The organism is Ruthenibacterium sp. (assembly GCF_017421385.1).
Lineage (GTDB): Bacteria > Bacillota > Clostridia > Oscillospirales > Ruminococcaceae > Ruthenibacterium > Ruthenibacterium lactatiformans.
Window position 1 is genome coordinate 1 of sequence record NZ_JAFOIN010000092.1, and the last position, 113,666, is coordinate 113,666.

The window sequence follows — 113,666 nt, forward strand, 5'->3', positions numbered from 1 at the left end:
AGCAGATCTGCTTCTGGCTGACAGGCCCTGCCTGACGGCTTGAAGCCGTATGCTCTCGCGAATCAATGAGCAGGGTGATCCGTGCTTTTCGCGGCTGTTGCTGTTCAGAGAAATGCCGCTTGTGAATTGTGCGGTGTTGCCTTAGAAAATACGTACAAAAGGGTCCCGTATTCTGTGTATGTTCTGTCCGCAAAGTACCGCGTGCAGCATGAAAACGAAGCCGCGAACCTGCTTTTGGGCGAACGCAATGCTTGTTTTGCCGAAAAAGTCGAATTTTAAACATTCGCAATGTATTCTGCAATAATTAAATATGACGTTATATATTCTTCATGAAAAAGTGTGTTTATGTACCGCGCCGTGCGGCGGGGTAGCATCCACTACCGAAAATTTCCGCGCGCCGCAGATGACACCGTCCAAAGAGTCCGGATCGCTGGAGCAGTGGATGAGCTCCACAGTCTCGCCCTGTTCCTCAAGATGGGCCGCGATGCGCCGCAGCAGGGTAGATTTGCCGCAGCCTGGGCCGGCCTTCAAAAGGGCCGAGGTCTGTGTTTCCGCATCTTTTACAACTTGTGTGTAATAACTGGAAAAACCGGTGGGGGAAAGCGCTCCCAAAAAGAAATCCAATTCCTGCTGTTGCATATGCATACACCCCTTTAGTCCATAGTATGTAAATGCTGGGATTTTGACACAAAAACCCGCTGTTTTACAGCGGGTTTGCAGGATAATGCCTGCGCTTCGGTCAATCATAAGTGTGGGTGCACACGGCTTCGATTTTTTCGCGGATGGCGACATAGTCTGCGAAGCTCAGCGGCTTGTTGCCCGGGCTTCGGAGCAGCGCGGCGGGATGGAGTGTGGCGGTGAAGTAAACGCCGTTCTTTTCCACCCACTGGCCGTGCTCTTTCATGACGCTGTAATCCGGACGGATGATGCGCTGCGCGGCGATACGCCCCAGGCAGACGACGATTTTCGGCTTGATCAGCCGGAACTGCTCGCGCAGATAGGGGATGCATGCGTCCCATTCATTGGGCAGAGGGTCCCGGTTTTCAGGCGGGCGGCACTTGACGATATTTGTGATGAACACATTTTTTTCGCGGTCCAGGTGAATCGCTTTCAGGTATTGGTCCAGCAGCTGGCCGCTGCGCCCCACAAAGGGAAGGCCCTGCTCGTCCTCGTTGCGTCCCGGCGCCTCACCGATGAACAGAACTTCGGCGTTGGGGTTTCCCGTGCCGAACACGACGTGGGTGCGGGTGCGGCACAGATCGCACTTTTCGCACACAAGGCAGGTTTGCTTTAATTGCTCAAAATCCATTTTTAATCACCTTTTATTGCTTTATTCTTTTAATTATAGCACATACCCCTTGCGGTTTTAAATGCGGATTGCTAAAATAGTATTGTACCTGGAAGGAGGACTTATAATGAATATTCTTGTGGAAACTTCTGCCCGTCATGTGCATGTAACCGAGGCCGATCTGGAGACCCTGTTCGGCAAAGGATATCAGCTCACTGTGAAAAAAGAGCTTTCTCAGCCCGGCCAGTACGCGTCTAACGAGCGCGTGACGGTTGTCGGCCCGAAGAAGGAGCTTGCCAATGTTTCGATTCTCGGCCCGTGCCGCAGCGCCACGCAGGTGGAGCTGAGCATGACCGATGCGCGCTCCATTGGTATTGTCGCACCGGTGCGTGAATCCGGTGATGTGGCCGGGTCTGCCGGTTGCAAGCTTGTCGGTCCGGCAGGCGAGGTGGAGATCGGCGAGGGCGTTATCATTGCCAAGCGGCATATCCACATGACTCCGGCCGATGCAGCGGCCGCAGGCGTGGCGGACAAGGATATTGTCAAGGTCGTTACAGGCGGCAACGGCCGTAAGCTGGTGTTCGATGATGTGGTCATTCGTGTGAGCGAGAAATTCGCTACGGCTATGCATATCGATACCGACGAAAGCAATGCTGCGGGCGGCCCCAACAGCGGAGAGATCATTAAATAAGAATGCCTGCGTGCAGGCGGGACGCGGCTTTTGCCGCGTCCCGCTTTTTTCTTGCATTCGGCTTGAAAATATAGTATAATATAACCCGAAACACCCGGAGGCGCGGCCGTGGCCACGCATGTCTGCAGTTCCGTATAAAGGCGAAGGTGCGGCGGCCGGGGAGCCGCATCAGAGAACAACCGGACAGGGCGAAGGTTTGTACTGTTCGGCATACAGAGGGCGGGCCCTGTGCGACGGGGCTCCATGAACCATGTCAGGCGGGGAACCGAGCAGCATTAAGTGGCCTGCCTTGTGCGCCGCAGGCAGCCTGTCCTCTGTATGCCGAGCCGTATAACGGGCGTTTAGCGCCGCGTCCTGTCCTGTTTTTTGCCGCATCTTCAAAAGGAGGCCGTGAATATGTACCGTGCGCTTTACCGTAAATGGCGTCCTGCAACATTTGAGGACGTTGTGGGCCAGGCGGGCATTACCACGGCGCTGAAGAACCAGATATTGCACGACAAAGTAGGACATGCCTACATTTTTACAGGCACGCGCGGCACCGGTAAAACGACCTGCGCCAAGATATTCGCCAAAGCAGTGAACTGTCAAAGCCGGAATGGCGCAGACCCTTGCGGACAATGCCCGGTATGTACGGGTATTGACGACGGCAGTGTGATGGACGTTGTGGAAATCGACGCCGCATCCAACAATGGCGTGGACAATATCCGGGATCTGCGGGATGAAACGGCTTACACGCCCAGTGTCTGCACATACAAAGTATATATTATCGACGAGGTGCACATGCTCTCCACAGCGGCGTTCAATGCGCTGCTCAAAATAATGGAGGAACCGCCCAGCCACGTTATTTTTATTTTGGCCACCACGGAGATCCACAAGGTGCCCGCGACGATTCTGTCCCGATGCCAACGCTATGATTTCACCCGCATTGCGCCTCAGGATATCGAGGGCCGTTTGCTGTATGTGGCCGGGCAGGAGAAAATCGAATTGACGCCGGATGCCGCCGGGCTGATCGCGCGGTTGGCCGACGGGGCGATGCGCGACGCGCTTTCCATTTTGGATACATGCGCAGGCGTGACGAACCAGGTGGATGCGGATGTTGTGCGCCGTATGGCGGGCGTGACTGATAAAAGCTACCTGTTTGATTTGGCCGGTGCCGTGGCAAGGAAGGATGCGGCGGGCGCGCTTCGCCTGGTGGCGGAGCTGCGGGAGAAATCCATCGATATCAAGCGCTTGTGCGATGAAATGATCCTGCATTACCGCAATCTGCTGCTTGCCGGAATGTCCGGCGGACAAGGTCTGCTGGTAGGTGTGAGCCCGGAAGAAGAGCGGAAGTATCTGGAGGCTGCGCCCGAAGTTCCTCAGAATGATGCGGTACGCGCCATCAAGATCTTATGCGGTGCGCTGGACAAGATGGGGAAGGGGACCGACGCGCGCATCGAGCTGGAAGTCGCGTTGTTCAAGCTGTGCGAGGATGCGCCGGATATCCAGACGGTTCATCCTGTTGTTTCGCAGCCCTTTGCTGCTGTGCCTGCCGCCCCGCAGCCGTTTGCGGCGGCTTCTGTCTCTGCGCCGGGAGCGCAGTTAAGTGCGGCAGCGGCTTCGGCTGCTGAAACTGCACCGGCGGTTGTGTCCTCTGCCCAAATGCCTGCTTCAGCCGCCGAAGCCAAACCTGTGGCTGTATCCTCTCCGCAGCAGGCACCGAAGAAGGAACCTTCCACGCCGAAGCCGGCGGCACCATCTCTGGCGCCGCCTCCGCCGTTGGCGGACGGTGTGGTACAGGAGCCGTTTGCGGCATGGAAAAAAGTCGTTGCGGCGATGGAGGCCAAGGATCAGCTTTTGTTTGTCTATTTGCGCAATTCCAATGCATTTTATGATGGCAAGCGTGTATTGATCGACGGAAGCGACCTTTTCCTGGAGTATATGCGCAAAAATGACTATTCGGCAGACCTTATCAAAAAAACCATTGCCGAAGTGACGGGCACAAGATATGCCATCGGCCCCTACAAGCGCAAAAGGCAGGAGGAAGAGGCCAGACAGAGTGCCGAAGACGTTCTAAGCCAGCTGGAACGGCAGGGTGTTGAAATAGTTTACGAAAACGAATGATATAAAGGAGAAATCGTAATGAAAGCAAGATTACCGCAGGGGTACGGCAAGCAGAGCCAGCAGCAGCTGATGCAGCAGGTGCAGCAGATGCAGGAGAATATGCGTCTGAAGCAGGAGGAACTGGAAAACACGGAGTACAGCGTCACCTCGGGCGGCGGCATGGTAGAACTGAAGATGACGGGCAAACATCAGGTGACAGGGCTGAAAATCAACCCGGACGTTGTTGAAAAAGATGACGTGGAAATGCTGGAAGACCTGATTGCTGCAGCGGTAAACGAAGCTGTGCGTGTGGTGGACGAAGCATCGGAAAAGGAAATGGGTGCGCTGACGGGCGGACTGAATATTCCGGGGCTGGGTCTGTAACGGGAAGAACGCAGAAGGAGCGAGAATCGCATTATGGGATATAACGCGGCGCCGCTGGAACGGCTGATCGAACAATTCGCCAAGCTGCCGGGCATCGGCCGGAAAGGCGCCACGCGCCTGGCGTATCAGGTGCTGAGCATGGATAAAGAAGAAGCTCTGGACTTTGCCCGCGCCATTGAAGAAGCCCATACGAAAATCCATCGCTGCAGAGTGTGCCAGAATTTTACAGAGGATGAGATCTGCGCCATCTGTACCGGAGAGGCGCGGGACCACAGCGTGATCTGTGTGGTGGAAAACCCGCGGGACGTGACGGCGTTTGAACGCACGCGGGAATATCGGGGGCTGTACCACGTGTTGCACGGGCTGATTTCTCCGATGGACGGTGTGGGCGCAGAACAGCTCTGCATCAAAGAGCTGTTGGCGCGTATTCAGGCAGGCGGTGTAAAGGAAATCATTATGGCGACCAATCCCACGGTGGAGGGAGAGGCGACAGCCATGTATGTGGCGAAGCTTGTCAAGCCTCTGGGTGTGAAAGCCACGCGGCTTGCCTATGGCCTTCCCGTGGGCAGTAATCTGGAGTATGCCGATGAGGTAACACTGGGGCGTTCACTGGCAAACCGCGGCGAATTGTGACGTGTGCGGGCGAAGCACTTGACAAAGGGGCCGCAATCGGGTATTCTATTATCCCACGGCAGGAGGTGACAAAATGGCCGGACAGGAAAACAGCAAGTTGATCGCAGTGAACCGCAAGGCACGTCACGACTATTTTGTCATGGAAGCCATGGAGGCGGGCGTCGAGCTGGTGGGAACGGAAGTGAAAAGCATCCGTACCGGCGCAGTAAATCTGAAGGACTCGTGGGTGGAGATCGACGGCGGTGAGCTGTATGTTTTGGGCATGCACATCAGCCCATATGAGAAAGGCAACATTTTTAACCGGGACCCGGTGCGTAAACGCAAGCTGCTGGTGCATAAACGGGAGATCAAACACCTGCAGGAGCAGCAGAAGCTGCAAGGATATACACTGATCCCCTTGCAGCTTTATTTCAAACGTGGTAAAGTAAAGTTGGAGCTTGGTGTGTGCAAAGGCAAAAAGCTCTATGACAAGAGAGCCGATATGGCGGCGCGGGAAGCAAAACGGGACATCGACCGCGCCATGAAAGAGCAGCGCCGTTAAGGCTGTCATCGAACAGCCTTTTATATGGGGATGTAAAGGTTTCGACGGGGAGAGGAAAGCGAAAGCAGCGGGTAGTGCTCGGGGGACGCACTTAAAACGCCTCCAAAAAAATAGCTAACAACAATAAATTAGCTGTCGCTGCCTAATTAAAGGCAGCTGTCTTGCCCGGCTTACCGCGCGCCGGGGTCAAGGCATCATTTAGCGGTGCACGTGAGCAGCATCAAGCTTTGTTTGCTGCCATGAACTGATGAAGCTACCGAAGCGGCGGCCCGTTTACCGGCCTGCCGATGGGGGAATCCTGTAGGTGAACTGCACCCGGAGATACTAGCGTGGACCTCTTTTCGGACACGGGTTCGATTCCCGTCATCTCCACCATAACTGGACACCAATTTTGACACAATGTGTATCAGAGCGGGTGTCCAGTTTCTTTTTGCAAAGTCCCTGCCATTTAACGAAAGCGGGCACTACGGCGGCCACTCCTTGGTTGCCGTAGTGCCTTTTTGTGTATAAACTTTTTAATTTTTAGAGCTGGATGTTGTGCATAATACGAACAGGTAGAATTATAAGGTCAACGCACTCCTTACGTCCTTTCTGCTCGATTATTCGTATTTGACTTCAATAACCGCTGAGTCACCGCCCAACAATCCCGCCAGTTTCTCCGCAGCCAAGTTAATATGCCCCAGTTTGGTGTAGTTCCAAGTGTTTGAGGAAAAAAACACCACAAGCTGATTACCGGAATACAGCACAATATCTCCCGGCTCGGTGGTCATCTGTACATCATTTCTGGAAAAACTCTGAGGCAGACTGCCCACTTGTTCAAAGCCGCCGTAAATCGTAGTGTTTACTGTAATTGTTCCGTTTTGGGCATAGACGAGCAATTCCTCAACTGTTTCATTATCCTCCCACGAGACATCCAACGCCATACCATTTACGATCATCGTGAGTTCTTTTTCCTGTGGCTCGGGCCCAGGCAGAGTGGTGCTTTTCTCAGATCGCGTAGTTCTCGGCTTGGCGGTGATTTCTGCATGCGACGATATACTGTCTGGAACATACCGCTGCTCAGAGCAGCTGCAGAGCAGCGATACAGTCGCTAACAGCAGACAAAGAAAAATCCGTTCTTTCATTTAAGATATTCCTCAAAAAAACTTTTCAGTTTTTCAAAGGGGATTGCAGTCGGGCTGTCATAGAGGTCAACGTGGTTTGCACCCGGAATGATCATCAATTCCTTGTTGTCTCCGGTCAGCTTTTCATATGCACCCTCGCTGAAATAACGGGAGTGCGCCTTTTCTCCATGCACCAGTAGGACGGCAGACCGAATTTCGCTGGAATACTGCAAAATCGGCATATTTATAAAGGGAAGAGAAGAAGTGACATTCCAGCCACTGCCCGAATTGAGAGAGCGAGGATGGTAGCCGCGCCGGGTCTTATAATAGCTATGGTAATCCTTCACAAACTGCGGTGCATCCTCCGGCAGTGGGGCGACCACGCCGCCGGCAAGAGCGTAGCTGCCGTTTTTGTAGTCCTCGGTGCGCTGGATGTTCATCGCCTGTTTCTTTGCGTAACGGGCATCGGCGGTGTTTTCGCTGTCAAAATATCCATTGGCGCTCACACGAGCCATATCATACATGGTCATGGCAGCGGTTGCCTTAATGCGGGTATCCATAGCAGCGGCATTGACTGCCATGCCGCCCCAGCCGCAAATGCCGATGATACCGATGCGGTCGGGGTCAACATTTTCCTGCACGGACAGAAAATCCACCGCGGCACAGAAATCTTCCGTGTTGATGTCCGGGGATGCCACATAACGGGGACTGCCGCCGCTTTCGCCGGTAAAGGACGGGTCAAAGGCGATGGTCAAGAATCCAAACTCCGCCTGTCTGAGCATACAGCCCGGAAGACTGCTCCTTCACCGCGCCGAAAGGACCGCTGACCGCAATGGCTGAGAGCTTTCCGGCAGCATTTTTTGGCGTATACATATCCGCCGCCAGCGTGATGCCATAGCGATTATGGAAGGTGATTTTCTGATGGTCTACTTTGTTGCTTTTGGGAAAGACCTTATCCCATTCTTGGGTCAATTCTAAATTTTCCACGTTTATACCTCCTTGCCTGACTGATAAGCCTGTTCCAGTGCAGGATGTCCGGCAATATCGCCAACGCTGCTGACACCGCCTGCAAAGATGGTTTCTGCCAATTCACAGCGGTCAAAGCAGTCTACCCAGCCTTGTATCGCCTTGACAGTGCCCTCTACCGTCGCTGCTTCATTCTCCGCCGCCGTTGCCAGAAGATAAGCTTTTGTAAAAGCATAGTCCGTACCGAACAGCGGATTGGCACGATCCAGCATGGTTTTAAACTGGCCGCTGACGCTGTAGTAATAGACCGGAGTGGCAAACACCAGCACATCTGCGTCGTGCATCTTTGCGGCAATCTCCGCCGCGTCGTCTTTAATTACACAATGACCGGCCTTGAGGCAGGCCAGACAGCCTTTGCAGAACCCAATCTGCTTTTCACGAAGCCAGACTGTTTCTACATGGTTTCCGGCATCCTGTGCGCCTTTTGCAAAAGATGTTGCCAGTGTTTCGGAATTGCCGCCTTTACGAGGACTGGAAGAAATAATCAAAACATTTTTACGCATCGAAAAATCTCCTTTTTCCATTGCATCGGTTTTGCATTTCTGCTATAGTTATGGTAATACATAAACCTGACTTTAGGTCAAGATGGATTTGAAAATTTATTTGTAATTTTTTCAGGAGAGCGTATGTATACGATTGGACAAGTTTCAGAAATGTTCGGTTTGTCCATTTCTACCTTGCGCTATTACGATAAACAGGGACTTTTTCCGGAGATGGAGCGAGTATCGGGCATCCGCAAATTTAGTGATACCGAACTTGAAGCATTGAGGGTTATTGAGTGTTTGAAAAAGTCCGGACTGGAAATCAAGGATATTAAGCAATTTATGGACTGGTGCGTGAAAGGTGCATCCACCTACTCCCAGAGAAAGGCACTCTTTGAAAAGCAAAGGGAAACACTGGAGGCGGAAATTGCCCATATGAACCAAGTGTTGGATATGCTGAAATTCAAGTGCTGGTACTATGGGCAGGCATCGCAGGATGGCAGCGAAGATCGGGTGCGGAGCATGATTCCTAATGGTTTGCCGGAGGATGTACGGAAAGCATACGAGAATGCACACCATGATTAAAAACAAACAATTAAAAGAAGCACATACCGTTTGACCCTTGCACACAAGGTTGGAGAGGTTCACATTTGGTGTCAAAAAGAGTCTTTGTTTTTTCACGTGAATTCGAACTTGTGCCGATTGGCGATGGGTTCGGATTGGTTTATTAACGAAGAAAAAATTTTATAAAGTTTACACTATTGAAGTTCAAGCAAAGCTTTCCATAACGGATGGTGCCGCATACCCATAAATGAAAGACATCCTCCGTATTGCTGGAAACCAATAAGCGGCCGCCGGAATCATTCCGGCGGCCGCTTATTAAATGGTTTTCCCATGTGCTTTCACGCGCTTTTAGTCCAGCACAATGGCATGGACGGCTTCGATCAGATCGACTGCGCTGGTACGCGTCACCAGCGACACCGGCGCACCGTCAACCACCGCAAGGCAGTGAGAGCCGTCGTAGCGATACAGTTTAATCTGAACTTCCGGATGATTTTCATTATCCAGATAAACCGTCAGGCCAATCTCTTCTTGCTGCGAGGGCTGCTCGGACGTAAAGCTTTCCGCAACCAAGCCTTCCAGAGCGCTCTGGAACATGGCGATATCCAGCTCTTCCTCGCCATAGAAATATGTGCGATCGTTGCCTTTTTTTTCGGAAGCAATGGTATACTCCGCACCATCAAGAGAAATGTCGATTTGCTCGATGTCTGCAAAGTCTGCGCTGAGCACCTCAAGATGACGAAGAGAGTTGTACGCCGCGGCTGTCAGCGCTTTGTAATCTGCTGCAGATATCTGATAGACGATCTGCGATTCCCCAACCCGCGCGTAAGCCGTAATCTCTTCCTCTTTGCTGTCTGTCTCTCCGTTTTCGACGCTGCTCTCCGCTTCGGTTGTCTCATCCGCTTCGGCCGCAGTCTTTTCATCAGGAGCCCGGCTGATATTCAGCACAAAGGCATCGGAAAAGCTCTCGCCATCTTCGTCTTCCGAAGTGTAGTTCAGCGAAATTGTCAGTTCCGGTGAATCCAGCCCATAGGACTGCAGCTCTTCCTCCGTTGCGTTATAGGTGACATAATCCGTCAGAACCGCGTCGGTTATGCTGTCCAGATAGCTCTGCACGCGTTCGGTGTCCAACGGCAGCATTTCGCCGCCTATTTGGGCAAAATAAACATCATCGGCACAATAGGTGTTATCGCTGCCCTCCTCATAAACGATACTGTATGTTTCATCTCCGGAAAATTGGATCGAAGCCACGGCATCGAAGCGGGGGACATCATCGTGGTCGATCATGTCGCTGAGCACTGCGTCGAACTGATCCAGCGGGTCGTTTTGCACCAGATAGACATTTCCATCTCCGATTGAAACGTACCGCTCGGAATCCATGCTGCTGTAATCGCCCAACTGCACCTCATATTCCTGTTCATCGGTGGAAAACCGGATGGTGCAAACCGGGACATCCAGCCCGTATTGACCGTAATCTTGAACATTCTCAATAATAAAGGACGCGCCGAATTCCTCAAACTGCGCCAGCAGTCCATTTATCTTTTCCTCACTTACAGGAAACGCTTCATCTTCATCGTAAAGCCATACTTCTTCCTTGTGAAAAGAGAGGGATTCCTCCTGATACTCCCACGACAGCGATGTTACTGTGTCGCTGGGAACCTTCAAAATGATTTCATCGCTGTTTTTGATCTGCTCCTGATGTTCTTCGAACCGGAGTACACCGAAGGTTGCGATGCAGGCGACGGCCAGAACGCCCAGCAGCAGATACAGCCTTTTATACCGTTTCATTCTGTTTTTTCCTCCTTGTCAGTACCACGCAGATGCCGATTCCCAGATACAAAAGCGGGAACACGCCGATCATCATCACCTTCAGCAAAGAGGACGTGGACGCGCTGATCGTCAGATAATTGTAATTCAGCGACTTGCTTCGAATCGCCATGGCTTCGCTCTCGCCGACCAGAGATGACAACGCGTTCATGGCCATGTCTCCGTTGGCACCAGAGGAATAGGCATTGTACATATCCTCAAGGAAGCTCGACGAGGCGAACCAGACGATTTTTCCGCCGCTGTTGGCCTCGACCGAGAGTGCAACAGAGAATGGACCGTCAATGTCGTCCTCCTCTTTTTCATAGGTGGAAAGGCTGTATCCTGCAATTTTGCTGAAGGCTGCGTCTGAGGTCGTGAGCAGCTCTGTCACAGTCCCATTTCCGGAAGAGCCGGTGATCTTCATCCCTTGGGAAATCGGCATGATGGGAAAATAGTTTTCTTCAATCAGAGAGTCTGTAATGTCACTGCCGGCCATATCCGGAAGCAGTACATAAGGCGCCTGAAACGCATAGTGTTCCCGGTCCGCCTCAATTACTACGCCGTCGCTGGCCTCTACGCCATATGCCTCCAACAGACCGTACAGATTTTTCAGCGTCCCTTCCTCTGTGGGCCCTGCCATGACAAGCAGCTTTCCACCGTCTGTCACATAGTTGGCCAGCATTTTCTGTTCTTCCTCGGAAATATCGCTGGTGGGTGCGTAAATCAGCACACAGTCCGCTTCCTCCGGCACGGAATCTACCGTCAACAGTGAAAAGCTGCTGACCTCAATGTTCTCCTTTTCAATTTGTTCACTGAATGTAGCCGGAAGCTCTGCTTCTCCGTGCCCCTCCAGCATATACAACTGCGGCAGTTCCTCGCTGACCACATAATCAATGGCTGAGGTAATGGCGCCTTCGCCGTCAAAGGAAGTGTTGTAGGAATAGGAATACACATCTGCTTCTTGGATATAGATATCGTCATAGCCGATAAACCGGCTGCGGTCTCCGCATTCCACAATCAAGCTGTTGTTTTGAACGGTTTCGTTTGTATACTGTTCCGTGAAGGTCGGGAAAACGTCCGGGTTTTTCTTTACGACCTTGATATGCCCGGAAAGGGTTTCGTACTTGCTGAGCAGGTTTTCAATGATGTCGTCCTCTTTTCCGGATTGAACGATCCAGTAAATCGTCACGTCCTGCTCCAGTGCGTTCACAACCACCTTTGTGTTGCTTGTAACGGAGTACAATTTCGTAGAGCTGATGTCGTATTTTGTCATTGCGGAGGGCAGGGCAGAAGCAAAGACATTTGCCACGACCAAAAGTGCCAGCACTACGGCAGAGATTATCAGCGAGTACGAACCGCCGCGAAAGGCGTTGAGGCTTGGCGGATTTTTCTTTAGCGGGTTCATCTTTTTCATCAGTTATACCTCCGTTTCTCAAGCGATTGCACAGACAGAAACAGGAAGAATACAATAACCGACAGAAAATATACGATGGCCGTCATGTCAAACACTCCGTTGACAAAGGTGTAAAAACGCTCAAACAGCGACAGCTTTTCCATAATGCGCGGCAGCAAACCCTCAAATTTAGAGCTGTCGATAAAGCAGACCGCCGCAATTGCCAGGAGCAGAATAAAACTGAACGCATAGGCGAGGTTATCGTTTTTTGTCAAATATCGGATTACCGCCCCTAAAGCCAGAACAATAACGCCCAGAGCAATCACAGAGCCGGTTGCCGTGGAAGAGACGTACTCTGAAAGGCTGACGCTGTAATAATTCAGCAAAATTACAGCAATGCTGATGCCCGCGGCAAAGCCCTGGTTTTCTGTAAGGGAAGAAATAAACACGCCCACTGCAATCAGCGCGGCGCCCAGAACAAAAAAGGCAAAAACAGAACCATAGGATGTCAATAGATAAACGTCGCCGAACTGCGAGAAAATCAGCGGGTAAATACAGATGATGCACAGAGGGATAAGATAGACCGTGAGCAGTGCCAGATATTTCCCGATGACTACCTGTGTGGTGGTGATGGGCAGGGAATACAGGAGCTGATCTGTTTTCTGCTTGCGCTCCTCCGCGATGACGCGCATCGTCAGGATTGGGACGATGACCACAAAGACGAGACAGCCGAAGCTGAGAACATATTCAAAGTTGCTCACGGCTGCCTGAAGATTATACATCATGGCGCCGATCCCAACAAAAGCCAACAGAAATGCGCCGAAAACATAGGCGGTCAGCGAATGGAAATACGCCCGCAATTCATGCTTCAATACCGCAGTCATTTACTCATTCCCTCACTTTCTCCCGCTTTAGCTGTTTGGGCGCGTCCTTCAGACGGCTGTTTTTCTCCGTCGTTCTCTGTCAGCTCGATAAACACGTCCTCCAGATTCGCTTTTTTCAGCGACATCTCAAGCAGTGCATTCTGCGGCGCTCGGCGGCCACCGGTGCGGTCATCAGCGGCCGCCTTGCGACGCAGCGGCCACCCGTAATTAGGTGGTCATTTTAGGTTTAATCACCACGGTGTAGTGCTTGGTTGCACGCTTCAAGATAGCGTTGGCGGAGACCTCGTCATTCAGAATCATGGAGCTCCAGCTTGCCGGTTCCCGTTGCGAGCAGATAATGGTGCTGAGATTAATCTCGCATCGCTTCTCCAAAATTTCAAAGAGGATTTTCACCTCACGCTCGTCGGTAATGGTATGTAACAGGAAATCGTCCAGGATGAGCAGAGCGGCTCCACAAATCCTTTTCAGGCGCTTCTGGTACTTCGAGTAGTCCTGCTGCTGCTGTGTTCGGCGGCAATAGGCATGGTGCTGAATCAATATGTTCTGCCTGTACCGGCCATCAATTTTTTGCTTATTGGTATGGCGTTTTCGACGGTGTTTGCAAATATGATTTCAGAGAAACAGCTTGCAGAAATCATGAAAGTGATGGACCCTGTAATCGGAATAAGCCTGATCATCGCGATACTGAATCTGGGGGCGCCGCTGGACTACCATTTGATTTTCGGAGCAGGCCTTTATACCGCCATCTATATCACGGCCCGGGCGATAGGCAAATACAGCGGTGCATATTTGGGCGCATCCGTCACGCATGCGCCGCAGACAGTCAAAAAATTTTTAGGGTTTACGTTGCTGCCGCATTCGGGAGTATCGCTGGTGTTTACCGGCATCGCGGTCTCTGTACTGAACGGCCCGGCGCCGGAGTGTGCTTCTATCATTCAAGGAACGATTGCAGCCGCAGCGGTTATCAATGAAATCATCGCTGTTTTTATGGCAAAGAAAGGCTTTGAATGGGCAGGAGAACTGCATCAGGCGGAAAGGAATCCGTGATATGACGCAAAGGGAACGGCAGGAGCATGCAAAAAAGACGATTTTTCAGGCGGCGCTGGCGGAATTTGGCGCGCAGCCATACGAGACCGTGACGATGGACCGGATCTGTTCGCGCCACGGAATCTCGAAAGGGATGATGTATCATTATTTTTCCAGCAAGGATGAATTGTTTCTTCTTTGCGTTAAAGAATTGTTTCAATCACTGCAGGTGTATATCCAGGAAGAATCGACGCAAATACAAAAAGAAAACAGTCATGCCGCTATCCGTCAATATTTCATGCTTCGCGAGCGCTTCTTTGCGCGGGAGCCCGCATGGGAAGTGATTTTTGAGAGTGCGATGGTACATATGCCGGAGCACTTGAGAGCGGATATTCTGGAACTGCGGCGTCCCGTGCGTGAAATGAACCGGCGTTTCCTGCAAGAGGTGATTGCCGAAATGTCTTTGCATCCCGCTGTAAAAGCAGAACATGCAGCCCGTTATTTGGAAAGCCTGGAGTGTGTGTTCCGCCGGATACTGGAGCAGTATTGCGCAAAAGATGACCCCAAAGATGCTCGCTCTATGCTGGCGGCTGCCGAAGAAGTTCTGGACATGCTGCTTCTGGGCATATTGAAAAGGTGAGAAGTGTTTTCTTGCAAAAAAACGGATATTCAGCAATTTTTCACTTTACTATGATAGCGTAATATAGTATAATGAATCTCGCCGCAGTGAACTGTGGTATGAGAGGAGTTTGAAAGCGTATGAAAAAGATTTTCGGCCTTATTTTGAGCGCGGCAGTTTTGGGTACTGTACTGACTGCCTGCGGCGGTTCCGGCGCGGGCGTGTCTTTCTCCGGCGCTGCCGGCGCATCTGAACCAGCTTCGGTTTCGGGGAGTGCGGTGAACAGCAGCGTATATGGCACCACACTCGCGGATATTCAGGCAAAAGGCGAACTTGTCATCGGTCTGGATGATACATTCGCTCCCATGGGCTTCCGGGACGAAAGCGGAAACCTTGTTGGTTTCGACATTGACCTTGCTACGGCAGTGTGCGAAGAATTGGGTGTAAAGGCGACATTCCAGCCTATTGATTGGGATGCGAAGGAAATGGAGCTTTCTTCCGGAAATATCGATTGCATCTGGAATGGAATGTCCATCACGCCGGAACGTGAGGAAGCGATGAGCCTATCCCAGGCATATCTGAACAACAAAATCGTCATTATGACGAAGGAAGGCGTTACAGTATCTGCCAAAGAGGATCTTGCGAATTATAACATCGGCATCCAGGCCGGCAGCGCAGCGCTTGAAGCGGTAACGAACGATGCCGTTTACGCGTCCATTCAGGACAAAATTACGGAGTATCCTACTTATGATGAAGTGATTTTGGATGTGCAGGCGGGCCGTCTGGACTGCATGATCATCGATGAAGTATACGGCGGTTACAAAAACGCCAAGCTGGGGAGCATTTTTGCCGTCTCGGAAGTGGACTTTGGAGACGATTTGTATGTGATCGGATTCCGTAAGGGTGACGCTGAACTGACGCAGGCCGTCAACGACGCTATTAACGCTTTGATTGAAAGCGGAAAAGCAGCGGAGATCAGCGAAGCCTGGTTCGGCGCGGATATCGTCGTCAAAGGCTAAAATGTGAACAGCGCGGACGGGGCCGCCCCGCCCGCGCTTTTTGCGGGGCGCCACAGAGAACTGCAAAAAGGGGAGCGAAGATGAATCTTGAATATATTCAGGCGATTTTGCCGGCACTGTTGAAAGGAACGTGGCAGACGTTTCAGGTGTTCTTCCTGACGTTGGTCTTATCACTGCCTTTGGGTCTTCCGTTTGCCCTGGGATCGATTTCACGCTTCTTTCCGGTGCGTTTTTTGTCAAAGGCATATATTTGGGTGTTCCGCGGCACGCCGCTGATGCTTCAGCTGTTCTTTGTGTATTACGGGCTCCCCATTATGTTCGGGCCCGCGTTCCGGATGGAAAATACCGTAGCCGCTGTACTTACATTCACGATGAATTATGCGGCATATTTTGCAGAGATCTATCGAGCCGGTGTGCAGTCTATCGACCACGGCCAGCACGAAGCGGCCAAGACGCTCGGCTTCAGCCGCTGGCAAACCATGCGCATCATTATCATCCCTCAGACCATCGCCCGTGTAATTCCGCCTGTGAGCAACGAGGTCATCACGCTCATCAAGGATACGGCCCTAGTGACGGCAATTGGTGTGGGAGAATTGCTGAAAGCGGCCAAGGACGCCAACAACCGGGATGTAAATCCTACGGCATTTTTTATTGCTGCCGTGATTTATCTGGCGCTCACCTTTTTGCTCACGCTGCTTTCGCAGTGGTGTGAAAAGCGGTTTTCCCGCCATGAGAGGAAGGAGGCGTGAGATATGGCGATTTTGTCGATCGAGCATGTCAGCAAACGGTTTGGTTCATTTACAGCGCTGGACGATGTTTCCCTTCAGGTGGAGCAAGGGGAAGCGGTGGCGATCATCGGTTCGTCCGGCAGCGGCAAAAGCACATTGCTGCGCTGTGTGAACAATTTGGAACGCGTTTCTGCCGGCCGCATCGTCATTGATGGGGATGTGCTGGTGGACACAGTGAAAGGCACGGCGAAATATCCCCCCGAAAAAGAAGTGCGGCGTATCTGCACCAAAACAGGAATGGTGTTCCAGCATTTTAACCTTTTCCCGCATCTGACATGTCTGGAGAATATCACCGTCGCGCCGCTGCGTATTCTCAAGCGGGACAAGGCGGCAGTTCTGGCGGAAGCAATGGAACTTTTGGATGTTGTGGGGCTTCGAAATAAAGCGGACAATTATCCTGCACAGCTTTCCGGCGGACAGAAGCAGCGCATTGCGATTGCTCGGGCGCTGGCAATGAATCCGCAGATCATGTTGTTTGATGAACCGACAAGCGCTCTGGACCCTGAGACGACCAACGAAGTAATTGTCACGATACAGAAGCTGGTGGCGCGCGCGGTTACAATGTTGATCGTAACGCATGATATGCGTTTTGCAAGAGATTCCGCCAGCCGCGTTCTCTTTATGGACGAAGGAAAGATACTGGAGGAGAACACTCCTGAAAAGTTGTTCGAATGCCCTGAAAGCCCGCGGCTGCGTGCATTTTTACAGTCTATCCATTAAAAAGCGCAAAAGCAACCAGATGCGAAAGCACCTGGTTGCTTTTGCGCTGTAACGTCTATTGGCTTTACAGGCTGATTACGATCGTGAAAACACATAGCGGCTGGAGGTCGACAGCTTCGGAGAAAAACAATATCCGTCTTCTTCGAAAAGGCTCAGCTGTTCCGGCGCTGTCAAGCGGTTTTTCACGATGAACCGTGCCATTTTGCCGCGTGCCATTTTTGCATGGGTCGCCGGCATGCACCATTTTCCGTGTTTAAATTCCAGAAAATCACAGGTGATAAAAACATCCTGTGCGCGAAGATATCGGGAAATCGCTTTCGAATACTCGGCAGAAGAAAGATTGATAACAGGGGCGCCGGCCTGAAAAACGGCATCATGCAGCATGCTGCCCCAAAATTCATACATTGTTTTGCCGCAGCAGCGAAAACTGCTTTCAAAATCGAGACGATGCGGAAGAATGTTATCCAATGGGCGCAGCACGCCATAGAAAGCACTCAGGATGCGAAGAGTATCCTGAGCGAAGGTGAGATCCTCCCGGGAGAGCGTTGCGGCATCAAGAGCGCTGTAAGCAAGTCCGTGATAGCTGAGGAGCGCGGGAGAGCCGGGGATAGACGCATTCCAGTCTTGGATATCCGTAAATGCACGCAGCGCAAGCTGTGGGTTGACCTTCAGAACGCTCTCCAGTTGAAACGGCGCATAACGCTTCATCGATGCTGCGAGGGTTTCGGTCTGCTGCAAAAACATAGGGCGCGTAGCATGCGGCGGAGTGGGCACACGGTGCATGTTTTTGGCGGGAGAAAGGATCACGAGCATTTCGTGCAGCCTCCTTCTGGCAATATAAGATTAGTATAACATCTTTGGGATGTTTTTTTCAAAGCCTGTTTATTTTGAACGGGTTTGATGCTATACTGTAACAAACAACAAAACTATGGATAAACAGGAAGAAATCTTATTATGCCAAAGGAAAAATTTAAGACTGTATACGTCTGCACCTCCTGCGGAGAAGCAAGCCCCAGATGGATGGGACGCTGCCCCTCTTGCGGGGAATGGAACACAATGGTGGAAGACATCGTAAAAGAAACGAAAGGGAAGGGCGTATCTGCTCCGGCGACAGGAAACGCGGCCATCATCGCCAGCAGGCTTAAGGACATCAGCACCACGGAAGAGCACAGCCGCATCATCACCGGAATCAGTGAACTGGACCGCGTGTTGGGCGGCGGTATTGTTTTGGGAAGCGTCGTGCTGTTGGGCGGCGAACCGGGCGCGGGAAAGTCCACGCTTCTTCTGCAATTATGTGGGGCAATCTCCAGGCAAGTGAATGTACTTTACATCACGGGAGAGGAATCTACAAGGCAAATTAAGCTGCGGGCAACACGCCTGCGGGTAGAAGAAGAAAATATCATGCTGGCGGCGGAGACCGATATCGGTTCAATTTGCGATTTGGTTGAACAAACAAAACCCGGCATTGTCGTTATTGATTCTATCCAGACGATGCACTGTGCGGAGATATCATCCTCGGCAGGAAGCGTGTCGCAGGTCAAGGAGTGCACGGCGCGGCTGCTTACCGTGGCAAAAACGCTGGAAATTCCCACATTTATTGTGGGCCATGTCAATAAGGACGGCGCAATTGCCGGGCCGAAAGTAATGGAGCATATTGTTGACACCGTGCTTTATTTTGAAGGAGATAAAATGCTGCCGTACCGCGTGCTTCGTGCTGCTAAAAACCGCTATGGGAGCACCAATGAGATCGGCATGTTTGACATGACGGGCACCGGGCTGAAAGTGATTGAAAATCCTTCCAAGCTGCTGCTGGAAGGGCGCCCGATTGGAGTGAGCGGCAATTGTGTTGCATGCACGATGGAAGGAACGCGTCCCATTTTGTCGGAGATTCAGGCGCTGGTAACCAAAACAGGCTTTGGCACGCCACGCCGCGCCGCATCCGGGTTTGATTTCAACCGGATGAACCTATTGTTGGCCGTGCTGGAAAAGCGGGCAGGATATTTTCTGGGTAATTTGGACGTTTATATCAATATTGTAGGCGGCCTGGAACTGGACGAAACTGCATGCGATCTGTCGGTTTGCCTGGCGGTCGTATCCAGCCTGATGGACAAACCTGTACCAGACGATATGATTGCAATTGGTGAAGTCGGGCTTGGCGGTGAGGTGCGAAACGTAACAAATCTAGAATATCGTCTTCGAGAATCGCAGCGTATGGGATTTGTACGTGCGGTCGTGCCCAAGCACAGCCTTGCACAAATCGATCCGAAGGAATTCAATACAATGGAATTGCTGGGTGTAACGTATGTGAAGCAAGCGATTCAGCTATTGTAGACGATTCAATGCAGTTATGGATTAATCTAAAAAGGGAGGGACGACGAATCTTGATCTTGAAAAATCTCCGAATTTCAGCGAAGGGAGGAACATATCCGACAGGAATGAGGAATAGGAGCAATTTCGCTAAATTAAAATTTAGCGAAATTAAGGGTGGTTGCATAATCCGTATTCCTAGTTTCAAACGATATGGATTTTTTTGAGCACCTATATTGATCCTCGCCAGCCCAACAAACATGGCGACTATAAAGATTGTCCGGAGCTTGTCGTACGTTATCTGTACGACAGTGAAACCATCCGCGGCCTTTCGCCGCGTACAGTGAACGGATATTACATTGATTTGCGCACCTTTTTTCGTTTTTTAATGCAGGCACACGGGCTTGTCCCGGCAGATGTGCCTCCGGATGAAATCGACATCCGCCGCGTGGATTTGGATACGATCAAAAGCGTCACGACCAGCGATATCTACGAATTTCTGCATTATGTCACGCGGGAGCGTGATAACGCTCCCGCGACTCGCGCACGCAAGCTTTCCAGCCTGAAAGGATTTTATAAGTATCTGTGCAATAAAATGAAGGTTTTGGAAATAAATCCCACCGATGACGTGGAAACGCCGGCATTGAAAAAACGTCTGCCCAAGTACTTATCACTGAATGAAGGCGTCGAACTGCTGAAAAATGTGCAGTCCGACTTTTACGAACGCGATTATTGTATCCTAACGCTGTTTTTGAATTGCGGGATGCGTTTGAGTGAACTGGTTAATATCAATATTACCGATATTCATGATGACGGCACGATCCGGATCGTCGGGAAAGGCAATAAAGAGCGGCTCGTTTATTTGAACGATGCGTGTAATACTGCACTGCGCCGCCTGTGCGACGAGCGCGCCAAACTGCCGAATTTGCAGGACAAAAAAGCTCTTTTTGTTTCCAAGCATACCGGGAAGCGCCTTTCCGCGCGGCGTATCCAGCAAATTGTGGACAACTGTCTGAAAGCGGCGGGTTTGTCTGGAAAAGGATATTCCGTTCACAAATTGCGGCACACGGCGGCGACGCTGATGTATCAGGAAGGCCATGTGGATATGCTCGCCCTCAAGGAGATTTTGGGCCACGCGCATGTATCCACAACAGAAATCTATACCCACATGGGGACGGCACAGCTTCGGCAGGCAGCCCAGGCGTCTCCTTTTGCAAAGCTCGATTTTGAAAAAGCGCCTGAACAGCCGGTAAAGGCTGCAGCGCTGCCTAAGCATTCGGATGACGAACTCTGAATGCCGTTTTCCCTGTCCCCTCCTCCTTATGGCGGTTAAGGCGCATTGGTTAGGATCATTCATTTCAAGAAGACGGGAGCGAATATTACGGCAAGAAGCCCTTCCAAGATTGCCGCAAGCAGCATACCGAGAGAGGAAACAACAAAAATCCGCAGGCAACGGCTGATTTTGGTGCCCGCTCCGGTTGCCTGTTCCAGAAAATTCAGCCGGAACAGGCTTGTGGAAGTATCCAGTGCAGCGTCTGTAAATAAAACCAGAAATACGGATTGCAGGATAGCCGGGAGCCAGAAAAGGATCAGATTGGCCAATAGACCCCTCATCCCCATAGAGGCATACAGGTAGGCGGATACACATCCGATAGAAATACCGCGCAGTACGGGCACACAGGCAAGCACCGGCGCGCCGATACAGGACAGGCTGAAAAAAAGCACGACGGCCTGTAATATCATAGCCGACAAAAAGGATACCGACATTGCCGCGGAAAAGCTGCCGGTATTGTGCCCGGCAAGATATTGTTCTGCAAAATAAGACAGGTATACATTTTGTTGGGAGGCATGCTGCCAGAAGCTGCCGCAGAGCACTCCGGCCAGCAGAGCCAATGCCAGACCGACGGCCTGCAGATGAAACGAATGGCGGCTTCTTTCTGCCTTCGCCCGAAATGGCATGTGCAGACGAGTAAACCTTGGCTTTATAAAACCCCGCATTTTAACACTCCTCTTTGCTGTACAAGCTTTGTACAGGATATGAGTGAAATGCGGGGTTTATTCGTTTACGGACGGGCTTTTTCAATGGATGCGGCGGCGGCGTTCACGGAGGGCGATGCCCAAATATCCTCCGATAGCGCCCGCAGACATCATTGCAACGCCTTTCACGGCGGACAGAGACGTGAATTCGGTCTGCCCCTGCGCCAAGGCTGCGATCCAGAGCGCCACAAAAAACATTGCCCCCATGAGCAGACCGTACAGCATCCCCTTTTCTCCGTGCAGTGCCGCAAAAACAAGCCCGGCGGGCAGCATTGCGAACGAAACCGCCACGGTGGAGAGAGGCAAAAGCAGATGCGGCGGAATATCCACCTTGCAGCAAACAGCTGCGACCAGCCCAAACAGGATGAATGCCGACGCGAGGCCGCTCACCATTCCGGCCAGGGCATGTGCCGCAAGGCGCGGCGCACCGCGTTCGGCACTCATTTTGCGTTTTTGCATAAAACAACACCCCCATGTTCCTATTAAAAGGTATGCATGGAGGTGTCTGTTCATTCCGGATTTATTTGCTGGCGCTGCTGTCCGCCGGGGTATCCAGCGAAAGCTTCTCGACGTCCTGAATCGCCCAGCGTTTGAAGCGCATTTTCACACGGTCGGACCCCGTCTCCAGCACAAAGGTATCCTCCTTGATGCTGGCAACGCGGCCAACAATGCCGCCGATGGTGGTAATACCGTCGCCCACTTCGATGGAATTACGCATATCAGCGGCCTGCTTCTCTTTCTTTTTCTGGGGACGAATCATAAAGAAATAAAGCAGCACCACCATACCGATCAGCGGGACGAATGTGACGAGCATACTGGTTGTCTCTGCACTCATTGAAAAATATTCCTCCTTATAAGCGTTATCATAAAGTATACCGAAAAAAGCGCGCTGTTGCAAGTGTTTTCCCGTTTTTTTGCAGTTTGTTCACCTTTTTGCGGTGTGGTCAGATACGGGTGTCCAGGAGATTCACGTAACGGCGGTAAAACGCATCAAAGGTACCGTTGTCCAGTGCTTCGCGGATACGGAGCATCAGGTTGTTGTAAAAATGAAGGTTGTGCATCACGGCCAGCCGCATACCCAGCATCTCGTCAGCCTTGAATAAGTGGCGCAGATACGCGCGGGAGAAATTGCGGCAGCACTCGCAGGAGCATGCCTCGTCCAACGGCTGTTCATCCAGTTCGTATTTCGCGTTTTTGATGTTGATGATGCCCTTCCAAGTGTTCAGATGCCCATGACGCGCATTTCTGCTGGGCATCACACAGTCGAACAGATCCACTCCGCGCCGTACGCCCTCGAGGATGTTGCCGGGCGTACCCACACCCATCAGGTAGCGGATCTTATCCTTGGGCATGTGCTCTTCCACCACAGAAATCACACGGTACATTTCTTCTTTGGGTTCGCCCACGGCAAGGCCGCCGATGGCATAACCGTCCAAATCGAGCGCTGCGATCTCCTGCATATGGCCGACGCGCAGGTCGTCATAACAGCATCCCTGATTGATGCCGAACAGAAGCTGATGAGGGTTTACGGCGAGGCCCTCGCCTTTCAGACGCGAAAGTTCTGCTTTACAGCGCTTCAGCCAGCGAACCGTCCGATCGCAGGAGGCTTTTGCATACTGGTATTCCGCGGGGTTTTCCATGCATTCGTCAAACGCCATGGCGATTGTGGAACCGAGGTTTGCCTGGATTTGCATGCTCTCCTCAGGCCCCATGAAGATGCGGTGGCCGTCCAGATGGGAATTGAACGTAACACCTTCCTCAGTAATCTTGCGCAGCTTCGACAGGCTGAACACCTGGAATCCACCGCTGTCCGTGAGGATGGGGCCGTCCCAGCGCGTGAACTTATGCAATCCACCCAGTCTGGCTACGTTTTTGTCACCCGGACGCAGATGCAGATGATAGGTGTTGCACAGCATTATCTGACAGTCGTTGGCCTTCAGGTCGAACGCGGAGAGACCTCCCTTGATGGCCGCCGCAGTTGCAACGTTCATGAAGGCGGGAGTCTGCACAGTTCCGTGCACAGTGGAAAATTCTCCGCGGCGGGCGGAACCTTCGTTTTTCAATAGCTTGTACATTGATATACCGTTCCTCTCTGTTACAGGCTTGCAAACGGATGCGGCGGGCCGTTATAACGGGCAAATGCATCCCCAAAAAATGAGCGGTGTAGGAACACTTCCCCACACCGCTTTTCTTTGCTTTTATCATAACAGGCTTTTCTTCGAAAGTCAACATGGACAATAGGCACTGCTTCAGCATTTGCAGAAAAAAGGTTCAGTGGCTATTCTGATACACAGAACGGAGCCTACGCCGGAATTCGGCGCGGAATGCTGTGTAAAAAGGAGCCGAACCGTGAAGATACAATTGAAATTCTGCAAGCAGTTATAAGACATCACAGAAAAATAGCGATGCTTGGGCTGGTTGGTCTGCTGGCCGCCAGCATTTGGTTACAGTGATGTTTTTATGTCCATTCAAACGTCATCACAAGGCATCGCCAACCAGTGTTTTGATAAACTCCTGTTTAGCAAAAAGAAGCTGTATGAGTTCGTTCTCCTGCTGCCAGTTCAGCGGGCCGGAATGACAACAGGTGTTGCGCAGCCGGCGGAATTTTTCCAATTCCTCAGCATATTCTTTCCACCACCGCTCATCGCAAGCCTGTTCAAACAGGATAGCCCTGCGGGAAGCCGATCGGGAGCGCATTTCTTCCTTATTTAAAAGATGCGAGCTTTTCTCTGACCGAATTTTTTACTCACCCAATGTACATTGCATCTCCAAAGCTGAAAAAGCGGTATTTTTCTTCCACGGCCACACGATAAGCGCGCATGGTGTTTTCGTAGCCACAGAAGGCGGACACCAACATGATGAGCGTGCTTTCCGGAAGATGAAAATTGGTGATAAGACCGTCGATGGCCTTGTATTGGTAGCCCGGATAGATGAAAATATCCGTATCGCCGCTGCATGCGCGGACTTCGCCGTATTTTGTGGCAACAGCTTCAAGCGTGCGGCAGCTTGTGGTTCCCACGGCGATCACACGTCGTCCGGCAGCCTTGGTTTCCCGAATCAGACGAGCGGTTTCTTCGCTGACGGAATACCATTCACTGTGCATTTTGTGGTCAAGGATATCATCCTCTTTCACAGGGCGGAACGTGCCGAGTCCTACATGCAGCGTTACCTCGGCAAAGCGGACGCCTTCTTTTCGCAGTGTATCCATAAGCTCCGGTGTGAAATGCAGGCCTGCCGTGGGCGCAGCAGCGCTTCCAAGCTCTTTCGCATATACAGTCTGATACTGGGATTGGTCGTCCAGCTGCTTTTGGATATAGGGCGGCAGAGGCATTTTCCCGAAGGCGTCCAGTTTTTCATACAGCGTCGGAGTATCGTAAAAAAATTCCGCATGCTTGTTGCCGTCCTCCATTGTATCACGGACGACCGCCGTCAGTGTGCCGTCACCGAAGATGATACGCGTACCCGCATGCAGGCGTTTGCCGGGTTTGGCCAGGCATTCCCATACGTCGCCTTTCACCTGCCGCAGCAAAAGCAGTTCGCAGACTGCACCGGTGCCTTCCTTGTGCCCAATGAGACGCGCAGGCAGCACCTTGGAATTGTTGACGACCAGCAGGTCCCCGGGCTGCAGAAGGCCGGGAAGGTCACGGAATACAGCATGACGGAGCTCGCCGCTGGCGCGGCCGAGGCACAACAGGCGCGCGGCATCTCGTGGTTCACATGGCTCCTGGGCAATCAGTTCTTTGGGCAGGTCAAAATAAAAGTCGCTTTTTTGCATCGTTCAGGCCTTCTTTTCATTGACATCACGTTGTGTGGATGATATATTAAACAATAAATAGAATAAAAACCGCAGAGGTGCGGTTTTCAAGAGTAAACGCGTGTATCGTGATTGCCAAAATCCTAAGCCGCGTCAAAAGGGAAAACCGCCGAAGGCAGCGCGCGGCAAGCGCCGCCTGGCTGCAACGCTGAAAGGCTTGCGGCTGTCGCGTCCGTCGTGGCGCGTTGCGCTGCGGAAGGTAGCAATCTTATATATTATATTGCAATTCTTGCCGGTTTTCAAGCCGGTTTTTTTCTTTTGCGGCTTTATTCGCATGTTCATCGTTTTTGTATCATGCGCATAAAATAGATAAAGAGGTCAATGGGAAAGGGTTGTTAAAAATGAAAGAATACAAAGTCGGTGTTGTTGGCGCAACAGGTATGGTTGGGCAGCGGTTTGTTTCTCTGCTGGAAAATCATCCGTGGTTCCGTCTCGCGGCGTTGGCCGCCTCTCCCCGTTCCGCCGGAAAAACGTATGAGGAAGCCGTGGGCGCACGGTGGGCCATGCCTACGCCAATGCCCGGAGAAGCGAAAAAAATGGTGGTGATGGATGCCGCCGACGTTGCCGCCGTTGCCGCGAAAGTAGACTTCGTGTTCTGCGCCGTGGACATGAAAAAGGACGAGATCAAAGCTCTGGAGGAGGCCTATGCGAAGGCGGAATGCCCTGTTGTCTCAAACAACAGCGCGCACCGTTTTACGCCGGATGTCCCGATGGTCGTGCCTGAGATCAACGCGGAGCATATTGAAGTTATCTCCGCTCAGCGCGCGCGCCTTGGTACCAAACGCGGCTTCATTGCCGTAAAGTCCAACTGCTCTTTGCAGAGCTATGTTCCCGCTCTGCATCCCCTGATGCGGGATTATGGCGTTTCCAAATGCCTTGTGTGCACCTATCAGGCTATTTCCGGTGCAGGCAAGACCTTTGAGACCTGGCCCGAAATGGTTGACAACTGCATTCCATACATCGGCGGTGAAGAGGAAAAAAGCGAGAAAGAGCCGCTCAAGCTGTGGGGCCATATTGAAAACGGACAGATCGTTCCGGCCGACAAGCCCTCCATTACTGCCCAGTGCCTGCGCGTTGCGTGCTCAGACGGCCACATGGCGGCGGTGTTCGTCAGCTTTGACAAAAAGCCCACAATGGATGAAATCAAAGAAAAGTGGGCTGCCTTTTCCGGCCCGGCCCAGGAGCTGAAGCTGCCCAGCGCGCCGAAGCAGTTCCTGCACTATTTTGAAGAGGCCGACCGCCCTCAGACAAAGCTGGACCGAAACCTGGAAAACGGCATGGCGGTTTCCATCGGTCGTCTGCGCCCCGACACGCAATATGATTACAAATTTGTATGCCTTTCACATAACACGCTCCGCGGCGCCGCCGGCGGTGCGGTGCTGCTGGCGGAGCTGCTGGCGGCGGAGGGGTACATGGGCTGATCGTCTTCCCCACCGTTTTGAGATTCAGAAACCGTTTAAAAGAAAGTGAGCGTATACCCCCATGAAGCAGACGATTTTCAAGGGCTCCGGCGTGGCCATCATCACGCCGATGCTGGAGGACGGTTCCGTCAACTATCCGGTGTTGAAAGAACTGCTGGAGCAGCAGATTGCGGGCGGCACAGATGCAATCGTCATCTGCGGCACCACGGGCGAAGCCTCCGCGCTGAACGACACGGAACATCTGGATGTGATAGAATTTGCCTGTGCGACGGTGAACCGTCGTCTGCCGGTCATCGCCGGCACAGGTTCCAATGATACGCGCCACGCCGTCGCCCTCTCCCGCGAGGCAAAAAACCGTGGCGCAGACGCTTTGCTGCAGGTGACGCCCTATTACAACAAAACCAGCCAGGCGGGTCTTGTACGGCATTTCAATGCGGTGGCGGACGCCGTAGGTCTGCCGATGATCCTTTACAATGTGCCTTCGCGCACAGGTATGAATATTCAGCCTGAGACATACGCAGAGCTTGCGAAGCATCCGCTCATTGTGGCCACCAAGGAGGCGAGCGGAAACGTGAGCGCCATCGCGAAAACGGTTGCGCTGTGCGGCGACGAACTGGCCATCTATTCCGGAAACGACGACCAGATCCTTCCCCTGCTGGCTCTGGGCGGCATCGGAGTGATCTCTGTGCTGGCGAACGTAGCCCCGCGGGAAACGCACGATATCTGCCGGCTTTATTTCGAGGGCAAACACGCGGAAAGCCTTGCGTTGCAGCTTCGGCTTCTGGAACTGATCGAAGCATTGTTCTGCGACGTGAACCCTATTCCTGTAAAGGAAGCGATGAATCTGCTGGGACATGACGCGGGACAATGCCGTATGCCGCTTGCTCCTTTGAACGCAGCGAACCGGGAACGTCTGTGCACGGCGCTCTGTGTGGCCGGTTTCCTGAAAGCGTAAAACAAATCGACAGGCTGCTCTCCAGGAGCATGGCTGCACCTGCGGCCGAACCTGATGCAGCCCCAGCTTCGCAACAGCTTACCTTTGGTTTTGCCATCGGGTAAGCTGTTGTGTTATACTTATATCATCCTTTGAAAAGGAAGTGTGAATATGACCGATATCATCATCCAGGGCATCCACGGGCGTATGGGCCGCGCGCTGTGTACAATGATCGAGGCGCGCACAGACTGCCGCGTGGTGGCTGGTGTGGACGCGAAAGAGCTTCCAAGCGCTGTTCCGGTGTTCCCGTCACTGGAGAAAAACACCGTGCCAGCGGACGTGCTGATCGATTTTTCCAACCCTGACGCCACGCAGAATGCCATTGAATACTGCAGAGCGCACAAGCTGCCCTGCGTCATATGTACAACGGGCCTGAGCGAGGGACAGGAACAGGCGCTGCGTGAGCTTTCAAAAACCGTAGCGGTGTTCAAGAGTGCGAACATGTCTTTGGGCGTCAATCTGCTCATCGAGCTTGCCAAACAGGCCAACGCTGTGCTGGGGACAGATTTCGACGTAGAGATCATCGAAAAGCATCACCATAACAAGCTGGATGCGCCCAGCGGCACGGCGTTGATGATTGCAGATGAGCTTTGCGGCGCGTCCCCGGTTCCCTACCACTATGTATATGACAGGCACGCCGAGCGGCGCAAACGTGAACCGACAGAGATCGGCATTCACGCTGTGCGCGGCGGCAGCATCGTGGGCGAGCACGAGGTGATTTTTGCCGGACCGGAGGAGGTCATCACCATTTCCCACAGCGCCGGTTCCCGAGAGGTGTTCGCCAACGGCGCGCTGAACGCAGCGGTGTTTCTGGCGGGAAAACCCGCCGGGATGTATAATATGAAGGATCTGATGCATCTATGAAACAGAGAAACCAAAAACACATAGCCTTGCTGAGCGTGGTGCTTGTGCCGGCCTTGCTGCTCTCCGCTTGCGGAAGCGGTGCATCGGGACAGCTTTCGTCTTCCAGCACCGCTCCGGGCTCCGAGCCCGCCGTTTCCGTTTCTCAGCCCGAGCCGGAACCGCAGCCCGCCGTGACGACGCTGCGCTTTTCCGCCACAGGCGACAACCTGATTCATGACGGTCTTTATCTGCAGGCCCGCAGCCGTGCAGGCGGCGAAGGTTATGATTTTACGGCTTTGTATGAAAATGTCGCGCCTTTTTATAAAGACTTCGACATCAACTGGATCAATCAGGAAACTCTGGTAACGGACGAGCTTCCGCCTTCCTCCTATCCCTGTTTCTGTACGCCCGGCGCGTTGGGGCGGGCGGTATATGATGTCGGCTGGCGTGTGATCTCCATGTCAAACAACCACTCCTACGACAAAGGCAGTCAGGGTATCGCAGCAACGCTCCGTTTCTGGGACGACATGCCGGACGACGTGGTCACCACGGGCCTGTACGCAGGCGAAGCGGATTACGGCAACATTCCCATCCAGGAAAAGGAGGGCGTGCGCATCGCTTATCTGGCCTATACGGAGACGACGAACGGCCTCCCCACGCCTTCCGATGCTGCCGCCAATGTTATTTATACCAGCCAGGAGGATGTGATCCAGCAGCAGATCGAGCTTGCACGCCAACAGGCGGATATCGTTGTTGTGGGTGTACACTGGGGTGTTGAAGGCAGTCATACTCCCACCGACGCCCAGCGTGCGCTGGGACAGAAAATTGCGGACTGGGGCGCGGATGTCATTATTGGCACGCACCCGCATGTCATCCAGCCCGTGGAGCTGCTTACCGCAGCCGGAACGGGCAAAACGGTTCCCATTGCCTATTCCCTGGGAAATTTTGTTTCCACACAGGCTGCCGCAAACAACATGGTCGGTGTGATCCTGACCTTTGATATCACCAAAACAACACAGCCGGACGGCTCCGCCAGCGCGTCGGTGGGTAATGTTCATGCGGTGCCGATGGTGATGCATTATGATTCCAACTACACCAATGCGCGCGCCTATCTGTACCGAGATTACACGGAAGAACTTGCTGCTGCTCATGGTGTGCGCGCACGCTTTTCCGGTTTCAGTAAGGAATATATCACACAGCTTTTGACAGAATACATCAGCCCGGAATTTCTCGTACTTGAATAAGGAGGCATTGCTATGAACGGCGTAACCAGAATTTCCAGTGAGCAGGACGTTATGATGATTACTTTTACAGAGGCCGATACGGCCTCGGCTCTTGCGGACGCCTTGACCGCGTTTGCGCAAAAAGGCGTTGTTGTAGACATGATTTGCCAGAGCGCGCCCCGTGCCGCTACCATCGACTTCAGCTTTACAATGCCGGCGTCTTATTTTGAATCCGCCATGCAGACCATCTCGGAGTACCGCACGGGCGCGGGCAGCGCGCCTCTTATCAGCAGCGGATACAGCAAGATCAATCTTTTTGGTGAAGAGATGGTGACAAGCTGCGGCGTGGCTGCCCTTGCTCTGCGTACGCTGCGGGATGCGGGCATCGAGGTAGTGCTCATCACGACGTCCGATCTGGATATTTCTCTGCTTGTACGCGGGGAAAATGAGGACAGCGCGCTGAATGTGCTGCGTCAGGCATTTGCCGCATAAACGGACATATTAAAAAACAAGCCGGGACCGCCCTCTGCGGAGCATCCCGGCTTGTTTTTTGGTTGTTTTCCGGTTACAGTGTAATACGGTGATAGACTTTCTTACCTTTTTTGATAACGATGCCTTTTCCCAACGCTTCGGCGTTCACGGCGGCCGATACATCCGTCACCTTTTCGCCGTCCACGGAAATGCCGCCCTGCTGCACCAGGCGCCGTGCTTCCCCTTTGCTGGGCGCGAGGCCCGCGGCAACGAGCAGGTCGAGCACGGAGGCCTTTCCGTCCGCCACAAGCGCCGCGTCCACAACGGTGGCGGGCATATGCTCCGCATCCATTTCACCGCTGAAAAGGCGTTTTGCTGTGGCAATGGCTTTTTCGGCGTCTTCCTTGCTGTGCACAAGGCTCGTCAGCTCATAGGCCAGCAGTTCCTTCGCCTTGTTCACGTCGGAGGCGTTGCCCATGTCAATCGCGTCGATCTCCTTGACGGGCACACCGGTGAGAAGCTTCAGGCAATTTTGCACCTCACAATCGTCTATGTTGCGCCAGTACTGGAAGAACTCGTACGGGCTTGTTTTTTCGGGGTCCAGCCAGACTGCTCCTTTTTCGGTCTTACCCATTTTTTTGCCTTCGCGCGTTGTCAAAAGCGTGAACGTCATGCCGTACACATCGCGGTTATCACATCGGCGGTTCAGCTCCACGCCGCCGATGATATTGCTCCACTGGTCATTTCCGCCGAACTGCATTTTGCAGCCGTACTCCCGCGCCAAGTGCAGAAAATCATAGCTCTGCATCAGCATATAGTTGAATTCCAGGAACGTGATGCCTTTTTCCATACGTGTTTTGACGCACTCGGCGGTGAGCATCTTGTTGACAGAGAAATGCACGCCGATCTCCCGCAGAAAATCCACATAGTTCAGGCCGAGAAGCCAGTCGGCATTGTTCGCCATGATGGCCTTGCCCTCGGAAAAATCGATGAATTTGCTCATCTGTTTTTTAAATTCGTCCGCGTTGTGCTGGATCTGTTCCTGGGTGAGCATTTTGCGCATGTCTGTTTTGCCTGTGGGGTCACCCACCATCGTGGTACCGCCGCCCAGCAGGACAATGGGGCGATGCCCCGCCTGCTGCATGTAGCGCATGATGATAAGCTGCATGAAATGGCCCACGTGCAGGCTGTCCGCCGTAGGGTCAAAGCCGGTATAGAAAGTGATTTTTTCTTTGCCCAACAGCTCTCGAATGGATGCTTCGTCGGTGGCCTGCGCGATAAGACCGCGCTCTTTGAAAAGATCGAATACGTTTTCCATGGAACTTCCTCCTGTGTTTTGCGGCAGAAGACATACAAAAAAGCCCTCTGCCAAAATAAATTTGGCAGAGGGCGGATATCCGCGGTACCACCTCTGTTCACCGGCTCCTCGCGGATGCCGGCCTCCGTGTGTCCAGTAACACACTGCGCTTTAACGGGCGCACCCGGCAAGGCCTACTGAATCACTTGTTCAGCCCGCTGCTCAGGGATGTATTCGCCATGCGCACCGCTCCCCTTTTCACCAAACAGAGGTTCTCTTTGCCGGCGCTTTCACAGGTACTCGTTCCCGTCGCTGCATTTATGGATTATAGTATAGCCAAAATACGCGCGGCTGTCAAGCCTTTGCCATCCGAAGCATTTCCCGGGCATTCGCCAGCGCCAGTTCCGTAATTTTATCGCCGGAAATCATGCGCGCCAGCTCCTGCACACGGCCCTCCCCGCTCAGTGCGTCTATTTCCGTATAAGTACGGTCTTCACTGACGTTTTTTCGGATGAGCAGGTGGTTATCTGCCTGCGCCGCGATCTGCGCAGTATGTGTGATGCAGATGACCTGTCTGCCCTGCGCCGTCTGCTTCAGCTTTTCACCGATGCGCCCTGCCGCCAGACCGGAGACCCCGGTGTCGATCTCATCGTAGATCACAGTGCCGATATCATCTTTATCCGCTAATGCGCTTTTGACAGCCAGCATGATGCGCGAAAGCTCGCCGCCGGATGCGATCTTTGCCAACGGCTTGGGCTCTTCGCCCGGGTTCGTAGAGATGTTGAATTCAACGGAGTCCTGTCCGCTGCCCGCCAGCGGGCCTTTTTTGTGTGACAGCGTGAAGCGGATGCCGGGCATGTTCAAAAAGCGCAGCGCGTCCGTGATCTGCGCGTTAAAGCGCTCAAAAGCCTCCAGCCGCGTCTGCGTCAGGGCGTCTGCCAGCGTTTTTGCTTTATCGTACAAAGCCGCCTGACGGTCGTACAATTCATCCAGCCTTTGCGCGCCTGTCTCAATACCGTCCAGTTCCGCCGTGGCCGCATCCAGATAAGCAAGGATATCCTGCACATCCCCACCGTATTTCTGCTTCATGCGATAGATAAGATCCAACCGTTCCTCCACAGCGTCCAGCGCCTGCGGGTCAAACTCGCAGCGCGCAAGGATATCGGCAATGTCGCTTGCCGCATCCCGGGCCGTATAATAAAGCCCGCTCATCTGCTCAGCCAACGGTGCAAAATCCTCAGAAAGACTGCTGATGCTCTCCAGTGCCGTGGCGGCACTGCCCAGCATTTCGCCCGCGCCGGGAGCATCCTCTGCACCGCTGAGCGCGGCGTAAGCAATGTTCAACTGTTCCGTTACGGTCTGGGCGTTGCGGATGAGTGTCCGGCGGTTCAGCAGCTCATCTTCCTCACCGGGCCGCAGCTCCGCAGCTCCGATCTCTTCAATTTGAAACCGAAGCGTCTCGATGCGGCGTTCCTTCTCCGTCTCGTCCATGGACAACGCGTCAATTTCCTTTTTGACGCGGCAAAGCTCTTTGTAGACCACATAATAAGCATCGTGCGCCGTCTCGTTCTGCGCAAAGGAATCCAGAATACCCAGATGCCGCGCAGGGTTCATCAGGCTCTGATTGTCGTGCTGGCCATGAATGTTGATAAGTCCACTGCAGATGTCGCGCACCACAGACGCTGTTGCCGGCATGCCGTTGATGCGGCAAGTGCTTTTCCCCTCTGCCGTGATCTCACGATAGAGAAGCAGCTCGTTCTCCGCTTCATAGCCCGCGTCCGCAAGCTGGGCGCGTGTCTTTGCGCCGATTCCGCGGAACGTGGCCCATATCATGGCTTTGGGCGTGTGGCTGCGCACGATCTCTCGGGAAGTTCGGTTCCCCAGAATAGCGTTGATTGAATCGATCAGGATGGATTTGCCCGCGCCCGTTTCACCGGACAACACATTGAGGCCGTCGCTGAATACAGCGGCAGCCTTTTCAATGACGGCGACATTCTCAATTTTTATTTCGCACAACATGGCAAATCACCTCCGCAGAGCGGCGTCAATGCGCAATATATTTCGCAAGCTCACCCACGAGAGTGCGCGCAGCATCCTCGGAGCGCATCAGGACAAGGAATGTGTCGTCGCCGGAAAGCGTGCCGACCACATCGTTCCACACCATTGCGTCAAACACTTCGCAGGCGGCATTGGCCATGCCGGTATAGCATTTGACGAGCACAAAATGGCCCGCGAAATCCGCCTTAAGCACAGATTCCCGGAAGATTGTTTCAAACCGGCTGGGCGAATGGGCGCTTTTACCTGCGCCGGAGGCCGCGACATAGCGGTAATGCCCATCCCCGGTGGCGACTTTGACAAGCCCCAGTTCCCGGATATCCCGCGATACGGTGGCCTGCGTCACCTCAAAGCCGCTCCGGCGCAAATGCGCGAGAAGTTCTTCCTGTTTATCAATAGAATGCTGGCCGATCAGCTCCAAAATTTTGCTGTGGCGTGCGTTTTTCATTGTGTTACCGTCCTTTCAGCTTTTTGTCTATGGCTTCAAACTGATCCGCCTCGTTGAAGCAGATCAGCGAAATGTACTTGTCCGACAGCGCGACGTCCACTGTGTCTTGACAGGAAATCGTCTCCGGACTGCGGCCGTCGCAACTGAGCAGCGCGTTATGAGGCCCCAACGGAGAAGACAGCGAAACGCGCAGACGGCGTCCGGCCGAAAACACCATGGACGGACTGTGCAGGCTGTGGGCGCAGATGGGTGTCACGACGAGTCCTGCAATGTGAGCATCCAGCACCGGGCCGCCCGCAGAAAGCGAATATGCGGTAGAACCCGTGGGCGTTGCGATGACCACGCCGTCGCCCTGGTAATGGTTGACCAGAATGTCGTCGCAGAAAATCTCTACATCGACCGTCTGAGAGATGCCGCTTTTTGAGATGACCACATCGTTCAGCGCCGTTTGGCGGAACCGATTCTGTCCGTCCACGGAAACAGAAAGGATAGAGCGCCTGTCAAGGATATATTCTCCATGCACCAGGCGTTCCAGCTTTTCCATCTCATAGGCTTCGACGGTGGCCAAAAAGCCCATACGGCCGATGTTGATGCCCAGAAGCGGCTTATTATATCCCAGGCTCTGGCGTGCGGCGTGCAGGATCGTGCCATCGCCGCCCACCGTCACGATCACATCACAAAGTTCGAACGCTTTGGCGTCCTCCGCAAATTCCTGTCCCATTCCGACAAAATACTCCCGCACTGCATCGGACAGCAAAACGCGCGCGCCGGCACCCCGCAGCGTTTTTGCCGCACGAAGCGCCGTGGGAACGGCATTTTCTTTTTTTAGGTTTGGGATCAAAAAAACAGTCACAAAACCACACCTTTACAGGGATTCATGCGCCTTTGACACAACCGCTTCTATCGTACGCTGCGGCAGGCCTTCAGGCTGTACGCATTTGCGCACATGCATCAGAAATTCGATGTTCCCCTCCGGTCCCTTGATGGGTGAAAAATCCAGGCCAACGGCAGAAAAACCATTCTGAACGGCAAAGCCGGACGCCGCTTCAATGACTTCACGGTGGGTAGCAGCTTCGCGCACGACACCTTTCTTCCCAACCTTTTCCTTCCCGGCCTCAAACTGCGGCTTTACAAGGCAGACACCTTCCGCCTCCGGCGCGGTGATGGCGGCAGCGACCGGAAAGATATGCTTGAGAGAAATAAAGGAAACATCCACGCTGAAAAAAGCGACTGGCTCCTGTAGCTGTTCCGCTGTCACATGGCGGATGTTGGTGCGTTCCATATTCACAACACGTTTGTCGCAGCGCAGCGTCCATGCAAGCTGTCCGTAGCCCACGTCCACAGCATATACCTTTACAGCTCCGTTCTGCAGCATGCAGTCGGTGAAACCGCCTGTGGACGCGCCGATATCCATGCAAACCTTTCCCTCCGGGGTGAGCGGAAATACCTGCATCGCCTTTTCCAGCTTCAGTCCACCACGGCTCACATATCGGATATCATGGCCCCGTACTTCCACGTGTGCATTTTCGTCTACCATATTGCCGGGCTTGTCGCTTTTTTCCTCACCCACATACACAATGCCGGCCATGATGAGCGCTTTTGCACGCTCCCGGCTCTGTGCCAGGCCGTTTTGGCAAAGATATTGATCCAATCGAATTTTCACTTGACGTCTCCTTGCTTCATAATAGCTGCTGCCAGGGACGCCGCATCCAACCCAAAGCGGGCGCGCAATTCGTCCACAGAAGCATGCGTCAGCCCGTTGTTCGGCACGGCGATATGCCGATAAGACGCGTTGCAGCCGCGCTCCAGCAGCGCGGCCGCCAGATGCTCACCGATACCGCCGCCCCGCACGCCCTCCTCTGCAAACAGGATGCTGCGGTAACCGCCGAGCGCATCACAAAGCCCCTGCGGCAGAGGATGTATCACTGTAAGTTTGTACACATCCACGCAAACGCCTTGCTGCGCGGCCAATTTCGCGGCCGCCAACGCTTCCTTAGCCTGTGCGCCATAGGTCACGAGCGCCGCATCCGCGGGACCTTCCGCACGAAACACGTCGTATTCCAGGCCGCTGCAGTCCAGAGCGGCCAACGCTTCGTCCTCCGCGCCGCGCGGGTAACGCAGCGCACGCGGGCCGTCTTCCAGAAGGAGCCGTTCCAGCCAATATGCCAATTCTGCGTAATTGCAGGGAGAAACGATCTGAAAACTGTCGAGCTCACTGAAAAACGCGGCGTCATAGATACCCTGATGCGTCTCGCCGTCACCGGGCACAAGGCCGGCGCGGTCTACCGCGAAAAGCACGCTGAGACGCTGCAAATTGACGTCGTGAATGATCTGGTCGTAACCGCGCTGCAGGAATGTGGAATAGATTGAAACAACGGGCCGCATTCCATTTGCCGCCAGGCCGGCGGCAAACGTGACGGCGTGCTGTTCCGCCATGCCCACATCGAAGAACCGCGATTTGTGCTGCTTATAAAAATACTGAAGCCCTGTGCCGTACTTCATGGCCGCCGTGATCGCGCAGATACGTTCGTCCTGCCCGGCGAGCTGTGCCAACTGCTGCCCGAACACTGTGGAAAAAGAGCTGTCCGGCGCGACGTCCGGATCCGTCAGATGGTTTACATCGAAAGCGGAAACGCCGTGAAATTCGCCGGGATTTTGTTCCGCCGGCGTAAAGCCTTTCCCCTTTATGGTCAAAACGTGAACGAACAGCGGCGCGCTTTGCTCCTGCCGGTATGCATCAAACAACATGGAAAGTTCTTTGACGTCGTGCCCGTCAACCGGGCCGACGTATTGGAACCCCATTTCCTCAAACATTGTGGAATGATACAACGAACGCCGAAATGCAGATTTCACCGTTTGGATGCCTGCCTTGATGGCGCCGCCCACGACCGGCGTGGAGTCCAGGAGAGATTCCACATCCCGTTTTGCTTTGAAATAACGCGGGCTGGTGCGCAGTTGGGTAAGATACTGCGCCACCGAACCGACGTTTTTGGAAATGGACATTTTGTTGTCGTTGAGCACGACGATCAAATTGTTCAGGCTACGGATATTGTTCATGCCCTCATAGATCATGCCACCGGTAAAAGCGCCGTCTCCCACGACGGCAATGACCTTGCCCGGCTCATGCCGAAGCTTCTTCGCCTGGGCCATGCCGATGGCAGCGGAGAGTGAGGTATTGCCATGTCCCGCGATAAAAGCGTCGTGTTCGCTTTCCCGCGGGCTTGGGAACCCGGAGATGCCTCCCAGCATGCGAAGCCGGTCGAATCCTTCCCTGCGCCCGGTAAGGATCTTGTGCGTATAACACTGGTGTCCCACGTCCCAGACAAATTTATCGCTGGGTGTAGCAAACACCTTATGCAGCGCAACCGTCAGTTCAATGGTACCGAGATTGGAGGAAAGATGCCCTCCGGTTTTGGAGACGGAGTCGATCAAAAACGCGCGGATCTCCGCGCACAGCTCCTGCAGCTGTCCGAAATCCAGCCGTTTGACGTCGGCCGGGGAATGGATCGTGTCTAAAAGGCGCGTGCCGTTCACGTCCTTTCTATCAATCGTTTTACTGCCTTCAGGGTGCGGGGACGATCACAGCGATCAAAATTCCCAATAACGCGCCGGAAAGCACTTCAAATGGAGTGTGCCCCACTTTTTCCTTCAGCTTGCGGCCATTCTGCGCCAGATAGGCAGGTGCGTCCTCGTCTTCGCTCAGCCAGTCGGATATCATACGGTTGAGTACCTTGGCCTGTTCGCCGGTCTCACGCCGCACACCCATGGCGTCGTACATTACGATAGCGGCCAGGATAAATGCAATAGCGAAAATGGGCGAGTTGACGCCCTGGCTTTTTGCTGCGGCCATAAACATGGAACAGACGAGCGCCGAGTGTGCACTGGGCATGCCGCCTGCTCCCCACATGCGCTCCGCTTCAAATTTGCCGCTCAGGATATAGTTGATGATCGTCTTACATATCTGCGCCGCCAGCCAGGAGAGCAGAGCGACGGACAGGATGTAATTCCCGAAAAAAAGCCGTTGCAAAACATGCATTACGATCTGGTCCTTTCTACTGATTTCGTTCCAGCAGGCTGGCCGCTAAGGTCTCCAGAAACTGCGCCCGGCCGCCGAATGCCGCGCGTAGGACGCCACAGGCCCCGTCTGTCAATTCCTGCGCAATCCCGCGGGAGCGTTCCACGCCGTGCAATGTAACAAACGTCGTTTTCCCATTGGCCGCGTCGCTGCCAATGGGTTTGCCCAACTGCTGCGCCGTCGCCGTAACGTCCAAAATATCGTCAATGATCTGGAACACCAGTCCTACGGAAAAGGCATATCGCGCAATGGCCTGCCGCTGAATATCGTCTGCACTTGCCGCCACCGCTCCCAGCTGCGCCGCCGCGTTGATGAGCATTCCGGTCTTGTTGCGGTGCACCTCGCGCAATTCTTCAGCCGTGGCAGGCTTTTCTTCAAAAGCAAGGTCAAGCTCCTGACCCCACACCATACCGTTTGCCCCGGCCGCACGGCTCAGCGCACAAACGGCGGCGGTGTTCTGGACGGCAGTGCCTGGTGAACCGGAAAGAGTTTCGAATGCTGCCGTAAGCAGAGTGTCGCCTGCCAGCAGAGCCGTAGCCTCCCCAAAAGCTTTGTGGCACGACGGACGCCCTCGGCGCATATCGTCATTATCCATGCAAGGAAGGTCGTCATGGATGAGAGAATAGCAGTGCAGCATCTCCACCCCAGCCGCATAACAGGCTGCCGCGTTTCTGTTGCCGTCCAGCATATCACACACGGCCAGGCAAAGCACGGCGCGCACACGCTTTCCGCCGCCGAACAGGCTGTACCGCGCCGCCTCACACACGCGGGAGCGTTCGTTAAAGCACCGGTCCGCCTGCTGCGCCAGCGCCGTCTCGGCCGTGTTCAAATATGCCTGGTACTGCGCGTTGTAATCCATAGAACGCTCCTTCTTTATTCCTGCTTTCCGGCGTTTTTTGCGTCGATCTCATCAATGGTGATCTGCGCCTTTTGCAGTGTTTCGTTGCAAAAGGCGATGAGTTCTGCCGCCCTGGCGTACAGCACAAGGCTGCGGTCCAGAGGCGTCTCCGAGTCGGAAAGCTCCGCAAGGATAGCGTCCAGCTCCGTGCCCGCCGCTTCAAATGTCATTTCTTTTTTCATAGCTCTTCCTCTGTAATAATCGTTTCCACCCTGCAGCCCAGCCGTCCTGCGGCCAGCTGTACCTCTACCCTGTCGCCCTCCGAAGCGTCCGCGCTGCTTTTGAGCACAGAGCCCGCTTTCCGGGCGATGCTGTAACCGCGCGCCAGTACACTGTATGGACTGAGCGAACCGCAGAGCATGGCTGCGTGAGCAACGCGCCCCTTGGCGGCGTCCATTTTGCCATGCATGGCAGTCCGGGCGGCGTCAGCTTTTTCTGAAAGCTCCCGCAGCAGGCCCAGCGGCAGCGAACGCGCCGCCGCAAGCTGGGGCGCCGTCTCTATATCCCGCACTCTATTATAACATAACTGAAGGCGGTTTTGTATTTCTTTGCAAATATTTGAATAACTGCGCCGAATCTCCCGCAATTCCGCTTCCATGTCCGGCATCACCAGCTCCGCTGCCGCCGAAGGCGTAGGAGCACGCAGATCCGCCACAAAATCCAGAATGGAGAAATCGATCTCATGCCCCACGGCCGAGACTACGGGCGTACTGCTGGCAAATGCCGCGCGGGCGATACTCTCATTGTTGAAAACCCACAGATCCTCCCGTGAGCCGCCGCCCCGCGCAACGATGATCACGTCCACACGTCCGCCCTTGTCCAGCCGCGTAATGGCGTTTGCGATCTCCGGAGCAGCCTCGTTTCCCTGTACGGTTACAGAATAAAGCAGAAAACGTGCAATCGGATAGCGCCTTTGCGTCACGTTGAGGATATCCTGCAACGCCGCGCCCGTTTTGGAGGTAACCAGGCCGACGCATTTCGGCATTGCAGGCAGGGGCTTCTTGTGCTCCGGAGCGAACAGACCTTCCTTGTCAAGCTTTTCCTTGAGCTGCTCGAATGCCATCTGCATTGCACCAATACCGTCCGGAAACATATCTTCCACATAGACCTGAAACGCGCCGTCCCGCTCGAACAGAGAAATCCGGCACCGCACGATGACTCGCATGCCGTTCTGCGGCATGAATGCCAGATTCTGTGCATCACGCCGGAACATAACTGCTTTGACAGAGCATTGCTCGTCTTTCAGGGAAAAATAAAAATGTCCGGTCTTATAATGGTTCGTAAAATTGGATATCTCGCCGCGCAGCGCCACATCTGTTAAAACAGAGTCCCGCTCCAACAGCGTTTTCACATAACGGTTCAGCGCCGTTACCGTGATCACATTGGCCATGCCTGAACCTCCTTTGCCGCCAGAACGGCCACGCCGATGGCGTTGTCGCTGGAATACCGGCCCGGTACGAAATAAATATCCGGCTGCGTCCGCTGTACATAAGCGCGTATGATATCGCTGCTCATCACGCCGCCCGCGCATACCACCGGCACGCCGGGATACTGTTCCTGTGCGGCACAGATCATTCGAAGTACCGTCTGGCCCACGGCACTCAGGCAATATTTCGCAACGTAAGCCGGGGCTGCGCCACGTTCCAGCAGTGCGGCGCACTGGTTTTCCAATCCGGAAAAGCTGCAGTCCGCACCTTTTACGCTTACCTTTGGCTTTATCTCTTCGCTGCATTCAGAAGCGAGGATGGAAAGCTCCGCCCCTGCCGGGAACGCAAAGCCCAGTTTTACGCCGATGCGGTCCACCGCCTGGCCGGCATAAAGGTCGGTGCTGCCGCCCACCCGGCACACGACAGACGTTCCGCTGCACAAAAGGAGCTCGGTGGTTCCGCCCGAAATATGGAACACAAGCACGCGCCGTGCGAAAAGCGACGCCCCCGCTGCGGAGAGCAGAGCGGCGGCGATATGCCCCTGTTGATGAGTGGTGCGCACCAAAGGGACGCCGCGCGCCAGTGCCAGCCCCTGCGCCACTGCAAGCCCTGTGAGGAAGCACGGCATATATGAGCCTTCCACCGGGCGCGGTTTCTCCGAAACGCCGACGGCGTCCACTCTGTGCAACGGAAACTCGGCATCCAGCTCCCGCAGCAGCTCCGGAAGCGCAGCCGTATGGTGAAACACGGCGTCGCTCTGCCGGAGGCCCAGTTCGCCCGGCTTCACGGGTAAAAAACGTTTACGGTCACAAACAACCTCTTCGGCCGCGGTGTCGAACACAGCCAAAGAGGTTGCATAATTACTCGTATCAATGCCAAGGGTGTACATAATGCTCAGGCTTCCTCCGAAGCGGAGTCCGCCGGAACGGCAGGCTCGTCCGCTTTTGCGCTGTGCGCCTCCCGGGAGATTGCCCCCAGCACGCCGTTGATGAACTGGTAGTCCTCTTCTCCGGCGTATTTTTTCGCCAGCTCTACCGCTTCGTTAATGACGATACTGTCCATATCGTCGCTGCCGTTGAACCGCATTTCGGTCACGGCGAGGCGCAGGATGGCCGCATTTACGCGCGGCAGACGGGCCAGCGTCCAATCTTTAAGCCTGGCCTTGATCAGATCGTCCACTTCGGCGCTGTGTGCGTAAAAGTTTGCCAGCAGCGCTTCGCCATACGCATCGACGGCATATTCGTCCTGCTCGCGTGATGCGGCAACGATCTCCTCGATGCTGTTGGCGTTGAAGCTGGCTTCAAAGGCGGCGATAAAAGCGTTTTCACGGGCAATTCTTCTCTTCATGATATTCCTCACAAAAACAAACCCTCCTGCAGAGAGCGGGAGGGTCATGGATTTTCTCGGTTACTCCGCTTCCGGGCCGGCAGTTTCCTGCGCGACGCCTGTTACCACAATGTTGACTTTAGAAACGGTGATGCATGTCATGTTCTGCACAGAACTTTTCACGTTTTCCTGCACCTTCTCGCAGAGCTGCGGAATCTTATAACCATACCTCACCATGATATTCACCGTGATCTCCGCCACATCATCAGTGAGCTGGACGAGGATCGGCTTTTGAAGATTCACCTTATTGAACAGGCTCTTTACACCCATCGTTCCGGTGGATACTTCCTTCACGCCTTCGATCTCAAGCGTGGCGAGCTTTGCGATCTTCGCAATGACATCCGTGGATATCTGCAGGCTGCCGCCGATGGTGCTGGAATTTGTAACGTCCATTTCAAAGCCTCCCTGCCCGCTGCGCGGGCGCACATGCAAGTTTTCAGGAGTGCCGGGCACGTTTTTTCACTGCCGGCATCCCACAAGCCGCTGGCGGCAGGAAAGCCGGCGCACCAACTGTGCGCCGGCCGCCCGTCGAAGCGGCTTTGGAATTATTATACCATCTTCCGGCTGCTTTCACAACACCTATTTCACTTCGACGATACTGATATTTTTCGCCTCCGTCTCCATTTTACCCAAAATGATATCCCGCAGCTGCGCCACCTCACTCTTATCCAATCCTTCGCTGCCTGTTTTCACGGCAAGGTTGATCTTTTCTCCCTCGATAAATGCGACGCAATCCGCAAAGCCTTTCGCCTTTACCATGTTTTCGATGTCGCTTTCCACTGTGATGCTGTTGATGGTGTTGGTGAGCGTTTGGGTGACCGCTGTCTTTTCAGTCTCGGACAACTCGGCATTTTTCAGCGCCTGCTGCATGGTGTCCAACGCTTCATCCCGCGTTTTGCTTCGTGTCAGTCGAGCCTGTTCAAAGTATTTGTCGTTGCTGGTCTCATTCGCGCTCACAAGCTGTGCGTCGCCGTAGTTCTTGTCGGGCAGCGCCTCCTGCACGGGCAGGGCGTCCAGCACGCCGGATGTGGTGCCGTCTGTAACAGTTTCCACGGCTGCGTTGGCGCTTACAGCACCGGGGTCCTGCAGTGCGAAAGGCGCGTCTGTTTTCGCGTACTCCCAGTTCAGGTACACCGCAACGCCCAGCGCCACCACCAGGGTAAGCAAGGTGAATTGTCTTTTGCTTTTTGCGCTTTTCATATGCATCCTCCGTCTAAATCATTTTTGTAACGCATATCCGGTTGGTCGAAAGCCCCAATACAACCGAGACCAGATCGGTAATGCGTTTTATCACAGTAATATCGTCCCCGCCCTCGCACACCACGGCCACGCCCTTCACCTCCGGTTCGATGTGCGTTTCCACAAGAGGTTGTTTTCCATCCGCCGCGTCAACGATGATATGCTCGCTTTTATAGGATTCCTTTCGGTCCGTCACACCGTCCGATCCGTCCTGCGTCGTCTGTGTATCAGATTGTTCGTCGCGTGCATACACCGTTTCTCCGGCGCTTTCCAGTGTGATCATCACCTGCACTTTGCCGGCGCCCTGCACGCTCTCCAGCATTTCGGTCAGGCGGGTCTCCAATTCCTGAACGCCCGTCGCTGCGCTCACAGCCTGCTGTGTGCTCTGCCGCGCCGCGCCCGTGGAACCCTCCCGGCCTCCGAACAGAATGTCGGATAAAAAAATCAGGCAGATCCCCGCGAGCCCGACAAAGAAAAGCCAATTCTTTTTCTGGAACAGCCCGTGCAGCATTTCCTGCCAGCCCCCATGCTCCGCTTTCTTTTCCATTTGCATTATCCTTCTTCATTTACCGTTACCGGGACATGTGTTCCCAGCGCTTTTGTGACAACATCCTCCACGCCCGAAACATCTGTGCCGCCAGGGACTATTACAGTGACGTCCGCCACCTCTACGGTCTCGCTGTCGGCGTCCAACGCCACGTCCACTTCGGTGTACGCAATCCCGTTCTCCGCAAGCGCGCTGCGCACAGTATCCTCCAACCGTGTGCACACCGTGTTCAACACCATTGCTTCCGTATCCGGCGCCTGCACTGTCTGCGGCGCTTCCGGAATGTCGAACGTTACATGCCCATCGCCCAGGCTTTGCAGCGGGGCGAATGCGGTTATTAAAATATATAGGGTGAGTATCAGCTTTATGACAGAAAACCGCGTCCGGGAGGAAGAAAGCTGCCCGAGGATGCCAGCCGCGATACACGCAAAGCACACGGCCAGCACCCAGGCCCTGATTTGTTCCAATTCTACCCTCCATTCCCCAGCAGGATCATCACAAGCGTGGAAGAAATGACGATCAGGCTAAAAAAGACAACCATCGAAATGTAAAGGCTCACACAATCCGAGAAGCCGGAAAGCAGCTTTGCGCTTTTGGTGCCGCCCGTTGCCGACGCCACGATGTTTCCGGCGGAAAACACAAGGTGGTACGCACAGCACTGTATGAGCAGCGGCAGAAACGACGCCGCAATGACGGCGATCACCGCAAACCCTACTGTGCCTTTGAGCATTTTCAATCCGGCCAGCACACTGCCCATTGCGTCGGAGATTGCCCGTCCCACAACGGGCACGCCGCTGCTCAGCAGAAATTTCCCGGTTTTCAGCGCGAGTGTATCCGCGCTCTGCGCAAATATCCCCTGCAGGCCGATGAGCGCGCCGAACACCGTGGCGCAAAACGTGAGCAGCCACTTCGTCCATCGGCATACGGAGGCGGTCAATTGCGAAAGGTCCAGCGTACTGCCTACGGCCGCAGTAGCATTCAGCGCCAGCAGCACACGCGTGAGCGGCAGCCCCACTCTGCACAGAATATCTGCCATAACCATAGCCGCACCGAAGAAAAAGCCACTGTACAGCGCCGCGCCGCCTACCTGTCCGCAGGCTGTCAGCACAGAAGCGAACACCGGAACAAAAGAAATGATATAAACGCGGCTTGTTTCGATTGCATCCTGCAGTACACCGGTGAGCGCCAGCATGCAGGAAGAACAGAGCGTGAACACAGCCAGCGTGACAACAGTATCCACAAGGCCCGCGAGTTCCGGCGACGTTCGCTCGGTGCACATGCTTTTTCCCACGGCCGCCAGCAGCAGCAGGCCGCACAGCCTTGCCAATAGTCTCAAAGGCTCATGCAAGCTCTCGCGCAGTATTTCCGCGCCCTTTTCCAGCCAGTCGGACAATGTCATCCCGCTGAAATCCCCGGCGGTCATTGGTGCTTCCTGCGTGACCTGCGCCCATTCCTCAGGTATCCCGGATTGCCCGCTTCCAGAGTCTCCCGCCGCCTCCTGCGCCAGCGCCGGCACGCCGGCCGCCGCAACGCAGAACAGCATGGCTGCAAGGCAAGCCAGCCGTTTCCAAATCCTTCGTGAGTGAAGCGGCTCCTTCATCGCAGCAGCGCCAGCAGCGTATCCGTCAGCACCGTGAACAGCGGCATAGCCGCCAGCAGCACGGCCACCTTGCCCGCCAGCTCCACGCGTCCGGCAAGGGCCGTTTGCCCTGCTTCCATGCACAGGTCCTGCACGCTTTGGGCCATCAGCGCGATGGCGACGGCCTTGAACACGGTTCCCAAATGCTCGAAGCCTGAAAACTGCGAAAGAGTTTCCACAAAAGAAAGTACAGGCCCCAGCGCCTGCATGACGAACCAAAGCAATACCATGCAGCAGGCCAGTGCGGCCAGCACCGCGTATCCGGGATTGTATTGGCGCAGTACGCTCAACAGCACCAGCGCACACAGACAGAAGCCCAGGACCTTGAAAATGTCCATGGCAGGTCACAATGCAAACAGGTCCTTGATGGTGTCGAACAGGACGCTGATCTGGCTGATGATCATCATCAGCACGACGATAAGCCCCGCCAGCGTCGTCATCATGGCCTGTTCCTCCCGGCCGGAACGGATCAGCAGCTGGTTGAGCACAGCTACAATGATGCCGATGGCGGCGATCTTGAATACAAAATCAATGTTCATTTTTCGCTTCGCTCCTTTTTCACATACAGCGTGCTGCCCGGAACGCCGCCTGGCTCACAGCAGCAGCAGCGCGGCAGCCCCGCCCAGCGAGAGGCCCAGCGTCCGGTACAGCCGGCGCTGCTGGGCAGCCTCCGCTCTGGCAGCATCCAAAGCGGTTTCCAGCTGTGTTTGGGCGTAGGCCAGCCTTTGTTCCTCCTCCTGCGCAGGACAGCCGCCCAGCCCCTCCAGCGCGCCGCGCAGCAGCACGCGCTCTTCCCGCCGCGTCACGCCCGCAATCTCCCGTTCAGTGCGGCAAAGCGCATTGTCCAGCTCTGTCTGAAGGCCGCAGCCGGAGGCGAGATCGGAAAAATAAAGCGGCAGCGCCGACAGCCGGGTATTTTGCTGTGCCGCAGCGAGGATTTCCTCCGTTCGGCCGCAGCGAAAATGAAGGTCGTCCCGCACTGCGCCCAAAAAAGCGCAGATATCCGCCAGCACCTGTACGCGGCGCATGGCGGCGTTGCCTTTGCGCCAACCCATGGCTGCGCCCGTGTAAAGCACAAGTATCGCACCGATACATTTAAAAAACAGTTCCCGCATCCACGACCTCCGATATTCTGCCCGGTGTTTCCTTACCTTTTAAAAACGCCACATGACGGAAAGCGCCCGTCTGCAGCAGAGCCGTGTACTGCGGCCTGCGGCGCAGCGTTTCCGCGTCAGGCGCGTGGATGGTCACCACAAGCCCGACGCCTGCGTTTGCCGCCTGCGTGATCGCCGCGATATCTTCCATTGCTCCAACCTCGTCACACACGATAACGTCCGGTGCAAGTGCGCGCAGCGCATGCTGCATACCGATGTGTTTGGGGTATCCCGAAAGCACGTCGCAGTGCTGAGGCAGCCGCGTGCAGAAGCCGGACTGCTCCACAGGGGCGATTTCGAAACGCTCGTCCACCACGGCTGTTTTTCGGCCCGCCGCGGAAAGCTCCGCCAGCACGGCGCGAAGCAGCGTCGTTTTGCCGCTGCCCGGCGCACCCGCGATCAGCAGCCCCACGCCGGGTGCGCACAGCAGCGGACGCAGAACGGCGTCGCAGGCACACAAGCCCGTGCGAGCCACGCGCAGATTGATGGACGTGATATTTTTGAGCGTAAAGGTTCCGCTGCCATCCACGAATGCCGTACCGCACACGCCCGCCCTGTGCCCGCCCGGCAGCGGAACAAAGCCGTTCGCGATGCAATCCGCAAAACTGTGCACCGAATATCCGCAGATGGCCTGAAAGCAGTTCTGCACCAGCGTGTGCGGCGTAGACAGCACGCCTGTATCCGGTTTTTCTCGCCAACCGCCGTCTATGGAAACAAACCGTGCGCCGCTCGGCGTGCTAAGCGACACCGGGCGGCCCGAACGCAGGCGGATTTCCGTAATGTCCCCCGCCCACCGGGGCGGAATGCGCATCAGCGCCTGCGAGACTGCACCGGGCAGCTGTGACGCAGCATGATAAAAAGCGTCCATCTCTTCCCGTCCTTTGCCATTCATTTGTTCAATGATATGAAACGCGGACAGGCGTTAGAACCAAAAATGCCCCGGGCGCTGAATGCGTCCGGGGCATACCTGTATTGTGTTATTCGTCGTTTTCCTGCTCGTAAGCTTCCTGTTCTTCCACAAGCCTTTCCCATTCGGCCAGGACCTCGTCCTGATGAAAACGGGTATCGTCCAGCTCATCGCATACGTCCCGCAGACGCGTGTGATCCCGCAGAACATCAGGGTCGTTCACTTCACCCTCCAACGCCATAATGCGCAGGGCCAGAGTCTCCATTTCATCCTCCAGCGCTTTGATCCGTGTGCGAAGCTCCGCGCGACGGCGGCGTTGCTCCTTGCCGTAAGCAGCCTTGCCTGCAGACGCCGTCTTTTCCGGTGCGATGTTTTTTTCAGGCGGCACAGCCCCGCGGTGCATCATCGCGTCATAATCTTCATATAGCGAAGTCTTTCCGTTTTCAATGAATAAAATTGGACAAGCAAGGCTGTTCATCAGATAACGGTCATGAGTGACGAGCACAAGCGTCCCCTCATAGGAAGCCAGCGCCGCCCCCAGAGATTCCCGGGTATAGATATCCAAATGGTTCGTCGGCTCGTCCAGGAACAAAAGATTCGGCTTTTCCAGCAAAATTTCCGCAAAGCGCAGACGGGCCAGTTCGCCGCCCGAAAGTGCCGAACACGGCTTGAATACATCTTCACCACGAAAATTCAGCTTGGCCAAGTGGCTGCGCACCTCAAGTTCCGTGAATTTTGGATATTTGTCCCAAATCGTGCTGATGACCGTGCCGCCTCGGCGAAGCTGTTGCTGTTCGAACACAGACGGCTTTGCGCCAGCGCCTAAGCGCACTGTGCCCGCCTGTGGACGCAGCTTGCCGTCCAGCACACGCAGCAACGTGGATTTTCCCGCGCCGTTCGGGCCCGCGATGACCAGGCGTTCTCCCCGCTTTACAAGCAGATCCAATCCTTCAACAAGTCTTTTGCCGCCCAGTGTGACAGAAATATTCTTCGCCGTAAGAATCTCGTTGTAAGGCGTCACATCGAAGGTGAAGCGGAACTTCAGATCGGTGTGGGAGGTGCGCGGTGCTTCTGTGATCTCCATTTTCTCAAGCTGCTTGCGCCTGCTTTGGGCCATTTTTGTGGTGGAGGCGCGCACCAGATTACGCGCAATATAATCTTCCAGCTTCGCGGCTTTCTCCATATCCGCATCATGCTGCTTCTGCTGAAGCGCCACAGCCGCCTCTTTCTGCGGAAGATAAGCGGAATAATTCCCCTTATATGCTGTAAGCGTATTGTCCTCGATTTCGAAAATGCGGTTGCAGACAGCATCAAGAACATAACGGTCGTGGCTCACCACCAGAATCGCGCCCGGATAGGTTTTGAGATAGCTTTCCAGCCATTCCATCGTCTCAAAATCCAAATGGTTTGTCGGCTCGTCCAGAATCAGAAGATCAGGCTTTTGCAGCAGCAGCTTGGCAAGGCAAAGTCGGGTATGCTCGCCGCCGGAGAGCACAGCCACGCTTTTCTGATAATCCGGCGCGGGAAAAGCCATGCCATTCAATATCTTTTTGATCTGTGTGTCCATATTATAGCCGTCCGCCGCATCTACAACAGCGGAGAGCTGCGCATGACGTTCCAAAAGCATATGGTCGTCCGGACACTCCGCCATCTGACGCTCCAGACGCTTCATCTCGTCCATCGCGTCCAAAACGGAACGAAACGCGTTTTCCATTTCTCTATATACCGTGCATGCGGGGTCCAGCACGCTGTTCTGCTCCAGATAACCTATCGTCGCCCCGTGCGCCAGCGTCACGATTCCGTCATCCGGGTACAGCTCACCCGTGATGATCTTGATGAGCGTGGTTTTGCCTGCGCCGTTCTCGCCAATAATTCCGGCGCGGTCTTGTGCGTCCAGCACGCAGCTGATGTTCCTGAGACACAGCTCAGCTCCAAAATATTTTTGAATGTTTTGTATCGTTAATAACATAATTTTCTCATTGATCTGCCGCGTATATCGTTACGTCGGCGTTTTCATACACGACCACAAGCCCGGATAGCTGGCTTGTGTCGCCCGGATACTGTTTGGAACAAACAAGGTAGTCGATGCCGTTTTCCGCACAAAGTCGCAGGACTTCCTCCGGCGCCGTCGATGCATCGAACAGTGCAGTATTCACAGCCTGCTTTTGCGCAACAACGGCCTCGGAAACCCCCATGTTCGTCACTGCATAGGTATAGCCTTCCATATATGCCTGCCGGCCGCTCATCGCGGTATACAAGCTGGAGATACCGTCCGAGGCGTTGGCCATGCTGTGAATACGGTTGGTAGCGAACACTGCATCCTGCGGCGTATTGCTCTGCAGCCATTTCATCGCCGCCTCATCGCCTGCGCTGGCGGTGCTGACATACGGGTACTTGGGGATAATATCAAGGTTACGCGCCAGCTGGCGCATCCCGCTGCCTGTAAAGTTAATCACCAGCACGGCGCTGGTGGCGAGACCGACGGCACCGCACAGCGTGCAGAAGGCTTTTCCCGCGCGTGTACGCACCGTCGTGACCTGGTCAACCGCGAGCAGATTCATAAACATAATTGCAATCAGAACAAAATAAAGCTGGCTGTATGAGGGATGCCAAAACAGAAAATAGGCAAGAAAGCCGCCCGCCACAATGCCGTTTGCCAGCAAGCGTTCCGCCGGAAGCCGCAGCAATCCGTGGATGTCCCTACAAAGCCCTTTTAAATACAGTGGAAATTGAAAAGGCTGCATACAAAATGCATGCAAAACCGCTCCCAGCACCATGCATACCGCACCGGCCGCTGCGCTGTCTCCCATCCATGCACGCAGCCACTGGCGCGGTGCGGAAGCTTCCAACGTCTTGAATCCGAAATGAACACTGGTGTTTGTCCCGGAAGAAAAAATCACAAGGTAGACCACCAGGAAAACCGCCAGAACTCCAGCCAACGCGGTCAATGCCCGGCTCCAGCGCGGTTTGCGGAACAGTACAAACAGCATTGTGACCGCAAAGCTGCAAACGACAATGGCTGCTGCCGGCCCTTTGGCAAAACACACAAGTGCAAAACTGCCCAGAAAAACCGTCAGATACATCCAACTCACATCAAAGCATCTGCGGGCCATTTCTGTAAACAGGATCACAAAAACCGAAACAAAAACAGCCGCTGTTCCCTGCGCATTCACGTTCGTAATGAGGTGCATCATATTTGTATTGCCGAAACTGCCTGTTCCGTTTGTCAGAGCTGTCCACAGGCTGGCGCAGTTGAACAAAAACATGGCGAAGGTGAACAATAACGCCTTGTTCCGATGGCCGCGGTAAAAGCAGATGCCCAGTGCATACAGACAGCACAGCAGAGCAGCCAAAACCAGCGGTCCCGCATAAAACACGTAAATATCATAGCAGGCGATTCCGCTCACAATAGAAAGCGCACCGAACACAAGCTCCGTGAGATAATGATAGGAAAAACGCACCATGGAAAAGCGGATGTCCTGCGGAGGGAATCCCAGCGCAAAGGAATTGGCATTCCCGATATTCCACATCACATCCTGCGTCAGCACGATCTCTCCCGCAGCGGCAGGGTGCGCATTTTTTACGCTGACCATCAGCGCAAACAAAACGGACAGGACACACCAAAGAGTGACCCGTGAAAGGAATCCGCCGTCCGCATATACAGCGCGTGCCGCTTTCCACGGACTTTGCGGCGCGCCCCGCAGGAGCACCAGCCAGAGCAGCCCCAGCACCGGCGGCAGCGCGCGCAGCAGCCACAGAACGCCCAAACGCATGCTGACACAATACAGGACGGCCAGAAAGCCTGTGCCAAGAAGGACGCCCAGCGGCACAGCGAATTCCGGCAGAACCTTCTCCATTCCTGTGACGCGGGCCCAGAAACGGCCGGGGAGGTATAAATACACCGCGGCACAGAGGAAGAAAACAAACATCCCCCACAGCTTTGCTCCAGACACGCGGATGAGCGCCAGATAAGTCAAAACGCAGAGCACGCAAAAACACAACTTTACCCGTGGGAAACCGTCTTTCAATCGGAAGAACAATTTTCTCGGCACGTCGGCCCTCCTCCCTGCAACAGGAAGAAACCGCCGCCGGGAATGCGCCTCGGCAGCGGTTTCTTCATTGTATCTCAAGCCTGCGCAGACATCCTGTGCAGGCATCGATTCTCTTTGCCAGTTTCTTTTATTTGAAGAACCGGTTCAGCAGTGAAACGGCCACGCTGATGATACCCATAACAATGAAAATACCGCACATGCCCATGAGCATGACACTGAGAGACTGCAATACCATATCCATACCAGTACCTCCTTATACTCTGGCGATCAGGTTGAGGATCAGGCCGCCCGCGATAACGCTGGCGATCTGCCCGCCGACATTGACGCCCGCCGCGTGCATGAGCAGGAAGTTCTGCGGGTCTTCCTTCAGGCCCATCTTATGGACCACACGGCTGCTCATCGGAAACGCGGAAATGCCGCATGCGCCGATCATCGGATTGATTTTTTTCTTCGTGAACAGATTGAGGAATTTGGCAAACATCACGCCGCCGACCGTGTCGAAAATAAATGCAAACAGACCAAGCAGCATGATCATCAGCGTGCCCCAGGACAGGAACATATCCGCCTGCATCTGGGTGGCAACGGTGATGCCGAGCACGATAGTAATGAGGTTTGCCAGCACATTCTGAGCTGTTTCAGAAAGGCTGTTCAGAACACCGCATTCACGCAGCAGGTTGCCGAACATCAGGAAGCCGACCAGAGAAACGCTGCGCGGCGCAATCAGGCCCGCAATCACGGTGACCACGATCGGGAACAGGATACGCACCGTCTTGCTGATCTCCTTCGCCTCGTAAGGCATGCGGATCAGACGCTCTTTTTTTGTTGTCACCATGCGGATGACCGGCGGCTGGATGATGGGCACCAGCGCCATGTAACTGTACGCCGCAACAATAATGGCGCCCAGATACTTGGTGCCGTAGAAGTTGCCGACAAAAATAGACGTGGGGCCGTCCGCAGCGCCGATGATGGCAACGCTGGCGGCATCCTGAATGCTGAACATACCCGGAAAAATCAGGTTCACCAGGCAGGCCAGCGTCAGCGTCATAAAAATGCCGAACTGCGCGGCCGCGCCAAACAACAGCAGCTTGGGATTGGCCAGCAGCGGGCCGAAGTCGATCATCGCGCCGATGCCGATGAACAGCAGCAACGGGAACAGCTCGTTGGAGATGCCCGCGCGGAACAGCTCGCTCAGGGCGCCCACCTCGATGCCCAACTCATGCATCTGGTCGATGGCGCCGGAAAGCGGCAGGTTGACAAGGATGGCGCCGAAGCCCATGGGCAGCAGCAGGCTGGGCTCCATGTCCTTCTTGATAGCCAGATAGATCAGAGTGCCGCCGATGGCCCACATCACGACCATTTTAACGGCCGAAACGGGATCAAGCGACAGGATGCTTCCAAACATCGCATTGATAAAATTCATGAATACTTCCATTTACGATTTCTCTCTCCATTCCAAAGATTTGGGATATCGCCTATATAAAACAACGGCATGAGTACACCGCCGCTTTATCCAAAACCATTTTGCCCGAGCTTTCACGCCTGATGGGCATCGCACCACGCGAGGATATCCGCGTATACCTCAGCCCGGTTTGTTTCATTCAATATCTCGTGCCGTGCGCCGGGGTACAGTTTGAGGAAAACGTCTTTCACACCGGCATCTTTCAGCGCGCGGTAAACGGATTCAACGCCTCTGCCGTAATCTCCCACCGGATCTGCGTCGCCGGCAAACAGCGCGACGGGCAGACGCTTGTCCACCTTCTGCGCCCATTGGGGACGGTTCACCGCACGCAAAATCGCCATTAGCTCGTGAAACGCGCTGGCAGTAAAAATAAACGTACACTTTGCATCCTGTGCATACCGTGCAACGACCTCTTTGTCGCGTGAGATCCAGTCATAGGGCGTATCGGGAGAATCCACCCGCTTCAAATATTGGCCGAACGCCATGTTGTTAAGAAACTTCGAACGGTGCTTTCGCCCTTTCACCCTGCCGATCGCCTCAGTAAGAGCAAGTCCTACGCCCGCCAACGGGTTAGGACCGCCCGTGCCGCTGAGCACCAGTGCATGCAGCGTTTCCGGATACAGGACGGCATACATCCGCGCAAAAAAGCTGCCCATGCTGTGTCCGAGCAGGATAACAGGCAGCTCCGGATACGCCTCGCGGGCAAGGCGGTTCATTTCGTGCAGATCCTGCAGCACAAATTTGCGTCCGTCCTTTTCGGCAAAATAGCCGTCTGTTCCGTTCGGGCCGCTGCTTGTGGCGCCGTGTCCCAAATGGTCGTTGCCGCAAACCACATAGCCTTTCTGCGCCATATACCCGGCAAAATCGTCATAACGGCCGATGTATTCGCACATGCCGTGGGAAATTTGCAGGATACAGCGCGGTTCCATCCCGGGACAGGTGTAATAATACCCCGCGACGATGTCCGTTCCATTGGAGGACTTAAAGCTGATGGCGTTTTTCTTTACTTCCGGCATTTGCAAGCTCCTCCTCTTCCATGACGATGCGAAGCAATTCCTCATATCCCTGGATCGTGTAGGTCGGCTGCGGAGCGCCCTCGGGCAAAACCGCGCCGCGGAAGTTGCACCAGCAGGTGTCGATACCCGCTCCCGTGCCCCCGGCGATATCCGCTTTCAGAGAATCGCCGATCATAAGTACCTTTTTCCGGTTTTCAATGCCCAGTGTATTGAGGGCCGTATCGAATATTTTGCGGGCGGGCTTTGTCGCGCCTACCCGGCCGGATACGAACACGCCGTCAAAAAAGCGGCCCAAGCCCGACTTTTCCAAACGGCCCGCCTGCACTTTTTCAACGCCGTTGGAAACAACAGCCAGCGTGGCCACTTCCGCCAGTTCCTCCAGCGCTTCCTCAGCGCCCGGGAACGTATCTGCGCGCTGAGATAACTGTGTTAAGTAATAATCGTTGATCTCCACGGGATTGCCCTGCACGCCAAACGCAGCGAGCAGTTTTTCAAAGCGCTGGATAACAAGCTTGTCCTGCCGTACCTTCCCCTGCTCCAGCGCCGCCCACAGCGCATTGTTGATGTCATGGTACTGGGAGACGGCATCCTCGGTGTTTGGCAGGGAAAAATGCGCCAGCGTATCCCGCAATGCGCCGTCCTCCGCCGCATTGAAATCCAGCAGAGTGCCGTCCACATCAAACAGCAGGCAATAATAAAAGGCCAAAAAACGCCACGCCCCTTCTGCGCGAAAATAGAATCTATCGTTACTATTATCCATGATTTGTCTGCGTTCGTCAACAGGGCCGGCGATAAAATTCTGTTAAGGCAGCAAAAAGCGGCAGGCATGCCCGCCGCAGTCTGCTTCAAATTTGAATGATCTGCTCCTCGTAGCTGCCCTCGTTCTCCATATAATTATAAACGATCGGCCGCTGCGTCCCGGATTCCGGCTGTTGCTGAGAAGATGCCTTTGGGATAAAGAGTTCCATTTCAGGATCCCTGCATCCGTCGCAGGACTCCCCTTCGCAGCAATTCCGGCAGCCGTCGGGGTCCCGATTGTCATAGGCGTCCCCATTTTCTCCGTTGCACAGGCAGGAGCGTTGGTGCGGCGCATCGCCGCCCTCCCAGTCCGGCGGTTCGATATCGTTCCAGTCCGTCAGGTCATAGTTGTCCACGCAGCCGCAAAGGGCATCCTCCTGCGGCTCACTGTTGCAAAACGCATTGTGTTCGATCATACGGCATACCTCCTTGTGCCCATCTTATGCCGGGAGGCTTCGGGATGTGCCGCATGGATTCAGGAATCGAATTCTCCTTTTACACTGCGGGTAAACAAGGTGCGCAACGCGGCATCCGCGTCTGCTTCTTCATAAAGAATGGCGTAAATCGTGTTACAAATAGGAAGTTCCACTCCATAGCGCGCCCCCAGTTCCACCAGGGCGCGCACAGTGGGCACGCCTTCGGCAAGGCTTCCGTACGGCTCACCTTTGATATAGCTCTCTCCGAACTGCCGGTTGTGGCTGTGGCTTGAAAAGAGCGTGGCCTCGTAGTCGCCCAGGTGGCACAGCCCGTATGCGGAAAGCTCGTTTCCGCCCATGGCGCGGATGAGCCGCGCAATCTCCCGCGCGCCCCGCGCCATCAGTGAACCTTTCAAGCTGGAAAGGCCTTTGCCGTCCAGCATGCCCGCCGCAATGCCAATCACATTTTTCGCCGCGGCTCCAACCTCTGTTCCCACAAGGTCTCCGCCTTTGTATAGGCGGATGAGGTCGGTGCTCATCGTTTCCACAATGAAATCCACCACCGTCCGGTCGTCGGAATCCACAACCATACAATTGGGAACGCCGGCTGTAAAATCCTCTACGTGCCCGGGGCCCACCCATACGGCAACCGAGACGGGCTGCGTCACCTCGCTACGGAACACCTGCGTCAGCCGGTCTCCGGTACCGCATTCGAGGCCTTTCATACAAAGGATAAACGTTTTGCCCGCCACAGGATAAGCCTGAATGCATCGCGCCAGCGCGCGCAACTCCTGCGCACTGATGGAAATGACGACAAGCTGCGCCGATTCCAAAGCAGCGCCCAGATCACTGGTCAGGCAAACACGCTCCGGGAGCTTCAGGTAGCGGTTGCCGCCTGTTTCCCGCAGCGCCGCAAGGCTGCGGGAGCCCTCGCGCCCCCAAAGCGTCACGTCATTTTTTGCGCTGTGGTACCACGCTAAAAAAGAACCCCACCGGCCGCAGCCGAGTACGGAAATATTCATAAAAAACTCCTCGGTTTATTTTTGAAAACAGCCGGTCAGCTCGCCTGCGCGCCGCCGGATGCTGCCACAACGCCCTGCCAGGCAGGCGGAGCCTTGCGTTCCGGTGCTTTTACAGCTACAGGCCGCCTGTCCTCTGCCTCATACGCGTGGGTCCGCGTATAGAACAGCAGCTCTTCCAACGCCGCCTGGCTCAGATGCAGCCCATCGCCGATCACATAATCCGGCTTTGCGTAGCCGTCTCCGCCCTTGAGCGCTTCAGACGAGTTCAGGAACGGGAGTCCCAGCTCCTGCGCCAGTTCTTCCAGCGCCTTATTGAAATCATCCAGCGTTTCCATTGTGATGTCAGGATAAGAGCGCACCTTGCCTATGGGCGGAATTGCGTTGATGATGACGTCGCAATACGGGTAAGCATCCTGAATCGCCGCAATCGCGTCGCGGTAAGCATCGATAAACGACTCCCGGGTAAACTGGCCGCTGGCGTTGTTTGTGCCGAAGGTCATCACGACCCGGCGCGGCTTCACTTTTGCGATGGCCTGCGGAATGGTATAGACTTTTGTCTCCCCACTGAAATAAACACAGGGCGCCTGCGAGATGCTCTCGATGCCCATCCCCTCCAACGCCATATAGTTTTCCAGCGGGACAAGCCCGTAAGCAAACATCCGCACAGTATTGGAATCCCCTACGAAAATCGTTTCATCCAGATAGGCCTGGCCCGCATCTGCGCTCTCTGGCAGCGCGCCGCCGGGGAACTCCGGCTGTTGCACCTCCGGCTCGGCCTTTCCGGTAAGTTCGGCCATCACCTGCGGCAAAACAGGATTGGCAGAACGTGCATCAAGGATCAGCAGCAGAACCGTGGCCGACGCCGAAGCAAGAAAAAACAAAATGCAGACGATCAGCGTCACGCATGCGCGCCGCTGCCGTTTCGGCACATATTTCCAGTCACGCATTCTGAAATGTGCAGAAGTATCGTTCAAATACGGTCATTCCTTTTCCGGAAGCGCAGCTTCCCCTTGATCTTTGCGCTGCAGCAGCCATGCACGCAGCGCGCCGGCGGACGGCGCAAGATACAGCGGAGCAAAAGGTTCCAGCTCCCCGCGGGAACCGTAGCCGTACAGCACGCCCACCGCCGGCAGCCCGCAATCCGCCGCCCCATGCATATCGTTGTCCCTGTCGCCCACCATCACAGCCCGCTTGTCCTGTACACACGGCTGGGCAAGCACATGGCGGATCACGGCTGTTTTAGTATCCAGTGAAGCATCCGGAGAAGAACCGCCAATGTAATCAAAATACGGCGTAAGCTCCAGTTTATCCAACAGCTTCAGCGCCGCATAGCGCACCTTGGACGTGGCAAGGCATACGATATATCCTGCCTCCCGGAGCGCACTCAGAAGTTCTTTTGTGCCGGGATATAGCTTTGTCAGCGCACCGCTGGCTTCGGCATAATGCGCGCGGTAGATTTCCACCGCGCGTTCTACCTCGTCGGGCGGCAACAGCTTTGCGAAGCTTTCGCGAAGCGGCGGCCCGAGGAAACGCCTGAGCCGTTCCTGTGGAACAGTCATCTCATATTGCGCCAGTGTGAACTCGAAGGAATCGAAGATACCGGGCGCAGAATCAATGAGTGTGCCGTCCAAATCGAACAGCACCGCGTCAAAAGTCTGCAAACAGACGCCCCTTCCTTGAAAAAATTATCACGCCAGCAGCATGCGGTCGTTGGCGAATTCACCGTTGCTCACGGCCTCGAATTTGGCCAGAAGGTCGCTCACCTGAAGGTTCGCTTTCTCTTCACCGGACACGTCGTAAATGATGTTGCCCTCGTGCATCATCACCAAGCGGTTGCCGTAACGGATGGCGTCCTTCATGTTGTGAGTGACCATCAGCGTGGACAGCCTATTCTCTGAAATGATCTTTTCCGTGAGCGTAAGCACCTTGTGCGCGGTTTTTGGATCCAGCGCGGCGGTGTGCTCGTCCAGCAGCAGCAGCCTGGGGTTCTGCAGCGTTGCCATCAGCAGCGTCAGCGCCTGACGCTGTCCCCCCGAAAGAAGGCGGACCTTGCTGGTGAGTCGCCCCTCCAGGCCGAGGTCAAGCATCTGCAGCTTTTCTTTGTAAAATTCGCGCTCCTCATTACTGATGCCCCAACGCAGCGTGCGGGTCCTGCCGCGGCGGTAGGCCATGGCAAGGTTTTCTTCAATGCCCATGTTCCCGGCTGTTCCCATCATCGGGTCCTGAAACACACGGCCCAAAAGTTTGGCGCGTTTGTACTCCGGCAGTTTGGTAATGTCCGCGCCGTCCAGCACGATGCTGCCCGCATCTGCGGTATAAACGCCCGCAATAAGGTTGAGCATCGTGGATTTGCCTGCGCCGTTTCCGCCGATGACTGTGACAAAATCACCGTCGTTCAGTGTGAAGCTGAGATTCTGAATCGCCCGTTTTTCATTGATGGTGCCTGGATTGAACACCTTATGGATGTTTTTCAGTTCCAGCATACCGCTCACTCCTTCCCCGCCGGCACAGGCGTAAATTTGGATTTCAGGAATTTTTTCTGCAATGCGGGCACACTGAGCGCCAGCGCAACAGTGACCGCGCTGAACAGCTTAAGGTCCTCGGTGGAAAGGCCCAGCTGCAGCACAAAGGCAATAACGATTTGATAAATCACAGACCCGGCCACGATGGAACCGAGCTGATAGGCAAAATTGAAGCGCGCGCCGAAGATGACCTCGCCGATGATGACACTGGCCAGACCGATGACAATGGCGCCGCGGCCCATATTGATGTTTGCGCTTCCCTGGTACTGCGCCAGCAAGCCGCCGGCAAGGCCCACAAGACCATTGGAGAGGACCAGTCCGATGATCTTCATCGTGTCGGTATTCACACCCTGGGCGCGTACCATTTTGCGGTTGTTGCCCGTTGCGCGGATGGCGCAGCCAAGTTCCGTGCCGAAAAACCAGTACATCACAGCGACAACAGCCGCCGCTACCAGCACGCCGATGAGCAATGCCATGGGGATGTTTCCCAGGCTGATGACCACCGGCTGGCGCAGAAGCGCCACGCTGGATTTGCCCATGATGCGCAGATTGATGGAGTAAAGCCCCAGTTGTGTGAGTATTCCCGCAAGAATGGCCGGGATGCGCAGACGCGTGTGCAAAAAGCCGGTTACAAGTCCTGCAAGCATGCCGGCAAATACCGCGAAAACCAGAGAAAGCAGCGGGTGCATTCCCATCAAAATCAGCACGGCGCTTGTCGCGCCGCCGGTGCAAAGGCTGCTGTCCACCGTCAAATCCGCGATGTCCAGCAGCTTATAGGTCACATACACGCCCAGAGCCATGACGCCCCAGACGAGCCCCTGCGCCGTCGCGCCGGGAATTGCCGCAATGATGCCGCCCATAATGATATCCGTCCTTTACTGTTAAGCGTTACGCCCAAATGCGTACAGATAAAATAATTATAACATAAAACAGGCGGCGGGCAAAGCCCTGCCGCCTGTTTTTATTGTTTTTTTCACAAACGCACCGGATAAAACTCAACCTTTCAGATCTTCCGGAAGCGTCAGGCCGATGGCTTCACAATTCGCCTCGTTGACAGCAAACTCCAGATCCTCCACAGAGGCGAAGCCTACGGGAACCGTGCCCACGTCTTTGCCGTCCACCAAAATTTCTACCGCCTGAGCAGCAGCCAGTTTACCAAGATTATAGTAGTTGATGCCATAAGTGGCCGTGCCGCCGGAATCCACCATACCGCTCTCGCCGCAGATCACGGGAATTTTGGCATTCTCCGCAACCAGCGCTGCAGTGGGCATGTTTTCGGCAAACAGATTGTCTGTGGGAACGTACAGTGCGTCTACCTCGCCGACAGCCTTTGTGGTGACGGGCTGAATCTCATTGACGTCGGCGGCGGTATACTCGTTCACCGTCAGGCCGCGCGCCTCAAAGGCGGCTTTTGCCAGGCCCGCCTGCAGAATGGAGTTATCCTCTGCCGAGCAGTACAGAATACCAACCGTTTTCGCCTCGGGCACCAGCTTTACCAAAAGGTCGGCCTGTTCCTCGATGGGGTTCATATCAGATGTGCCGGATACGTTTCCGCCCGGGACCTCGTCGCTGTTCACCAAGCCGGCGCTCACAAAATCCGTCACTGCCGTGGCCAGAATGGGGATCTCTGTGGTTGCCTGTGCGGCGGCCTGCGCGGCAGGCGTAGCTACAGCCAGGATCAGATCTACTTTATCATTGACAAACTTAGTGGCAATGGTCGCGCAATTGGGAATCTCGCCTTGCGCATTCTGCACGTCGATATTTTCTCGGTTGAAGCCCGCTTCCACCAGCGCGTCGATAAAACCGTCGCGGGCGGCGTCAAGAGCCACATGCTCCGTCAGCTGAATGACGCCGATCTTGCAGTTGGCCGGGTCCTTGCCGGCGGCAGCAACAGAAGCTGCCGCAGAGGATGCTGCGTCGGATGTTCCCGGTTCTGAGGCGGCCGCCGAAGACGATGTGGAGCCGCCGCACGCCGCAAGGCCCAGCGCCACCACAGCGGCAAGGCAAAGTGCAAATAACTTTTTCATTTCTTTCCCTCCATAAGCACCGGAAAATACGATGTGTACCGTATTTTTCTCTGATGCTTTATTGTGCTAAAGTATATCACAAAAAAAGGCGTGAAAACAATAGCAGAATGCTACTAAATTCACGCCTGAATATTGTATATTTTTGTATATCGATACAACAAAGCGGAAGAAACAGCCTGCAATGCCAGCCGCGCAGAGCTTACAGCGGCAGCTCCGCAAGATATTCTCCCATTTTGTCAAGTCCGGCTGCAATCACTTCCGGCGTATTGGCGTAGCCGATACGAAGATATCCCTCCCGGTCCATTACACTGCCCGGTACGAGCAGCACGCCTTTTTCCGTCAGCAGCCCCCGGCAGAAATCTGCGCTGGGCATGTCGAACTCCATCTTCAAAAAGGCAGTCGTGCCCGCACGCGGCTTTACAAAGCTCAGCTTAGGCTGTCCTTTCAGCCACCGCTCCAAAACGGCAAGATTTCCGGTGACGATGGCGCGGTTGCGCGCGACGACCGCCTCCTTGTGCTCCAGAGCTATCCCGGCCAGATATTCATCGATCATACCGCAGCTGATGGTACTGTAATCCCGATGGCGGGATACTTGATCCAACAGCGCTTTTGGCCCGGCGATCCAGCCCAGACGAAGCCCGGCCAATGAAAAGGTCTTTGACATACTGCCCGTGGAAATTCCTTTTTCATAAAGGTCTGCCACAGAGGCCGTGAACGGCTCGCCTTCGTGGTTCAGGCCGCGGTACACCTCATCGCACAGCAGCCATGCATCAACAGAACGGGCGATCCCGGCAACCTCCTGCAGAAATTCCCGGTCCATCAGGGCGCCTGTCGGGTTGTTGGGGTTGTTGATACAGATGAGTTTTGTATTTTTATTCACCATGCCGCGCAGTTCGTCCAGGTCGGGCAAAAATGCATTTCCGCTGCGCAGGGGCAGGATGTGAACTTCAGCGCCCAGCGCCTCCGGAATAGAATAATGCTGCTGGTAAGTGGGCAGCACGGAGACCACCTCGTCCCCCGGCCCGGCCAGTGCTTCAATCACAAGATGATTCGCACCGATAGCCCCGTGCGCCGTAATAACATTCTCCGGTGTCTGTTTTTCATACAGTCCGGCAATGAGCATCCGCAGGCGCGGGCTGCCTTCAATCGCGCCGTAGGTCAGCTTCATGCCGAGGATATCGGCCACAGCCTGCTCACGGCAGCCGCCAAGCTCCAAAAGCTGCTCCACGGTCAGGGATTCCACACAGGTCTCCGCCAAATTATAAGTACAGTCGTTTTCATAGGCGTTCATCCACATCTCAACGCCAAAGTCCTTGATTTTCATTGCTTTCCGATCCCCTGTCTGATTGATAATATCTTCACTGCGGCGCGCCGAAAATACTGGCCACAGCAGTCATGGATTCTTTCAGATCCGCCCGGTAATCCGGCGCCTCTTCCGCAAGACTGCTGAGGATGACGCCTTCTGTACCTGTATGTCCGGTGGAGTGAACAAACCGTCCCTCTCCCAGATACATCGCCACGTGGCCGGGGAAAAACAGCAGATCGCCCGGCTTTGCTGCTTCAAATGAAATTTCATGCAGTGCAAACCCCGGCTTGATGGCAGCATCCCTGTAAATAATCACACCGTTGAGCAGATAGGCCATGGAGACAAGGCCGCTGCAATCGATGCCCAACGGCGTTTTACCACCCCAGCGGTATTGTGCGCCCAGATAAGACAGTGCGGCGCCGCATAAGCGCTGCCGCAGTTCATCTTCCCCAACGCTTTCCCACGCGGGAGCCGGCTGAGCCAGATAAGTTGCTTTGGTGTAGCCGAGACGTCCGTCCGCAAGACGAACGGGCTGCCACTGGTTTTCATCCGGGCCGCCCTCCGGGCAGAGAAAAGCTCCCCTCGGCATGCTCTGCAGGCAGCCTCCCTGTACCTTCGGCTCGTTCAGCACATCGATATAAGGTTTTTGCACTACCAGCTTTGGCACCGACTGCCATTGTGCGGCAAGCGCGCCGTCCTCCAGAAGGCAGCGCGCGGGCGTCCAACCCTCATAGCGGTAATGGGTACGCACACGGCAATACATCCCTTCCCGCGCCAGCACCTCCAATACCATACCATAAAGCGCTTCATCTGCCAGCTCACACAACGGCTCCGGCTTCGTATACAAAGGGGCGATGTCAGAAACCACAACAGCAAAACTCATTGCGTATCCTCCTGGGAATAATAATCGAAAACCAACTTCGAAACGCGTCCCGCCAGAGGCTCGTCACCGTCAATATCCGGTGCGTCCCAAATGAGTACGGCGATGAAATACGGCCGGCCCGGAAGCTCGAACACTCCCGCATCATGGCTCAGACGGTCCAGGCCACCCGTCTTGTGGGCACAGGGCACGTCCTGCCAAATGTAACGGGTGAGCATCCGCGTATCGCGCTGACGGCGCAGGATCGAGCGCGCCAGCGCGCAAAGCTCCGGCGTGAGCACTGTTTCGGCATACAGCGCACGGAACACGCGCAGCAGGTCCTCCGCGCTGGTATAATTATTGCGCCCGGCTGATACCGCATCCCAATCCAGCATTTTGCGTTCCAGCACAGTGTTTTTCGTCCCAACGCTGCATGCCGCCGCATTTATACATTCGGCGCCCAGCAGCCCGATGAGCACGTTCGTTGCCGTATTGTCGGAAAGGACGATCATCCACACAAGCAGCTCCTCCAGCGGATGCATGCCGGGACCGTCCACAAAGACGCCTGTGTCAGGAAGAATGTCTTCCGCTGTGACCGCCACAGGCGTGTCCAGCGCGAGCCTTCCCCGCCGCACCTCATCCAGCGCGGCCAGCAGGATGAACACCTTGATGGTAGACGCGGAGACCGCCCTCCTGCCCGCGCCCCGTTCATACAACGGCACGCCGCCAGCCAACGGGACAGCCAGCACGCACACCTGTTCCTGCGCCGCTGCAAGCTGCGCATCCAGCGCGGCGCAAAGCTCTTGCCTGGTCATATTCAATACTCCAATACCCGCAGCGTGCGGTTCGTTGCGTCAAGATTCACGTTTACCCCCAGCGGCAGGGACATCGTAGGCATGATATGCCCGCACTGAAGCGCCCCCAGGATCGGCTTGCCTTCATCCAGCAGCAATTCTGTGATGACCTCACGCAGCGTCAGGCTCTCCGCCGGGTCAGGTGCTGCACAATCCGTGAACGCACCCAGCAGAATACCCGCGCAGGCGCGCAGCTTCCCCGCCTGCTTCAGCATGAGCAGCATGCGGTCAATACGGTACGGCGTTTCACCGATATCCTCAATGAACAATATTTTATCCTTTGTCTCGATTTCATAAGGCGTTCCCAAAGAGGCGGCGAGCAGCGACAGGTTGCCGCCCGTCAACACGCCGTGGCTCACGCCCTTGGCGATTGTATACAGCGGCATACCGTCTGGATTGAGGATATTCGGCTCCTGCACGCCGAAAATCGCGTTTTTCAGTGAACGCTCGGTATATTCATCCAAACCTGCATACCATTCCGTAGCTGGCATAGGCGTGTGATAAGTAACAAAGCCGCAGCGCTGATTCAGCATCAGATGCAGGATGGTGACATCACTGTACCCACAGAACACCTTGGGCGTTTTTGCAATAGCAGTCCAATCGATGCGGTCCATCAGGCGCTGCGCACCGTATCCTCCGCGGATGCAGATAACGCCATGGATGCTCGCGTCCGAAAACGCATTATTAAAATCTGCCGCACGTTCGCGGTCATATCCGGCCAGATAACCGTGCCGCATGGTACAGGACGGAAAAACGACAGGCTCCAGCCCAAGTGCCTGCACACTGGCCACGGCAGGCTCCAAGCGCCCTTCTGGAACAGGGCCGGAAGGCGCGATCAGCGCGACACGCGCGCCTGTACACAACGGTTTTGGTATAATCATGGCAGCTCTCCTTTGCTTGTTCAGAATGGTTACGACTTCTCCGGCACATGCTTTCCTCCGCCGGAGGGCAAAGCCGCGGCAAACGGAAACATGTGTAAAAACTGTGTAAACTGCATACAGAAACACCGAAAGCGGACGCTTTGTCCGCTTTCAGCACGGACGCTCCGCGCGAAAAACGCCGCGCTGCGTCCTTCATGTCATTCAGTTTAAATCATTGTCCGGTATTTTTCAAGTTCTTCCTGATTTGCAAGCACAAAATGTCCCGGTTCGATCTCCGTCCATGTCGGAGGGTCTGCCTCATAATGATGACAGGACGGGTCGTACACCTCCAGGACCTTGCGTTTTTCCGCCGCAGGGTCCGGCAGCGGAATAGCGGAAAGCAGCGCTCTCGTATACGGATGCAGCGGATGTGCAAATAGCTTTTCCGTACTGGAAAGCTCTACGATGCGTCCCAAATGAATGACCGCGATGCGGTCGCAGATGAAACGCATCACCGAGAGATCATGACTGATGAGCAGATAGGTCAGCCCGCGCCGACGCTGCAGCTCGGCCATCAGGTTCAGCACCTGAGCACGGATGGATACGTCCAAAGCAGAGATGGGCTCGTCCGCAATAATGAATTCCGGTTCCATGATAAGCGCGCGGGCGATGCCGATGCGCTGGCGCTGCCCGCCGGAGAACTCGTGCGGAAAACGGCTGGCAAATTCCGGTAGCAGTCCCACGTCGGAAAGTGCCTGCGCAACCTTTTTGCGGCGTTCTTCCTCCGACACGCGTCCGCCCAGATTATACAACCCCTCGGAGACGATGTAATCCACCTTGGCTCGTTCGTTGAGGGAGGCCATCGGGTCCTGGAAGATCATTTGTATTTTTCGGGTGACTTCCCTGTCCTTTTCACGGCTGATCCTGCCGCTGATGCGTTCTCCATCGTACAAAATCTCGCCGCTCGCCGCCGGGTTGATGCGGATGACCGTCCGGCCGATGGTCGTTTTGCCGCTGCCGGATTCGCCCACAAGGCCGAACGTCTCGCCTTGGAAAATATCGAAGCTGACGTTTTTGACGGCGGTAAACTTATTGTGCCGCTCTCCAAAGGTCACTGTGAGGTCTTTGACCTGCAGAAGAGGCTTGTTTTCCATTGTCATACATTCCCCTCCTGCACACTCCGCAGATTGCGGATATTTTCCGGCGGCTCCACTTTGGGTGCGCGCGGGTCCAACAGCCAGGTGCGCGCTTTGTGGGTCGGGCTCACCTCAAAATACGGCGGCCGCTCCACAAAATCAATTTTCAGCGCATACGGATTCCTAGGCGCAAAGGCGTCCCCCTTTACATCTGCGAACAGATTTGGCGGCGTACCGGGAATGGAATACAGGTTCTCGCCCCGCACACCGAGCTGCGGCAGGCTGGACAGCAGCGCCCAGGTATACGGGTGCTTGGGCGTGTAGAACACTTCCTCGCAGGTCCCGATTTCAACGATATCGCCCGCGTACATCACCGCGATTCGGTCGGCCACATTCGCCACCACGCCCAGGTCATGGGTGATGTACAGCGTGGTCAGCTTATACTTGGCTTTCAGGTCCTTCAGAAGCTTTAATATCTGTGCCTGAATGGTAACATCCAGAGCCGTCGTTGGCTCGTCACAGATAAGGATGCGCGGGTTGCATGCAATGGCGATGGCAATGACCACCCGCTGGCGCATACCGCCGGAAAACTCATGCGGATACTGACCGAAACGGCGCGCCGCCTCAGTGATGCCGACATCCTCCAGTATCTCAGTAGCTTTTTGCTTGGCGGCCTCCCCCTTCATTCCCTGGTGCAGCGTCAGCGCTTCGCAGATCTGCGCGCCGACGGTTTTGAGCGGATTCAGGCTGGTCATCGGATCCTGCATGACCATAGCGATTTCCTTTCCGCGCACGCTGAGCCACTCTTTTTCCGTTTTAAAGGCGGCAAGGTCCTTTTCGCCGTAACGGATGCTGCCGCGGGTGACGCGGCCGTTGGAATCCAACAGACCCATGAACGTTTTGCAGAACACGGATTTACCGCTGCCGGATTCCCCCACGATGGCAAGGCTCTCGCCTTCACAGATGTCGAGGCTGATACCCCGAATGGCGTGCAATGTCTTGCCGCGGAGCGTGAATTCCACTTCAAGATCCTGCACAGATAAGATCACATCCTGCATGCTGCGCCGTCCTCCTTAAAATACATGGTTTTTGGGGTCAGCGGCATCGGCAAAGGCGTTGCCGATGATGTAAAAACTGACGGTAATGATGCACAGCACGACGGTCGGGAAAACCAGCTGATACTGCAAAGAGGGGTTCATCATAATCATGCGGCCCTGGTTGATCAGGTTGCCCAGGCTGGGCGTAGAGACCGGCAGACCGAGACCGATGTATGTGATGAACACTTCATTACCGATGGCCAGCGGGATGGCCATGGCCACGCGCATCATGATGACGGACACCAGGTACGGCAGCAGGTTGCGCACAATGATGCGCCGCGTCGGAGTGCCCAGGCACCGGGACGCAAGGTTATAATCCCTGTCACGGATGATAACGATCTGGTTGCGCACAAAGCGCGCCATCGTCAGCCAGCCCGTCAGGCACATGGCGAAGATCAGCGTCCCCACGCTGGGCCGCATGATGTAGGAAAACAGAATGAGCACGATCGTCTGCGGAATATTGTCCACAACGTTGTACAGCTCGGTAAAAAAGAAATCCAGCTTGCGCACATAACCCCACAGCACACCGATAAGAATGCCGAAAGCGACCTCCCACATGGCTACGGAAAAGCCGATGAACAGACTGGTGCGCGTACCGCTCCAAACGCGGCTCCACAGATCCTGTCCGATGGAATTGGTTCCGAACCAAAACTCACTGTTCGGCTTCATATTGATAATCTGGATGCCGTTTTCATCGTTATTAATAACGATTGGGTCACGTTGTCCGGGCAGATACGGCTGAATGAACGTAAAAAGCAGCAGAACGATGATGACGCCCAGCAGAAACATCGCCATTTTATTGCGCGTGAACACACGCAGTGTGCTCCGCCAGTAGGAATAGCCTGAAAACCCGGTTTTTTCCGCGTCTTCGGGATGGTATTCCGCGAATGCAAACAGTTCTTTCTCATCGGCCGCACTCAGGCCGTCCAGCGCCTGTGCGGTGGCCTGATTCAGGCTGTCGCTCAGCTGTACGCTTTTTTTGTTGAACAATCCCATTACCTCGCGCCCTCCTTTTTGTTCAGGCTGATGCGCGGGTCCACCACGGCCATCAGAATATCGCCAATCAGCAAGCCAAGAATGCTGATCGCGGCATAGATGAGTACAAGCGCCTGCACCACAGTGTTGTCCTGCCGCTGGATAACGTCTACCAGCAGGCCGCCCATTCCCGGCACAGAATACAGGCTCTCCACATAGATAGAGCCCATCAACGTAATAAGAAAAGACGTGGGCAGATACTGTACGAGAGGTACGAATGCGTTACGGAACACGTGTCCGCTCATGATTTTTTTCGAAGAAACGCCCTTGGCACGCGCAAGCATGACATAATCCTTGTTGGATTCGTCCACCATAAAGCGTCGCAGCCACATGGCATAATAAGCGATATTTCCGATGGCCAGGGAAAAGGTTGGCAGGATCCAGCTCAACGGGTTGTCCATCCGGAACAGCATCGGGAGCGGAAAGCCGGGTATCTGCGTGCCGTACAGCTGGATGACCAGATAATACACGGCGCTTGGCACCGCCTGTACCAGCACGACGAACCCTGTGCCGATCTTATCGAACCACTTTCCCTTCCCGCGCGCCATAGCGGCCCCCATGGGCAGGCCCAGCAACAGCGAGATACAAAGCGCCATACCGCCCATCATCATGGAAACAGGCGCCTTTTCCGCAACGATTTGCGTAATAGGCACATTCATACGGTAAATATTCGACACGCCGAGATCGCCGTGCAGCACCTGCTTGTAAAAATTCATCAGCTGTACGGGCAGCGGATCCAGCAGGCCGAGCTGACGCAGCCCGTTCTGGATCTGCGCATCGTTCATTTTTTCATAGTTCTGGAAGTAGCCTTCCACCGGCATCAGGCGCAGCAGCGAGAATACGACTGTTATAATAATGAACAGCGTGAGCATAGACCGCGCCAGACGTTTGGCCGAGTATCGGATCATGGGCAGGAGCTCCTTACTTGGTTGTTTTGTTGGATGGCGGACATACAATGCCCGCCGTGCAGACTGCTTTCATTAAGAAACGGGCGCACCCGTTCCCTAATGAAAGCAGGCGGCCGTTGTTTCGGCCGCCTGCCCTGTCCGGCGCATCCGGACAAAGCCTGCTTTTACGATCGGATCATTCAGCAGCCAGTGCTTTGGCGCGCTCGGCCTGCCATGCCTCGTACAGGGTGTTGAATTCATTCTGGCTCATCGGCTCGGTGCGCAGCTTCTGGTATTTATACCGCTGACGCGCCAGACCATACGGGGCATATTCCGCTTCCAGCTCATTCAGGCGGGTGGCCTTGAAGCCGTCTCCTTCCACGCCGTAGGGAATGATAACAGCATGGTTGATGATGGACGCCTCCGCTTGGGCGAAGGTGTTGTAGCGGACGCTCATATCCTCCACCTGCGCTTTTGCTTCGGCTACCAGCGCGTCATATTCGGCGATGATATCCCGCACACCCGCCGCGGTGTCTGCACGCCAGTGGAGATAGCTGTCGGAGCCGGTGTCACTGAACGGCTCGGTCCAGGTGGCGGGGTCAGCGTAATCCGCGCCCCAGTTGCACTTCATCAGAGCGAATTTTCCGCCGCGGCGGACTTCCGACAGGAAGCCCGTAGACGGCCCGGCCTCAACGATCACATCGATATAATCACTGCCCAGCAGGCCTTCCAGCTGCTGCTCCACGACCTGACACTCTTTGTCCCAGTTCGTGGACGAGGGATTGTAAGGCATGAGGACCTTGACCGGGAACGTCGCCCCCTCAGCTGTTAACTCCTCCACAGCTTTTTCCTTGTATTCCAGAGCCTTGTCGCTCTGGAAGGAATCGCGTGCGGAAATCGCGGCCAGGTCCCCCACTTCGGAAAAGTCAACGCCGTTCAAATCTGTAAAGTTCGGCGGGGTGACCGTATTGATGATGAAGGATTCCGGATCATAGGGCTGCATGACGGTTTTGGCCTTCACGCGGTCCAGCGCATGGAAAATGGACTGGCGGAAATTCTCGTTATTGACGGCCAGCGTCCAGTTGTCCGGCTCATAGGCTTCGTCGAACTTCGGTTCAAAGTTGAACGCATAAAAATAGGAGTAACTGGAATCCACCCGGCTCGGGCTGACCATATTCTTGGTGTCGTCCGCAGCCAGCCATGCATCCAGAATATCGGCGGAGAGGTACGCAAGATCCGTTTCATTGCGCTTGAACATCTCCGGCGCGATGGTGTCCATCTCTTTGTTATAGGTCTCCTCGATGGCGTCGATGAACACATTGTCCTTATCCCAGTAATTGGGGTTCTTCGTCATGATGCGGCGTCCCTGCGGCTCAAACGTGGAAAGGATATATGCGCCGTTATAGAGCAGCTTGGTGTTGTCTGTTCCGAACATATCGGTACCGTCTTCGGCAATGCAGCTCTGCATGAATGCACCGTTTGCAGGCAGATAGCAGCCATAGTTCAAAACGGACAGGAAATACGGAGTGGGCTGTACGAGCGTATATTCCAGCGTCAAATCGTCCACAGCCTTTACACCGACATCCTCGGGCTTTACTTCGGCCACCGGCTCGATGGCTTCCCCATCCTCGTCGGTGGTCTTGGTTCCGTTTTCGCTTTCCAACAAATAAGAGGTATATTTGTAATATTCAGTAGCGTTTGCGATGATGCCCTCCATCATGTATTCCGTGCTGCTGGCGTTTTTGGCGTCCAGTGCATAGATGGCGGCGTCGACAAAATCCTGCGCCGTGACAGGCGCGACTTCCTTGCCCGTATAATCGTACCATTTCACGCCTTCGCGCAGATGGAATGTCCAGGTCAGGCCATCCTCGCTGGTCTCCCAGCTTTCGGCCAAAGCGGGCTTGATGGCGCCGTAAGCATCATATTCCACCAACGTATCGATAACGTTCGCGGGAATGATCAAATCGTTGGTGCTGCCCGTGACAAGATAGTTCATCGTAGTGACTTCACCCGAATACATCTTGCGGAACGTAGTGCCGCTTCCGGCGCTTTGGCCGCAGCCTGCAAAGCAGCCCACAACCAGTGCCAGGCACAAAAGGATCGCGAGTAACTTTTTCATGTTCTTTCCTCCGTTTCGTTTCCCTCTCTCTATTATCAGGCGCGTTTCACAAGATGCGCCGGATAACGCTTTTCCATCGCGGAACAAAAGGAATCATTTGGGGAACACCTGTTCCCCAAACGAAAAGCTCCGGGGCTTTTCGTTTGGCCGTTTTATACAAACGCCGGAACGCGCGTAATGCCGATGCCGGGCGCGTCCGTCATTCGGATAACGCCGTTTTCATACAGCGGGCCGCCTGTGAACGGGTCTGTTTTGCACAGGGACGGGCCGTCCAGATCCGCCCGGGTGATCACGCGCTTTGCAGCGGCAAGGTGCGCCGCCGCACTCACCGCCAGCTTGGATTCCAGCATACAGCCGATCATGCATTCCACACCGTACATCTCGGCCAGGCTGCAGATCTTCAGCGCCTGCCAAATGCCGCCGGTCTTCATCAGCTTGATGTTGAGCAGGTCGGCCGCACGGGTGCGGATGATCTCGGCTGCATCTTCGGGCGAAAACACGCTTTCATCCGCAAGAATCGGCGTATATACAGCTTTTGTGACGGCGCGCATGCCGTCCAGGTCGTGCGCGGGCACCGGCTGCTCCACAAGGTCGATGTTCAGCCCTTTATCTTCCATCGCGGTGATGATACGAATGGCTTCCTTTGCCGTCCAGCCCTGGTTTGCATCCACACGAATCTGGATGCCGCTGCCTACGGCCTTGCGGATGCCTGCGATGCGCGCCACGTCGGCCAGGCCCTCTTTGCCGACTTTGATTTTAAGTATCTTATATCCTTGCTGCACCGCCTCAAGGCTGTCCGCCACCATCTGAGGAACCGGATTTACGCTGATGGTGATATCCGTTTCCACCGTGTCCCCAGCGCCTCCCAAAAGCTGGTACAGCGGCGCGCCGAAGCGCTGGGCATACAAATCATACACTGCCATATCCACCGCAGCCTTGGCGGAAGTGTTTTTCACAATGCTGGAATGCAGCCTGTACATAATGCCGTCCAAATCTTCGATCTCCATGCCAAGCAAGGCGGGACGGATAAAATCCTCGATGGCACAGCGGATGCTTCCCTTGGTATCCCCGGTGATAACCGCCGTGGGCGGCGCCTCGCCATACCCTGCGGCCCCGGTGTCGGTTGTGATACGCACCACGATATCCTCTACATTTTCTACCGTACGAAGCGCCGTTTTAAAGGGCTTTGCCAGCGGAACGAATATCTCTCCGACTTCAATTTCTGTGATTTTCATATTATTGTACTGTTCCTCCTCTCGGAACACTTTAGCACTTTACAGCGGTTATAAATTGCAACCAGTATACCAAACAGCGCATACGATTACAAGTTTTTTCCTTCGATTATACAATATTTTAACGAATTCGCTCCGCATTTTCATACAGCATTAGGGTGATATCCTGCATTGCGCGCTCGAATTCCGGTGGCGATACATGTTCGCCACAGAAGCACACAATAAACGGCTGCCGCGCGTATACGATGCCCACGTCATGGGTAATGCCATCGTCCTCACCTGTTTTGTGCGCGATCTTTACGCTGTGCGGCAGCAGGAACGGAATCTTCCCATTGAGGCGTTGGTCTTTCAGGATCGAAAGCATATCTTCGCTGGCAGGCCCGGAAACAGCCTCGCCGTCGTACAAACGTTTGAGCAGCAGCCCTGCCTCCCGCGCCGTGATATAATTTTCAATGCCGCGGGACGATGCTTCACGGTCAAACAGAAGGCGGTTGAGCGTCATTTTTTCTGCCCCCAGCATGCGCAGCGTGTCGTTGATGTTGCCGATGCCCAGACGCTTGATGAGCAGATTCGTGGCCGTATTGTCCGAAAGGATGGTCATGAGCACGCAAAGATCGCGGAATGTGACGCAAAGGCCGTCATGCAGATAATTGAGCGCACCGCAGGACGGCAATTTATCCGTACGCGCAATCACGAACATCTCGTTCGCGCGCACAGCGTCCGCATCCATCTGGCGGAACGCTTCAATAAGCACCGCCAGCTTGATGACGCTGGCCGCCACTACGGGCTTGTCAGCCGCGTGGCCGAAGCACACGCCTGTCGCCAGGTTCTCGTAATAAAAGCAGGCGTCGCCCATTACGGCGGAAAGCCTCTGTTCGATCTGTTGTCTGAGTTTCTCCATTTTGCCATGCCTCCATTTCCAACGTTTTTGTGTAAAACAACAGGGGACCTTTTTAAAGGCCCCCTGAAATGCCGCTTCCAGAGTATCCCTCTTCTGCGCGCAAACATCATTGTTTGTGTAAACAAAAATTATTAGTTATGAAAAATATAATACTGTATCCCCCGAAAAAACACAAGTCTTTCACAAAATTTGGGCAGTTTACCCGAAAACTTGTTTAATCTGCGGTTTCAATATAGGAATTCAATAAGTCGAAGGTGTTGGCCAGCCCCTCAATGTGGGAACGCTCATATCCGTGAGAGGCATACACACCAGCCCCCACTACACAATGCCGTACATCGTTGCCTGCGCAGACCGCTACGTCCGCATCCGAGGAATAGTGGGGATAAACATCCAGCGCGTAGCGCACACCGGCGCGCAGCGCCGCCTCCACCAGGCCGTCCACCACCGCTTTATGTGACGGGCCTTTTGAGTCCATCACACATATGGAGACCATCGTCTCATCGCATTGCAACCCTGTACCAACGCACCCCATGTCCACCGAGAGCATCTCCACCACATCCTGCGGAATCACCGCGCCGCCGTGGCCTACCTCCTCAAACACGGTGAAATCTACATACACTCTGCGGCGCGGCCTCCGACCGGTATCCTTCAGGTATTTGGCATAAGCGAGCAGGATAGCGGCGGACAGCTTATCGTCCAGGAAGCGGCTTTTGATGAATCCTGTTTCGGTGACGTTGAAACGCGGTTCGACAGCAACATAATCGCCCACATCCACACCAAGAGCGCGCGTTTCCGCCGCAGAGTGCGTCTTGGCGTCCAACAGCAGCTCCAGCGTATCGAAGGTGCGCTGTGTTTTGGAATATTCTCCGTTCACATGCACCGAGGCGTTTTCAAGCTGAAGTGTTCCCTCCAGCACCTTCCCCGCGCGCGTATATACATGCACGGTCTCCGTTTCCGTGTTGTTTGCCTGCAGGCCGCCTACTGGGGCCACGCGCAGCGCGCCGTTCGCTTTTACCTCGCGCACCATAGCGCCCAAAGTGTCGATGTGCGCCCCCAGCAAAAGCCCTTCGCCCTCGCCGCCCAGGCAGACAAGCAGGCCGCCCTTTGGTGTAATCTCAGGCGTATAGCCCATATTGGCGAATTCGTTCGAACAGTACCGAACGGCCTCTGCCGTAAAGCCGCTGGGACTTGGGATATTGACGATTGCTTCCAGCTGGCGCAGCGCGTAATTCAAATAAGTAGACTGCATAAAAGGCACTTCCTTGCTTACAATATATTCCGCCGTCCGTCCGGTTCATGCCCGGCGGCACGTTTTTTTGTTGCGGCACGGCAAAACTCTTGCCGCAGTCTTGCACGCTTCCCACTTTCAGAGCCATGGGCGTTCCGCAAACTTAAAAACATTATAACATTGCCCTTTTGCGAATACAACAAAAACAGCGCCCCGGATTTCTCCCAAACGCTGTTCATTTTATTCATGCCGTACGAAGATTTTCCCGTGCATATCTTAGAAAAACACGCTCCATCAGCGCATGTCCCTCCGCGTTTGGATGGATGCCGTCCATACATAAATACGGACGATAGTCGCCATTCTCCAGAAAAGATGCACGCAGGTCCACCAGGCGGCATCCAAGTTGCCGCGCCAGTTCCACCACCAGTCTGTTGTATGCGGCATGAGAGCGGTAGATCTGCTGCACATCCCCCAGCCAAACAAGAATGTTCTCTTTCCCTTCGATATCACGGCCGATCCATTCGTAGTAGCGTACGGCGTCGATGGGCGGCAAGGTCATAAGCAGCGGCTCCATCCCGCGCGACCGCGCAAGGCATACCATCGCGCGCATGTTCTCGCAAAAACGTTTCGGCGGGGTATGCGGCAGATGCTCCGCGCGCGGGTCGGCCGCGACGGCTCGCCAGTCGTAATCGATATCGTTGCCGCCGAACCCGATCAGCGCCGCTTCTCCCTCCGCATGGGCAGGGATCTCCCGCTCCATTACAACGCGGCCCTTTTCACTTGTCATGCCGAAACGCGCATGATTCTCGGCTGGGATTCCGAGCGCGCGTGACGAAAGCGCCACGCAGGACGCTTCCTTCAGCCTGGAATATCGCCGTGTCTCAGGGTCCAGCACGACGCCGCGCAAAATACTGTCTCCCCACACTTCAATCTTCGATATCATTCACCGCACCTCTTTATCTGGTTTTAATAATTAGATTATCACGTTTTGTATTTTTGTCAATCTATTTCCGCAAAACTATTGTTCCTTCGCAAGCACCGTGATATACTGAATTTGCAATTTACCGGCGTATTTTTGCCAAAGAATCAGCCCAATCAAAAGGAGTGCCGCATCATCATGGAAATAAACAATAGTGTCGCCGCCTGGAGTGCCGGGCTGGCCGCACAACGTTTGCCGCGTTGGGACGAACTGCCGGACATAGACCTGTACCTCGATCAGGTCCTGACGCTGCTGGACAAATATCTGGGGCCTTTTTTGCCTGAAAACGGTGGTCATGCACTGACAGCCAGCATGATCAATAATTATGTAAAGCTCCGTATTGTGCCCGCGCCGGTAAAGAAACGTTATGGACGCGTCCAACTCGCTTATCTGCTCGTAATCGGCCTGCTCAAGCAGGTGTTGCCCATACCCGATGTGAAAACGCTGCTGGAAAGCCAGTTTGAAGGCGCGCAGGAGCAGACCGACGGCGGCGCGGAGAAACGCGGCTTCGCGAAGGCTTTCGACTGCTTTTGCACCCTTCAAGAGACCGCGTTTGCGGATATGGCACGGCAGGCGGCGCAGCTTGAGACCGCTGCCGGGACGCGCCCCGCGCTGGCTATGGAAATGGCCGTGCGGGCCAACGCCAGCAAAACGCTGGCGGAAAAGCTGATTGCGCCGGACACGCAGATGTAAAATTTTTCGGCATTGTAAAACAGTCTCCGTTTTGCAGTTCGCCTTTCCGGCTTCGCAAGGGTGTGCCGCCATGCTGTTTCTATTCTGCAAAATGCTGAAAACAAGCGCTTGGGACGCCATATAAGGTCTCAGGCGCTTTCGGTTTCGCGGCCTTATTGGCTCCGCCCGGCCTCCGTTTGCGAAAACGCACCGCATCTCCATTCTTCCCTGTTTTATTTGCGTTTTTTACATTATCTGGTTATAATGATTTTGCAATGCAATTTTGAAAGATTTTGTATGAGTAACGCCGTCTAAACGGCAGGAAAGGGCGGTGGACGCCGCTGTGATTCCCGAACAGACGGCGCAATCCGCTGCGCCGCCCGATATGGAGCGTATCGTTGGCGCATACGGCAACGCTGTATTGCGCATGTGTTTTCTTTATTTGAAGGATTCACACCTTGCCGAGGATGCGTCACAAGAGACCTTTTTAAAAGTGTACCGCAACTACGCGCAATTCGACGGCACCGCCGGAGAAAAAACATGGGTAATGCGTATCGCTATCAATGTGTGTAAGGACTATCTGCGCAGTGCCTGGAACCGCAGGGTCAGCGTCGTGGAGGCATTGAATGAGATACCGGCCGCAGAAGATTCTCCCCATGAAGATGACACGCTCCTGCGGGAGATCATGAACCTGAAGCCTAAATACAAGGAAGTCATCCTGCTGTTTTATTATCAGGATATGAAAATCAGCGAGATTGCGCGCGTGCTGGACGCGCCGGAATCTACGGTTTCTGTGCGGCTCAAGCGTGCGCGCGAGCAATTGAAAAAGAGATTGGAGGGATGGTATGCCGACGGAAAATAACCCGATGAAAAGCGCGATCGACCGACGCCTTTCGGCGCTTTGTGTGCCCGATGACATGGCGCAGCGCATTCAGGCGGCCGCGCAGAAAAAAAGGCCGCGCGTTATCCGGTTCCGCCGTCCCCTTGCCGTGGCGGCTGTATTTTGCCTGATATTAGCCTGCAGCATGGGCGTACTGGCCACCACCGTCCCCTCTGTGCAAAATCTGTTTGCCATAGTGGGCACACAGATATCTTCCATGCTGCAGCCCATTGAGCGCTCCTGCACCGACAACGGCATCGAAACGACGGTTGTTGCCGCGATGAACGACAACGACATGGTGGATATTTATGTTGCAGTCAAGGATCTGGAAGGTTCACGCATCAATGAGCGGACCAATCTGGCGGATGTTCAGCTCTCCGGCATTGCCATGACGCCGATGGTGCAGATGGTCCAGTTCGACGAAAAAACTGCGACAGCCACCTTCCGCATTGAAGGCGTATGCGGCGAGGATCTAAATGGTAAAAAAATCACGCTTTCCATTGGCGCTGTTCTTTTGGGAAGGACCGAATGGTCGGACCAGAACACCGGTATCAGCGTTTCCGACATTGAAACAGTGTTCCCCTCCCCTGCGTTCCAGCCCATAACAGGCAACGCCACCCGCACCACTGTAGGCTTTTCTGATTCCGGCGCTCCCTTCAACGGCGACCAGGCGCTCGTCCCTGCGGAATCCGATGGTTCGCTGGACAGCATGTTCCCCTGGGGCGGCCTCACATCCGGCGGCGTGGCGGATAACGCGCTCCATTTGCAACTTAAATACAGCGCTGTCGGCAAATACGCGCAGTTCACTCAGGTATTTCTGATGACCGGAAAACCCGAAAAGGACGAAAAGCTGCCGATCCATTCCATTGATTTCGGGAAATGCGAAACGCGCGGAGGAAGCCAGTATTACGAATACACCGAATATATTCTCCCACTTCCGCAAGGCGCAGACCCGGAAAAGCTGACGGTCGCATACAGCGGCATCTCCTATGAGGACGCCGTACCCGGCAAATGGGAGACTACCTTCCGTTTGGAAAGTGTGTCCCGTCAGCGTGTGGCGCATGTGGAGCTGAATATTGGCGGCTGGCATGTCACGCAAGTAGAACTTTCGCCGATGGGGGTATCCGTGACAGTGGATGACAACGGCTCCAGCGACCCGCTTCCGGAAATCCTTGCATATGACAAATCAGGCGCCCCCATTCCCGTCAATGGTTCTTCCAGCTCCTGGAACGGTACGGAGCGTATTTGCAAAAACCAATTCACTTCCCCACTGCCCTTGGAGCAGATTTCCCGTGTGACCATTGGCGGCGTAGAAATCGATTTCAAAAACTGAAACAGAACATAAGCGGACAGCCGCTCTGAAGAAATCCAGAGCGGCTGTTGCGATTTTGATTCCGGGTTTCGACAGCAAAACAGACCGGCACAGGCCTTTCAGTTGGCCTGTGCCGGTCTGTTTTGCTGTCGGCTCTATTCCAGTTCCTTTGTGCGCAGCGCGCGGGTCGCATTGAGAACGGCCAGAACCATAACACCCACGTCTGCAAAAATCGCAGCCTGCATATTGGTCACGCCCAATGCCCCCAATAAAAGCATCAGGCCCTTGACAGCCAGTGAAAACACGATGTTCTGATGCACGATACGCAGCGTTTTTTTGGAAATGCGCATCGCCGTTGCGATTTTGGAGGGCTGATCGTCCATAAGCACCACATCCGCCGCTTCAATGGCCGCGTCGGAGCCAAGGCCGCCCATTGCGATTCCGATATCCGCGCGGGAGAGTACCGGTGCATCATTGATACCATCCCCGACAAAAGCGAGCTTTCCGTTTGCGCTCTTCTGCTTCAGCAGCTCTTCCACGCGCTCCACCTTATCCGCGGGCAGCAGTTCCGCGTGTACCTCGTCCAGGCCGAGCTGCTTTGCAACACTTTCTCCTACGGCCTTCGCATCGCCTGTGAGCATGACCGTTTTGCGGATGCCCTGCCGCTTCAACGAAGCAATCGCACGGGCCGCGTCCGGCTTTACTGCGTCGGAAATCACGATGTGTCCGGCATATTCGCCGTCTACCGCCACATGAACGACGGTGCCTGTCTTGTGACATTCATGCCATTGCGCGCCGATTTTATCCATTAGCTTACCGTTTCCGGCACAAACGGTTCTTCCATCCACACGGGCGCATACACCGTGGCCGGATATTTCTTCCACATCGCTGACGCGGGCGTTGTCCAATTCACGGCCATAGGCTTCTTTGAGCGAACGGGAGATGGGATGGTCCGAAAAACTCTCTGCCAACGCCGCCAATTCCAATAGCTGTTCCCTGGAAACTCGGGCCGGGTGGACCGCGGTCACCTGGAACGTGCCGCGCGTCAATGTCCCGGTCTTATCAAAAACAACAGTTTCCGTCTGAGCAAGCGCCTCCAGATAGTTGCTGCCTTTCACAAGAATGCCGCGTTTGGACGCGCCGCCGATACCGCCAAAAAAGCTGAGCGGTATCGAAATAACCAGTGCGCACGGGCAGGAAATGACCAGAAACGTAAGCGCGCGCGCCACCCAGACACTGAACATCCCCATACCAAGCAACGGCGGGAGCACAGCCAGCAGCACGGCGCCGATCACGACGGCCGGCGTGTAGTAACGCGCGAATTTGGTAATAAAGTTTTCCGCCTTTGCTTTTTTCGTACTGGAATTTTCTACAAGATCCAGAATCTTGGAGACGGTGGATTCTCCAAATTCCTTTGTAACACGTACACGCAACAGGCCGCTCTGATTCACACAGCCGCTGATGACGTCACTGCCTGTGCCCACATCCCGCGGCAGCGATTCGCCTGTGAGCGCCGCTGTATTAACGGTGGAATTTCCATCCAGAACTACACCGTCCAGTGGGATGCGTTCTCCTGCTTTGATAACGATGGTGTCACCCACCGCCACGTCGTCCGGGTCAACCTGTTCCAGTTTGCCGTCACGTTCAATATTGGCGTAATCGGGCCGGATGTCCATCAAAGCTGCAATGGACTGACGCGAACGCCCCACCGCATAGCTTTGGAACAGCTCACCCACTTGATAAAACAGCATGACCTCTACCGCTTCGGGAAATTCCTGCAGACAAAAAGCGCCAATAGTTGCCAATGCCATCAAAAAATTTTCATCAAATACCTGCCCGTGAGCGATATTCCGTACGGCTTTCCACACGATGTCCCACCCGATGATTGCGTAGACCGTAAGATAAAAGACGAGCTGTGACCAGCCGGCGAGCGGCAAAAAGAATCCCGCCGCGAACAATACGGCGCTGACCAGAATGCGCGCCAGCATTTTCTTCTGCTTTTTACCCATATTTTAATCCCCTGTTCTGCCGCGCGGGGCGGCGCATATTTACAGCACGATCTCGCAGTCCGGCTCCACCCTCTTGCACACCTTAACGATTTCCTTCATGATGTCGTCAAAACGCGCGTCATCGGCCTCCACCGTCATTTTCTGCATTACAAAACTGACTGTGGCGTCCTTCACGCCGTCCACCTTCTTAATGGCATCTTCCATCTTTGCCGCACAATTCGCACAATCCAGATCTACAAGTTTAAAACGCTTTTTCATATCCGACAACCTCCAAGATTCAATTGATTTGGTTTATTCACAAACGTGTTCCATTCCCTGGTCGATGATCGTCCTTACATGACCGTCTGACAGAGAGTAAAACACGGTCTTGCCTTCCCGCCTGTATTTTACCAGCTTGCTCTTTTTTAATACCGCAAGTTGATGGGAAATGGCCGACTGCGTCATACGCAGCATCTGAGCGATATCACACACGCACATCTCCGATTCAAACAACAAATACAAAATTTTGATGCGCGTGGAGTCTCCGAATATTTTGAACAGTTCTGCAAGATCGAACAGGATCTCGTCATCCGGCATCTCTTTCTCCACTTTGGCTACAATGTCTTCGTGTACATGCATATATTCGCAGCGTTCGTTTTGGCTCAGTTCCATAAAAAGCACATCCTTTCATATGAGCATCTGTTCAATTGATATTATATATCTTCTTTCGAAAATGTCAACAGGCTCACGCAAAAATATCCTTCTCCCCTTACGCCCGTAACATCGGCCGGCCCAGAACCTGAGAAATCTGCAAAAACATTGTTTTTCCGCCGCGCCGTACGGGCGCTTTTATTGTAGCAGGCCGCAGCATTATGGTATAATAACCTCAAAACTGCCGCTTACGCGGCTGTGCGTGTGCACTGCACACGCTTCTGCGCTCGCGCACAGAGCTTTAAGAACATTGAACCATGCAAAGCCGCATGGTATATAAAGGAAATTCAAAGCAAGCAGGTGATACAATGTTGATTGCAGACCTTCACATCCATTCCAAATATTCCCACGCTACCAGCCATGACTGTGAACCGGAGATGCTGGACCTTTGGGCACGCCGCAAGGGCATCGGGCTGGTGGGCACTGGAGATTTTACGCATCCTGCCTGGCGTGCTGAACTACTGGACAAGCTGCAGCCTGCTGAGGACGGCCTGTACACATTACGGGAAAGCCTTCGCCTGGCGGACAAGACCGCGGGCAAATACGATGCACCCCGTTTTGTAGTGACCGGAGAAATCAGCTCCATCTACAAAAAGAACGGCAAAACGCGTAAGGTGCACAATCTGATCCTGCTGCCGGGGCTCGAGGCTGCCGAAAGGCTTTCCCAGAAGCTGGAGGCGATCGGCAACATCCACTCGGACGGACGGCCAATCCTGGGTCTGGACAGCCGTGACCTGCTGGAAATCACTCTGGACACCTGCCCAGAGGCAGTGTTTATCCCCGCACATATCTGGACGCCGCATTTCTCTCTGTTCGGCGCTTTCTCAGGTTTTGACGTCATCGAGGAATGCTTTGAGGACTTGACGCCCTATATCCACGCGCTTGAAACCGGCCTTTCTTCCGATCCGCCCATGAACTGGCGCATTTCCGCACTGGATGGATATGCGCTGATCTCGAATTCAGATGCCCATTCTCCCGCCAAACTTGGGCGCGAGGCCAACCTGTTGGACATTGAACCGTCTTACGCGGGCTTATCCGATGCGCTGCAAGGGCGCAGTCCCGCCGCGCTGACGGGAACGCTGGAATTTTTCCCCGAGGAGGGCAAGTACCATTGGGACGGCCACCGTGCCTGCGGTCTGTGCCTGGAGCCGGGTGAAACCGAAGCCTGCGGAGGACGATGCCCTGTCTGCGGCAAAAAAATCACCATTGGCGTGCAGCATCGGGTGGAGCAGCTCGCCGACAGACCTGAAGGCTTTTCCCTGCCCGGCGCGCGTCCGTTTGAAAGCCTTGTGCCGCTGCCGGATGTGATTGCTGCGTCCACTGGACTTTCCGCCTCAGGCCTCAAGGTCGCCGCGCGGTATCAAGCGCTTCTGGAGAAGCTTGGGCCGGAGTTTTATATTCTGCGCCAAGCGCCGCTGGAGGACATCCGCCGTGCGGCCGGCCCTTGTGTGGAAGAAGGCATCCGCCGCCTGCGGTGCGGGCAGGTGTCCCGCACGCCGGGCTTCGATGGACAATACGGAACCGTCCAACTTCTTTCCCCCGATGAAATCGAATCTCTTAACGGACAGATCAGTTTTTTCAGCTCCGACGCGCCGCATCCCGAAGCTTCTGCACGCAGGCCCCGAAAAACAGACGCACCCCAAAAGTCATCCGGCGCAAAGCCTTCCGCGCCGGTACAAACCGCTCACAGCAAGCTGAATCCGGAGCAGCAGAAAGCCGTCTGCGCCGTCGAACCCGCCGTGGCTGTTATCGCCGGCCCCGGCACCGGAAAAACGAAAACGCTGGTTTCCCGCGCCGTTCATCTGCTGTGTGAAAAGCAGGTGTCCCCGCGGCAGCTCACGGCCGTCACCTTTACCAATAAAGCAGCCCGTGAAATGCGCGAACGGCTCACCGCTGAGCTGGACAAAGACCGCACAATCGGCGACCTGACCATCGGCACGTTCCATTCCATCTGCCTTTCACTGCTGCGGGAGACAGGCAAAGCCGTGACGCTTCTCTCACAGGAGGATGCACAGGCCGTTGCCGCCGACGTGCTCCGTCAGGCCGGGGCAAAGCTGCCGCCTGCAAAGCTGGTGCAGGCTGTTTCCCGGCAAAAAAACGGATTGCCGGTGCCGGAAAATGTGAATGCCGCGTTCTGTGAATCTTATGTCGCCCGCTGCCGCGAGCTGGATGTGCTGGATTTTGATGACCTGCTCCTGGAAACGCTGGCGCTTTTTGAAGCGGGTGAGCTCCCGGAAGAGATAACGCAGCGTTTTACTTATCTTCTGGTGGATGAGTTTCAGGACATTGACGCGCTGCAATACCGTCTTGTGCGGGCATGGACAAAAGGCTGCAAAAGTCTTTTTGCCATCGGAGACCCGGACCAGTCTATTTATGGCTTTCGCGGCGCGGATGCAGCATGCTTCGACCGCTTGGCAGAAGATATCCCCGGGCTGCGTGTCGTTCGCCTTACCCAAAATTATCGCTCCACGCCGGAGGTGCTTGGCTGCGCGCTGCCTGTGATCGGGCACAATCCCGGCGGCGCGCGCAGTTTGCTGCCCAACCGCGGCAGCGGAGCGCCGGTGCGTTTGGCACAGGCGGCCAGTTCCCTTGCGGAGGGGATCTTTATTGCAAAAGAGATCAACCGTATGGTTGGCGGTATGGATATGCTGGACGCGGGCGGAGTCACAGGTGATGAACGCATCCAACCCCGCAGCTTTTCCGATATTGCAATCTTGTATCGCACCCACCGCCAGGCAGACATTCTGGAATATTGTCTGCAAAAAGAAAACATCCCCTATACCGTAGCCGGGCGCGACAGCTTTTTGTCTGAGCCTGCGGTACGTGCAGCCATAGGCTTCTTCCGCTTTCTACTCGCACCCGGGGACACGCATTCTCTGCAGACTGCCCTGGAACTCGGCTGGGCCTGTTCACCGCAACAGGCGGTGCGCCTCAGCGCTTTTTTCCCCGGGTGCAGCGCATTGCACGAAAATCTTTGGGACAAAGCCGAGGCTGAATTTCCAGAGCTTCCGATGCGTGCCGCTGTGTGCGCACTGCGAAAATTTTCCCAGTGTGCCGCGCAGGAGTCTCCTGCACGTCTTTTGGAACGCTGGCGGGATGACGCGGGCTTTGCGGGCAGCGAACCGCTGCAGAAGCTGATTGGAACAGCTCTGTTTCACCGGGATATGCATTCCTTGCTGAACGCGCTTACTCTCGGAGAAGAAGCGGACATCCTGCGGGCCGGGGGAAAGAATTACGCCGCCGGAGCGGTTACTCTGATGACGCTGCACGGCGCAAAAGGCTTGGAATTCCCCGCCGTTTTTCTCTGTGGTGCATGCAAAGGCACATTGCCGTTGGAGATGTCCGGGCGCGCTGCAGACCTTGCGGAGGAGCGCCGCCTGTTCTACGTCGGTATCACCCGCGCCCGGGACGAACTCATCCTCACATACCCGGGCGAGCCGTCTCCGTTCCTCGCCGAGATACCATCCGGCGCCGTTACATCCGGTGGCGCGGCGCCAAAAAAAGCTCTGCCTGAAGGAGAGCAGCTTTCTCTGTTCTGAGAGCAAAAGAATGGGAAACGCCCTCCGCGTCCGGCCCATTAGGCCGGACGCGGAGGGCGTTTGTTATTATCTGGTATGTATGCGTTGAGACAAGGAATCACTGCTGGTTTGCCACCAGCTTAAAGCCCGCTTTCGCAAGCTCCTGCTTGATCTGCTCCACCTGAGCATGGTCGCGCGTTTCCATGCCCACGCGCAGATAACAGCTTGTGATGGCCATGTTGGTATCGCTCTGGTTGTGATGAACACTCACCACATTGCCGCCGCAGCGGCTGATGATATCGCTCACTCCGGAGAGCTGGCCCGGCTTGTCCTCCAGCTCGATGGTGAGCGTGCTGTTGCGCCCTGCCATCACAAGGCCGCGCGTGATCACGCGGCTCAAAATGTTCACATCAATATTGCCGCCGGAGAGCAGGCAGACCGTCTTTTTGCCCTTGATATCCACCTTGTTGTACATGGCGGCGGCCACAGATACCGCGCCCGCGCCCTCGGTCACCAGCTTCTGGCGTTCCATCAAGGCCAGCACCGCGGCAGCGATCTCATCGTCTGTCACGGTGACGATGCCGTCCACATACTCGCTGACGAGTTCGTAGGTCAAATCTCCCGGGTGCTTTACGGCAATGCCGTCCGCAAAGGTGGCCACGCCGTCAAGCGTGATGGCCTCATGCTTCTGCACGGAATCCCGCATGCTGGGCGCGCCCGCGGCCTGTACACCGTACACCTTGCACTCCGGGTGCAGATGCTTGATGGCGTAAGCTACGCCGCTGATGAGGCCGCCGCCGCCCACCGGAACCAATACGACCTCCACGTCGGGCAGCTGATCCAAAATTTCCAGGCCGACAGTACCCTGCCCCGCAATGACCTCCGCGTCATTGAACGGGTGGATGAAAGTATACCCTTTCTCTTTCTGAAGCTTGCAGGCGTAATCATACGCGTCGTCATAGGCGCCTTTAACAAGACAGACCTGTGCGCCGTATGCTTTAGTCGCTTCCACCTTGCTGATGGGCGCGCCATCCGGCATGCAGATAACGCTTGGGATATTGCTGCGCTGAGCCGCCAGCGCAACGCCCTGAGCATGGTTGCCCGCGCTGCTTGCAATAACGCCTTTTGCCTTTTCGTCAGCCGTAAGCTGGCTGATTTTATAATAGGCGCCGCGCACCTTAAAACTGCCTGTTACCTGCAGATTTTCAGTCTTCAAATAGATTTCGCTCTCTGCATTGAGTCCCGGAGCAGCAATCAGATCCGTTTTTCGTGCAACAGATTTCAGTACATATGCGGCGTGATAGATTTTGTCCAGTGTGAGCATGCCGTTTCCTTCTTTCCCCTATTATTCCCTCTATCGGACAACGTTAAGAATAATTTTACCACTTCAGCGTGATTTTGCAAGCAAAATATTGCGCCTTCCGTCCGCCCCGTGTATACTGAAAAGGTATCTTGCAGACAAAGGAGCATCCCCATTATGTTGGAAGAAGATAAAGCCCTGCGCATGCGGCTGCACAGCCTTACCATATTCCGCGGGCTGTTGGAGGACCCTGTTGTTTCCCGGCTTGCGGCGCTTTTGCACGCACAGCCCTCGGACGCGGAAGCCTGTGCGGATGCCTATTGCGCCTTTGCCGCCGCACTGTACGAAAGGGGCGGAGACCTCAGCACCTATTTATTGAAAGCCGTACTGGAGGACGAAAACCTGTATGTCCGCCGGGCGGCGTCCGGTGCGCCGATTCCCGCCGAACTTGCGGAATGCCTGCAACACGAGCTTTGCTTTTTGCAGGAGCTTTCCCAATTTGATGGCGCCTCCCTGCGCGGCGCGCTGAAAGGCGCATTTCTGCCCCGCTGGGGCACGCAAACGCTGGATTTCGCCGCGCGTTATGAGGAAAATATCCGCACGCTTCCGCTCCACGGCTATGGAATCTATGCCAAATACCATGTATTTACCGTACACAGCGGGGCCATCGTTCCCGTCAGACACCCGGACCCTCAGCGGCTGGACGAACTTTCCGGCTATGAACGTGAGCGCGGGAAAGTAATTGCCAACACACGCGCCCTTTTGGAGGGACGCCCCGCCAGCAACGTACTGCTGTACGGCGATGCCGGCACGGGAAAAAGCAGCACGGTAAAAGCCGTTGCCAACGCGTTTGCAGACGAAGGACTTCGTCTCATTGAAGTGAAAAAAAATCAGCTTTACCAAATTCCGGACCTTGTGGAAACGCTCAGCGCCAATCCACTCAAATTCATTCTGTTCATCGATGACCTCAGTTTTTCCACCAATGACAACGACTTTGCCGCCCTGAAGGCGATTTTGGAAGGCAGTGTCAGCAGCCGCAGTTCCAACCTCGCGGTCTACGCCACATCCAACCGCCGTCATCTGGTGAAGGAGACATTCTCCGACCGGGAAGGCGACGAGATTCATCTGGCGGATACCATGCAGGAACTGATGAGCCTTTCCGCCCGCTTCGGCCTTACCATCACTTTTTCCCGGCCGGACAAAGAGCTTTACTGCCATATCGTACAGAATCTCGCACTGCTCTACGGCATTGAAATGCCGGAAGCGGAGCTGATGATCAAAGCGGAGGCACACGCCATCCGCAACGGCGGACGCAGCCCCCGTGTGGCAAAGCAGTTCATTGAGCTGCTGAAAGCCGAGGTGTGAGGCGTTTTCCGCATCCGTTTCATCAAAGAGCCGCGCCGCGGCGTCTTTCGGGACGCGCGGCGCGGCTCTTTTCGCTTCGGATTATTTTTTCAGCCAGCTCATCATCTTGCGCAGCTCTGCGCCCACCTTCTCCAGCAGATGCTGGCTCTCTACGCGGCGCGTAGCAAGGAATTTCGCTTTACGGCCGCCAGCCGGAGAAAATTCCTGCATGAACTCACTGGCGAACGTGCCGTTCTGGATCTCCGTCAGAACGTTCTTCATCTCTTTGCGGGTCTCCTCGGTGATGAGGCGCTTTCCGGTCCGGTAATCGCCGTATTCCGCCGTGTTGGAGATGGAATAGCGCATCATGGCAAAACCGCCGCTGTTGATGAGGTCGACGATCAGCTTCATCTCGTGGATACATTCAAAGTACGCCATTTCAGGCTCATAGCCGGCTTCTACCAGCGTGTCGAAGCCCGCCTTCATCAGTTCGGTCACGCCGCCGCACAGCACGCACTGCTCGCCGAACAGGTCGGTCTCGGTCTCTTCACGGAAGGAGGTTTCCAGAATGCCGGCGCGGCCTGCGCCAATGCCGCTGGCGTAAGCCAGCGCGATATCCTTGGCATGGCCGGTGTAATCCTGCTCCACGGCAATCAGGCTGGGCACGCCCTTGCCCTCCACGTACTGGCTGCGGACGGTGTGGCCGGGGCCCTTGGGGGCCACCATGATCACGTCGATGTTCTTAGCGGGTTTTACGAACTGAAAGTGGATGTTAAAGCCGTGAGCGAACATCAGCACGTCGCCCTCTTTCATGTACGGAGCTACCTGTTCGTTATAGATGTCGGCGGCGATCTCATCCGGCACGAGCATCATCACAACGTCGGCAGCCTTGGCTGCCTCAGGCACCTCCATGACCTTCAGGCCGGCCGCTTCCGCCTTCGCCCAGCTTGCGCTGTCCTTACGCAGGCCAACGACAACGTCAACACCGCTCTCGTGCAGGTTCTGTGCGTGCGCGTGGCCCTGGCTGCCGTAACCCATAATGGCAACGGTCTTTCCGTCCAGAAAGCCCAGGTTGCAGTCCGTGTCATAATACTTTTTGATCATTTTACATTTCTCCCTCTATATATTATTTACCGTGAGGCACGGCTGGGTGCCGCGCCGGATGATACAACGCTCACGCGTGCCGGTGCACGCCGCCGCGTTCCAGGGCCGTAATGCCCGTGCGGCACATTTCCAGTATTTTGTATGGGGAAAGCACATCCAGAAAGCCGTCGATCTTTTCCGGTTCGCCCGTCAGCTCCATCACCATACTGCCGATGGAAAGGTCGATGATCTTCGCTTTGTAAATGTTGGCAATCTCCCGTATGGCTGAACGATTTTCCTCGCCCGCCTCAACCTTCACCAGAAGCAGCTCGCGCAGCAGGCTGTGGGCGGTATCCAGCGGAAAAATTTCCCGTGTTTCCTCCAGGCGCGCCGTCTGTTTGATGATCTGTTCCAGCACCTTGGCGTCGTCGTGCACCACAATGGTGATACGCGAGATCGCGGGGTCATCCGTGGCGGACACCGTCAGACTGTCGATGTTGAAGCCGCGGCGTCCAAACAGGGACGCCACGCGCGTCAGCACGCCGGAATGGTTATCCACAAGGATGCTCAATACTTCTCTGGGCATACTGCCGCCTCCTTTAATCCATGATCATATCTTCGATACTGCCGCCCGCCGGGATCATCGGCAGCACCTTTTCATCTTTGTCGATCACACATTCGATCCACACCGGCCCTTTCGATTTCAGCGCTTCGGCAAACGCCGCCGAAAACGCATCCAGCGTCTCGCAATGATAGCCTTTCGCGCCAAACCCTTCTGCCAGCTTTACATAATTTGTTTTGCGGTGCGGGTCTGTACTGGAATACCGCTTGCCGTAAAACGCCGTCTGCCACTGGCGCACCATACCCAGCACCGTATTGTTGAAAATGACCGTGATGACGGGCAGCTCGTAGCTGACGGCTGTACATGCTTCATTGAGGTTCATATGGAAAGAACCGTCGCCCGTAATGTGGATGACCGGACGGCTTTCGCCCACCGCCAGCTTTGCGCCGATGGCCGCGCCGTAGCCAAAGCCCATGGTCCCCAGGCCGCCGCTCGTCAGAAAACTGCGGGGTTTTACATGGCGGATGTACTGCGTGGCCCACATCTGGTGCTGGCCGACGTCCGTCACGTAAAGCGCGTCCGGCCCGGCCAGCTCGCACATTTTGCCGATGAGCTGATGAGGGCGGATGCAGTACTTATCATCCTTGGGACGGTAATCCTGCGCCTGCCATGCCTGGATCTGCGTCATCCACTCCGTGTGCTTCGCATCTTTGACCAACGGCAGAAGAGCCTGCAATATCTGCTTGACGTCGCCGACAAGGCTGTAATCCACTTCGACGTTTTTGTTGACCTCGCTGGGATCGATATCGATCTGCAGGATCGCCGCGTTCTTCGCAAATTTTTCCGTATTCAGCGCCACACGGTCGGAAAAGCGGGTACCGATGGCCAGCACAAGATCAGCCTCGTTCACCGCACGGTTGGTGGTGCGGCAGCCGTGCATTCCCAGCAGGCCCAGGTTCAGCGGGTCTCCGTAGCTCAGTACGCCGGCTGCCATCATCGTATAAGTGGCGGGGATCTCCGCCTTTTTGGCCAGCGCATAAAGCTCCTCGCCCGCCTCTGACGCGGCCACACCGCCGCCGAAATAGATGACGGGACGGCGCGCGTTTCCGATGACCTGCGCCGCACGGGCCAGTTCCTGTCCGTCAAGCTCCGTCTTGTAAACGGGGATCTGCGGTTTCACAGGGGTAAATTCCGCCGTTGCACCCGTCACATCCTTCGGGATGTCCACCAGCACCGGGCCCTTGCGCCCCGTCTGCGCAATGCGGAACGCGTCCCGCAGAATGTCCGCCAGCTCATCCACCTTGCGCACCACGAAATTATGCTTTGTAATGGGCATCGTAATGCCCGCGATATAGACCTCCTGAAAGCTGTCCCGCCCGATGAGGCTGGTGCCGACGTTGCCTGTGATCGCCACCATGGGGATGCTGTCCATATATGCCGTGGCGATGCCCGTGACAAGGTTTGTCGCACCCGGGCCGCTCGTTGCCAGAACCACACCTGTTTTTCCTGTGGCGCGGGCGTAGCCGTCGGCCGCGTGTGCGGCCCCCTGTTCGTGAGCCGTCATTATGTGGCGTATCTTGCCGCTGTACTTGTAGAGCGCATCATACAAATTCAATACCGCACCGCCGGGATAGCCAAACAGCGTCTCGACGCCCTGTTCCACCAAAACTTCTGCAAAAATGTCCGCGCCTGTCAATACCATACCTGCGCCCTCCTTCTTCCCTCATTCTCCCTGTGAACTGTTTTCGAATAAACAAAAAGGCCCCTGTCTCGATTTTACATCAGAGACAAAGGCCTATCACAAGCACTCTGCGGTACCACTCCGTTTGCCGCACAAAACGCGGCCGCTCGGCGCGCACTGCTCCATTGCAGCGCGCAGGCTCTTTAACGGGGCCAAACCGGCGTTCGCTTACACAGGCATAGCGCCCTTGGGCGAAGCTGCTCCGGGAAGACTTTCACGCGCGCCCCCTGCCGCCTCGCACCAACCGGCGGTTCTCTGTGCGCGGAGCAAACGCGCTATTCGTTCCCTTCACTGCATTTCAGCGGATATTGTATTTTATTATATCCACGGCTTTTTGATTTGTCAAACGTTTTTTGAAAAAACTTTATTTCTTTATTGCAATAAAGCCCGGTCTCCGCATTTGCCGCCGCTTTCAGTTGCCCCGCAGGCCGCGCCGTGGTAAACTGAATACGTACAGAGCCGCAAACGCGCTCTGTCCAACACAAATGAACGGCGGTGCAACAATGAAACGTCTATCCACCTCTTTCCCCGTCGGAGACACTCCTCTGGACGAATATCCGCGCCCACAGATGGTCCGGGCGCAATGGCAGAATTTAAACGGCCTGTGGCAGTACGCCGTTACGGAAAGTCCGGAGCAGCCGGCCGTATGGCAAGGCGGCATCCGCGTCCCGTTTGCGCCGGAAAGCGCGCTGTCCGGCGTTGAAAAGCCTGTTCTGCCGGGCCAGACGCTCTGGTATTTCCGCACGTTTTCCATCAACGGATACGACGCAGCCAAGCGTACGCTGCTGCATTTCGGCGCAGTGGATTATGCCTGCACAGTATTTGTAAACGGGCGGGAGGCCGGAGGGCATACCGGCGGCTACTGTCCGTTTACGCTGGACATTACTTCTTTTGTGCGCGCGGCGGAAAATGAGCTGACGGTCGCCGTTACGGATGACACCGACAAAGGCGACGCGCCGCGTGGCAAACAGGTTCTGCACCCCAAAGGCATCTGGTATACTGCGGTAACAGGCATCTGGCAGACTGTCTGGCTGGAGCAGGTGGACAGTGCTCACTTCACATCCGTTCACTTCATACCGTCGCTGGATTCCGTGGAGGTCTTCGTCCAGGCCAGCGAAAGCGGCAGCGTATGCATGGAAGTGTTGGAGGAGGATTCATGCATCACCGCCCACACGTTTACGGCGGGCGGCAGCCAGACGGTTTCGTTTGAAGCGCCCCGTCTCTGGACGCCCGAACAGCCGTTTCTCTACCGGGTGCGCCTGAGCCTTCTGCGCGCCGGGCGTGAGACTGACCGGGTAGAAAGCTACTTCGGCCTGCGCACCTTCGCTGTGCAGCCGGATGAGAACGGCACACCGTATTTTCTGCTCAATGGCAGGCCTTACTTCCAAAAAGGGCTTCTGGATCAGGGATACTGGCCGGACGGGCTGTACACCGCGCCCAGCGATGAAGCGCTGCGCCGGGACATTGAACAGGCAAAGGCGCTGGGCTTCAATATGCTGCGCAAGCATATCAAGGTGGAACCCGCCCGGTGGTATTACCATTGTGACACGATGGGCATGCTGGTATGGCAGGATATGCCCAGCGGCGCGGCTTACCCCGGGGATCTGCTTGCCGTGGCCCTGCCGAACATCGGCGTACAGGTATCCGATAAAAAGCACAAGAGGTTCAAGCGTGAAAATACCGCCGCGCGCCTTCAGTTCACCAAAGAACTGAAAGAGATGGTGGAAGCACTGACCGATGCCGTGTGCATTTGTACCTGGGTGCCGTTCAACGAGGGCTGGGGCCAGTTCGATGCCGCAGCCGCCACAGCGCTTCTATGGACTCTGGACCCCACCCGCCCCGTTGACCACGCCAGCGGTTGGCACGACCAGGGTGCGGGAGATTACAAAAGCATCCACAAATACATCTTCAAGGTGCGTCCGCCGCACCCGGACGGCCGCGCGTTCGCCCTGACGGAATACGGTGGTTACAGTCATGTGCTGGATGGTCATGTATGGGATAAAGAGAACAGCTTCGGCTACCGGATGTATCCCGATAAAGCCGCGCTGACAGCCGCCTACCGCAAGCTGCATGAAGAACAGATCCTGCCGCTGCTGAAAAAGGGGCTGTGCGTTTCCATTTACACGCAGCTCACGGACGTGGAGCTGGAAGTAAACGGCCTTTTCACTTATGACCGCGCTGTCTGCAAGCTGGATGAGGCCGTTGTAAAAGAAATCAACCAAAAGCTGGTGTTATAAAATGAAAGAACCGTTTACGCTTTACTCCTCCGGCATTGCTTTGGCCCGCTTTGCCGCGGAGCACGCGGACATTACACATTCCGGACGGGATATATTGGGGCTCGATTTTTCCGAGCCGCGGCCCATGACAGCACAGAATGACACAGACTATGCCGCCGTTAAGCTGCAGCCGTACCGGCTGCTGACGCTGCGGACCGAGTTTGAAGCGGCAGCAGCCAGTGCTCCTGCGGAATTTTCCGTCGATGGCCTGCGCTATACCCGCGCAGAGCGGAACGGGCTGCTCTATTACATCCAGCGCGGCGTCAAATTTCCCTGTGACGCGCTGTTCCGGGACGGGCGGCTCATCGCATGGCTCTGCCCCTGCCGGGAACAGGCCAATCTTCTGGTGCGCGACGGCTTCGAGGAATATACGCCGCTGGCGTTGTGGAAGGATTATGCCGCCCGTCCGCTTTACGGTGTTTCCATGCTGGGTACGTTCCACATGCCTATGCGCGACGGCGTGGAGCTCGCCGCGGACGTTTATCTGCCCGAGGGAGCGCCGCTGCCCGTTCCCGCATTGCTTGTCCGGACACCCTACGACAAAGATGACGGCGCACAGACCTATTTCCGTTATGTGCGCCGCGGCTATGCCGTGGTGGTGCAGGATGTACGCGGACGCAATGAGAGCGGCGGCGAATGGCTGCCCCATTATTACGAGGTGGAGGACGGAGACGATACGCTCACCTGGGTTGGAACGCAGGAATGGTGCGACGGAAGCGTCGGCATGCTGGGCGGTTCATACCTCGGATATACACAGTGGTGCGCGGCGGCTCTGGGCAACCCGCATCTGAAGGCGATGATCAGTGTCGTAACGGCAGGTACTGCTTTTGCAGATGGTCCGCTGCACGGCGGCTGCTTTTCCAGCGGCGGCTTTGCCTGGAATTTCGCCATGACAAAGCGCCGCTTCGCGCCCGAGCGCATGGACCGGGCTGATTGGGATGAAATTCTGGATATCCGCCCGCTGGAGGACATTGGCCAAAAGGCTCTGGGCGAAGATGTTCCCTTTATCCGTAAAATGCTGGCCCACCCCTGTGAAGACAGTTTCTGGCTGCGCGGCAACTGGGCAAAACGCAGCACGGGGAAAACGGTTCCCGTGCTCATTCAAAGCGGATGGTTCGACGACAACGGTATGGGCACCACAGAGGCGCTGGACCTCACCGCCGGCTACCCGCCGGGCACGCGCAAGGTGGTGCTCGGGCCCTGGCAGCACAGCGGCAACAGCAGGTACGACCTGCACGCCCTATCCTTTCCCGCCGGAGCGCTGCGGTTTGATCTGGATCTGCTGTATCAGAAATGGTTCGACCACTTCCTGCGGGGCGAAGAAAACGGCGTGGAACAGAGCGCTCCCGTGGAATACTATACGATGGGGGAAAACCGCTGGAAAACAGCGAGCCGCTGGCCCGTGGAAAACGCGGATGACACTCCGTTTTATTTTGGTGAAAACGGAACGCTGTTCCCCATCTGCGGCCGAGAGGGCCGGACAGGATATACCTATGACCCGCAGGACCCCGGCACCCACATCATCGACATGAGCGAGAACGAAATCGCGGTGCCGGAGGATTACACCCAAGAGGAGCAGCGTCCGGATTATATATGTTATACCACACCCACGCTGCCCGCGCCGCTTACGGTAACAGGCGACGCGCGCGTGACGCTTTATGTCTCCAGCGATGCGCCGGATACGGATTTTATGGTACGCCTGTGTGATGTGGACGAAGCAGGCCGCAGCGTTAAGCTGGCGGACGGCATTCTCGCCGCGCGTTTCCGAAACGGGTTTTCCGCGCCGGAATATCTGGAGCCTGGTAAGGTAGAAAAACTGGTCATCCGCACCTCTAAAATATCCCATTGTTTTCTGCCCGGACACCGTCTGCGGGTGAGCGTCACTTCGGGCGCCAAGCATTTTGTGTTTCCCAACAGCAATACAAAAGATGCATACAACAGCACCGAAAGCCGTGTCGCGCACAACACCGTCTGGCACGGCGGCGCAGCACCGTCTCATATCCTGCTGCACGTTGAACGGTGAAGCGGCGCCCTGCACACTGCGGGACGGATGCGCAAAACCGCATGCACCGGTGCGGTTTTTAAAGGGAAGGAGGGTCTCCGCCATGGAAACCGAGCCGCTTCAGATTCGTCTCGCTGTGCGTGAGCTTGTAGAATTCGTGCTGCGCCGCGGCAGCATCGACAGCCGCTTTTCCGGCTTTGACCGCGCCAACGAGGGAAGCCGTATCCACCGCAAGCTGCAAAAAGCGGCGGGAGATTCCTATAAAGCCGAGGTACCCTTCAAGGCAGAGCGCACGGTAGGCGACGTATGCTATACGCTGGAGGGACGTGCCGACGGAGTTATCACAGAGCCGGACGGACATTTTACCATCGACGAAATCAAAACCACAGGCGCACCGGCCGAGCTGCTGACGGCGGATTTTAACCCCTTACACTGGGCGCAGGCTAAATGCTACGGCGCGTTCCTGTGCCAGAGGGAAAGCCTGCCTGGCGTGGACATCCAAATCACATATTATCAGGTCGACACGGATGAGATCATCCGCCACCGCCGCACATTTTCCGCCGAAGCGCTTGAAGATTTTCTCACGGATACACTGCGTTTGTATACGCCTTGGGCGCACATGGAGGCAGCGTGGAGAGCCACACGCAACGCCTCGCTGAAAGCACTGCGCTTCCCCTTTCCCGCCTACCGCCCCGGACAGTACGAGATGGCCGGCGCGGTGTACCGTACCATCGCGGGCGGCGGCAGGTTGTTTTGCGCCGCGCCCACTGGCATCGGAAAAACGGTTTCCACTCTTTTTCCCGCTCTAAAGGCATTGGGTGAGGAAAAGGGCGAGCGCATTTTTTACTTGACGGCAAAAACCATTACAAGGCAGGCCGCCGAGGATGCGCTGGCGCGTCTGCGTGTTCACAGCACATCCTGCGGCACACCGCTGCGTCTTAAAACCATCACGCTGACAGCCAAAGACAAGATCTGCCCGCTGGAGGAACGCGTCTGCACCCCGGAGGCCTGTCCCCGGGCGGACGGCTATTACGACCGCATCAATGCGGCGCTGTACAGTTTTTTGTCCCAAACCGACGAATTCACCCGCGCGGATATCGAGGCATTTGCCCTGCAAAAGCAGCTGTGTCCCTTCGAGCTGGCGCTCGACCTGACCAACTGGTGCGACTGCATCGTCTGTGACTACAACTACCTGTTCGACCCTGTGGTAAGCCTCAAGCGCTTTTTCACCGAGGGCGGAGACTTCATTTTTCTCATCGACGAAGCGCACAATCTGGTGGATCGCGCGAGGGATATGTATTCCGCACAGCTGCTCAAATCCGCGGTTTATGGCGTAAAAAAGGCGCTGGGCAAAGGGCACTGCAAGCTGACGGCCGCTCTGAACAAAGTCAACAGCGAAATGATCGAGCTGCGCCGCCGCTGTGAGGAAGCGGATGAACATCGGCTGGTCATTCCGGAAGGTTTGCCGGAGTTGAACAAGCTGCTCTCCCGTCTGTCCGCCGCCTGTGAGGATTGGCTGGAAGAACACCGTGACGGCGAATTGCACGCCGAAGTGCTCGCGCTCTATTTTGAAGTGCATTTTTATCTGCGCATCGCAGAGCTTTACGACACGAACTACACCACGCTTCTCGCTGCCTTCGGTTCGGAGGTCTGTGTCCGTTTGCTTTGTCTGGACGCCGCGCCGTTTCTGGATGCATCCATGGCGCTTGGCCGCGCCAGCATTCTGTTCAGCGCCACGTTATCACCGGCGGAATACTTTATTCAAACGCTGGGCGGCGGCCCGGCCGCCAAAGCGATACGCCTGCAAAGCCCATTTTCTCAGGAAAGGCTGTGCCTCGCCGCTGCCGGGATCAGCACAAAATATACAGACCGTGAGCGCACACGGGAATCCGTGTGCCGTCTCATCGGCGCGGCCGTGAGCGCCCATGCGGGAAACTATATCGTGTTTCTGCCTTCCTATAAATACATGCAGGATGTGAGCGACGAATTTGCGATGATATATCCTGATGTCCCATTGACCGTGCAGGAAAACGGCATGGACGAAGATGCACGCGAGGCATTTCTCGCACAGTTTTCAGCCGACAGGCCCGGAACGCTTGTGGGCTTCTGCGTGCTTGGCGGCATTTTTGCCGAGGGCATTGATCTTGCAGGCGACCGTCTTATTGGCAGCATCATCGTCGGAGTGGGCTTGCCGCAGATTGGCGTAGAACAAAATGCCCTGCGGGATTACTACGAAGACACAATGGGTATGGGTTTTGAATACGCCTATCAATATCCCGGCATGAACAAGGTCCTTCAGGCTGCCGGCCGTGTTATCCGTACGGAAACAGACCGCGGGCTCGTGCTGCTCATCGACAGCCGGTACCGAACCGGCAGCTACCGCCGGTTGTTCCCCCCGCACTGGTCTCATCTGCGGCGGATAGAGAGCGCGGAACAGCTCTCTGCACTGCTGGCCGACTTCTGGGCCGAGCCGCCTTCCAGGCATGCTTTTCCCAAATAGCATACAAACGCAAAACGCGCCCGGCGTCAACCCGCCCGGGCGCGTTTTTAATCGTGGAATCAACCAAGCCTTCTGCACCTATCCGGCGCGTCACCCCTCTGCGGCGTTTGCCCTGCGCCGCAGGATGGTGCCCTCCGGCAGAGCGGCTGTGCACGGAATGCTGAACCGCATCATCGCATGCGGCGTAGCACAGATTGCTTCTCCGCTTTCATTTTGTATCCATTCCGGCGTAAAGGCAACAACCTTGCCGGATGGTACAAGCGCTTCCAGCGCCTCTCCAAGCAGGAACTTTCCGCGTTGGGTGCAAAAAGCAGTTCCTTCGCGCCATTCATCTACAACGCCCACAACTTCCCATTCCCGAATGTAGCCGCCGTGCTTTGTATTTTGCGTCGCACCTTCTCGGCCGAAATAAAAACCGGTGGAATAATGCCGGTGCGATGTACGGGTCAATTCCTCCAGCACGTCTTCGGGGCACATGTAAGCGTCCGGCGCATCCAGATATGCGTTCACCGCACGGCGGTATGCGCTTGTGGTACTGGCCACGTAATAGAAGGTTTTGGCTCGCCCTTCGATTTTCAGGCTGTCCACGCCCGCCTGTAAAATCAAGTCGATAAACGGCGCGGTACATAAATCGTCCGCGTTGAGAATGTAACTTCCCTCTTCGGTTTCGCCAACCTCAAACGCCTGGCCCGGGCGGTGTTCCTCGGTAAGCTGCCATTTCCAGCGGCAGGGCTGCGTGCATTCTCCCCGGTTCGCATCGCGGCCGGTGAGATAATGCGAAAGCAGGCAGCGCCCGGACACCGACATGCACATGGCGCCGTGGACAAATGCTTCCAGTTCCAGTTCCGGAGGAGTGTTGTCCCGAATGACCGCGATATCATTCAGAGAAAGCTCCCGCGCAAGCACCACACGCTTCGCCCCCAAATCATACGCTGCAGACGCGGCCGCATAATTGGCAATGCCCGCCTGTGTGGAAACGTGAAGCTCCATTTCCGGCGCAATATGCTTCGCCATCGCCAGCACGCCCAGGTCCGCAACGATGAACGCGTCCACGCCGGTTTCCCGTGCGCGCCGCATAAAATCGGGCATGCGGGCGATCTCCTCGTTGGTAGGCACTGTATTCAATGTCAGATAAACCCGGCGCCCTCTGGCATGGGCAAAGCGCACGCCCTCCGCCAGCTGCTCCATCGTGAAATTTTTCGGCGCGCTGCGCATGCCGAATTCCGTAGCGCCCACATATACCGCATCTGCGCCGTACAGCACGGCAAATTTCAGCCGTTCCAGGTCGCCGGCCGGGCTCAAAATTTCGGGCCGTTTCATTCAATCACCTCAAAAATGCAGCCGCACACAGGAGGTGCGGCTGCTTCGCTTATTTTATTGCCTTTTCTTCAAAATCACGGACGGATCCCCTGGCTCTCCAGGTCGGCCGTGATTGCTTCATGCTCGGCATTTGTTTTGGCAAAATGGTAATTCCCCAGTGTGTCCGTCTGGAAATACAGGTAGTCGCAGTTTTCCTCCGGCCACAGCGCCGCTTCAATGGACAGCAGGCCCGGGTTCGACACCGGTCCCGCAGGCAGGCCTGTATGCGTGTAGGTATCGTACGCCTCGCGCAGCTCCGCCGGAATCGCATCCCAGCTGCCATAGCCATAGGGCCCGGCCATGGAGTCATAAATATAGTTGTTGTCGTCGGCCTTTTCTTTGTCCCACGCAACGTTGCTGCCCAGCGTCATGCCGCTGGCAAGGCGGTTGTGGAACACTGCGGAGACCATTTTGCTGTACTCGTTTCCTGCTTCTTCCTGCACGAGGCTGGCCAGCGTAACAACCTCTGTCAGCGTCATATCCAATTCATCCATGCGTGCATACATTTCAGCAGTGATCTTATTGTCGAATTCGCCGTATATCTTGGCAACCATGTTGTACACGGTGTCTCCCACAAAGAATTCATAGGTGTCCGGGAACAGATACCCCTCCGCTTTCATGAACTGGTTGGGCTTTTCCTCGCGCTTGGCCCAGAAGCCGAACTGGGAAAAATCTCCATTGTTGGCCACGTCCAGAAATTCCTGTGCGGAACACAAACCCGCCTGCTCCATAATTTGTGCGTATTGGATCACCGTTTTTCCCTCCGGGAATGTGACCCGAACCGTCTCTCTGTCATCTGTAGCGACCTGCAGTGCGGCGATGATCTCATCATAGCTCATATCGGAGGACAGTTCAAACGTACCGTATTGCAGTGTATCCGCCGCACCGTCCTTGCCGCGTACATAAAAACGGAACACCTGCGCCGAGCGAATTATCCCCGCATCCTGCAGCTTCTGGCCGATGGCCAGCGGGCCGGACCCCTTTTCAATGGTGACGCTTTGTGTGACAGCCGCACCGCGTGAGCCGCTCACCTCGCCGGACAGCCAGAACCAACCTGCTGCTGCCGCCAGTGCCGCCAGCATCAAAAACACCAGCATCACGATCAGGCATCCGTGTTTTTTGCGTTTTTTCCGTCTGCGTGCGGGCACTTCATCTTCATCCTCTTCTTCATACTCATAGCCGTCCGCATACTCCGGCTCATATGCGGCATCAGCAGCGGGCGGCTGCTGCACCGGCGCAGCCTGCGGCGCGGGCGCTTCCGGCGCCAACGAACGCAGCTTTTGCGCATACAGCCCGCGCAGAGCAGGCGGCAGCGCCGCCACACGTTTGTTCAGCTCTTCGATTTTTGCCGCATTGCGCTGCTTTTGCTCCTCCGTCATGTGCAGCACGCGCGCCGAAAGCTCGGCCAGTTGCCGCACATAAGCCTCTTGTGCGGCCTGCTGGGTTCCTTCTTTGTTTTCTTCCATATTCGTCACCTCTTTGCAATCAGTGCCAAAACGTCCTTATGGATGTCTTCCTTAGCGCGCATCCGCCCACCTTCCGTGCAAGCCACGCGCTTCCATCCGAGTGCCTTTGCACAGTATTGCCCGGCCTGGCGGCTGTGCTGCAGGTATTCCATATTTTTTTCGTGGATGTCCTTTTTTTCTTCGTCTCCATGATACCTCTGGGACATCAGCCGCTGGGAAACCTCCGGGTCCACATCCAGGTATACGACGGTATCCGGTTCCGGTATGGCAATTTTGCGATATTCGAAATCAAACAACCAGGCGAGATAAGCGTCCCACTCCTCGCGCGGCAGCTTGGAACATTGATGCACCGCGTTGGAGGTCGTATAACGGTCCGCTATCACGGTTCCGCCGTCGTGGTAAAAGCACCCCCAAAGTGTCTTATAGCTTGCATACCGGTCCACAGAATAAAAGCTGGACGCCGCATAGGCGTTCACATCATTCACATCCTGCCCAAAAGCCCCGCCCAGATACATTTTCACCAGAGCGCTGGAATCACTCTCATAATTCGGAAAGGTGATCTTCATCGCCTGTTCTCCACGTCCGCACAATGCCTCGTAGAGCAGCCCCGCCTGCGTGGCTTTCCCACTACCGTCCAGCCCTTCCAGCACGATCAAACGTCCGCTCAAACCATTTCGTCTCCTTTGAGAAAAGCATATTTCTTCCGCATCTCTGCGGCACGTCCGCAGCTCATTGAACCCTCCGGGCATGCGCCGGATACACACGGCGGGCCGCTGCGCGCAAACAGTGCAGGGGCCACCTCATTCACCAGGCGCAGCATTTCGTCCGCCAGCTCCCGAATCTCCCACTGGGCGCGCTGGCAGCAGCGGTGCCGGAAGAAATTGTTCAGGCTTCGTGCGTTCATTGTAACGATCATCTTCGTGCTGCAGGCATTGGGCAGCACAAAGCGCGCGTCTTCAATGGCCATTTTTTCCGCCTTGCGCGCGGCCGTTTTTTCATCCGCTCCCTCCTGCATCAGGCGGCGGATGTGCCCGTCTTTCAGCAACTCCGCGATACGGCGGTAGTTTTCCGCTTCCTCCGCCATTGCCGCGTCAAAGGCCTCTCTGGCCTGTTCGTCCCGAGCCACTTCCGGCGGCGTAATATATTCAAACTGGTCCAGCCGTACATACCGCTGACTCTGTACGCTGTACGACGCGATACGGTGGCGCGTGATCTGTGCAAGCAGTGCGCGGCTCACGCCTTCGATTGCAAACGTAAAGGATGCGTGTTCTGTGGGGCTTTCATGCCCCAGGCTGGCGAGCTTTGAAAGAAATTCCCGGCTTTTCTCCGGCGTAAGGCCCTCCAACAGGTCGTCCAGGTGCGCATTGGAATAACACAGCTTTGCCGCAGCCGCGACAACGCGTTCCGGCTCCGGCGTGTGTGCAATCAGCATTACTTTCATGGCTTGTCCTCTCCCGCCGTCGATTTCTCCAACACCCGGATGGGAAGGCCGGAGGAATCGTACAGCACTTTTGCATGGTTTATTTTTATGCAGGTGCGCTCCTCGCAAACGCCCGTTTTCACGTTGATGCGGGAGCGGCATATTCGGTTGTTGCGGTAAACGCTTTCTCCTTCACAGGAAAAATATTCATCCTCCGCATGCACATGGTATTTGTACGGGAGCGCATGTTCCGCGCGAAGCTCGCCGCACAAATAAATCTCATCTGTATGAACCAAGATCTGGAACGTTTGTTCCGTAGGGTTATAAAAACGGTAATCGAGATAGTTGTACAGGATCGAGGTCCCCGTTCCGAATGGGATCGTCCGCCCGAAATCCGGAAAAAGATCATATCCGTCATGATGGTGGTGTTCCGTGATGACGAGCGGCGTATGCAGCACCATCCAATGAAGCAGATTCGTAAACTGACACATCCCGCCGCCCACGCCGCAGGCTGTTTCTCCTTTGCTGATTGTCAGGCCCGGTAAATATCCCCGGCGCGCAGTACACGGCCCCACCATCCGCCAGAACGAAAATGTTTCTCCCGGACGAATGAGCACTCCGTTTACTCTGGGTGCGGCAAGCGATAGATTAACAGCTTTATTTTCCTGCAGCTTCTGGTCCACCGTCCCAAGTGTGCGCCGTATCAGTGACTTATGGGCATACACTACAACAGGCAGCGGCTCACACCGCTGATGCCGGGAAAAACGCACACCGGAAAACATATCCTGCACACGCCGCACAAAACGGCACTTTTTCATGGAGAGCCAATAAGCCCACGGGCCCATCTCGCAAAAAAGCCTGCGCGTTTTTTCCATTCTGCAAAACCCTTTCAAAGACGGCTTCGGACCGCGCTGCGTTTCCTCTTGCGGAACGGGTGGCCGCAAGCGCCTGTTTTCAGCCGGAGGCCGGAACACAAAAGGAAATTCCGGCGCGCCGCCCGTCTTAAAGACGTTTTTACTCAGAAATATGTTTCAGCGGCGCATAATTCGCCATCGTCTTTTTTACGCCGGCCGTATCAAAACGAATTTCAACGATGGTATCTCCCGCCACGGGCGTTACCTTCAGCACCTCGCCGCGGCCGAAAACTTTATGCTCCACCAGGTCTCCCGGACGATAGGCTCCGCTGCCCTCCGTTCGCGGAACGGAGGCCGCGCTGCCCGCCTGAACCGTGGAAAAACCGCCTCCCACAGAAGCGCGCTGCCGGGCAGGGCGTGAAGCGCCGCCCGCTCCAGAACCGTGGGAAGCACCGCCGTAACGGGCCGAATATCCCGCCTGTACCGTGGAGCGCATGCTTGCCGCGCCATATTCCGGCTGCAAATATGCATTTTGCTGCTGCATATAACGCTGACGCATGGCCTTCGTCTGCGCGGCAGCCGGGCTTTGCTCCACCTCCACCAGAGAGGCGTCGATCTCCTCCAAAAAACGGGAAGGGCGGTTATGCTTCGTCTGGCCGAACAGCATGCGCGAGTTCGCACAGGAAAGATAAAGCTCTTTTTTCGCACGGGTAATACCCACATAGCAAAGCCTGCGCTCTTCCTCCAGATCTTCATTGGAATACCGGCTCATCTCGCTGGGGAATATTCCTTCTTCCAGACCGACGATGAACACATAATTAAACTCCAGCCCCTTGGCCGCATGCATGGTCATCAGAACGACAACATCTGCGCCTTCATCATAACTGTCGATATCACTGATGAGCGCCACTTCCTCCAGAAAGCCCGGCAGGCTGGCTTCCGGACCGCGCTGATCGGCATAGGTCTTTACACTGGAAACAAGCTGACCGATGTTTTCCATGCGCGTCTGGCCTTCTTCTCCCTCTGCCTCCAGCATACTGCGGTATCCCGTGATCTCCAACATCTCGCTGACGAACACATCCAGAGGCATCGTATCGTACGCTTCTTTCAGCCTGCGGTAAATGCGCCAAAAGCCGCCAAGCGCCGCGCTTGCCCGCGCCAGCGCCGGATAATCCGGCGCGTGCTCAATAACCTCCAGCATTGAGACGCCAAGCCCCGCCGCAATATCCGCCACGTTCTGCACCGTTGTCGCGCCGATCTTGCGCGCCGGTTCGTTGATGATGCGCCGCAGCCGCAGATCGTCCTGCTCGTTTGCGACGATGCTCATATAAGCAAGCATGTCCTTTATCTCTTTACGGTCGTAGAAACGCTGGCCGCCGACGATTTTATACGGAATGCCCGCACGGGCAAAATAGGTTTCGATTGGCCCGGACTGTGCGTTCATACGGTACAGGATCGCATGATCCCGCAGCTTCGCGCCCTTTTTCACGTTCTGGCCGATCACCGCCGCCACATGGGCCGCCTCGTCGAACTCAGAATCCGCTTCATAGCACATCAGCTTCTCGCCGTTTCCGTTCTCCGTCCAAAGCGTTTTTCCTTTGCGCCCCATATTGTTCTTGATCACACAGTTCGCCGCGTTCAGAATATTGGAGGTAGAGCGGTAGTTCTGTTCCAGCCGAATGACCTTTGCGCCGGGGAAGTGCTGTTCAAAATTAAGAATGTTTTCAATCGTTGCACCGCGGAAACGGTAAATGCTCTGGTCATCGTCGCCAACGACACAAACGTTCCGGTGCTCGCCGCCCAGCAGATATACAAGCTGAAACTGTGCCACGCTGGTGTCCTGATATTCATCCACCAGGATATAGCGGAACCGGTTTTGATAATATTCCCGTACATCCTCAAAATCCCGCAGCAACTTCACTGTGGCATAAATCAAATCGTCAAAATCGAATGCACCTGCCTGCAAAAGACGTTTTTGATAGGCGTCGTATACCTTGGCGACAAGCCCCGCACGCGTATCTGCGGGCGCGCTCATGGCGTCCTGCGGGCTGATCATCTTGTCTTTCAGACGGCCGATGGCGCCGATGGCCGATTTCAGCGGAAGAAACTTGTCGTCGATGTTCATCGACTTATATACTTCTTTCATGGCGCGCTGCTGATCGTCCGTATCATAAATGGTAAAGCTCTGGGGATACCCCAGCCTGCCGGCTTCCCGGCGCAGGATACGCACGCATGCCGAATGGAATGTAGATGCGTTGACATCCTGACCTGCTTCACCCAGCATGGCGGAAAGACGATTTTTCAGTTCCCCCGCCGCCTTGTTTGTAAAGGTGATGGCGAGAACATTATAGGGGCGCACCGTGTGCTCCCGCAGGAAGGGCCGAAGAGCCTCGGAAGGCTCGCCGCCGCTGTGCAGCAGGCGTTCCAGCTCCGCCACCTGTTCCGGCCCGGCGCCTTGCGGCGCATATGTGCTGCTGTGCGCGCTGCCGAAACGAATCAGATTCGCAATACGGTTGACAAGCACCGTCGTTTTGCCGCTGCCCGCCCCCGCCAGGATCAGCAGCGGCCCGTCTGTGGTAAATACCGCGTCCCGCTGCACCGGGTTCAGCTTTCCGAATTGCGCCTCAATATACTTTTTGCGCAGCGCAAGGAATTGTGTTTCAAATTGGGATTCCATTGTTTTCCGCCTTTGGTCGTATTCTGGCGCATTCTATTCATGCGCACTATCGTATTTAGTATAGCATACTTGCACCTGATTGAAAAGAAAAAGCCGCTCCCAAAGGAACGGCTTTTTCCGTAAAAGCGTCATTTCAACATATTGATGAGGATACCGGCGGCCACAGCGCTGCCGATTACGCCCGCAACATTCGGCCCCATGGCGTGCATAAGCAGGAAATTCTGGGGGTTTTCCTGCTGGCCGACCTTCTGAGAAACACGTGCGGCCATCGGAACAGCGGAAACACCGGCAGAACCGATCAGCGGATTCACCTTGCCGTGCGTCGCCCAGCACATGATTTTGCCGAACAGAACACCGCCCGCAGTGCCGAAGCAGAACGCGATCAGGCCCAGCGCCACGATGAACAGCGTGTTCTTGTTGAGGAAGGTCTCTGCATTTGTGGTACAGCCGACAGACACACCGAGGAAAATCGTAATGATGTTCATCAGCTCGTTGCCCGCCGTCTTGTTGATGCGGTCCACAACACCGGACTCTTTCATCAGATTGCCCAGCATCAGCATGCCGACAAGAGGCACGGCTGTGGGAAGGATCAAACAAATGATGATGGTGCAGATAATGGGGAACATGATCTTTTCCAGTTTGGAAACCGGACGAAGCTGTTCCATTACGATCATACGTTCTTTCTTTGTGGTAAGCGCGCGCATGATAGGCGGCTGGATGATGGGCACCAGCGCCATATAGCTGTACGCGGCCACAGCGATAGCGCCAAGCAGTTCAGGCGCCAGCTTGCTGGCAACGAAAATGGCTGTCGGGCCGTCCGCACCGCCGATGATGCCGATGGCGCCGGCCTGCGGGCCGGTAAAATTAAGCAGCTTCGCTCCGATGTAAGTAGTGAAAATGCCAAGCTGTGCGGCAGCGCCCAGCAACAGGCTCTTCGGGTTGGAGATCAGGGGGCCGAAATCCGTCATCGTACCGATACCAAGGAAGATCAGCGGTGGATAAATGCCCAGCTTGACGCCAAGATACAGCATATCAGCCAACCCGCCATGGTGCAGGATCTCGCTGAACATCGGATACAGCGAAGGGTCCGCGCCTTCCGGCGGGATGAAATACTGCATGTGGATAATCTCGCCAAACGGAAGGTTCGCCAGCAGCATGCCGAAGGCGATCGGCAAAAGCAAAAGCGGCTCGAACTGCTTGCCTATGGCAAGATAAATCAGCCCGCAGGCGACGATAATCATAATCAGATAGCCCGGATTCTCCATGATGCCGACAAAGCCGGATTCATTGGCAATACCGGTGACTGCGTTTAAAAAGCCCTGCATGTCTGTTCATCCCCTCCTGTCAAAACGGCTCGGTGTAAGCCACAACACCGGCCTGCCCCCAGGCGGAGCGCCCGGACACTCTTGTGCGCTTAACACTGCGCAGCGTATAATGTTCGCCGCCGTCCATGCAGGCGATAGCGGCGGCAATGGCCGCGACGACCTCGCCCGGGATGCCGGCTTCCACAACCGGAGCCTTCGGAGCAGCCGCTTTCACCGGAGCGGGAGCCGCTTCTTTCTTCGGAGCAGGCGCGCCTTTTTTCCTGCGGTCTACAGATGTAAAAATAATGCCCTCGAGCGTAATGAGCAGGTAGAGCAGCACCAGAACGCCGAATACGAGGATGAGGCCCGTTGCCACAACCACGCCGACGGACGGTTCGGGGTTCCCGGATGCAGTATTTGCCGCAACCGTAAGGAACTGTGAAATGCCCATGAAATAACCTCCCTGTTTTTTTACGATATCTTTTTATATTATAGATGAAATCCGTCCCGGTTGCAACCGTTAAATGAAAAAGTTGTTAAAAAAATCTCAAATATTTTCAGTTTTTCCTTCGACGGCTTACACACAAAAATGCCCGTCTGACGATTGTTCTTCAGACGGGCATAGAGCAGCATACTTACCTTATCTTATATCTTAAAAGGAGCCTACTTTTTGTTCATATTGTTCGCACGCCTCGCACACCTTTTGCTGAGGCGCAGGCTTCGGCTCATACCAGCCCCGCTTTTGCATCTCGCTGAACACTTCAAACTGCATGTCATGTTCCTCGGAAAGAATCTCCATCAGCTTATCCTTGCGTTCCTTTGTGGCGCATTCACCGGCATAATGATTATAATTCCCCGTGATGAATTTTTGGGAATTGAGCGCATCCGTCATTTTCGCCTGATCATCAAAGCAATTCATTATTTGTCCCCTCCTCATTTCAGTTCGCTGAGAATCGCATCATAATGCTGCGTATGGCGCTGGGCCATATCCTCGCACATTTCTTTGAGCGCCGGGTCCTCACAGGTCTGTGCATAGCATTTGTATTTTTTAATGATATTTTCCTCGTGAGTGAGCAGTTCGGAAAAACCGGCCAGCTCTACGGCAGTGATTTCTTCCATGGGGTTTGCCTCCTTTTCTGTAATGGTATTAGTTTTTCTCCAAGGCTCGCAAATATACAAAAAGCCCTGCGGCAAAACGCCGCAGGGCAAAGGAAATTTTATGAAAACAGGAGCCGGGCAATCAATACATGCCGCCCATACCGCCGCCCGCCATGGCGGCGTTGGCCGCAGCCGAGGCCGCGGGATCTTCCGGCTCATCCGCGACAAGGCTCTCGGTGGTAAGGACCATGGACGCCACGCTGGCCGCGTTCTCCAACGCAGAACGGGTGACCTTGGTCGGGTCAACGATACCGGCCTTGATCATGTCGCCGTATACTTCTTTCTGGGCATCAAAGCCATAGTTGGCATCGCTGCCGGACATAATTTTGTCGATAATGACACTGCCCTCCAGGCCGGCATTGGCCGCGATCTGGCGCAGCGGAGCCTCCAGTGCTTTGCGCACGATGCGCGCACCCGTGCGCTCATCGCCTTCGAGAGCGTCGATCACAGCGTCAACAGCAGCAGTCGTGTGCAGCGGAGCCGTGCCGCCGCCCGCGACAATGCCCTCTTCCACGGCAGCCTTGGCCGCATTCAGGGCATCCTCAATGCGCAGCTTCTTCTCTTTCATCTCGACCTCAGTGGCAGCGCCGACTTTGATGACGGCAACACCGCCGGACAGCTTGGCAAGACGCTCCTGCAGCTTCTCCTTGTCGAAGTCGCTGGTCGTCTCCGCCATCTGCGCACGGATCTGCGCAACACGGTTGCTGACAGCTTCCTTGTCGCCCATACCGTCTACGATGGTGGTATATTCCTTCGTTACCTTCACCTGGCGGGCACGGCCCAGCATATCGACGGTGGCGTCTTTCAGCTCATAACCCAACTCTTCGCTGACAACCGTGCCGCCCGTCAGAATGGCGATGTCCTGCAGCATTTCCTTGCGGCGGTCGCCAAAGCCGGGAGCTTTGACAGCGACAACCGTGAAGGTCCCGCGCAGGCGGTTCACGATCAGCGTGGACAGAGCCTCGCCCTCCACATCTTCGGCAATGATGACGAGTTTCTTGCCGGACTGTACGATCTGCTCCAGCAGGGGCAGAATATCCTGAATCACACTGATCTTCTTATCCGTGATGAGCAGATATGCATCATCCAGAACAGCCTCCATGCGCTCGGTGTCTGTGACCATATACGGAGTGATATAGCCGCGGTCGAACTGCATGCCCTTTACGACTTCGGAATAGGTCTCAGCCGTCTTGCTCTCTTCAATGGTGATCACGCCGTCAGCGCTTACCTTTTCCATCGCCTCAGCGATCAGGCTGCCGATGACTTCATCGCCCGCAGAAACCGTGGCAACACGCGCCACGTCGGCGGAGCCCTCCATTTTCTTGCTGTTCGCCTTCAAAGCCTCGACAGAAGCCTTCACGGCCTTCTGCATGCCGCGCTTCAGATCCATGGGGTTTGCACCCGCGGCAACGTTCTTCATGCCCTCGGTAACAAGCGCCTGTGCCAAAACCGTTGCGGTGGTGGTACCGTCGCCGGCAGCATCGTTCGTTTTGGTGGCAACTTCGCGTACGAGCTGAGCGCCCATGTTCTCGAACTGGTCTTTCAGCTCGATCTCTTTGGCGATGGTAACGCCGTCATTGGTGATGACCGGAGCGCCGAACTTTTTGCCCAAAACTACGTTGCGTCCCTTGGGGCCAAGTGTGATCTTGACCGTATCGGCAAGCTTATCAATGCCGGCGCAGAGAGCTTTGCGCGCCTCTTCGCCCATGAGTAACTGTTTTGCCATAAATAACGACTCCTTTTATTTTAAAATAGAATGAAAACAACTTTGCTGAGAGCTTACTCTACAACGGCAAGAATGTCCGACTGGCGCACGATGGTGCACTCGTCGCCGTCCACCTTCACTTCGGTACCCGCGTATTTGGCGATCAATACCCTGTCGCCCACCTTGACGGTCATCTCAACTTGGTTGCCGTCCACAAGGCCGCCCGGGCCCACAGCGACAACTTCGCACACCTGGGGCTTTTCCTTGGCGGAGCCCGTAAGGATGATGCCGCTCTTGGTAGTTTCCTCTGCTTCTACGTTTTTAATGACAATTCTGTCAGCGAGAGGTCTGATTTTCATAAAACTTTCCTCCTAAATTAAATTTTCCTTGTTTAGCACTCTATATCTTTGAGTGCTAAACATATTGTAACCACATTTACAGGAAAAATCAAGGGGGTAAAATAAAAATTTTTTGTGAACTCGCACGAAAACAAAACAATACCGGGCGGCCTGCGAAGGAGCCACCCGGTATTTGTCATATTTGTCTGCCTTCAAGTCATGTCACGCCGTTACGGCGGGAGCTCTGTCCTCAAACTGCGCATACAGCGGAGCCGGCAGCACAAACCGCGCTGCCAGAGGCAGCACTTGTGCGGAAAGACTGTCCGCCGGAGTGCACTCCCCGTCGATATTTGTGATGACAGCCTTCCCATCCATCGGCTCGATCAACACCTTTTGCGCTCTGCGGTATTCCAGCACATCCGAAAGCTCCGGAACGACACGACCATTTTGATAGTGGAGCCCGTTTTTATATTTGGACAGTACTCCCGCAATGCGCATCCGGCTCATTTTCTTTACCATGATCACATCCAGCACTCCGTCCTGCAGGTCCGCCATGGGCGCAGCGCGGAACCCGCCCCCGTATGCGACGCCGTTGCATACCGTGGCGATGAGGTAATCCCCCTCCAGCACATCGTCGTCCACCGTAATGCGCAGCCTGTGTCCCATGGGCTGCAAAAGACGTTCTACAATGGAAATATTATATGCCATCTGGCCGCCGCACAGCGGCAGGCGGCGATATTTGGGAATGCTGTATGCAACTTCAGAATCCAGCCCAACCGAACAGATTGCCGCAGAGACCCCGCCGTTTGCCGCGACCAAGTCAACAGGCACCGCCGTGCCTGCGATATTATCCGCAAGGGAAAGGAAATCCTCCGCCGCGCCGAAATTTCGCACAAAATCATTGCCGGAGCCGCACGGAACACTTGCTACCTCTGCGTTTTTATAGGGATACGCCCCCGTAAATACCTCGTTCAAAGTACCGTCCCCGCCGCAGGCGTAAAGGCGCACCGGTTCCCCGTCATCACCGTACTGCCGGGCGATTTCAGCCGCGTGGCCGGCGTGCTGTGTCAGCTCCACAGCATAATCCACACCCGCACCGGCCGCCGCGTCGATCAGCCGCGGCACAAGATAAAGGCTGGCGTCCGCTTTCCCGGATACCGGATTCACAATAAAAACATGCTTCATCAGGGTATTCCCCTTTCCTCACATTTCATTATCATCATACCGCATTTATACCAAACATACAATTGCCATTCCGTGCAAAAAAGCGGCAGGTAATAAAGCAAAGTGCCATGGGGTATACTGAGGGAAAGCGGCGTCTGCCGCAGGCCCGCCGTGCGGAAACATGAATGCAAAGGAAGAAGCTCCATGAACGTTATCCCTCATATTCTTTTTACAAGCCTGTTCTCCATCATCGTACTGTTCCTGCTCGCTAAGCTTATGGGCAACCGCCAGGTCAGCCAAATGAGCATGTTTGATTACGTAAACGGTATCACCATAGGCTCCATCGCGGCGGAGTTCGCCACGAGCCTGGAGGACGACTACTGGATGCCGCTGACTGCCATGGTCGTATATGGCGTCACCGCCGCTCTGATCTCCTATATTACCTGCAAATCTATGGCGGCGCGCAAATTCATCAACGGCAAGCCCGTTGTCCTGTATGAAAACGGAAAGCTTTACGAAAAAAACCTGGCTGCGGCCAAGCTGGACATCAATGAGTTCCTAACACAGTGCAGGACAGCGGGTTATTTCGACCTTGCCGATCTGCAAACCGCTATTCTGGAGACCAACGGCCAGGTGAGCTTTTTGCCGCTGGCCGCCCAGCGTCCCGTTACGCCGGAGGATCTCCAAATGACTCCCGATCCGGAACGTCCCTGCGTAAACGTCATCCTGGACGGAACCGTTATTCCGAAAAATCTGAAATACACCGGCAACGACGACGTATGGCTGAAAAAGCAGCTTGAGGCGCAGCATGTGACAAGGATCGGTGACGTTTTTCTCGCTACCGTAAACGCGCAAAACGAGCTGGCTGTCTATCCCCGTACCGGGGAGCGCGTGGCGCACGAGATGTTTGAGTAAACAATATGCCCCGTCCATCCGCGTCATTCCTTTTTACCGCTTGTACTGTTGTTTTCCCCATCATATAGCCTGCCTCAGCAATTGGAATATCCCTTTGTTGCGAAAGAGAAGAAAAACAGGCGGCAGAATTTTCTGCCGCCTGTTCTGTTGAAATCTTATTTGAAGTAACGGGCCAGCAGACCGGCAAACGCTTTGCCATGGCGGGCCTCATCACGGGCCATCTCATGCACGGTGTCATGGATGGCGTCCAGCCCCAGCTCCTTGGCCTTTTTTGCAAGGTCCATCTTACCGGCAGTCGCGCCGTTCTCGGCCTCTACACGCATTTCCAAATTCTTTTTCGTGCTGTCCGTCAGGACCTCACCCAGCAGCTCGGCAAACTTCGCAGCATGCTCAGCTTCTTCGTAAGCCGCTTTTTCCCAATACAGACCAATCTCCGGATAACCTTCACGATGTGCCACGCGCGCCATAGCCAGATACATGCCCACCTCGCTGCACTCGCCGTTGAAGTTCATACGCAGACCCTCGATGATTTCAGGATCGACGCCCTTGGCAACACCCACAACGTGCTCGGCAGCCCAAGTCATTTCACCTTTCTGCTCAACAAACTTGGAAGCCGGCGCCTTACAGACCGGGCAGAACTCCGGAGCAGCCTCACCCTCGTACACATAACCACAAACAGTGCAAACAAACTTAGACATAACTTGTTTCCTCCAGCATTATTATATTTTTGTTGTTTCATTGAAAGGCATTGCTGCCGTGTCTATAATATATCATGCTTCCCAATTGGTGTCAAGTATTTATTGATAAAAAATATCAATTATTTTTGAAACCTTTGGAAACCAAGCTTTTCCAGCGCCGGCAAAAGCGCCTTCAGCCCCACCGACGTCAGCGCCCCCATCCCAAGGCCCGAAAGCAGCAGGACAGGCGCATAATACAATGTATAAACAGATTGGGTCATCAGCAGATTGATGACCAGCAACTGCCCAAAATTATGTGTGATCGCGCCGCACACGGAGAGTATGAATACCGAAGGCCTGCTCCTGAAAAGGCACAGGACAGCCATTACGCCAAGCGACAACAAACCGCCGCCGAGGCTCAGCGCGCCGGCCATCGCACCGCGGGTGAGCAATACAAAAAAGCTTTTGAGCAGAACAAGCGTGAACGCGCTGCCGCGCCCCAGAAAGAACAGCGCATACATCACAACCACATTTGCAAGACCCAGCTTCACGCCAGGCGGCAGCCCCAACAGCGGCGTGAGCGTCCCCTCCAAAAAAGAAAGCACCACGGACAGAGCAAACAGAAGCCCCATCAACGCCACGCGGCGCGTCTTTTCATTGCGCAGAACACTCACCTTCCTTTTCCGGCGATATGCACGAACCGCTTTTACAAAAAGACAACATGGTAAGCCCCCTCTGCTTCTGCTGCCAATTCAAATGAAGCCTGAAGTGCTTTGGAAACATACAGTGTGTTGTCCTCATCCAGAAGCAGGCCTTCACCGCCTGTCTCGAAATATTCCAGCGCCTTTTCCCTGCCCTGAACAAAAAGGGCCGTGGACCAGAAATCCGCCTCCGCACCATTTTCACAGAGAATGCCTATGGAAACGATATCGCTTTGCGCCGGTCGCCCTGTCGCGGGGTCCAGAATATGATGATACCGCACACCATCCTGCTCAAAATAACGTTCGTATCCTCCGGAGGTGCAGAAAACCGCATCCCTGATTTCAAATGACGCCAGCGAGACCGATTCCTCCTCTTTCGGATCACGAAAGCCCAGCCGCCACGCTTCACCGTCCGGCTTTACGCCCCGTGCGTAAATGCTGCTCCCGCCAAGCCAGCACAGCGCCGCACGGATGCCATATTCGTCATAAACCTCTTTCGCAACGTCACAGGCTGCTCCTTTGGCGATACCGCCCAGATCTACCGCCTGGCCGGGACGCTGCAGACGCGCCGTTCCGGATTCAAGAAGCAGGCCTCTGTCATCCACCAACGGCAGCAGCGCGTCGATTTCATCCTGCTGCAGCACCCGCGGCGCATCCGTGGTAATGCCCCATGCCAGTGCAAGCGGCGCGATTGTAAGTTCAAACGCTCCGCCCGCCTGTGCACTGAGTGTTTTCGCCTGCGAGAGCAATGCGTATGTCTGCGCCTCGACCGCCACAGCCTCTCCGCTTCCGGCAGCCGCGTTCAAACGTGCAATATCACTCCCCTCTTTATATACAGAAAGCCGGTTCTCCATCTCACGAAACGCCTGTTCCGCCGCCGCGATGGCTTTTTCTCCGTTTGGACCGTAGACCTTCTGGTCCGCCACAGCATCCATGACAAATGTCGCCGAAGTGTGGCGGACGTTTTGCCGGGACAAATTATAATATAGAAGCCCACCCGCGCACA

111 protein-coding genes, 2 other RNA genes, 2 pseudogenes, 1 riboswitch and 1 other annotated feature (1 of these 117 running past the window's edge) are annotated in these 113,666 nt (G+C 55.2%); of the genes and pseudogenes, 30 read left to right on the forward strand and 85 right to left on the reverse strand.

Annotation, left to right across the window (positions count from 1 at the left end):
* Positions 1–327: 327 nt before the first annotated feature.
* Together IIY41_RS10950 and IIY41_RS10955 are read right to left on the reverse strand one after the other, a co-directional pair.
* A complete protein-coding gene (locus IIY41_RS10950) occupies positions 328–639 on the reverse strand; it encodes a P-loop domain-containing protein (protein ID WP_040910273.1) in 312 nt (103 codons plus the stop codon).
* A gap of 100 nt (positions 640–739) precedes the next feature.
* Entirely contained in the window at positions 740–1,309 is a 570-nt protein-coding gene (locus IIY41_RS10955) for a uracil-DNA glycosylase (protein ID WP_123157663.1), read from the reverse strand.
* 106 nt (positions 1,310–1,415) lie between these two features.
* Here IIY41_RS10955 and pduL point away from each other — a divergent pair, with 106 nt between their 5' ends.
* The 7 genes from pduL to ssrA all read left to right on the forward strand — a co-directional run bounded on the left by pduL (position 1,416) and on the right by ssrA (position 5,994).
* Positions 1,416–1,979, forward strand: a complete 564-nt coding sequence (pduL, locus tag IIY41_RS10960; RefSeq protein ID WP_009325677.1) for a phosphate propanoyltransferase — start codon at positions 1,416–1,418, stop codon at positions 1,977–1,979.
* A 217-nt stretch (positions 1,980–2,196) separates the two neighbouring features.
* An RNA gene (gene ffs / locus IIY41_RS10965) (signal recognition particle sRNA small type) lies at positions 2,197–2,295 on the forward strand.
* 80 nt (positions 2,296–2,375) lie between these two features.
* Entirely contained in the window at positions 2,376–4,082 is a 1,707-nt protein-coding gene (dnaX, locus tag IIY41_RS10970) for a DNA polymerase III subunit gamma/tau (protein WP_287400727.1), read from the forward strand.
* Between the two features lie 18 nt (positions 4,083–4,100).
* A complete protein-coding gene (locus IIY41_RS10975; RefSeq protein WP_009325679.1) occupies positions 4,101–4,445 on the forward strand; it encodes a YbaB/EbfC family nucleoid-associated protein in 345 nt (114 codons plus the stop codon).
* Between the two features lie 33 nt (positions 4,446–4,478).
* On the forward strand, positions 4,479–5,078 hold the full coding sequence (gene recR, locus IIY41_RS10980; RefSeq protein WP_009325680.1) for a recombination mediator RecR: 600 nt from the start codon (positions 4,479–4,481) through the stop codon (positions 5,076–5,078).
* Positions 5,079–5,151: 73 nt separating this feature from the next.
* Positions 5,152–5,619, forward strand: coding sequence for an SsrA-binding protein SmpB (smpB, locus tag IIY41_RS10985; RefSeq protein WP_009325681.1), 468 nt, complete (start codon positions 5,152–5,154; stop codon positions 5,617–5,619).
* Between the two features lie 26 nt (positions 5,620–5,645).
* Positions 5,646–5,994, forward strand: a transfer-messenger RNA (tmRNA) gene (ssrA, locus tag IIY41_RS10990).
* A 224-nt stretch (positions 5,995–6,218) separates the two neighbouring features.
* Here ssrA and IIY41_RS10995 read toward each other — a convergent pair.
* From IIY41_RS10995 to IIY41_RS11005, 3 genes and pseudogenes are all read right to left on the reverse strand, one after another.
* Positions 6,219–6,743 (reverse strand): cyclophilin-like fold protein, encoded by a 525-nt coding sequence (locus tag IIY41_RS10995; RefSeq protein WP_055080795.1) that lies wholly within the window; start codon positions 6,741–6,743, stop codon positions 6,219–6,221.
* Positions 6,740–7,715 (reverse strand): annotated as a pseudogene (locus IIY41_RS11000) (alpha/beta hydrolase). Before IIY41_RS11000 ends, IIY41_RS10995 begins: the two are co-directional and overlap by 4 nt.
* Positions 7,712–8,251: a flavodoxin family protein gene (locus IIY41_RS11005; RefSeq protein WP_287400732.1), complete on the reverse strand. Its 540-nt coding sequence runs from the start codon at positions 8,249–8,251 to the stop codon at positions 7,712–7,714. The pseudogene IIY41_RS11000 and the gene IIY41_RS11005 overlap by 4 nt, the downstream one beginning before the upstream one ends.
* 123 nt (positions 8,252–8,374) lie before the next feature.
* On the opposite strand from IIY41_RS11005, the gene IIY41_RS11010 reads away from it, so the two are divergent.
* Positions 8,375–8,815 (forward strand): MerR family transcriptional regulator, encoded by a 441-nt coding sequence (locus IIY41_RS11010; protein ID WP_287400734.1) that lies wholly within the window; start codon positions 8,375–8,377, stop codon positions 8,813–8,815.
* Positions 8,816–9,142: 327 nt separating this feature from the next.
* Here IIY41_RS11010 and IIY41_RS11015 read toward each other — a convergent pair whose 3' ends face one another.
* The 4 genes from IIY41_RS11015 to IIY41_RS11030 all read right to left on the reverse strand — a co-directional run bounded on the left by IIY41_RS11015 (position 9,143) and on the right by IIY41_RS11030 (position 13,411).
* Positions 9,143–10,579, reverse strand: coding sequence for a DUF4340 domain-containing protein (locus IIY41_RS11015; RefSeq protein WP_050004180.1), 1,437 nt, complete (start codon positions 10,577–10,579; stop codon positions 9,143–9,145).
* Positions 10,566–12,011 carry a GldG family protein gene (locus IIY41_RS11020; RefSeq protein ID WP_205506438.1) on the reverse strand — a complete coding sequence of 482 codons (1,446 nt, stop codon included), beginning with the start codon at positions 12,009–12,011 and terminating at the stop codon, positions 10,566–10,568. The genes IIY41_RS11015 and IIY41_RS11020 overlap by 14 nt, the downstream gene beginning before the upstream one ends.
* Positions 12,011–12,874 carry an ABC transporter permease gene (locus tag IIY41_RS11025; RefSeq protein ID WP_287400738.1) on the reverse strand — a complete coding sequence of 288 codons (864 nt, stop codon included), beginning with the start codon at positions 12,872–12,874 and terminating at the stop codon, positions 12,011–12,013. The genes IIY41_RS11020 and IIY41_RS11025 overlap by 1 nt, the downstream gene beginning before the upstream one ends.
* Positions 12,875–13,081: 207 nt before the next feature.
* Positions 13,082–13,411, reverse strand: coding sequence for an ATP-binding protein (locus tag IIY41_RS11030; RefSeq protein WP_058722571.1), 330 nt, complete (start codon positions 13,409–13,411; stop codon positions 13,082–13,084).
* Positions 13,412–13,417: 6 nt separating this feature from the next.
* Between IIY41_RS11030 and IIY41_RS11035 the strand changes: the two are divergent.
* The 5 genes and pseudogenes from IIY41_RS11035 to IIY41_RS11055 form a co-directional block, all read left to right on the forward strand.
* A pseudogene (locus tag IIY41_RS11035) lies at positions 13,418–13,921 on the forward strand (cation:proton antiporter); the annotation flags it as partial.
* A gap of 1 nt (position 13,922) precedes the next feature.
* A complete protein-coding gene (locus tag IIY41_RS11040) occupies positions 13,923–14,540 on the forward strand; it encodes a TetR/AcrR family transcriptional regulator (protein WP_287400741.1) in 618 nt (205 codons plus the stop codon).
* 119 nt (positions 14,541–14,659) lie between these two features.
* On the forward strand, positions 14,660–15,538 hold the full coding sequence (locus IIY41_RS11045; protein ID WP_287400743.1) for an amino acid ABC transporter substrate-binding protein: 879 nt from the start codon (positions 14,660–14,662) through the stop codon (positions 15,536–15,538).
* Between the two features lie 80 nt (positions 15,539–15,618).
* Positions 15,619–16,287, forward strand: coding sequence for an amino acid ABC transporter permease (locus tag IIY41_RS11050; RefSeq protein WP_287400745.1), 669 nt, complete (start codon positions 15,619–15,621; stop codon positions 16,285–16,287).
* 3 nt (positions 16,288–16,290) lie between these two features.
* Complete coding sequence (locus IIY41_RS11055; protein ID WP_009325698.1) at positions 16,291–17,046, forward strand: amino acid ABC transporter ATP-binding protein; 756 nt, start codon at positions 16,291–16,293, stop codon at positions 17,044–17,046.
* A 75-nt stretch (positions 17,047–17,121) separates the two neighbouring features.
* Here the strand turns inward: IIY41_RS11055 and yaaA are convergent, their stop codons facing one another.
* On the reverse strand, positions 17,122–17,859 hold the full coding sequence (yaaA, locus tag IIY41_RS11060; protein WP_287400747.1) for a peroxide stress protein YaaA: 738 nt from the start codon (positions 17,857–17,859) through the stop codon (positions 17,122–17,124).
* A gap of 141 nt (positions 17,860–18,000) precedes the next feature.
* On the opposite strand from yaaA, the gene radA reads away from it, so the two are divergent.
* Both radA and IIY41_RS11070 read left to right on the forward strand, forming a co-directional pair.
* Entirely contained in the window at positions 18,001–19,377 is a 1,377-nt protein-coding gene (gene radA, locus IIY41_RS11065; protein ID WP_082052062.1) for a DNA repair protein RadA, read from the forward strand.
* 199 nt (positions 19,378–19,576) lie between these two features.
* A complete protein-coding gene (locus IIY41_RS11070) occupies positions 19,577–20,647 on the forward strand; it encodes a tyrosine recombinase XerC (RefSeq protein WP_050004189.1) in 1,071 nt (356 codons plus the stop codon).
* Positions 20,648–20,706: 59 nt separating this feature from the next.
* Here IIY41_RS11070 and IIY41_RS11075 read toward each other — a convergent pair whose 3' ends face one another.
* The 4 genes from IIY41_RS11075 to tgt all read right to left on the reverse strand — a co-directional run bounded on the left by IIY41_RS11075 (position 20,707) and on the right by tgt (position 23,465).
* On the reverse strand, positions 20,707–21,351 hold the full coding sequence (locus IIY41_RS11075) for a hypothetical protein (RefSeq protein WP_009325702.1): 645 nt from the start codon (positions 21,349–21,351) through the stop codon (positions 20,707–20,709).
* Positions 21,352–21,432: 81 nt separating this feature from the next.
* Positions 21,433–21,849, reverse strand: a complete 417-nt coding sequence (locus IIY41_RS11080) for a TIGR04086 family membrane protein (protein WP_050004191.1) — start codon at positions 21,847–21,849, stop codon at positions 21,433–21,435.
* 61 nt (positions 21,850–21,910) lie between these two features.
* The gene (gene yajC, locus IIY41_RS11085) at positions 21,911–22,225 is read right to left on the reverse strand and encodes a preprotein translocase subunit YajC (protein WP_050004192.1); all 315 of its coding nucleotides are present in this window, start codon (positions 22,223–22,225) and stop codon (positions 21,911–21,913) included.
* Positions 22,226–22,334: 109 nt separating this feature from the next.
* On the reverse strand, positions 22,335–23,465 hold the full coding sequence (tgt, locus tag IIY41_RS11090) for a tRNA guanosine(34) transglycosylase Tgt (RefSeq protein ID WP_287400751.1): 1,131 nt from the start codon (positions 23,463–23,465) through the stop codon (positions 22,335–22,337).
* Between the two features lie 334 nt (positions 23,466–23,799).
* Here tgt and IIY41_RS11095 point away from each other — a divergent pair, with 334 nt between their 5' ends.
* Positions 23,800–24,102 (forward strand): hypothetical protein, encoded by a 303-nt coding sequence (locus IIY41_RS11095; RefSeq protein ID WP_287400753.1) that lies wholly within the window; start codon positions 23,800–23,802, stop codon positions 24,100–24,102.
* Between the two features lie 34 nt (positions 24,103–24,136).
* Here IIY41_RS11095 and queA read toward each other — a convergent pair whose 3' ends face one another.
* Positions 24,137–25,165, reverse strand: coding sequence for a tRNA preQ1(34) S-adenosylmethionine ribosyltransferase-isomerase QueA (queA, locus tag IIY41_RS11100; RefSeq protein WP_050004194.1), 1,029 nt, complete (start codon positions 25,163–25,165; stop codon positions 24,137–24,139).
* Between the two features lie 64 nt (positions 25,166–25,229).
* Positions 25,230–25,405, forward strand: a riboswitch (Lysine riboswitch).
* A gap of 140 nt (positions 25,406–25,545) precedes the next feature.
* On the opposite strand from queA, the gene asd reads away from it, so the two are divergent.
* The 5 genes from asd (at position 25,546) to IIY41_RS11125 (ending at position 30,177) form a co-directional block, all read left to right on the forward strand.
* A complete protein-coding gene (asd, locus tag IIY41_RS11105; protein WP_123157680.1) occupies positions 25,546–26,625 on the forward strand; it encodes an aspartate-semialdehyde dehydrogenase in 1,080 nt (359 codons plus the stop codon).
* Between the two features lie 61 nt (positions 26,626–26,686).
* Positions 26,687–27,580, forward strand: a complete 894-nt coding sequence (dapA, locus tag IIY41_RS11110; RefSeq protein ID WP_287400755.1) for a 4-hydroxy-tetrahydrodipicolinate synthase — start codon at positions 26,687–26,689, stop codon at positions 27,578–27,580.
* A gap of 150 nt (positions 27,581–27,730) precedes the next feature.
* Positions 27,731–28,483, forward strand: coding sequence for a 4-hydroxy-tetrahydrodipicolinate reductase (gene dapB / locus IIY41_RS11115; protein ID WP_009325709.1), 753 nt, complete (start codon positions 27,731–27,733; stop codon positions 28,481–28,483).
* Positions 28,480–29,706: a CapA family protein gene (locus IIY41_RS11120; RefSeq protein WP_050004197.1), complete on the forward strand. Its 1,227-nt coding sequence runs from the start codon at positions 28,480–28,482 to the stop codon at positions 29,704–29,706. The genes dapB and IIY41_RS11120 overlap by 4 nt, the downstream gene beginning before the upstream one ends.
* A gap of 12 nt (positions 29,707–29,718) precedes the next feature.
* Positions 29,719–30,177, forward strand: a complete 459-nt coding sequence (locus IIY41_RS11125; RefSeq protein WP_050004198.1) for an ACT domain-containing protein — start codon at positions 29,719–29,721, stop codon at positions 30,175–30,177.
* Positions 30,178–30,250: 73 nt separating this feature from the next.
* Here the strand turns inward: IIY41_RS11125 and tyrS are convergent, their stop codons facing one another.
* The 47 genes from tyrS to IIY41_RS11360 all read right to left on the reverse strand — a co-directional run bounded on the left by tyrS (position 30,251) and on the right by IIY41_RS11360 (position 74,997).
* On the reverse strand, positions 30,251–31,474 hold the full coding sequence (gene tyrS, locus IIY41_RS11130) for a tyrosine--tRNA ligase (protein ID WP_058722563.1): 1,224 nt from the start codon (positions 31,472–31,474) through the stop codon (positions 30,251–30,253).
* A 64-nt stretch (positions 31,475–31,538) separates the two neighbouring features.
* Positions 31,539–31,775 (reverse strand) — a binding site (T-box leader).
* 32 nt (positions 31,776–31,807) lie between these two features.
* On the reverse strand, positions 31,808–33,472 hold the full coding sequence (gene recN, locus IIY41_RS11135; protein ID WP_278658980.1) for a DNA repair protein RecN: 1,665 nt from the start codon (positions 33,470–33,472) through the stop codon (positions 31,808–31,810).
* Between the two features lie 25 nt (positions 33,473–33,497).
* Positions 33,498–33,956, reverse strand: coding sequence for an arginine repressor (locus tag IIY41_RS11140; RefSeq protein ID WP_009325714.1), 459 nt, complete (start codon positions 33,954–33,956; stop codon positions 33,498–33,500).
* A gap of 4 nt (positions 33,957–33,960) precedes the next feature.
* A complete protein-coding gene (locus IIY41_RS11145; RefSeq protein ID WP_009325715.1) occupies positions 33,961–34,809 on the reverse strand; it encodes an NAD(+)/NADH kinase in 849 nt (282 codons plus the stop codon).
* Between the two features lie 12 nt (positions 34,810–34,821).
* Positions 34,822–35,619 carry a TlyA family RNA methyltransferase gene (locus IIY41_RS11150; RefSeq protein ID WP_009325716.1) on the reverse strand — a complete coding sequence of 266 codons (798 nt, stop codon included), beginning with the start codon at positions 35,617–35,619 and terminating at the stop codon, positions 34,822–34,824.
* Positions 35,616–37,490, reverse strand: coding sequence for a 1-deoxy-D-xylulose-5-phosphate synthase (dxs, locus tag IIY41_RS11155; RefSeq protein WP_009325717.1), 1,875 nt, complete (start codon positions 37,488–37,490; stop codon positions 35,616–35,618). The genes IIY41_RS11150 and dxs overlap by 4 nt, the downstream gene beginning before the upstream one ends.
* A 28-nt stretch (positions 37,491–37,518) precedes the next feature.
* Positions 37,519–37,992: a divergent PAP2 family protein gene (locus IIY41_RS11160; protein WP_009325718.1), complete on the reverse strand. Its 474-nt coding sequence runs from the start codon at positions 37,990–37,992 to the stop codon at positions 37,519–37,521.
* Between the two features lie 16 nt (positions 37,993–38,008).
* Complete coding sequence (locus tag IIY41_RS11165; RefSeq protein WP_119980629.1) at positions 38,009–38,890, reverse strand: polyprenyl synthetase family protein; 882 nt, start codon at positions 38,888–38,890, stop codon at positions 38,009–38,011.
* A gap of 14 nt (positions 38,891–38,904) precedes the next feature.
* A complete protein-coding gene (gene xseB / locus IIY41_RS11170; RefSeq protein ID WP_009325720.1) occupies positions 38,905–39,111 on the reverse strand; it encodes an exodeoxyribonuclease VII small subunit in 207 nt (68 codons plus the stop codon).
* Positions 39,108–40,319: an exodeoxyribonuclease VII large subunit gene (gene xseA / locus IIY41_RS11175; RefSeq protein WP_119971371.1), complete on the reverse strand. Its 1,212-nt coding sequence runs from the start codon at positions 40,317–40,319 to the stop codon at positions 39,108–39,110. Before xseA ends, xseB begins: the two co-directional genes overlap by 4 nt.
* Positions 40,307–41,245, reverse strand: coding sequence for a tRNA (adenosine(37)-N6)-threonylcarbamoyltransferase complex transferase subunit TsaD (locus tag IIY41_RS11180; RefSeq protein ID WP_117459710.1), 939 nt, complete (start codon positions 41,243–41,245; stop codon positions 40,307–40,309). Before IIY41_RS11180 ends, xseA begins: the two co-directional genes overlap by 13 nt.
* A gap of 5 nt (positions 41,246–41,250) precedes the next feature.
* Positions 41,251–41,703, reverse strand: a complete 453-nt coding sequence (gene nusB, locus IIY41_RS11185) for a transcription antitermination factor NusB (protein WP_009325723.1) — start codon at positions 41,701–41,703, stop codon at positions 41,251–41,253.
* A gap of 60 nt (positions 41,704–41,763) precedes the next feature.
* A complete protein-coding gene (locus tag IIY41_RS11190; RefSeq protein WP_009325725.1) occupies positions 41,764–42,135 on the reverse strand; it encodes an Asp23/Gls24 family envelope stress response protein in 372 nt (123 codons plus the stop codon).
* A gap of 186 nt (positions 42,136–42,321) precedes the next feature.
* A complete protein-coding gene (locus IIY41_RS11195; RefSeq protein WP_009325727.1) occupies positions 42,322–42,942 on the reverse strand; it encodes a SpoIIIAH-like family protein in 621 nt (206 codons plus the stop codon).
* A 13-nt stretch (positions 42,943–42,955) separates the two neighbouring features.
* The gene (locus IIY41_RS11200) at positions 42,956–43,528 is read right to left on the reverse strand and encodes a SpoIIIAG-related protein (RefSeq protein ID WP_009325728.1); all 573 of its coding nucleotides are present in this window, start codon (positions 43,526–43,528) and stop codon (positions 42,956–42,958) included.
* A gap of 5 nt (positions 43,529–43,533) precedes the next feature.
* A complete protein-coding gene (locus IIY41_RS11205) occupies positions 43,534–43,995 on the reverse strand; it encodes a hypothetical protein (RefSeq protein ID WP_009325729.1) in 462 nt (153 codons plus the stop codon).
* A 2-nt stretch (positions 43,996–43,997) separates the two neighbouring features.
* On the reverse strand, positions 43,998–45,128 hold the full coding sequence (locus IIY41_RS11210) for a stage III sporulation protein AE (protein ID WP_287400769.1): 1,131 nt from the start codon (positions 45,126–45,128) through the stop codon (positions 43,998–44,000).
* Positions 45,125–45,505: a stage III sporulation AC/AD family protein gene (locus tag IIY41_RS11215; RefSeq protein ID WP_009325731.1), complete on the reverse strand. Its 381-nt coding sequence runs from the start codon at positions 45,503–45,505 to the stop codon at positions 45,125–45,127. The genes IIY41_RS11210 and IIY41_RS11215 overlap by 4 nt, the downstream gene beginning before the upstream one ends.
* 6 nt (positions 45,506–45,511) lie before the next feature.
* Positions 45,512–45,706 (reverse strand): stage III sporulation protein AC, encoded by a 195-nt coding sequence (gene spoIIIAC / locus IIY41_RS11220; RefSeq protein ID WP_009325732.1) that lies wholly within the window; start codon positions 45,704–45,706, stop codon positions 45,512–45,514.
* 54 nt (positions 45,707–45,760) lie between these two features.
* Complete coding sequence (spoIIIAB, locus tag IIY41_RS11225; RefSeq protein WP_009325733.1) at positions 45,761–46,282, reverse strand: stage III sporulation protein SpoIIIAB; 522 nt, start codon at positions 46,280–46,282, stop codon at positions 45,761–45,763.
* Complete coding sequence (locus tag IIY41_RS11230) at positions 46,263–47,189, reverse strand: ATPase, T2SS/T4P/T4SS family (RefSeq protein WP_009325734.1); 927 nt, start codon at positions 47,187–47,189, stop codon at positions 46,263–46,265. The genes spoIIIAB and IIY41_RS11230 overlap by 20 nt, the downstream gene beginning before the upstream one ends.
* Positions 47,190–47,298: 109 nt before the next feature.
* Complete coding sequence (locus tag IIY41_RS11235; protein WP_287400772.1) at positions 47,299–49,197, reverse strand: ABC-F family ATP-binding cassette domain-containing protein; 1,899 nt, start codon at positions 49,195–49,197, stop codon at positions 47,299–47,301.
* A gap of 7 nt (positions 49,198–49,204) precedes the next feature.
* Positions 49,205–51,280, reverse strand: coding sequence for a hypothetical protein (locus tag IIY41_RS11240; protein ID WP_009325736.1), 2,076 nt, complete (start codon positions 51,278–51,280; stop codon positions 49,205–49,207).
* 127 nt (positions 51,281–51,407) lie between these two features.
* The gene (locus IIY41_RS11245; RefSeq protein ID WP_009325737.1) at positions 51,408–51,521 is read right to left on the reverse strand and encodes an OadG-related small transporter subunit; all 114 of its coding nucleotides are present in this window, start codon (positions 51,519–51,521) and stop codon (positions 51,408–51,410) included.
* 12 nt (positions 51,522–51,533) lie between these two features.
* Positions 51,534–52,700 (reverse strand): sodium ion-translocating decarboxylase subunit beta, encoded by a 1,167-nt coding sequence (locus tag IIY41_RS11250; protein ID WP_040910499.1) that lies wholly within the window; start codon positions 52,698–52,700, stop codon positions 51,534–51,536.
* 113 nt (positions 52,701–52,813) lie between these two features.
* Positions 52,814–53,755: an alpha/beta hydrolase gene (locus IIY41_RS11255; RefSeq protein WP_287400775.1), complete on the reverse strand. Its 942-nt coding sequence runs from the start codon at positions 53,753–53,755 to the stop codon at positions 52,814–52,816.
* Entirely contained in the window at positions 53,721–54,461 is a 741-nt protein-coding gene (locus IIY41_RS11260) for a YjjG family noncanonical pyrimidine nucleotidase (RefSeq protein ID WP_050004209.1), read from the reverse strand. Before IIY41_RS11260 ends, IIY41_RS11255 begins: the two co-directional genes overlap by 35 nt.
* Positions 54,462–54,600: 139 nt before the next feature.
* The gene (locus IIY41_RS11265) at positions 54,601–54,969 is read right to left on the reverse strand and encodes a hypothetical protein (protein WP_009325741.1); all 369 of its coding nucleotides are present in this window, start codon (positions 54,967–54,969) and stop codon (positions 54,601–54,603) included.
* Between the two features lie 59 nt (positions 54,970–55,028).
* Positions 55,029–55,991: an NAD(P)H-dependent glycerol-3-phosphate dehydrogenase gene (locus tag IIY41_RS11270; protein WP_055080820.1), complete on the reverse strand. Its 963-nt coding sequence runs from the start codon at positions 55,989–55,991 to the stop codon at positions 55,029–55,031.
* Positions 55,992–56,026: 35 nt separating this feature from the next.
* Complete coding sequence (locus tag IIY41_RS11275) at positions 56,027–56,965, reverse strand: SGNH/GDSL hydrolase family protein (RefSeq protein ID WP_050004211.1); 939 nt, start codon at positions 56,963–56,965, stop codon at positions 56,027–56,029.
* Between the two features lie 6 nt (positions 56,966–56,971).
* Positions 56,972–57,652: an HAD-IA family hydrolase gene (locus tag IIY41_RS11280; RefSeq protein ID WP_009325744.1), complete on the reverse strand. Its 681-nt coding sequence runs from the start codon at positions 57,650–57,652 to the stop codon at positions 56,972–56,974.
* 27 nt (positions 57,653–57,679) lie between these two features.
* Complete coding sequence (locus IIY41_RS11285) at positions 57,680–58,474, reverse strand: ABC transporter ATP-binding protein (RefSeq protein ID WP_009325745.1); 795 nt, start codon at positions 58,472–58,474, stop codon at positions 57,680–57,682.
* Positions 58,475–58,479: 5 nt separating this feature from the next.
* Entirely contained in the window at positions 58,480–59,373 is an 894-nt protein-coding gene (locus IIY41_RS11290; protein ID WP_009325746.1) for an ABC transporter permease, read from the reverse strand.
* Positions 59,374–59,508: 135 nt separating this feature from the next.
* On the reverse strand, positions 59,509–60,540 hold the full coding sequence (locus IIY41_RS11295) for an ABC transporter substrate-binding protein (protein ID WP_055080822.1): 1,032 nt from the start codon (positions 60,538–60,540) through the stop codon (positions 59,509–59,511).
* Positions 60,541–60,739: 199 nt separating this feature from the next.
* Positions 60,740–61,864, reverse strand: coding sequence for an aminotransferase (locus IIY41_RS11300; RefSeq protein ID WP_058722555.1), 1,125 nt, complete (start codon positions 61,862–61,864; stop codon positions 60,740–60,742).
* A 34-nt stretch (positions 61,865–61,898) separates the two neighbouring features.
* A complete protein-coding gene (locus IIY41_RS11305; RefSeq protein WP_055080824.1) occupies positions 61,899–62,729 on the reverse strand; it encodes a C40 family peptidase in 831 nt (276 codons plus the stop codon).
* A complete protein-coding gene (locus IIY41_RS11310) occupies positions 62,726–63,520 on the reverse strand; it encodes a serine hydrolase (RefSeq protein WP_058722554.1) in 795 nt (264 codons plus the stop codon). The genes IIY41_RS11305 and IIY41_RS11310 overlap by 4 nt, the downstream gene beginning before the upstream one ends.
* 2 nt (positions 63,521–63,522) lie before the next feature.
* On the reverse strand, positions 63,523–64,440 hold the full coding sequence (locus IIY41_RS11315; RefSeq protein WP_058722553.1) for a S66 peptidase family protein: 918 nt from the start codon (positions 64,438–64,440) through the stop codon (positions 63,523–63,525).
* Between the two features lie 206 nt (positions 64,441–64,646).
* Positions 64,647–65,579 (reverse strand): ATP-binding cassette domain-containing protein, encoded by a 933-nt coding sequence (locus IIY41_RS11320; protein WP_050004217.1) that lies wholly within the window; start codon positions 65,577–65,579, stop codon positions 64,647–64,649.
* Positions 65,576–66,613 carry an ABC transporter ATP-binding protein gene (locus IIY41_RS11325; RefSeq protein ID WP_009325753.1) on the reverse strand — a complete coding sequence of 346 codons (1,038 nt, stop codon included), beginning with the start codon at positions 66,611–66,613 and terminating at the stop codon, positions 65,576–65,578. Before IIY41_RS11325 ends, IIY41_RS11320 begins: the two co-directional genes overlap by 4 nt.
* A 15-nt stretch (positions 66,614–66,628) precedes the next feature.
* Complete coding sequence (locus IIY41_RS11330; protein ID WP_058722552.1) at positions 66,629–67,648, reverse strand: ABC transporter permease; 1,020 nt, start codon at positions 67,646–67,648, stop codon at positions 66,629–66,631.
* Positions 67,648–68,595, reverse strand: coding sequence for an ABC transporter permease (locus IIY41_RS11335; RefSeq protein WP_009325755.1), 948 nt, complete (start codon positions 68,593–68,595; stop codon positions 67,648–67,650). Before IIY41_RS11335 ends, IIY41_RS11330 begins: the two co-directional genes overlap by 1 nt.
* 175 nt (positions 68,596–68,770) lie before the next feature.
* The gene (locus tag IIY41_RS11340) at positions 68,771–70,693 is read right to left on the reverse strand and encodes a peptide ABC transporter substrate-binding protein (RefSeq protein WP_050004219.1); all 1,923 of its coding nucleotides are present in this window, start codon (positions 70,691–70,693) and stop codon (positions 68,771–68,773) included.
* A 152-nt stretch (positions 70,694–70,845) separates the two neighbouring features.
* A complete protein-coding gene (locus tag IIY41_RS11345) occupies positions 70,846–71,928 on the reverse strand; it encodes a mandelate racemase/muconate lactonizing enzyme family protein (protein ID WP_055080827.1) in 1,083 nt (360 codons plus the stop codon).
* Positions 71,929–72,046: 118 nt separating this feature from the next.
* Positions 72,047–72,826, reverse strand: a complete 780-nt coding sequence (locus IIY41_RS11350) for a serine hydrolase (protein ID WP_058722551.1) — start codon at positions 72,824–72,826, stop codon at positions 72,047–72,049.
* 214 nt (positions 72,827–73,040) lie between these two features.
* Complete coding sequence (locus IIY41_RS11355) at positions 73,041–74,075, reverse strand: M42 family metallopeptidase (protein WP_009325759.1); 1,035 nt, start codon at positions 74,073–74,075, stop codon at positions 73,041–73,043.
* A gap of 223 nt (positions 74,076–74,298) precedes the next feature.
* Positions 74,299–74,997, reverse strand: a complete 699-nt coding sequence (locus IIY41_RS11360) for an SGNH/GDSL hydrolase family protein (RefSeq protein ID WP_287400788.1) — start codon at positions 74,995–74,997, stop codon at positions 74,299–74,301.
* Positions 74,998–75,171: 174 nt separating this feature from the next.
* Between IIY41_RS11360 and IIY41_RS11365 the strand changes: the two genes are divergently transcribed.
* The 3 genes from IIY41_RS11365 (at position 75,172) to IIY41_RS11375 (ending at position 77,918) form a co-directional block, all read left to right on the forward strand.
* A complete protein-coding gene (locus tag IIY41_RS11365) occupies positions 75,172–75,726 on the forward strand; it encodes a DUF1836 domain-containing protein (protein WP_055080830.1) in 555 nt (184 codons plus the stop codon).
* A gap of 310 nt (positions 75,727–76,036) precedes the next feature.
* Positions 76,037–76,567, forward strand: a complete 531-nt coding sequence (locus IIY41_RS11370; RefSeq protein WP_009325762.1) for a sigma-70 family RNA polymerase sigma factor — start codon at positions 76,037–76,039, stop codon at positions 76,565–76,567.
* Positions 76,551–77,918 (forward strand): DUF4179 domain-containing protein, encoded by a 1,368-nt coding sequence (locus IIY41_RS11375; protein ID WP_009325763.1) that lies wholly within the window; start codon positions 76,551–76,553, stop codon positions 77,916–77,918. The genes IIY41_RS11370 and IIY41_RS11375 overlap by 17 nt, the downstream gene beginning before the upstream one ends.
* Positions 77,919–78,052: 134 nt before the next feature.
* Here IIY41_RS11375 and IIY41_RS11380 read toward each other — a convergent pair whose 3' ends face one another.
* Genes IIY41_RS11380 through IIY41_RS11390 form a run of 3 tightly spaced genes read right to left on the reverse strand, consistent with a single transcriptional unit; the run spans position 78,053 to position 80,557 of the window.
* A complete protein-coding gene (locus IIY41_RS11380; protein ID WP_009325764.1) occupies positions 78,053–79,906 on the reverse strand; it encodes a heavy metal translocating P-type ATPase in 1,854 nt (617 codons plus the stop codon).
* A 39-nt stretch (positions 79,907–79,945) separates the two neighbouring features.
* Positions 79,946–80,164, reverse strand: a complete 219-nt coding sequence (locus IIY41_RS11385) for a cation transporter (RefSeq protein WP_009325765.1) — start codon at positions 80,162–80,164, stop codon at positions 79,946–79,948.
* Positions 80,165–80,197: 33 nt separating this feature from the next.
* On the reverse strand, positions 80,198–80,557 hold the full coding sequence (locus IIY41_RS11390; protein WP_270774928.1) for an ArsR/SmtB family transcription factor: 360 nt from the start codon (positions 80,555–80,557) through the stop codon (positions 80,198–80,200).
* A gap of 347 nt (positions 80,558–80,904) precedes the next feature.
* On the opposite strand from IIY41_RS11390, the gene IIY41_RS11395 reads away from it, so the two are divergent.
* Complete coding sequence (locus IIY41_RS11395) at positions 80,905–84,135, forward strand: UvrD-helicase domain-containing protein (RefSeq protein ID WP_287400794.1); 3,231 nt, start codon at positions 80,905–80,907, stop codon at positions 84,133–84,135.
* Between the two features lie 97 nt (positions 84,136–84,232).
* On the opposite strand, the gene ilvA is transcribed toward IIY41_RS11395, so the two are convergent.
* Positions 84,233–85,438, reverse strand: coding sequence for a threonine ammonia-lyase (gene ilvA, locus IIY41_RS11400; protein WP_009325768.1), 1,206 nt, complete (start codon positions 85,436–85,438; stop codon positions 84,233–84,235).
* A 153-nt stretch (positions 85,439–85,591) separates the two neighbouring features.
* On the opposite strand from ilvA, the gene IIY41_RS11405 reads away from it, so the two are divergent.
* The gene (locus tag IIY41_RS11405) at positions 85,592–86,779 is read left to right on the forward strand and encodes an ATP-binding protein (RefSeq protein WP_117471997.1); all 1,188 of its coding nucleotides are present in this window, start codon (positions 85,592–85,594) and stop codon (positions 86,777–86,779) included.
* Positions 86,780–86,860: 81 nt separating this feature from the next.
* Here IIY41_RS11405 and ilvC read toward each other — a convergent pair whose 3' ends face one another.
* The 3 genes from ilvC to ilvB all read right to left on the reverse strand — a co-directional run bounded on the left by ilvC (position 86,861) and on the right by ilvB (position 90,105).
* Positions 86,861–87,862, reverse strand: coding sequence for a ketol-acid reductoisomerase (gene ilvC / locus IIY41_RS11410; RefSeq protein WP_009325770.1), 1,002 nt, complete (start codon positions 87,860–87,862; stop codon positions 86,861–86,863).
* Positions 87,863–87,932: 70 nt separating this feature from the next.
* Positions 87,933–88,427, reverse strand: a complete 495-nt coding sequence (gene ilvN, locus IIY41_RS11415; protein ID WP_009325771.1) for an acetolactate synthase small subunit — start codon at positions 88,425–88,427, stop codon at positions 87,933–87,935.
* A gap of 13 nt (positions 88,428–88,440) precedes the next feature.
* Positions 88,441–90,105 carry a biosynthetic-type acetolactate synthase large subunit gene (gene ilvB, locus IIY41_RS11420; protein ID WP_009325772.1) on the reverse strand — a complete coding sequence of 555 codons (1,665 nt, stop codon included), beginning with the start codon at positions 90,103–90,105 and terminating at the stop codon, positions 88,441–88,443.
* Positions 90,106–90,647: 542 nt separating this feature from the next.
* Between ilvB and IIY41_RS11425 the strand changes: the two genes are divergently transcribed.
* From IIY41_RS11425 to IIY41_RS11435, 3 genes are all read left to right on the forward strand, one after another.
* On the forward strand, positions 90,648–92,381 hold the full coding sequence (locus IIY41_RS11425; RefSeq protein ID WP_287400798.1) for a glycoside hydrolase family 2 protein: 1,734 nt from the start codon (positions 90,648–90,650) through the stop codon (positions 92,379–92,381).
* A 1-nt stretch (position 92,382) separates the two neighbouring features.
* Entirely contained in the window at positions 92,383–94,443 is a 2,061-nt protein-coding gene (locus IIY41_RS11430) for a CocE/NonD family hydrolase (RefSeq protein ID WP_134108539.1), read from the forward strand.
* An 82-nt stretch (positions 94,444–94,525) separates the two neighbouring features.
* Positions 94,526–96,922, forward strand: coding sequence for a helicase C-terminal domain-containing protein (locus IIY41_RS11435; protein WP_154521475.1), 2,397 nt, complete (start codon positions 94,526–94,528; stop codon positions 96,920–96,922).
* Between the two features lie 90 nt (positions 96,923–97,012).
* Here IIY41_RS11435 and IIY41_RS11440 read toward each other — a convergent pair whose 3' ends face one another.
* From IIY41_RS11440 to IIY41_RS11500, 13 genes are all read right to left on the reverse strand, one after another.
* Entirely contained in the window at positions 97,013–98,242 is a 1,230-nt protein-coding gene (locus tag IIY41_RS11440; RefSeq protein WP_287400802.1) for a peptidase U32 family protein, read from the reverse strand.
* 74 nt (positions 98,243–98,316) lie between these two features.
* Complete coding sequence (gene mltG / locus IIY41_RS11445) at positions 98,317–99,747, reverse strand: endolytic transglycosylase MltG (protein WP_242853440.1); 1,431 nt, start codon at positions 99,745–99,747, stop codon at positions 98,317–98,319.
* 5 nt (positions 99,748–99,752) lie between these two features.
* Entirely contained in the window at positions 99,753–100,415 is a 663-nt protein-coding gene (locus tag IIY41_RS11450; protein WP_117459663.1) for a dTMP kinase, read from the reverse strand.
* Positions 100,412–101,188, reverse strand: a complete 777-nt coding sequence (thyX, locus tag IIY41_RS11455; RefSeq protein ID WP_009325779.1) for an FAD-dependent thymidylate synthase — start codon at positions 101,186–101,188, stop codon at positions 100,412–100,414. Before thyX ends, IIY41_RS11450 begins: the two co-directional genes overlap by 4 nt.
* Positions 101,185–102,042, reverse strand: a complete 858-nt coding sequence (locus IIY41_RS11460) for a VanW family protein (protein WP_205505080.1) — start codon at positions 102,040–102,042, stop codon at positions 101,185–101,187. Before IIY41_RS11460 ends, thyX begins: the two co-directional genes overlap by 4 nt.
* A 139-nt stretch (positions 102,043–102,181) precedes the next feature.
* Positions 102,182–104,698 carry an ATP-dependent helicase gene (locus tag IIY41_RS11465; RefSeq protein WP_205505082.1) on the reverse strand — a complete coding sequence of 839 codons (2,517 nt, stop codon included), beginning with the start codon at positions 104,696–104,698 and terminating at the stop codon, positions 102,182–102,184.
* Positions 104,699–104,826: 128 nt separating this feature from the next.
* Complete coding sequence (locus tag IIY41_RS11470) at positions 104,827–106,023, reverse strand: sodium ion-translocating decarboxylase subunit beta (protein WP_205505084.1); 1,197 nt, start codon at positions 106,021–106,023, stop codon at positions 104,827–104,829.
* Between the two features lie 19 nt (positions 106,024–106,042).
* Complete coding sequence (locus IIY41_RS11475; protein WP_082052068.1) at positions 106,043–106,453, reverse strand: OadG family transporter subunit; 411 nt, start codon at positions 106,451–106,453, stop codon at positions 106,043–106,045.
* 201 nt (positions 106,454–106,654) lie between these two features.
* Complete coding sequence (locus IIY41_RS11480; protein ID WP_287400811.1) at positions 106,655–106,921, reverse strand: spore coat protein; 267 nt, start codon at positions 106,919–106,921, stop codon at positions 106,655–106,657.
* Positions 106,922–106,935: 14 nt separating this feature from the next.
* Positions 106,936–107,121, reverse strand: coding sequence for a hypothetical protein (locus IIY41_RS11485; RefSeq protein ID WP_009325786.1), 186 nt, complete (start codon positions 107,119–107,121; stop codon positions 106,936–106,938).
* A gap of 121 nt (positions 107,122–107,242) precedes the next feature.
* A complete protein-coding gene (groL, locus tag IIY41_RS11490) occupies positions 107,243–108,886 on the reverse strand; it encodes a chaperonin GroEL (RefSeq protein ID WP_009325787.1) in 1,644 nt (547 codons plus the stop codon).
* 53 nt (positions 108,887–108,939) lie between these two features.
* A complete protein-coding gene (locus IIY41_RS11495; RefSeq protein ID WP_009325788.1) occupies positions 108,940–109,224 on the reverse strand; it encodes a co-chaperone GroES in 285 nt (94 codons plus the stop codon).
* A gap of 201 nt (positions 109,225–109,425) precedes the next feature.
* A complete protein-coding gene (locus IIY41_RS11500) occupies positions 109,426–110,388 on the reverse strand; it encodes a diacylglycerol/lipid kinase family protein (RefSeq protein WP_069971769.1) in 963 nt (320 codons plus the stop codon).
* Between the two features lie 183 nt (positions 110,389–110,571).
* Here IIY41_RS11500 and IIY41_RS11505 point away from each other — a divergent pair, with 183 nt between their 5' ends.
* Entirely contained in the window at positions 110,572–111,282 is a 711-nt protein-coding gene (locus IIY41_RS11505; protein WP_050004237.1) for a DUF421 domain-containing protein, read from the forward strand.
* A 155-nt stretch (positions 111,283–111,437) separates the two neighbouring features.
* Here the strand turns inward: IIY41_RS11505 and IIY41_RS11510 are convergent, their stop codons facing one another.
* The 3 genes from IIY41_RS11510 to IIY41_RS11520 form a co-directional block, all read right to left on the reverse strand.
* Positions 111,438–111,980 carry an NADH peroxidase gene (locus IIY41_RS11510; RefSeq protein ID WP_009325791.1) on the reverse strand — a complete coding sequence of 181 codons (543 nt, stop codon included), beginning with the start codon at positions 111,978–111,980 and terminating at the stop codon, positions 111,438–111,440.
* Positions 111,981–112,099: 119 nt separating this feature from the next.
* Complete coding sequence (locus IIY41_RS11515) at positions 112,100–112,633, reverse strand: Gx transporter family protein (RefSeq protein WP_242869060.1); 534 nt, start codon at positions 112,631–112,633, stop codon at positions 112,100–112,102.
* Between the two features lie 32 nt (positions 112,634–112,665).
* On the reverse strand, positions 112,666–113,666 hold the 3' portion of the coding sequence (locus tag IIY41_RS11520) for an FAD:protein FMN transferase (protein ID WP_009325793.1). The gene runs 49 nt beyond the window's last position; 1,001 of the gene's 1,050 nt are visible here — the last part of the coding sequence; its start codon lies beyond the right edge, outside the window; the stop codon is at positions 112,666–112,668.

What these genes read in the sequence shown, in the direction of transcription:
- IIY41_RS10950 (WP_040910273.1), bottom strand. Translation starts at nt 639, where the DNA reads ATGCAACAGCAGGAATTGGATTTCTTTTTGGGAGCGCTTTCCCCCACC.
- IIY41_RS10955 (WP_123157663.1), bottom strand. Translation starts at nt 1,309, where the DNA reads ATGGATTTTGAGCAATTAAAGCAAACCTGCCTTGTGTGCGAAAAGTGC.
- pduL (WP_009325677.1), top strand. Translation starts at nt 1,416, where the DNA reads ATGAATATTCTTGTGGAAACTTCTGCCCGTCATGTGCATGTAACCGAG.
- dnaX (WP_287400727.1), top strand. Translation starts at nt 2,376, where the DNA reads ATGTACCGTGCGCTTTACCGTAAATGGCGTCCTGCAACATTTGAGGAC.
- IIY41_RS10975 (WP_009325679.1), top strand. Translation starts at nt 4,101, where the DNA reads ATGAAAGCAAGATTACCGCAGGGGTACGGCAAGCAGAGCCAGCAGCAG.
- recR (WP_009325680.1), top strand. Translation starts at nt 4,479, where the DNA reads ATGGGATATAACGCGGCGCCGCTGGAACGGCTGATCGAACAATTCGCC.
- smpB (WP_009325681.1), top strand. Translation starts at nt 5,152, where the DNA reads ATGGCCGGACAGGAAAACAGCAAGTTGATCGCAGTGAACCGCAAGGCA.
- IIY41_RS10995 (WP_055080795.1), bottom strand. Translation starts at nt 6,743, where the DNA reads ATGAAAGAACGGATTTTTCTTTGTCTGCTGTTAGCGACTGTATCGCTG.
- IIY41_RS11005 (WP_287400732.1), bottom strand. Translation starts at nt 8,251, where the DNA reads ATGCGTAAAAATGTTTTGATTATTTCTTCCAGTCCTCGTAAAGGCGGC.
- IIY41_RS11010 (WP_287400734.1), top strand. Translation starts at nt 8,375, where the DNA reads ATGTATACGATTGGACAAGTTTCAGAAATGTTCGGTTTGTCCATTTCT.
- IIY41_RS11015 (WP_050004180.1), bottom strand. Translation starts at nt 10,579, where the DNA reads ATGAAACGGTATAAAAGGCTGTATCTGCTGCTGGGCGTTCTGGCCGTC.
- IIY41_RS11020 (WP_205506438.1), bottom strand. Translation starts at nt 12,011, where the DNA reads ATGAAAAAGATGAACCCGCTAAAGAAAAATCCGCCAAGCCTCAACGCC.
- IIY41_RS11025 (WP_287400738.1), bottom strand. Translation starts at nt 12,874, where the DNA reads ATGACTGCGGTATTGAAGCATGAATTGCGGGCGTATTTCCATTCGCTG.
- IIY41_RS11040 (WP_287400741.1), top strand. Translation starts at nt 13,923, where the DNA reads ATGACGCAAAGGGAACGGCAGGAGCATGCAAAAAAGACGATTTTTCAG.
- IIY41_RS11045 (WP_287400743.1), top strand. Translation starts at nt 14,660, where the DNA reads ATGAAAAAGATTTTCGGCCTTATTTTGAGCGCGGCAGTTTTGGGTACT.
- IIY41_RS11050 (WP_287400745.1), top strand. Translation starts at nt 15,619, where the DNA reads ATGAATCTTGAATATATTCAGGCGATTTTGCCGGCACTGTTGAAAGGA.
- IIY41_RS11055 (WP_009325698.1), top strand. Translation starts at nt 16,291, where the DNA reads ATGGCGATTTTGTCGATCGAGCATGTCAGCAAACGGTTTGGTTCATTT.
- yaaA (WP_287400747.1), bottom strand. Translation starts at nt 17,859, where the DNA reads ATGCTCGTGATCCTTTCTCCCGCCAAAAACATGCACCGTGTGCCCACT.
- radA (WP_082052062.1), top strand. Translation starts at nt 18,001, where the DNA reads ATGCCAAAGGAAAAATTTAAGACTGTATACGTCTGCACCTCCTGCGGA.
- IIY41_RS11075 (WP_009325702.1), bottom strand. Translation starts at nt 21,351, where the DNA reads ATGCGGGGTTTTATAAAGCCAAGGTTTACTCGTCTGCACATGCCATTT.
- IIY41_RS11080 (WP_050004191.1), bottom strand. Translation starts at nt 21,849, where the DNA reads ATGCAAAAACGCAAAATGAGTGCCGAACGCGGTGCGCCGCGCCTTGCG.
- yajC (WP_050004192.1), bottom strand. Translation starts at nt 22,225, where the DNA reads ATGAGTGCAGAGACAACCAGTATGCTCGTCACATTCGTCCCGCTGATC.
- tgt (WP_287400751.1), bottom strand. Translation starts at nt 23,465, where the DNA reads ATGTACAAGCTATTGAAAAACGAAGGTTCCGCCCGCCGCGGAGAATTT.
- queA (WP_050004194.1), bottom strand. Translation starts at nt 25,165, where the DNA reads ATGCAAAAAAGCGACTTTTATTTTGACCTGCCCAAAGAACTGATTGCC.
- asd (WP_123157680.1), top strand. Translation starts at nt 25,546, where the DNA reads ATGAAAGAATACAAAGTCGGTGTTGTTGGCGCAACAGGTATGGTTGGG.
- dapA (WP_287400755.1), top strand. Translation starts at nt 26,687, where the DNA reads ATGAAGCAGACGATTTTCAAGGGCTCCGGCGTGGCCATCATCACGCCG.
- dapB (WP_009325709.1), top strand. Translation starts at nt 27,731, where the DNA reads ATGACCGATATCATCATCCAGGGCATCCACGGGCGTATGGGCCGCGCG.
- IIY41_RS11120 (WP_050004197.1), top strand. Translation starts at nt 28,480, where the DNA reads ATGAAACAGAGAAACCAAAAACACATAGCCTTGCTGAGCGTGGTGCTT.
- IIY41_RS11125 (WP_050004198.1), top strand. Translation starts at nt 29,719, where the DNA reads ATGAACGGCGTAACCAGAATTTCCAGTGAGCAGGACGTTATGATGATT.
- tyrS (WP_058722563.1), bottom strand. Translation starts at nt 31,474, where the DNA reads ATGGAAAACGTATTCGATCTTTTCAAAGAGCGCGGTCTTATCGCGCAG.
- recN (WP_278658980.1), bottom strand. Translation starts at nt 33,472, where the DNA reads ATGTTGTGCGAAATAAAAATTGAGAATGTCGCCGTCATTGAAAAGGCT.
- IIY41_RS11140 (WP_009325714.1), bottom strand. Translation starts at nt 33,956, where the DNA reads ATGAAAAACGCACGCCACAGCAAAATTTTGGAGCTGATCGGCCAGCAT.
- IIY41_RS11160 (WP_009325718.1), bottom strand. Translation starts at nt 37,992, where the DNA reads ATGCATGTTTTGCAACGGCTTTTTTTCGGGAATTACATCCTGTCCGTC.
- IIY41_RS11165 (WP_119980629.1), bottom strand. Translation starts at nt 38,890, where the DNA reads ATGGATTACAACGCGCAGTACCAGGCATATTTGAACACGGCCGAGACG.
- xseB (WP_009325720.1), bottom strand. Translation starts at nt 39,111, where the DNA reads ATGAAAAAAGAAATGACATTTGAAGCGGCGGGCACGGAGCTGGACGCT.
- xseA (WP_119971371.1), bottom strand. Translation starts at nt 40,319, where the DNA reads ATGGCCAATGTGATCACGGTAACGGCGCTGAACCGTTATGTGAAAACG.
- IIY41_RS11180 (WP_117459710.1), bottom strand. Translation starts at nt 41,245, where the DNA reads ATGTACACCCTTGGCATTGATACGAGTAATTATGCAACCTCTTTGGCT.
- nusB (WP_009325723.1), bottom strand. Translation starts at nt 41,703, where the DNA reads ATGAAGAGAAGAATTGCCCGTGAAAACGCTTTTATCGCCGCCTTTGAA.
- IIY41_RS11190 (WP_009325725.1), bottom strand. Translation starts at nt 42,135, where the DNA reads ATGGACGTTACAAATTCCAGCACCATCGGCGGCAGCCTGCAGATATCC.
- IIY41_RS11195 (WP_009325727.1), bottom strand. Translation starts at nt 42,942, where the DNA reads ATGAAAAGCGCAAAAAGCAAAAGACAATTCACCTTGCTTACCCTGGTG.
- IIY41_RS11200 (WP_009325728.1), bottom strand. Translation starts at nt 43,528, where the DNA reads ATGGAAAAGAAAGCGGAGCATGGGGGCTGGCAGGAAATGCTGCACGGG.
- IIY41_RS11210 (WP_287400769.1), bottom strand. Translation starts at nt 45,128, where the DNA reads ATGAAGGAGCCGCTTCACTCACGAAGGATTTGGAAACGGCTGGCTTGC.
- IIY41_RS11215 (WP_009325731.1), bottom strand. Translation starts at nt 45,505, where the DNA reads ATGGACATTTTCAAGGTCCTGGGCTTCTGTCTGTGTGCGCTGGTGCTG.
- spoIIIAC (WP_009325732.1), bottom strand. Translation starts at nt 45,706, where the DNA reads ATGAACATTGATTTTGTATTCAAGATCGCCGCCATCGGCATCATTGTA.
- spoIIIAB (WP_009325733.1), bottom strand. Translation starts at nt 46,282, where the DNA reads ATGCGGGAACTGTTTTTTAAATGTATCGGTGCGATACTTGTGCTTTAC.
- IIY41_RS11230 (WP_009325734.1), bottom strand. Translation starts at nt 47,189, where the DNA reads ATGGACGCTTTTTATCATGCTGCGTCACAGCTGCCCGGTGCAGTCTCG.
- IIY41_RS11235 (WP_287400772.1), bottom strand. Translation starts at nt 49,197, where the DNA reads ATGTTATTAACGATACAAAACATTCAAAAATATTTTGGAGCTGAGCTG.
- IIY41_RS11245 (WP_009325737.1), bottom strand. Translation starts at nt 51,521, where the DNA reads ATGGATATGGTATTGCAGTCTCTCAGTGTCATGCTCATGGGCATGTGC.
- IIY41_RS11250 (WP_040910499.1), bottom strand. Translation starts at nt 52,700, where the DNA reads ATGAATTTTATCAATGCGATGTTTGGAAGCATCCTGTCGCTTGATCCC.
- IIY41_RS11255 (WP_287400775.1), bottom strand. Translation starts at nt 53,755, where the DNA reads ATGCCGGAAGTAAAGAAAAACGCCATCAGCTTTAAGTCCTCCAATGGA.
- IIY41_RS11265 (WP_009325741.1), bottom strand. Translation starts at nt 54,969, where the DNA reads ATGATCGAACACAATGCGTTTTGCAACAGTGAGCCGCAGGAGGATGCC.
- IIY41_RS11270 (WP_055080820.1), bottom strand. Translation starts at nt 55,991, where the DNA reads ATGAATATTTCCGTACTCGGCTGCGGCCGGTGGGGTTCTTTTTTAGCG.
- IIY41_RS11285 (WP_009325745.1), bottom strand. Translation starts at nt 58,474, where the DNA reads ATGCTGGAACTGAAAAACATCCATAAGGTGTTCAATCCAGGCACCATC.
- IIY41_RS11290 (WP_009325746.1), bottom strand. Translation starts at nt 59,373, where the DNA reads ATGGGCGGCATCATTGCGGCAATTCCCGGCGCGACGGCGCAGGGGCTC.
- IIY41_RS11295 (WP_055080822.1), bottom strand. Translation starts at nt 60,540, where the DNA reads ATGAAAAAGTTATTTGCACTTTGCCTTGCCGCTGTGGTGGCGCTGGGC.
- IIY41_RS11300 (WP_058722555.1), bottom strand. Translation starts at nt 61,864, where the DNA reads ATGAAAATCAAGGACTTTGGCGTTGAGATGTGGATGAACGCCTATGAA.
- IIY41_RS11305 (WP_055080824.1), bottom strand. Translation starts at nt 62,729, where the DNA reads ATGAGTTTTGCTGTTGTGGTTTCTGACATCGCCCCTTTGTATACGAAG.
- IIY41_RS11310 (WP_058722554.1), bottom strand. Translation starts at nt 63,520, where the DNA reads ATGACCAGGCAAGAGCTTTGCGCCGCGCTGGATGCGCAGCTTGCAGCG.
- IIY41_RS11315 (WP_058722553.1), bottom strand. Translation starts at nt 64,440, where the DNA reads ATGATTATACCAAAACCGTTGTGTACAGGCGCGCGTGTCGCGCTGATC.
- IIY41_RS11320 (WP_050004217.1), bottom strand. Translation starts at nt 65,579, where the DNA reads ATGACAATGGAAAACAAGCCTCTTCTGCAGGTCAAAGACCTCACAGTG.
- IIY41_RS11325 (WP_009325753.1), bottom strand. Translation starts at nt 66,613, where the DNA reads ATGCAGGATGTGATCTTATCTGTGCAGGATCTTGAAGTGGAATTCACG.
- IIY41_RS11330 (WP_058722552.1), bottom strand. Translation starts at nt 67,648, where the DNA reads ATGGGATTGTTCAACAAAAAAAGCGTACAGCTGAGCGACAGCCTGAAT.
- IIY41_RS11335 (WP_009325755.1), bottom strand. Translation starts at nt 68,595, where the DNA reads ATGATCCGATACTCGGCCAAACGTCTGGCGCGGTCTATGCTCACGCTG.
- IIY41_RS11340 (WP_050004219.1), bottom strand. Translation starts at nt 70,693, where the DNA reads ATGAAAAAGTTACTCGCGATCCTTTTGTGCCTGGCACTGGTTGTGGGC.
- IIY41_RS11345 (WP_055080827.1), bottom strand. Translation starts at nt 71,928, where the DNA reads ATGAAAATCACAGAAATTGAAGTCGGAGAGATATTCGTTCCGCTGGCA.
- IIY41_RS11350 (WP_058722551.1), bottom strand. Translation starts at nt 72,826, where the DNA reads ATGGAGAAACTCAGACAACAGATCGAACAGAGGCTTTCCGCCGTAATG.
- IIY41_RS11355 (WP_009325759.1), bottom strand. Translation starts at nt 74,075, where the DNA reads ATGCAGTCTACTTATTTGAATTACGCGCTGCGCCAGCTGGAAGCAATC.
- IIY41_RS11360 (WP_287400788.1), bottom strand. Translation starts at nt 74,997, where the DNA reads ATGATATCGAAGATTGAAGTGTGGGGAGACAGTATTTTGCGCGGCGTC.
- IIY41_RS11365 (WP_055080830.1), top strand. Translation starts at nt 75,172, where the DNA reads ATGGAAATAAACAATAGTGTCGCCGCCTGGAGTGCCGGGCTGGCCGCA.
- IIY41_RS11375 (WP_009325763.1), top strand. Translation starts at nt 76,551, where the DNA reads ATGCCGACGGAAAATAACCCGATGAAAAGCGCGATCGACCGACGCCTT.
- IIY41_RS11380 (WP_009325764.1), bottom strand. Translation starts at nt 79,906, where the DNA reads ATGGGTAAAAAGCAGAAGAAAATGCTGGCGCGCATTCTGGTCAGCGCC.
- IIY41_RS11385 (WP_009325765.1), bottom strand. Translation starts at nt 80,164, where the DNA reads ATGAAAAAGCGTTTTAAACTTGTAGATCTGGATTGTGCGAATTGTGCG.
- IIY41_RS11390 (WP_270774928.1), bottom strand. Translation starts at nt 80,557, where the DNA reads ATGGAACTGAGCCAAAACGAACGCTGCGAATATATGCATGTACACGAA.
- IIY41_RS11395 (WP_287400794.1), top strand. Translation starts at nt 80,905, where the DNA reads ATGTTGATTGCAGACCTTCACATCCATTCCAAATATTCCCACGCTACC.
- ilvA (WP_009325768.1), bottom strand. Translation starts at nt 85,438, where the DNA reads ATGCTCACACTGGACAAAATCTATCACGCCGCATATGTACTGAAATCT.
- IIY41_RS11405 (WP_117471997.1), top strand. Translation starts at nt 85,592, where the DNA reads ATGTTGGAAGAAGATAAAGCCCTGCGCATGCGGCTGCACAGCCTTACC.
- ilvC (WP_009325770.1), bottom strand. Translation starts at nt 87,862, where the DNA reads ATGATCAAAAAGTATTATGACACGGACTGCAACCTGGGCTTTCTGGAC.
- ilvN (WP_009325771.1), bottom strand. Translation starts at nt 88,427, where the DNA reads ATGCCCAGAGAAGTATTGAGCATCCTTGTGGATAACCATTCCGGCGTG.
- ilvB (WP_009325772.1), bottom strand. Translation starts at nt 90,105, where the DNA reads ATGGTATTGACAGGCGCGGACATTTTTGCAGAAGTTTTGGTGGAACAG.
- IIY41_RS11425 (WP_287400798.1), top strand. Translation starts at nt 90,648, where the DNA reads ATGAAACGTCTATCCACCTCTTTCCCCGTCGGAGACACTCCTCTGGAC.
- IIY41_RS11430 (WP_134108539.1), top strand. Translation starts at nt 92,383, where the DNA reads ATGAAAGAACCGTTTACGCTTTACTCCTCCGGCATTGCTTTGGCCCGC.
- IIY41_RS11435 (WP_154521475.1), top strand. Translation starts at nt 94,526, where the DNA reads ATGGAAACCGAGCCGCTTCAGATTCGTCTCGCTGTGCGTGAGCTTGTA.
- IIY41_RS11440 (WP_287400802.1), bottom strand. Translation starts at nt 98,242, where the DNA reads ATGAAACGGCCCGAAATTTTGAGCCCGGCCGGCGACCTGGAACGGCTG.
- mltG (WP_242853440.1), bottom strand. Translation starts at nt 99,747, where the DNA reads ATGGAAGAAAACAAAGAAGGAACCCAGCAGGCCGCACAAGAGGCTTAT.
- thyX (WP_009325779.1), bottom strand. Translation starts at nt 101,188, where the DNA reads ATGAAAGTAATGCTGATTGCACACACGCCGGAGCCGGAACGCGTTGTC.
- IIY41_RS11460 (WP_205505080.1), bottom strand. Translation starts at nt 102,042, where the DNA reads ATGGAAAAAACGCGCAGGCTTTTTTGCGAGATGGGCCCGTGGGCTTAT.
- IIY41_RS11465 (WP_205505082.1), bottom strand. Translation starts at nt 104,698, where the DNA reads ATGGAATCCCAATTTGAAACACAATTCCTTGCGCTGCGCAAAAAGTAT.
- IIY41_RS11470 (WP_205505084.1), bottom strand. Translation starts at nt 106,023, where the DNA reads ATGCAGGGCTTTTTAAACGCAGTCACCGGTATTGCCAATGAATCCGGC.
- IIY41_RS11475 (WP_082052068.1), bottom strand. Translation starts at nt 106,453, where the DNA reads ATGGGCATTTCACAGTTCCTTACGGTTGCGGCAAATACTGCATCCGGG.
- IIY41_RS11480 (WP_287400811.1), bottom strand. Translation starts at nt 106,921, where the DNA reads ATGAATTGCTTTGATGATCAGGCGAAAATGACGGATGCGCTCAATTCC.
- IIY41_RS11485 (WP_009325786.1), bottom strand. Translation starts at nt 107,121, where the DNA reads ATGGAAGAAATCACTGCCGTAGAGCTGGCCGGTTTTTCCGAACTGCTC.
- groL (WP_009325787.1), bottom strand. Translation starts at nt 108,886, where the DNA reads ATGGCAAAACAGTTACTCATGGGCGAAGAGGCGCGCAAAGCTCTCTGC.
- IIY41_RS11495 (WP_009325788.1), bottom strand. Translation starts at nt 109,224, where the DNA reads ATGAAAATCAGACCTCTCGCTGACAGAATTGTCATTAAAAACGTAGAA.
- IIY41_RS11500 (WP_069971769.1), bottom strand. Translation starts at nt 110,388, where the DNA reads ATGAAGCATGTTTTTATTGTGAATCCGGTATCCGGGAAAGCGGACGCC.
- IIY41_RS11505 (WP_050004237.1), top strand. Translation starts at nt 110,572, where the DNA reads ATGAACGTTATCCCTCATATTCTTTTTACAAGCCTGTTCTCCATCATC.
- IIY41_RS11510 (WP_009325791.1), bottom strand. Translation starts at nt 111,980, where the DNA reads ATGTCTAAGTTTGTTTGCACTGTTTGTGGTTATGTGTACGAGGGTGAG.